This window comes from Legionella sp. PATHC039 (assembly GCF_026191275.1).
Lineage (GTDB): Bacteria > Pseudomonadota > Gammaproteobacteria > Legionellales > Legionellaceae > Legionella > Legionella pneumophila.
Genome location: NZ_JAPHOP010000001.1, coordinates 1,786,509 through 1,901,851 on the forward strand (window position 1 = coordinate 1,786,509; position 115,343 = coordinate 1,901,851).

Genomic DNA, 115,343 nt, shown 5'->3' on the forward strand with positions numbered 1-115,343 from the left:
TTCTCAGAAAATGGGCTCTGAGGCAAGCTTACTTCTCCATTTACCTTAATAGTACTTAAAAATACAAATCGCTTTACTTTGTATTTTGCAGCTTGTTCGGCAAAATTCTTTGTGGCGATGCTGTTTATTTTGCAATACTCTTCCAGAGAGGACGAGGTATCCTCTTTCATAACATGGACTCGCGCAGCCAGATGTATGACAATATCGATTCCATTCAAAGCTTCTGACCAATCCGTTACTTGCTCCAGCTTATCAATTTCAACTTGCTCAACAGACATGTATTGATTTTTTTGCCACACAGCACAACGAACCTCATATCCTGCGGCAATAAGAGCCGGAACCAAGCTACTGCCAATAAAACCTGTTGCGCCTGTCACTAATACTTTTGTCACTATATTACCTATGGCTTTTAAAACCGTTTATGATTGAGTAGTTCTGCAAGATATTGACCGTAACTACTTTTATTAAGCTCTCTAGCCCTGCTCAGTAACTCATCATCACTAATAAACTTCATACGCCACGCGATTTCTTCAGGGCATCCGATCTTCAAACCTTGCCGCTGTTCAATAGTACAGATATAGTTACTTGCTGATAACAGGGTCTCTGGTGTACCCATATCCAGCCAGACAAAACCTCTTCCCAAAATCTGGACATCCAGTTTGTTTTCATATAAATAAAACTGATTGATGTCAGTTATTTCCAGCTCCCCCCTCCCAGAGGGTTTTAAACTCTTGGCAATTTCTATAACCTGATTATCATAAAAATATAATCCGGTTACTGCGTAGTTGGATTTGGGCTGTGCTGGTTTTTCCACTATGGATAGGACTTGTTGTTTTTCATTGAACTCCACTACACCATAGGCCTGTGGTTTATCGACATAATAGGCAAATACTGTTGCACCGTTTAATTTTGATTTTGCATTTTGTAATAATTCAGAAAAACCTCTGCCCTGGTGGATATTATCCCCCAAAACCAAGCAAACAGAATCATTACCAATAAATTTTTCACCTAAAATGAATGCTTCCGCGATTCCCCTTGGTTCATTTTGCACAAGATAGGCAAATGATATGCCCCACTGAGAACCATCACTCAATAAATTTTGATACAGCAGAAGATGCTCTTCCGTTGAAATAATGAGTATTTCCCTGATATTAGCCAACATTAATGTAGAGATGGCATAATAAATCATTGGTTTATCATAAACCGGAATCATATGCTTACTAATGGATTTTGTCAGAGGATACAGTCTTGTACCAAAACCACCTGCCAGGATAATGCCTTTCATTATATCGAGCCTACTCTCTATTTTTCTTCGAACAAATAATAGCCTTAAATATTATCAAGTTTATTGAAGTAATACATTAAAATACGTTGATAATGTCAATAAAATATAAAGCTTAGTTTAACAATTAAACTAATTTATAGCATTGAGCGCTCCTTTATGATTCGCTTGATAATGTGATTTCTCTGTGAGCACTCTTGGCGCTTTCAATACCGGGCTGATCGAATGGGTTAATATTCCATATCACACTTTGCACAAAAATTTTATGTTCATAGAGTGCCACCAGCGCCCCTAATGTATAAGGAGAACAATCTGACAAAATGAGATGATTCATTGGCATATTGCCAGGAATATACCCATAAGGATTTTCAATTGTTTGAATTCCCTCACTTAAAACTTTCATTTTATAATGACACATGGAATTAATCTCATGCTCATCATTAGTTTTCAAAGTAATAAAATCGCCAACACATCGATGCGTACCCTGACATAATAATTGAAAATAGCTATGCTGTGCCTGATTTCCTAATCCACCCCAAACGATAGGTCCAGTGGCGTAATCTACCATTCTTCCATTCACATCAATGGATTTCCCATTACTCTCCATATCCAGCTGTTGCACATAAGGAACAAAGTGCTCCAGTTTTTTTGAATAGGTAAGAATAAGTAAATTATGAATATTCAAAAAATTGTTATTCCATATACCGATTAAAGCCATTAGCACAGGAATATTATTATTAAAATCAGTAAATTGGACATGAATATCAACATCATGGGCACCAGCCAGCAATTCAACAAATTGTTCATAACCAATTGCAATCGCAGTAATTAAATTAACTGCGGAACAAAAAGAAAATCGACCACCAACCCAATCCCAAATCGGTAAAATAGTTTTAATACCCATTTGATAAGCTCTTTCCGGATGTGCGGTTACAGCTATAAAATGTTGATCGATAGAGGCCGTATTCTCATACAATGCAAAAGCTTTTCTGGCATTTAATAGAGTTTCTTTTGTAGTAAATGATTTGGAAGAAACAATAAATAAGGTGGTTTGCGGATTAATTTTTGCAATAACATCGTTAAAACTGGCCGGGTCAACATCTGAGATAAAATGATAATTAAATTCTTTGGAAACAGAATTAGATAAAGCATGGATGCATACACGAGGACCTAAATCTGAGCCACCAATACCTATGTTTACAATATCAGTTATTGGTAAACTTGAATAGCCCAGCCACTTCTTTTCCCTGATCTGATTGGATATAACTTTAATTTTTTCACGAGTATTTATAACTGCGGACATAATATCCAGTCCATCAATCATTATCGATTTATTACCTAAGTCCCTAAGTGCAGTATGTAGTGCAGGCCTGTTTTCGCTGATATTGATTTTTTTACCATTGATTAAGTTATCAATTTTTTCTTGTAATTTGACTTCATTAGCCAAATCGATAAGCAAATCAATGATGGTTCTGTTTACTCTCTGCCTGGAATAGTCGTACTCAATACAATTGATCTGTTTACTGGATTCATAATTGTTGGAATCCGGAACAACGCGTGTTAGAGAATCTGAATTTAGACGCATTCTATCCGCTTCTTTTTGAAGCAAATTCCATGATAATAATTCTGTGTGAGACTTCATGCTATTTCTAATCATCAAAATAAAGTCTATGTTACCTGATTATTTTCAATTTATTAAACATTAATTTCGCGCTCATACCGTGTTAAGTAATACTGAACTGTATTTGATAATTTATGAACAAAATCACCTTGTGGAACCCAACCCAATTCCTTTTGAATTTTGCTATTGTCTATGGCGTATCGTTTGTCATGACCTTTTCTATCTTCAACAAAAGTAATCAATGAATGATATGGTTTTTCCATAGGTTTTAAATCATCCATCATCTGACAAATTATTTTTATCAAACTTAAATTATCCAGTTCGTTATTACCGCCTATATTATAAACTTCCCCTAATACACCTTTTTGAATAATGGTATCAATTGCTTCGCAATGATCCATGACATACAACCAATCGCGAATATTTGATCCGTTGCCATAAACGGTGATGGGCAGCTGATTGACACAAGCGTATACTACTTTAGGAATCAACTTCTCTTTATGTTGATTAGGCCCGTAATTATTCGAACAATTCGAAGTGGTAACAGGTAATCCATAGGTATGATAATAAGCTCTGACTATATGATCAGAACTTGCCTTGGACGCTGAATAAGGGGAATTGGGTTGATATGAATTTTTTTCAGTGAACGCCGGCTCTTCTCTTTCTAATGAACCATACACTTCATCAGTGGATACATGATGAAACCGACACTTTGATTTATCCCATTGCCTTTCATTCAGCCAATAAACCCTTGCTGCCTCTAACAGAGTAAAAGTTCCAATTACATTGGTTTCAAGAAATATTTGCGGATTATCAATGGAGTTATCCACATGGGATTCGGCTGCAAAATGGACAAGCGTATCTATTTCATATTCCCTTAGCAAGGATAAGACCAGACTTTTGTCCAATATGTCTCCTTGTACAAAAAGGTGATTTTTACATTCTGCCATTTCACTCAAATTGGCTTTATTTCCTGCATAGGTTAATTTATCCAAACTGATTATTTTGATCTCCGGGTATTTATCGTTCATAAATTTAACAAAATTACTTCCTATAAAGCCTGCAGCTCCAGTTACCAAAAGGTTGTTCATCTGATTTTTCATAGTGTGATTCTTACTTTTTTGTAAAACGGTCGATAACATCTGGCAAATCATTTTTCCAACTACAGCTTTTTATACCCAATATTGTTTCTATCTTTGTTGTATCGAGTATCGAATTTTTAGGTCTTATTGCCTTTGTAGGATATTCTTCTGACTTAATTGGATTTAAATCGGTTAAAGTCAAGAGAAGCTGTTTCTCTTTTGCCATATTAAGAAATACGTTTGCAAATTCATGCCAATTGGTAACACCCTGCCCTGCATAATGGTAAAGCCCCCAATAGCCAAAGGAAGAATGTCTGATTTTCTGTACTATTTCAAACAGTACTCTTGCTATATCGCGAGCTGAAGTAGGCCTTCCCCATTGATCTGCAACAATATTCAATTCTTTTCTGCTGGAAGCTAAATTTAAAATCGTTTTTACAAAATTTTTCCCTTGTTCACCAAATACCCAGCTAACTCGCAAAATAATATATTTTTTAAGTTGGGATAAAATAGCCTGCTCTCCTTCCCATTTCGTACGCCCATAGGTACTTACTGGATGCGGAATATCGGTTTCATGATAGGCTCTCTCCTTTTCTCCATCAAATACATAATCAGTTGAAAGATGGATCAAGGGGATATTTTTGAAGCTACAATAATTCACCAGGTGAGAGACAAACTCAGCGTTCACAATATGAGCCAAATCAGGTTCATCCTCTGCCTTATCTACAGCCGTATAGGCTGCTGCATTAATGATAAGATCCGGTTTGATTTCCGATAACACATCCTGAACCCGTTCGAGTTTGGAACAATCTAGAATATCTCTGGTACAAGCATATACTTCATGCTCAGAGGAAGAAAATCGCTTGATAATCTCGGTACCAACTTGCCCATTAGCACCTGTAACCAATATTTTCATTTAGGTTTGATATCTCGGTAAAAGTTCAGTATCTATTAAACTTAAAGGCTTGGCTGCAGCGTCTTTTGGAGACAATTGAACCTGCTCTCCTAATGGCCAATCAATTGCTAATTGCGGATCAAGATAATGAATGGAAAACTCACTTTCAGGATGATAATAGTCAGTACATTTATAAGCGAAATCAGCCATAATACTCAAAACATAAAACCCATGGGCAAACCCTTTAGGAATCCAAAATTGCCTTTTGTTTTCTCCAGAAAGAATCACTCCAACCCATTGCCCAAAAGTAGGGGAGCCTAACCTAATATCCACGGCAACATCAAACACTTCACCAGCTAAAACAGACACCAGTTTACCTTGCGTTTGTTGGCTCTGATAATGTAAACCTCTCAAAACACCTTTTTGGGAGCGAGAAAAATTATCCTGGACAAAATGATCTTTGATACCAACTAAATCTTGATATCGTTTAGCTTGAAATGACTCATAAAAATAACCTCGTCCATCTCCATAAACGGATGGTTCAATAATTTTAACCCCAGGTATTTTCGTCTCCATTACATTCATGTAATCACCAAAAAGTAAAAATAAAAAACATTCACACCAAGAGGAGATTGATTTCCTTTAATAAATTTCGTCCTGCATTTCCATCTAATTGCCCCCACTTTTTACTATCCCTCAACTGAGCTTCTTTTATTTGCTGATAGAAACCTGGAACTTTAGCGAGTTTCTCCAAAATGCTTGAAAATTCAGCGCGATCATACACTGTAACTACTCCCTCTAGGTTATTATAATCATCATATTCATATTGATATAGATCATAATTTATAACTGGTATGCCGCAGCTAATAGCCATTCTAATAGTTGCTGAACAAACCGACACATAAATACCACATAAAGGAATTATTTCAGCAATATCACCATAAAATATTTTTACTGGATAATCTTTTATGAATTCTACTGAGGAAAAGCTGATACGCGGATGCAAATTAATAATTATGTTATATTCATTGGCATAAGAAGATAGTTGTTCTAATAAGTATTTTACAATTTCCGTATAATCCATAAATTCAATAACATTTTGCCTGGAATCACATTGATTGGGTGGTAATGCACACAGAATCATGGGTTTAGAAGGGCACATATCAAGAGAATGGTATAAATCTCTTCTATTTGAATCAGCATTTAGTAATTTCCGAAATAATTCATCATTACACAAAGCCCCCGTAGCTTTCAAATATTTTTCTTCCAATCCTGCAGACAGATAATATTCTTTCATTGCATCGCTTTCTAAGGCAAGAAAATCTATCTCCCCACTATTCAACAACCAAGGATTTTTGGGACTAATGCAAAACATTTCATGGAGCAATATCAAATCAACTGGCAAAATCATTGATCTATTCTTGTAGCAATAAACCCAATGTGGAAAAGCAATAGACATCACTTTATTATAAATTTTCGATAAAGCTAGAGATGGTTCGTTGTAAAAAGTTTCTGCCCATTCTTTTGTATTAGCAATAGTAAATGGGACAATAATAGAAGGAATACTACTTTTTTTTCCAATATGAACAATTAACTGGGTAAAATAAAATAAATTATGCTCAGGAAATACTAACAACTTGACTTGATATTGTCCTAAAATTTTATCCATGTATTTACTATAATTATATGCAGCTCGAGAAGTTGGTGGTAAAAAAAAGGGTAACTTATGCCAAGCCATTTTATAACAAAATATTAATAGAGCTGCGAGTTTTTTATTTTTTTTGAAAGTTAAATTATTTTTTTTACTGCCAATAAATTTTCCAGGAAAATAAAATAAATACTTAAAAAAGAAAATAAGTGGCTTCAAGAGATAGCGAATGACTTCTAAAAATTTTAGTAATAATTTAAAAAAAAATCTTAACAGTTTAAGTTTCAAATTAAAACCGGATTGCCTAGAAGCATTTAAATCAAAGTAAGTAATAAAACTAATTCCTTCGGATTGACATTGCTCGATATCTCTTTTGACCCCCTCATACTTTACATAAAAAAATATATAAGGATTATAAGCTCCATTTTGTTTCATCAATCGAGCAACACGTATTATTTCTTTAAAATGAGTTGAAATATGCACAAATAGTAAAGTATTTCTTTGTTGCTCAATTTTATCCATTCGAGATATCGCAACCTAATAAGATTAAAAATAAACAAATCAATGGAGTTTTACATTCACTTATATTCAATATAATTACTCTTAATCTATTACTAATAATTTCTTATCGAGCTCTTCTTCAGAAGTAAGATCTTCCAGGGATTTCTTCAAATCAACATTCCAAACTAAATTTGGTCTTAATAAACTATTGGGCCAGGGCCCTAACCAGTTTCCTCTTACTCCAAACGGCATTTGATCATCTATTATCTTCATAGATAAACAATCTAGACATTTAATTTCTTGGTCAATGGCATCCAAGTCTGTAATGATAATTGATACTAAAAATTGACCTTCATTTAAGAATTCTTTAGGAATAATTAATGTTTCAGTGTAAATCCCCAATTCTCTCCTGCACTCAGGTAAATTTGAGAAATTATCCATTGTTGAAAATAACTTAACTCCCTCCACCGAAGATAAATCCAGTCTCACACAAACTCTAGAACTCTTCTGCTTAACTTCAAATTGAATTTGAACAATAATTTCTTCATTTACAGTAAATTTATCTTGAATATTTCCAGAGTTATTTAAAAGTTTCAAAGAATAAATTTGAATTCTATCTTTTATTTGAGGAGCGTTAATTAAATTATCATTCCAATTTTGCTCTGCACATAAACCTCCTTTTCCTAAAGGAGCTGAATTCAATATTATTGATGATGTCTGCTTAGTCTCATTTTGAGCTGGTGAATTATTATTTTTATCTGAACTTGAATTATCCTCTTTAGTAGTATCGATATCTTTAAGTTCAACAATTCTCCCATGAGATAACTTTATAATTTTTTTACAAATAGACTCTATAGCATTCATATCATGACTTACAAAAATAACTGTCCGTCCATCATTTGCCACTTCCAGCATTTTTTCCTTACATTTTTTCTGAAAATCCTGATCACCTACAGCCAGAACTTCATCAATAAGTAATATCTCAGATTCAAGGAAAGCAGCTACAGAGAACGCAAGTCGCATATACATTCCCGAAGAATAGCGTTTTACTGGAGTCTCTATCTGACTCCCTAATTCTGAAAATTCAACGATATCCTTAAAACGAAGATTAATCTGCTGTCTGGTCATGCCATTAATGGCCGCATTTAAGTAGATGTTTTCACGCCCAGACAACTCTGGATGGAAACCCGTTCCAACTTCAAGCAAGCTGATTAAATGACCTCTGTATCTAAACTCACCATAGGTAGGAGTGGTTATTCTAGATAAAATTTTCAACAAAGTGCTCTTTCCAGATCCATTTTGTCCTATTAAACCTATTCGCTCTCCAGGTGATATTTGGAAATTAATATTCTTTAACGCCCAAAAAAAACCCGGAGGTAATCCTTCAGTTTGCTCATCTGAAACAACCACCTTTGCTGAAGATTTTTGCGTATTCTCATCTTCAACGCTTGCTTTATTATTTTTGCGAGGCAATAGCCTTTTCACTTTTTTGGATATTTGTTCATAGATAGTACCATGCTGTGTAGCACCAGCACCTAACCTATATACCTTACTTAAATTATCTACTCTTAAAATCCAGTTCATAATGCATCTACTAAAGATTGTTCATGTTTTCGAAAAATGTTAAATCCAACTACAAATACTATGATTGCAACTGAAAAGCCAAAAATAAATTGTTCGGGATTTGGCCAATTACCCTTTAAACCATCTCTATACGCACAAATCACCATACTCATCGGATTGAATTCATACCAAAAACGTAACCAAGGAGGAGAAGCAGAGATTGGGTACAAAATTGGATTTGCAAAATAATAAAATTGTAATGCCAGTGGTACAAATAATTTCAAATCACGATATCGAGTACTAAAAGGAGCGAGCATCAACCCTAACCCCATTGCAAACATTGCTTGAATAACAAATAGTAGGGGGAATAGAGCAAATAAATGATAATTAAGTTTATGATAAACTGTGGCACAAATGACAATTAAACCAAACCCGACAAGATAATCTACGCCAGCTGATAAAGTGTAGGTTCCGCCTAATAATAACCTTGGGAAATAAATTTTACAAACTAACCCTGCATTTCCTTCTACCGACCCCATGGTCAAATTTATCATTGCCATGAATGCATACCAAGGAATAATAGCAACCAAATAAAATAAAAGATATGGCAAACCATCTGTGGGAATTTTTATCATAAATCCAAATACAAAGGTAAAAACACCTACAGTAATTAATGGAGATACAACTATCCATCCAAGACCCAAGATAGTTTGAGAATACCTAACCTTAATATCTCTTGCAGTGAAAACCCATAACAGCATCCTGTAATGCCAAAGATCTTTTAAATAAGTTTTCAGAGGCTGGATATCACCAGCCTTTATAACAGTTTCATTTAATATGTTATTTTCATTCATAATAGTTACACAACCTCTGTGACATTTTGCTTAGATTTGAAAATATCAGACAAACAATGAATCACTCTATCGATATCTCTGGAACTCAAATTAGAACCGGAGGGAAGGCAAATGCCATGATCAAACAGATAATCTGAAACACTGAATTGTTCATCATGAGAATAATATTTGGAGCCTGCAAATAATGGTTGTCTGTGCATTGGCTTCCATGTCCGCCTTGCTTCGATATTAAATGGTTTTAATTGCTCAATGACCTCTTCCGGTCTGATCTTGTCTGATGTTGGTCTCATAACCAATGTCGATAACCAATGAGTACTATACCCATGATTTATCTCTGGCATCATCTCAATAAAGGAATAAGATTCCAAGGCTTGCTTATATCGATCAAAAATAGCTCGTCTTGCCTTAACTCGCTTTTCCAATACTTTTAGCTGCCCTCTGCCTATGCCAGCAAGCACATTACTCATCCTGTAATTATACCCAACCACAGTGTGCTCATAATGGGGCACTGGCTCGCGAGCCTGAGTTGATAAAAATCTTGCTCTTTGTATCAGACTCTCGTCGTCTGATACCAACATGCCTCCACCAGATGTAGTAATGATTTTGTTGCCATTAAACGAAAACACACCCAACTTGCCGAAAGTTCCGCTGTATTTGTTACGATAAGTAGCCCCCAAAGATTCTGCCGCATCTTCTATAATTGGCACATTGTATTCATTGCATAATTGGCATAGGGCATCATAATTAGCACTTTGCCCATATAAATTAACAATGATCACGGCTTTTGGCATTTGATTTTTTGCTTTACTTTCCCTTAATGCCCGCTCAAGAGCAACTGGAGACATATTCCAGGTATCCAAATCAGAATCAATAAATACTGGAGTTGCCCCCTGGTACAATATGGGATTCACTGTCGCTACAAAAGTAAAACTGGATGCGAACACAATATCTCCTGGCTTCACATCAAGCAATACGAGTGCCAGATGAATTGCTGCCGTTCCCGAACTTAAAGCCACAGCAGATTTTACATTAATATACTCTGCTACTTCTTTTTCAAAACAATCTACATTAGGGCCTAAAGGAGCTACCCAGTTGGTTGCAAAAGCTTCCTGCACGTATTGCTGTTCATGCTCACCGATATGTGGAGAGGAAAGCAGGATATTGGAAGATAGTTCTCTTCGGTGGATCAAGCGTATGGGACGATTATTCTCATCGATAACCGGAATATGATCTAATTCATATTCCTGCATTAAATGATAAGCATCCTGAATCGTAGCCGAGGCGGGTAAGGCTTTTGATGAATGCTCTGATAATTCCTCTAGAGTAGAATCTAATGTGAATCCTTTTAATAGTAACCTTCGAATGTCACCATCTGTTACCGTCCTTATCAAACTCTCATCACTATCCACGAGAAACAACACACCTTGAGCTGTAGCATCCAGCTTACTCAAAGCAGTTTTCAGGCTTTCTTGTTTATTTATATATAATTCTTTGATAGTAATCATTTTATTCCTTTTAAACTGCAGGCACACCTTTCACAACAGCATTTTCTTTTACATCACTTACAACGACTGAGCCAGCTCCAATTATCGCCCCATCTCCTATAGTAACACCAGGCAAAACAACTGCTCCAGCCCCAACAAGAACTCGTTCGCCAACCTTGACTCGTCCACCTAAGGTGCTGTTGGGTGCAATATGTGAGTAGGCACCAACTATTACTTCATGATCCACAACAGCGCTGTGATTGATGATACATCCCACCCCCACCTCACAATCAGGGCCGAGTATTGCCTGTGCTGCGATAAAGGAGCCTGCACCGAGCTTCGATGATTTCGCAATAATGGCAGCCGGATGAATAATTGTAAACAAGTTTGCATTGGAATTCATCAAATCAATAACATTCTTTCTGGCCTGATTATTTCCAATGCTAACGTGCACATAACCAATATAGTCAGCTAAACTGTCCATAGTTGAATCAACCAATACTCCACACACCTCCTGACCCAGCAAACTCTTATTGCCATCACAAAGTGAAATGTCTAAAGAGTGCTGAGTCAGTGATAAAGCATCAATTACCACCTTACAGTGTCCACCACATCCTATTATTTTCAAGTTAGTATGCATTACATTTATTCAATATTTGTGAATGCAAAGGGATAGTTTTTAACAATTGATAACACCTTTCACTCGCTTTTCCATCCCCGTAACAATTAGAGTATTTTATCTTGGGTTTATTTAGCGCTTCTCTTAGACCGGTCAAAATAGCATCATAAGTAACATCAACATCAATGACATTTTCGCTTCGTTCTCTTAAATTTTGCCTGCTTCCAACATTAACTACGTTCAGGTTAAATGAGGCTGCCTCTATGATGCCACTACTGGAATTTCCAAGCATCACATCAGAATTTGCAAGACAATCAATAAATTCCGGACGATGTAAGTGCTTGATAATTCTAACATCAGGATGATCAATATATTCCTGAATCACTTCTCGAATTAAATGACCACCCGTATCTGAATTCGGCTCAAGGCAAATGATCTGTAAATTTGTGGTGAGTGCTGCCTGAATCACACTTTGAAATTGGATTTTAATCGAGTCAACCTCTTGAACAACCGGGTGATAGATTAATAAACAGATTTTTTTGTCAGGAGAAAACCCATAACGTTGATTAAACACATCACGTGTAGACGTTTTATACTGCATGATTTCATCCAAACCTGGAGCACCAACCTGAAAAATGTTCTCTTCTTTCTCACCCATTCTAATCAACCGCTGTTTGGATGCTTCTGTTGCTACAAAATGATAATGAGATAATTTGGAAATCGCATGCCTTACCATTTCATCAACGGTTCCAGAGCGCTCTCCTCCGTGCAGATGTACAACCGGGATATTTAAATGTATCGCTGCTATGGCCGCAGCAAGCATTTCACCTCGATCTCCCAGCAGTAAAACGACATCAGGAGTTTCACTTTCGAATACCTCGGTGAATCCCAAAAGCTCATGACCGATAGCTTTTGCCATAGAACCATGTTGGGTATCGGCAAGATCAACAGGAATAATGCCGCATATTGAGAACTGATCTGCTTTAATTTCGTTAACTGTATTTCCATACAAAGCATCAAGATGCATACCAGTGACACAAATCGATAAGTCAATGTCTTCTGACTGGTGTAATCTTTTTAGTACTTCTCGCATCAGTCCATAATCGGCACGTGTACCTGTAACATAAATTATTTTTCTGGTCATTACGCTTCAATATGTTCCCATAACAAAGTAGTACCCGCAGACAAATTCATACTTAATCGAGCGCCTACAATATTTGATATTTCAGAGGGCGCTATCCCAGTACCAGGTCTTAGCAAGATCAAATCTTCTTTACTGATTTGCTCACCTTTCACCAAATCACGTCTTAAAGTAATACTTCTTCTAACCAGAGCTCTTATCGGGAGCTCATTATCCGACGGTTTTTTTTCACCACTTCCCAAAACAGTTTCAGCGTCTCTAATGGATTGTACTAAATTCTTCATTTCCTCTGGATTCATAGAAGCCAGATGATCTGGACCAGGAAGAGATTTATCCATTGTAAAGTGCTTTTCGATAACACGCGCCCCCATTCCTACTGCTAATGTTGGCACCAAAATACCTAAAGTATGATCAGAATAACCTACTGGCAATTGAAATTCGTCAGCTAATGTCTGCATGGCTTTCAGATTCACGTCTTGATAAGATGCCGGATAATTAGAAGTGCAATGCAACAAAACCAGATAATCCGATAAAGAGTTTCCATAGTAGGGTTTTACTGTATCTATAGCTACTCTTACTTCTTGTAGATCGCACATCCCTGTTGAAATGATTAAGGGTAACTTCTTACTGGCACAATGTTGTAAATAAGGTAAATTAGTAATTTCGCCAGAAGGGATTTTTAATCGCTTTACCCCTAAAGAAATAAGAAAATCAATGCTTTGTTCATCAAAGCCAGTTGACATAAATTCAATGCCGAGTGAATTGGCTAATTCACTTAGTAAATAATGGTCCTCTTCTGAAAGTTCCAGTGCCTTGAGCATCTCATACTGGGTAGAGGATTCCGGGGTATTATTTTTTTGGTATTCCGCTTTTTCTACTGTTTTATTGACCAAGGTGTCGGCTTTGAAAGTCTGAAATTTTACTGCATCAGCGCCAGACTCTTTGGCTGCGTAAACTAATTCTTTAGCCAGTTGGACATTACCATTATGGTTTACTCCTGCTTCAGCAATTATAAAACAATTCATAATAGTATCTCTTCTTTCAGTTCAATTAATTTTTCTACTAAAGCCCAATCCATTGGAGTATCTATATCTATAGATTCATTTGGATTATCCATAAGCAGAGCCCTTGTTGGATTGCTATAAAATGATTTATTAGACATTAGCTGTTCAGTAGTAGCTATATAAATCGCACCATTTAGTTTATAAATTGGTTCACCTTCTTCAGAAACATCAGAATTTCTAAAAATATTAGGGGAACATAAGTTACCTTGATTATCTACTGTCCTGTACCAAGAAGGTTTAAAGCTCACTTTATTAATAGATACAACGCTATTACCAACATCTCGGTGCATTAAAACAGCCTTTCTAATTGTTTCAGGTTTTCTAAAAGGCGAAGTAGGTTGTAGTAATAGAACACTATCAAAAAACACGTTAATTTTCTTATAATTATTCAACAAATCAATGACGGCGTATACGACATCCGACGAATCATCAGCTAAGGATTGGGGCCTTAGCCATGGTACAGAAGCTCCATACTGAATTGCAATATCGGCTATTTCTCGGCTATCAGTTGAAACAACTATTTGTTCGCAGCAATTCGATTGTAGAGCCACATTAATACTATGAGCGATAAGTGGTTTGCCAGCAAGCAATCTTATATTTTTTCCTGGTAGCCTTTTGGAACCAGCTCTCGCTGGTATTATCGCTAAAACTCTCACTTCTTGCGCCCTAAATTTGTAAAAACCGCTGGATAATTTTTAATCCTACTTCTCCACTTTTTTCTGGATGGAACTGGCACCCATAAATATTGCCATCCTTTATAACGGCACTAATAGCCTGACCATCGTATAAAGTATCTGCCAATCTTGTCTTTGGATTAGTTGGCACAGCCATATAGGAATGCACGAAATACACTGATGAATTGATAGATACATTTTTTAAAATGGTATCAGACCAATCTCCACCATAAGGAGTTCTAACTAATTCATTCCACCCAATATGTGGAATTTTATGTCGTTGTCCATCATCTCCATGTAATGGGATACTTACTACTTCTCCAGTTATTAAATCAAGCCCTTCGTGTTCACCAAACTCCATGCTTTTAGTCAACATCAATTGCATACCAAGGCAAATCCCTAAAAAGGGTTTACCACTACATGCAAATTGTTTAATGGGTTCTACAAAATTTAAATCGGTTAATCCTTTCATACCATCCGCAAATGCCCCCACCCCTGGCAAAACCAGTCGCTCAGCTTTCAGAATTTCTTCCGGAGTACTTACAAAATGAACTGGGGTATCAAAATAATGGAATGATCTCGCTACACTTAATAAATTACCAATACCATAATCTACAATTGAAACTGAACTCATATTGTTCTCACATGAATACCTTTAGCCAATGCATAATTTCGTATCTCTGACAAGCTAAGTCGCTTATAATGCAATACATCAGCCATGGCGACTGCATCAGCGTTAGCACTACAAACAACATCAACTAAGTCGCCCAAACATCCCATTCCACCACTTGCAATTACTGGAATTGAAACTGATTGAGATACTTGTTTCACTAATTCCAGATCAAAGCCTTTACGAGTACCTTCCTGATCAATAGAAGTCAGGAGAATCTCACCTGCTCCAAATTCTTCGCCATTCCTAGCCCAATCAACAACATCCATTCCGGTATGTTCACGTCCATTATCTGTCATGACTTCCCATCGTCCATTTATATCTCGCTTAGCCTCGATTGATAAGACCATACATTGCGAGCCAAATCTTCTGGCGATGTCAGATATGAGAGCAGGATTTTTGGTCGCAGCAGTATTAACGGCCACTTTGTCGGCACCACAACGCAATAATTGTTTTACATCATCGACACTGCGAATACCTCCTCCAACAGTGATAGGTATAAACACGTTTTCAGCGGTATTTTTTACAATTTCTGATAAATTATTACGTCCATACAAGGAAGCAACTGTATCCATGTAGATTAACTCATCAGCGCCTTGCGCATAATATGCCATAGCATATTCATTAGGATTTCCGACAACCCTTAGGCCCTCTAAATGTACACCTTTAATTAGATTAGGACCTTTGATATCAAGTCTTGCAATTAAACGGACATTACCCATTAAACAGTCTCCAGATAATCTCTAGTTTGTTTTTCGTGATTAGTTACTTGATGTCTCAATTTCCATTGTTCGCCTTCTTTTTTCCATAAATGAGGAGATCTGAAGGTATCAGCCAAAGCCATAAAATAGGCTCTGTCCATAATCGGTTGCTCGAACATTTGCGAAGCAATGGGAAATTCTTTGGGATTAATACTTAAGTATTTAAAAATTTCATCGGCAAAACGCTCGGGAAACTCTTGATCAAAACGCTTCACCAGAGCAACACCTTCTTCGCGAGTAATATCCCCCGAACGTATTTCCTGGGAGGCATCGTACGTCGCTCTTCCAATACCGAATTTGGTTAGCGTTGTGTAGTAATGGAAATCATCAATTTTGTCATCAATACTGTTGTATTTACTGTAAGTTCCTGGAGTTCGTTCAGGAGAAGCTTCAAAACCGCCATGTTCCACAGCATAATAATAACAACTTTGTGGATGCCATTTCAGGTAATATCCTAAGTAATGGACCTCTATCTGCTGCTCTTCGATTTGTTGTGGATCAGCAGGTAAATAAGCGTCCAAATCATTATCATTTAAACCAAAATCACTTTTTAACTCTTGTACAGACGTACCGCCTAAAAAGATTTTGCTTTTATCTTCTGCGGTAAAATATTTCCAGTCTCTTTTCGCAGATTCCGTATCACCTATTGGATTACCATATTCCGCTTCATTTTCTCCATAAACAACCAATTTAATTTTATGCAACAAAGCCATTTTAGGAGCATAAGCTTTTTGACCAATCATAAAAGGCTGAAAAGGATGGAATAAATTTTCAACAGCTAATCTAGTTAATAGCCTATGTACTTTTCCGTTAGGAGTAAATAAATAATTATCAAAGCCAGCATGTATCCAGGATTGAAAATTTCTCCACCCCCAAGGCGTATACATATGGGGGGCCCAAGTCACAGTCAAGGGATTCATCCCATATTTGTACTTTAGGATATGAGCTGCATAAAAACTGTCCTTTCCTCCAGAACCAGGAACAACACAATCATAAGAGCCGTCCTTGCTTCTAAACCGATCGCAAAGCTCTCTCAATTGCCTGTCTCGTTCTTCCCAATTAATAGTTGATTTTTTACGTTCAGCAACTCGACAGGCATCACAAATACCGTGTTCATCAAAATTAATAGTATCCTTTTTTGATTCTTTCTTATGTTCATATTCAACAGCGGAATTAGGCCTTTGGTTTGAGATAACGCAGCTTTTGCAAAATTCCACCTTGTTAGGCAACCCATATTTAGCATTAAGCTTCTCTGTAGGAAGCTGGAAATCTGCCATATCTATAGGTTTTGGTGCGTAAATTTTGCTCATATTAATTCCAATTCCAATTTTATTAAAATATCTTATTAAAAACGGCAGTATACAATAAAAATACCAGGTATTAAACAAATCCCACTTTTCATTATATAAATCTTAATAACAACAAAAGATTTCTCAAAATCAACAGTCGCCAATTGCCCCCATTTAAGGATATACTTGATAAATCGTATTAAATAGGAATTTTGCATGTCCTTGAAGGCCATGTATAACCAAATCGCAGAAAATTACGCGACAGCTAATCGTTTTGGTTCAATCAGTGAAAGCCATCACGTTGCCATTGAGCAGATGAGGAAATTTCATTTGGGATTGAAACCCCATTATAAAATCCTTGATCTGGGTGTTGGCAATGGCTCTTTTTTGCAAAAATTGCATCACTTAATGCCAACGGCTGATTTCACAGGCATTGATGTTTCATCAGAAATGTTAAAACGAGCGAGCGAAGCCCTTCCTTTAACAACCATTGAAGGCAGTGCCGCAGAAGCCAACAAGTTTTTGCCCGCACATAGCCAGGATTTGGTTCTGGCTCATTTTATTAATGCTTATATCCCCATTAATGTTCTCTTTGATGAAGCCAAATACTTGACGCGCGCCAACGGTCACTTCTCTTTAATCACAACGACCTATGATTCTTTTCCTGTAGCGCAACAGCAACTGGCTAACTTTATTGCTCAGGATACTATTTTAAGTCGAGTTGTTGGTCACTACTATAAATCCATAGTCAAAAATACTACTGTTGCCGCAAATCTCGACGAACTCTTGCTGGCATTTAAACAGCATCAATTTAATATTTTGGATCACCAACGTATTGAAATACCTATTACCCTTAACAACATTGATGAATTGGCACTGTTTGGAATAGAAGGAACCTGGTTTCTTAACACTCTATCGATACGAATGCTGCCGAAATATTTTTTAATTCAGCGTCTTAAACGGCTTTTCAGTAAGATTTTTACTTTTCCCTACCATGACACTCATATTATTGATGTAGTTCTCGCCAGGAAGTGATAATCTTGAAACGCAGGTTAGAAAAAACGGAATGAGGTGTGAAATTGATTTCTCAAGCGGTTAAAAATTATCTTCCAGAACTAAGTCTTCGTCAAAAACAAACCAATAATATTATTTTTATTACTTTTTGGAGCCAGTTTTCCGTCTATGCCCTGAATACAGTTCTGGTTTTATTTTTAACTCGACCCTTGATTGCTCAGGGATTAGGCTACAGCCAAGCCAAAGCCTACGCTTTCATCGGTGTAACTCAAGCCACAGGCTATCTGATGCCAATTTTAGGCGGGTATATGGCTGATAATATTATTGGTGTCAGACGATCCATTCTTTTGGGTAGCATCATGCTGGCATGTGCTTATTTACTGGTCATGTTAAGTGGTTACACCATCAGTTCTCTTGGGGATCAATTATTTATCATTGCTTTTGCCTTTATTCCTGCAACCAACTCGCTATTAATGGGAACCGCATCCAGTATGGTTTCTCATATTTATTCCGATGATGCCATTAAAGCCAAATCCGCTATGACTTATTATTATATGGCCATTAATGTTGGGGCGCTGCTGGCAACCATGATCGCGCCAGTTCTTCTGGAAAGTCGTTATGGTCCACTTTCAGTACTCACCTTAACCTTTATTGGCAAATCGATTGCTGCCTTGAATTTTGCGAAACGTTACTCCATATATGATAGTGTCATTTGGGGAATGGATAAATCCAAATTTTCTAACCAAGGTCTATTAAGCCTTGTTGCTTATATAGCGGCTATCTATTCTCTTACTTTATATGCTTATACTCATGTTTATATCGCCAGCACACTGATAGGCACAGGATGTGCTATAGGAATTCTCTGGTTTTTAATTAAAACCATTATGCTTAAAGGCGAAACTCGCAGTAAACAAATGATCGCTGTATTACTGATAATAGAAGCCATCGTATTTTTTATCATATACAATCAAATGAACAGTACCTTGGTATTATTTGCAGAAAACAATTCCGATCTAAGTTTTCTTTGGTTTAAAATTTCACCTGCTCAATACCAAATGCTAAATCCTTTGCTCATTTTACTGATTGGAAGTCAACTTCCCCGTTTCTACAGGTTTTTTTCGCGCTTTACGATCCCCTATCAATTTGCCGCAGGCACAATTCTCTCTGGTATCGCCCTGCTGGTTATGGCTTTTGCAGCCCAAAATGCAATCAATGGATTAGTGAATGGCAACTACATTGCTTTGACCTACATTTTAATTTCAATTGCCGAATTATGGGTTAGTGCCATTGGTCTTAGTATGATTGGTCTGTATTGTGATGCACGTGCGATTGCCTTTGCTATGGGCGTATGGTACCTGGCCAGTTCCATGTCCAATGCTATTTCAGGACGAATTGCAGGTTGGGTTGCCATACCAGAGAATATTAATTCTGCTCTTGAAAGTTTACCCTATTATAAAAATTATTATTTGATTATGGGCATGAGTGCTTTGGGTCTTGGTATTCTGATGTATTTTGTAGCTTATTATTTACACAAGATCATGAAACGACGAGGTATTGAGTTAGCATAACGTAACTGAACATTGTAATATTCAAATATGCTTCGAGACGGTGCTTTGCACCTCCTCAGCATGAACGGTTTAATGGTTTAATGGTTTAATGGTTTAATGGTTTAATGGTTTAATGGTTTAATAAAAAATCTAATTTCTTTAATTAATAATAAAATTATTTATAGCCAATTCGAAAAACACAAGCTGTTCACTAACTTCAAACATCAAGCCCTAAATTATCCCGTTTGAACACTCGGTCTGCCCTATAACTTGATCGAACTAATGGGCCTGAAGCCACTTCAAAAAAGCCCTTTTTTAGACCAATTTGCCTTAATTCAGAAAAAGTTTCAGGAGTTACGTAACGTGCTATAGGTAAATGATTTTTAGTTGGTTGCAAATATTGTCCCAAAGTCAAAATATCCACGTGATGAGCTCGGAGGTCATCCATAGTCTGTATAATTTCCTCATTGGTTTCACCCAATCCCAACATCAAACTGGTTTTGGTCAGAACATCCGGTCGATATTTCTTGGCAAAAGCCAGTACATTCAAGGTTTGCTGATAACCCGCTCGATTATCTCTTACCGGATGTGTCAGGCGCTCAACCGTTTCTACATTTTGTGCAAACACATCAACGCCACTATCTAGCAATACAGCAACATCTCTTTCACTTCCTTGAAAATCGGGAGTTAGCGCTTCAACTTTGGTTCGGGGAGATCGTTTTTTGATTGCTCTAATGGTTTTGGCATAATGATTCGCCCCCCCATCAGGTAAATCATCACGGTTAACTGAGGTTAAAACCACATAATCCAGATTCATTAAGGCCACAGTTTCCGCGGTATTCTCAGGTTCTTCTGCATCAAGCCAACCATGCGGATTTCCTGTATCCACAGAACAAAATCGGCAAGCCCGGGTACATACTGCTCCCATTAACATAATAGTTGCAGTTCCATGAGACCAACATTCTGAGATGTTGGGGCATTTCGCTTCTTCACAAACTGTTGCCAAACGATGTTTTTGCACTTGCTCTTTAACTTGGCTATAGGCTGGAGTTGTATGATTGACTATACGGAGCCACTTTGGTTTTGGCAATCGCTCATGATCTTGACCTGATGATTTTATTCCATCTTTAATAGCTGTCACACCCTGAGATGTCTTATATTTTTGTCCACTTTCCACAACGATTGGAATATCGATCAATTTGCCCATGATGCCATCCGAAATACAAAGAGTTATGATGATCCCAAATCATAAAGATAAGATCAAGTTCATTTAAAAATCGTTGTCAGAGGAAAATCATCTGTTACGATGGATTTACTCCGAAAATAGTATAATTAAAAATGGTTGGAAATATATTCCACTATAATATTTCTACCCTGTTCCTTCCAGCATTTTTAGCTTTATACATGGCATCGTCTGCCCGCATAAATAAAGATTCAATATCATCTTCTTTGGTTACCGTAGTTAGCCCAAAAGAAACCGTAACATCGACTTTTTTGTCTCGATAATAAAACAAACAATCTTCAATTAATTTACGTAATTTCTCCAAAATTCCAAAAGCGTCCTTGCTGCTGGTTTGTTCAAAGATAAACACAAATTCCTCACCACCTATTCGAGCGATAAAATCAACCGTCCTGATCGATGATTTAAAAATCATAGCTACTTTTTTAAGAACTTTATCTCCTGCTAGATGACCAAAATTATCATTAATACGTTTAAAATGATCGATATCACAAACAGCAAGAGATAATGGGCTTAAACTTCGTTTCCAGCGCTGGAATGAATCCAGTATGTGCTCATCATAAGATTCCCGATTTGGCAGGCCTGTTAAGCTGTCGTGGTTAATTCTATATTTCTGAAAAGAGAGCAAATTTTTTATTTCTTCCGCATTTTGCTCGGACTCCTGCAACCTTGCTTGTAATTCCAATACTTGCTTTGCATACTCTTTCTCTCGAATTTCTTCATTATGCCGATATTCCTTTAACCGATCGCCAATCATTTTAATATTTTGACTCACTTTTGAGGATAATTCTTCAATCGTTTTAGAAGTATCAAGATGGTTTCTAATTTGATCCAGGTTATCCTGAATTCCGAACTCTAATTGACGACTGTCCTCAAATGCTTTCCTGCGAGTACTCCCTGTTGCTCTTAAGTAAAGTTCGAAATCATTTAACTGATTGGTTAACTGTTGAAGAAAGCCTTTGAAGCGGTTCTGCTCAACATTAAATGCCTCAACGACTAATTCCGTCAAATTGTCAATAATAGTGCTAAGCTCTGCATCAGTGAGCACATGTTCCAAATTCGATTTTATGTTCCCCCTCTTGGAATCCAAGTCCTGAGGGATAGATAAATGGTTAAGTAATTGTTGCAAGCTGTCATTTACTTTTAAACTAATCTCAGATTGAGAATTTTTTTGGGGGCTATCGACTTTTGTAATTTGAGGTAAGTCCTCCAATTCCTTAATCACAGAGGAAATACATTGAGTTAATACTTGATTAAATCGAATCAAAATTGCATGGCTTTCCATCTCGGTATCCAGCATTTTTTGTAATTTTGTAACTGCCCTCTTATCCTGAGATTTATTGGCAATACGACGAATGGACTCCACTCCCTGTTTGATTAATCCATTGACTAAACGAGAGTTTTCCGCTTTCTTCTTTTGCATTTTGGAAAGTATTTCTGCCAAACGTTTCACTTTTTTTTCTATGACAGCAGGTTCAAATTCAGTATCTAAATAATTTCTTAATTGCGAAAGGCGATCATCCAACTCATAATTAATTCCAATGGGATTAATAATCAATTGATTAATTACACTTCTGAGCGTATTAATTTGATTTTGCATCTTGTCACATTTGTGCTCATATATGCTAATTGTGTTAACAATTTTTTTCTTTAATTCTTGATCAATCATTTAAGACTTCCTTTCCTGTTCATTTATTTTGCCTTTTTTTAACTACTTCAAGCAAAATCTTTGCATGAGATCCATCACAAAAAGGAGGACTTTTGGTTTGTTTGCAATTGCAAAAATAAACGTCTTCAGTCAAATCTGCTATAAAAGAGACTGCTTTATCCCCGCAATTCTCTTTATCACAGAAAGGCTGGGCCTTGCTTTTGCCACAACCACACCATATGTAAGTCTTTCCTTCTGCTACCTCCACAGCTATTGGAAATAAATTCTTAAATTCTGAATTATTATCATCCATGATGAGAATTTCTCCATAAGCGCTCAGCTTCAAAGCCTAGCCCATTTTTAATTGTATGCCATAAAATGAAAGATATTCAGAATTTATAATTATTTTATGCCGATAGAACCCTCATGCCATTTTAGAAGCATTAAACCAATTCAGTAATAGGCCAGAGATACCCAATGAGACAATTAAAAATAATGATAAAGCCAAATTAGACAAGGCATAGGGATAAATGATTAATAAGAGTGCGATAGCTAAAATATATAAAAAACCTATAGTAGTTAATTTTGTCTTAAATTTTTTGAAAAAATGAATTTTCATTAAAATCCAATAGAGAAACATCAGGATAATTAAAGGAAAGATATAGATAAGCTGATAAGCAAATTGATATAGCCCCATCTGAACTCCTGATACATTTTGGTTATGTAACCATTGCTCAAACACATAAGACCAATTCATCAAACAGGTTTGTTGAAACATTGGCACTGTAAGAGCCAATAAAAAAGCCAAAACAATAAATAATGGTTGGATAGAATGCTTTTTATAATATTGGCCAGCGAAATAAAAAGCAAAAAGGCCTACCAATGCAGCCGGAATACGGAACCATGAAAGTGACTCAAAAAACAGGGTAGGATAAACCTGTTGAAAATAATGAACACCTGCAACAGTTAAAATAAACACGGAACCGCTAATAAATTGCAGCTTTCGCTTTTCAATCATGAATAAAAGACCTAAAAATGCAGTAATCGTAAATAAAGCACATGGACTGATTGCATCGATTAAGGCTACAACAAAAATAAATGTATTTGTGGAAGGGCTTCCTGTGATATTGGAATCAAACAAACTCGCATTCCCCCATCTGTTTAAAACATTCTCGGTCGCAGGAGTCAATCTTCCATTTTTCACAATTTCTTCTTTACAATATTCTATGCCGTTTAGCAGCTCCTTTCCGGTTGTCTGTGCAGTAGCAAACCCAACCCAACGAGAATTACAAAAAAATATGGATGGAACAGCAAAGTCATATCGATTAAGTTCTGTCAATAAATCGCCAAAACGTTTCAAAGCTTTTTTGTCTTTATCGATAATATAACGCTCAACATGCAGCCAGGGATAATGTTTTTCAATTTCTTTGAAAAATTCATCGGCCTTATGACAATGAAGACAAGTAGATGAAAGATACAATTCAACGTTAATTACAAGCCCTTTACCTTTTTCTTCTGTATACCAGGGAGATGAAGAATTTATCGCCCATAAATTAAAACTGAGCATCAGAAGTAACATTGTCAATCGAATCATTTGCTTCATGGTTTTCATTATATTTCTTTGTAAATGAATACTATAGCACTTAGGATCGATTGTATGAAATAGCCAAAACAAGACTCTCGCGTTTAAAGCAATAAAATGTAAATCTGAAATAAAAGCTTATATTTCAGGAGTGAATATAATTTTCCAAATGCTCAATCACTCGCAATTTATCTTCCAGAACGTGGTACAACAAGTCTCCTATTGACAATATAGCTAATAACTCACCTTCTTCCTGTATTAATACATGTCTTCTTTTCGTTTCAGTTATCACTTGCATGGCTTTCTCTACCGAATCATGTGGACTTAAGATCGTGACGTTGGTATAAACAACATCAGATACTTTTGCAGTTTCCAAGCTTAGATTCTTATGAAAATAACAGCGAAGTATGTCCCTTTCACTCACAATACCAATCAAGTGGGCATCATTGTCGAAAACAACTAATGCACCTATATCTTTTTCAACCATCTGTTTAATACATTCTTTGACACTATCATCAGGATGAATATAAGCGATTTTCCTTGGTGGCACCGGCAGTACGCTATGAATTAAGTGAGCCATTGCACTCTCCCTGATTAATACTAAATTAGCAACTCGCTGTATAAATATAGCACAAAACAAGGAGGGTTAAGCTCATTAATCGAGAGCAAGAAAGATTTTTATAAAAGATTATCGTAGGATTTGTGTATTGAAAACCCCAAGGTCAAGGCAAAAAATGATTTTAACGAAGGAATTTAGATAAGCCAAATGATCGAATTAAAAATATTTTTTAACAAAGAGATGGGGGTTTTTCGTAAGTTCTGTCTGAATTGGTTAGAATAATAAAATGAGATTGTTGGGTTTTCCCCAACAATCTTAATCAATTAATTAATTTACAACACGCCACGAACCGTCAGCTTGACGACAGGCCTTACCATAAATTTGTTGGGTTTTTCCACCAATCATGGCTTTGGTAATGTACTCACGGCAAGGTTGTTGAGCATTATAATAAGTTCTCGTTGGCTGGACAGTATAACGGTATCCAGTATCCGGATTTGACCATGCAACCGCTTTACCTGTTGGAGCTGTTTCGAGGGCCCTTTGCATTTCAAGTCGGTCTACTTTATCCATTGTTTTTCCAATTTGACCACCCAGGTAAGCTCCTAATAATGCTCCTGCTCCTGCAGCTGCAACCTTACCTGAACCACCACCAAACTGGCTACCAAGTAATCCACCTACCACACCACCTGTAATTGTACCTACACCTTCTTTGTTCATTGAGGCACAGCCACCCAGCATGAATGTTAGGGATAATGATGCAACAATTAATTTTTTCATTACAGTTCACCTGTTTAAAGAGTTACAAAATCGGTTGTCATTCTACCACCACGAACAGTTATTATCCATAACTTATTTGTAACGTACTCTCTCCGAAATTTGACATAATAATTCGTATCCTATTGTACCTGCTGATTTGGCAATGCGCTCTACTAAAACATGTGTTCCCCAAAGCTCAACTTCATCGCCGATCTCAACATCAGGGTGCTCTGTCAAATCGATGGTCAGCATATCCATAGAAACTCTGCCAACAATAGACACCTCCCTCCCTCTAACCCAAACCGGTGTTTTCTCGGAAATATGCCGTGGGTACCCATCGCCATAACCTGCTGCAACAACGCCAATTCGCGAAGGTTTATCGCTTTTCCAGGTTCCACCATAGCCTACCTGGGCAAAAGATGGGTTATCATGAATCGCGCTAATGGCTGACATAAAACGCATGACAGGGATTAAACCTAAATCCCTGGCATTTTGATTGGCAAATGGGGAAACACCATACAACATAATCCCAGGCCGCACCACATCAGCCTGGGAATCAGGAAATGAAATAATTGCCGCCGAATTAGCGATACTGCGTTGGAGAAACCCTGGTATGGATATCTCCTGAAACAAAGAGATCTGTTGTTGATTCTCAGGACGATGAGGCTCATCTGCGCAAGCCAAATGAGTCATTAATCCTATATTTTTATCAACCCAGGTACAGGTTTGCAATGCCCCCATCACGTTTTGCAATTCATGGATTTTAAATCCCAGTCTGTGCATTCCTGTGTTTACCTTCACCCATACTTTTATCGGGTAAGGTAACGGAGTCTTGATTAGCCATTCCAACTGCTGTGCGTGATGAAGAACACAGGCGAAATCATTCTCAACGGCTACTGACAATTCATCAGAACTAAAGACGCCCTGAAAGAGAATGCACGGGGTTTCAACACCTAAAGCTCGAATAGCCAGAGCCTCTTCAAGGCATGCTACTCCAAAAGCCTGAATTCGCCCATCAAGTACAGGGGCAACTTCTCTGACTCCACAACCATAAGCATTGGCTTTTACCATAGCGATAACTTTTTTGCCTGGAGCTAAATGCTTGATTTGAGATAAATTATGCAATAAAGCACTGGGCTCTATCACTAAACGTGTAGGTCTTGACACCCTATTCTACCCCTTGATAACCATTAAATGCCAAATCTTCAAATCGTGTGTACTTACCCAAAAAGGCCACCCTGACTTTGCCTATGGGTCCATTTCTTTGCTTGGCAACAATGATTTCCGCAGTTCCTTTATCAGGACTGTCCTCATTATATACTTCATCTCTATAAATAAAACAGATTAAGTCAGCATCCTGCTCAATTGCTCCTGATTCTCGCAAATCTGACATCACTGGGCGCTTATCTGCTCGCTGCTCGAGGCTTCTATTCAGCTGAGATAAAGCAATTACGGGAACCTGTAACTCTTTTGCCAGCGATTTAAGACTCCGAGAAATTTCGGAGATTTCCGCTGTTCTATTGTCTGCATTAAACCCGGGCACTTTCATTAATTGTAAATAATCGACAACGATAAGCCCTAACGAACCATGTTCCTTTGCTAAACGTCTGGCACGGGCCCTCATTTCTCCAGGACTTAAAGCTGGAGTATCATCTATAAACAAAGGAGCTTCAGAAAGCATATGCACTGCGGAGGTCACTCGTGGCCAGTCATTATCATCTAATTTACCAGTACGAATCCGATGCTGATCTATTCGCCCCAAGGAAGACATCATTCTCATTGCCAGGGAATCAGCAGGCATTTCCATAGAGAAAACCAATACTGGTTTACCGGCTTTAATTGCCGCATGCTCTGCCATGTTCATCACCAAAGTTGTTTTTCCCATCGATGGACGGCCGGCGACGATAATCAGGTCCGAAGGTTGTAAACCCGATGTCATTTCATCCAAATCAGATAAGCCTGTAGCCAGGCCTGTAATCGCATCACCATTATGATAGAGGGCATCTATTTTCTCTACTGCCCTTACCAAAATGGATTTAATATTTTCTGGCCCCCCATCACTCGCAGTTTGTTCACCAATAGCAAATACTTTGGTTTCGGCCATATCCAATAGCTCAGGCACTTCTCTTCCAGCAGGATTATAAGCGGAATCAGCAATTTCTGTTGCTACCGCTATCAGTTGCCTCTGGACTGATTTTTCCCGAACAATATCCGCATAAGCGGTCACATTCGCTACACTTGGTGTGTTATTAGCCAACTCAAATAAATAGGCTTCTCCACCAGCATCATCTAACTCGTTGCGTGTTTTTAAAGCATCAAGAAGCGTCACTACATCAAAAGGTTGATCTTTTTTGGCTAAAGCAGAAATGGCTCTAAAAAGAATTCGGTGCTCAGTACGATAAAAATCGGTTTCGCATAATTTATTGCTTACCTTATCCCAGGCTTGATTATCGAGCATCAAACCACCAATGATGGATTGCTCAGCCTCTACAGAATGCGGGGGGCGTTTTAGTGGATCAACCGTTTTTTTAGATATTTGCAAATCAAGCATGGTAATAATATTTTTCGAGAATTTATTTATAGGGAAGACAATCTATTTAAAGACATTCCTAATCTAATTGCAAATGATCATAACACTAAAAATAAAATGCGGGATAGTACCAACTGCTTTCAATGAGAAGAGAAAGCACTATCCCACATTATATATAAAAACATCCTTCAGTACTACTTATCGAATCCAGGTTTGAGTACGTCCCAGAGCAGAAACTCCAAAATACCCTCTGACATACAGTTTATTACCCTGCAGTGTCATCTTAGCCTTATAAATTTTTCCTGTCTTGGGATCGAGGATAGAGCCACCACTCCAGACGCCGTTGCCTTCATCTTTTAATCCCCAAACAAAAGTCAACCCTTGAATTTTTTTGTCCTTGAATGCGCCAGGGCACTTAGAACAAATTCCGGTATCACCTGGTTGTGGATATACCTTCACAATAGTACCACTTAAAGTACCATTTGATACTTTAAGGTTAACTACTGCTCTCTTAGCTCCGGTTTTATCATCAATGGTTGTCCAGGTACCGGCAGGAGACTGTGATGCTGCAAAGGCTAATGGTAAATAACATACAGCAATTACAAAACTACATAACACTTTCCATAATTTCATAAGTAATCTCCGTAATTGAATCAGTATACCTCTTGTATAAATTCTGTACTCTTTTGGAATACAAAGTTCAAGTTATACAAGAGCTTGTAATAAAGCATAAGCCATGATAAGTAACTTTGCTACTGAAATCTTTAAAATAAATATACGGTTGATTATCCGCTCCCTGACGGTCGCGGCTCGGTTTGATGGTTGAGGATTGGTTTGATCCATAATCCGAGCCGCGACCGTCAGGGAGCGGATAATCAACCGTTACTTTTATTCATAAAGGCATAAAAAATTGATTCAAATCTTCTTCACTTAAAACCATTGACCTGGAAGCGTCTGTAGACAAAATCCCTTCCACTAATTGCCTTTTCTTCTCTTGCATACCAAGAATTGCCTCTTCTACAGTACCTGATGTAATCAACTTGTAAACAAAAACAGGGCTTTCCTGGCCTATTCGATGAGTTCTGTCAGTAGCCTGGTCCTCAACAGAAGGATTCCACCAGGGATCATAATGAATCACAGTATCTGCACGAGTCAGATTAAGCCCTGTGCCGCCTGCTTTCAAACTAATTAAAAATATTGGCGTATCACCTTGTTGAAATTGATCGACTAATGCTTGTCTGTTTTGGGTCTGTCCCGTCAATTTCAAATAATCATATTGCCTGGCTATTAATAATTCCTCAATCAGTTTTAGCATCGATGTAAATTGTGAAAATACAAGTACTCGCCTTCCCTCTTCAACCAAGTTATCAAGCAACTCCATCAGTGCATCAAGCTTGCATGAAGTACCGTGGGCAATCTCCGCTTCAGACATAGACAACAATCTTGGATCACAACAAACCTGCCGTAATTTCAACAAGGCATCAAGTAATAATATATGACTTTTCCCCAATCCTTGCCTTGCTATGGCATCTCTCACCTTTTTCTCCATGCTCATGCGGATAGCCTCATAAAGATCCCGTTGAGCACCAACCAACTCTATAGTACGAGTTATTTCAGTTTTGGGCGGGAGTTCATTGGCCACCTGATTTTTGGTTCGGCGCAGTAAGAAAGGTTGTACTCTTTTTGCTAACAAATCCCTTCTTCCCATATCGGCATATTTTTCTATAGGTGTTCTGAACCAAAGCCTGAATTGCTTTGCATCACCCAATAGCCCGGGCATTAGAAAATGAAATAAAGACCAGAGTTCGCCTAAATTATTCTCTAGCGGAGTTCCAGTAAGACATAAACGATGTGAAGCCTTTAATTGTTGAATGATTTGTGTCGTTTTTGTCCGTGCATTCTTAATGAATTGCGCTTCGTCCAAAATGAGATAATAAAAGGGGTAACCAACAAATTTTTCTTTGTCCCTGTGAATTAAGCCGTAGGTAGAAATAATTAAATTATAATCATCAAAATTGTCCTGATGTCTATCACTTCCATGGTAAATCAAGACTCTGATCTCAGGCGTAAATCTCTTGGCTTCGGCAAACCAATTACCAACAAGACTGGTGGGAGCTATGATTAAACTGGCTTTATGTAATCTTGATTGTTCTTTCTCATATTGTAAATGGGCGAGAGTCTGCACTGTTTTGCCAAGTCCCATATCATCCGCTAATACGCCATTAAAACGACTGACCCGCAAAAATTGTAACCAATTTAACCCATAGTGTTGATAATCCCTCAAATGAGCTTGAAGACCAGATGGAACCTTTATTTCTGGCAGATCATTTAATCTGACCAGCTTTCTTAATTCTTCTCTTAGTGATTCAGCACCTTGCCAACGTGATTTGGTTGCAGCAATAGCCAATTCAGCTTCCTGCATTAACACCAGTTGATATTTATTAATCTGTAATTGTTGATTCTGATCAATTTGGCGCAAGCCAAATTGTAATAACAAACGGACCAATGGCTTAATTCGCCCCATAGGCAATTGCAATAAACGACCATCCAACAAGGGGAGTTTAACCAGCAGCTCATCAGGTAAATTATCTAAATCATTCCCTTTGTATCGTTGAATCAAATCTGCAACCAGCGGCACAATACTCACTGGCTTGCCTTCAACCAAAATACCCAATTGATAGGAAAAAAAATCGGTCGTACTTTCCTGAATATCGGAATACCATTCCACTTCATCAGCAGAAACAATCTCTTGATAAAACGGGCTTGCAAATTCTATACGCCATCCATGGTTTTTTAAATAAGGGAACGATTGCTGATAAAGACTTTCCAAGTCTGAAACAATTTGCACATCTTTTAAAATAAAAAAAGAGTGATCGGGTAAATTCCAATGGTATTTTTCCCATTGATGAAATGGCCTCAAATCAATTGAATTTTTCAACTCTTGAATTTTTAAATCTTCAAATTCCTTATCACGTTGGTATTCAACTAATACATCTCCTTTTAAAGACACCACTTTTTCGCACTCTTCCGCAAAAGGAACAAGCAATCCTTCATAATCAAAAAAGATTTTTGCTATATAAAGAGAATTATTTTCCTCTCCGTCATCAATCCACCTCTGTTCTTCCTGTTCGGTAAGCGCATCGAGAATTAACACAGGAATTGGTTTTAATTGTTTCGTTTCCTTTTGATTGAACACATTGGGCATGGGAAATTCAGGGCAATTTTCAGACATTTTTTTAGCCAATAACTCGGCTTGATCAAGAGGAATAGGTGGTGCATCCAACAAATGACGAAGCTGCTTGATGGGATAAGGAGAGTTTAAGTGCCCCATTACCGCATTTTTAATATCAAAATACCAACTCTCATCCAATAATAATGGCTCAATATTCTGATTATCATGCCTTAATTTTAAAATCTGATTGCCATTCCAGGATAAAATCCACTGGCATTCACCAGTTAAAGTTTCTCCCTTTTTTATAGGGCTATCCTCATTTTCAATAAAAAAAGCTCTTCCGGTTGCAATGAGTTTATCAAGAAGCTCTGTATTCCGAATCAAAAGATTATCAAACCAACCGGATACATTACATTTAAATAACAATTGAGCCACAATGTCATTATCATCACCCATAAAATGTTGTTTTTTTGAATTAGCCAGAGTATTAAAGACTATTTTTTTTCCATAACCACCACGTTTTAATAGTTTGGCCAAAGCTAATTTAATGCTTACCTTGTGCTCATAACCCCGAAGCTTTAAATCAATCAAATAAATCAGATGATGTGTCGCCTCCTCCCTTTTTATTTCTGAGGCTTCTTGTGCTCGTAAATTTTTTAACCAAACATCTAATTTTCGATCTAGTTTGTTAGAAGGCAGTGACTGCAGGTTTATTTTTTCTCTGTCTCTTAATGCAAAAAGACAAGCTGCAGCGTGTTTACAATTATATTGATAAGCACATGAACATCGAGAAGGTTTTGCTGGCCATGATTTTAAATCCATATGGACATCATAAATTTGACTTGCACTACCCTTCACTCTCCCTTTCAGCAAGCCGTCACTTAAGCGAATATTCAATACCTGGCCTTTTTGAAAGTACTCTTCACCCCGAAGCAATATTTTAGCTTCAAAAGCCTCTGGCATTTTTGATATTGCTTCGTTTAACATACCTTGGATTTGTCCAGGAAAAATCGTATATTGTAGTCATTTTTTACGCTTTTTGACAATAGAATGGGTTGTTCTATCCGCTCCCTTACGGGTGCGGCTCGATTTTAACCATGATCCTATCTGACTCAGAGTGAGCAATAATCCGAGCCGCAACCATAAGGGAGAGGATAAATGCAAAAATAAAAACTTCTTCAATTAACCTGACTACCATCCTCTTCATCTGTAGCCATATCAATGTCCTCTAAGCTACAATTCCTATATACAAATTAATTGACAGATTTTCATGAATGCACCCTTGACAGTACTGATGGCTCAAATTAATCCAACAGTTGGAGCTATTGACGCGAATACAAATAAAATTCTTGATGTCATCAAAAACCATCAGGCAAACCATGATGTGATTATTTTTCCAGAATTAACTCTATCCGGTTATCCAGCGGAAGATTTACTCTTTCGAAAAGAATATCATGATAAAATCATGCTCAACCTCCAGAATATTCAGGATACTACCAAGGATTGTTATGTCATTGTCGGACATCCAATGATACACATTGGGGATTGCTACAATGGCTTCAGCATCTTTTATGAAGGAGAAAAAATCAGAGCATATCACAAGCAAAAATTGCCAAATTATGGAGTTTTTGATGAAGCAAGATATTTTACTCCTGGTAAAAAAGATCCTTGCGTTTTATCAATTAAAAACCATAAGTTAGGGTTTTGCATATGTGAAGATTTATGGCAAAAAGGTCCTGTAAACGATTTACTTGACAGTGGCATTTCCATTTTAATCAGTTTAAACGCCTCCCCCTTTGACTATCGTAAATACCAGCTGAGAGAAGAGCTTTTAAGATCTTATGCTAAACGGGGGGTGTCCATTATTTATGTCAATCAAATAGGTGGTCAGGACGATTTGCTTTTTGATGGGCAATCTTTAGCCATGGATAATCAAGGTATTATCCGTGCTCTAGCTCCTGCCTTTGAAGAAAGCTTATGTACTGTCAATATAGACGGTAACAAAATAGACGGATCAATCACCCCTTATCTCGACAAAGAAGCACTTATTTATAAGGCACTGGTTTGTGGTACCAGAGATTACGTCAGAAAAAACAATTTCCCCGGCGTACTGCTTGGGCTCTCCGGAGGCATTGATTCTGCCTTAACGTTAGCAATAGCTGTCGATGCGCTTGGAGCAGAGCAAGTCCATGCTGTGTTGATGCCTTCACGATATACCGCGTCAATCAGCAATGAAGATGCACTGGAACAATTAAGCAACCTTAAAGTTGCACATTCCATTATACCAATTGAACCCATGTTTCAATCTATGATTGAATCGCTTCATCCTGTTTTTAAAGACTTGCCACCGGATACCACGGAAGAAAATATTCAGGCAAGAATACGTGGGATGCTGCTCATGGCTTTGTCAAATAAAACAGGGAAAATGGTTCTTACTACTAGTAACAAGAGTGAAACAGCTGTAGGTTATGCCACTTTATATGGCGACATGGCCGGCGGATTTGCCGTATTAAAAGATGTACTGAAAACTCAAGTGTATGAATTAGTGAGGTATAGAAACAAGATTTCATTGGTTATCCCAGAGCGAGTCATTACCAGACCCCCTTCTGCTGAATTAAAACCAAACCAGACAGATCAGGATAGTTTACCCGAATACGGTGAACTGGATACCATTATTATGGCTTACATGGAACAAAATTTAAGTCCCTCTGAAATCATTGCCAAAGGATTTAAACCGCAAGTGGTCAACAAAATCATTCAATTGATTAAACGTAATGAATACAAGAGACGTCAGGCTGCACCAGGAATAAAGATAAGTAATCTGGCCTTTGGTAAAGACTGGAGATATCCTATCACTAATGGTTTTAATCAATGCATTTGAATGCAATAACTGCCTTGAAATAAAATTCAAGGCAGTTATTGCATTTATTCTTTAAATAGATCTTATAGCTGCATTATCATTTGGTTTTGATGGCTGTCCTTCATGATGCTCCATGTTTTTAGCTCTGTTACCAAACAAAGTTGCAATATTCTCATATTTATTTAGATTAATTTTACCAGGTTCTTGTGTAGCAACCTTTTCCTCTTCCCTTTCACTTAACTGATTCTTCAAACATCGTTCAACGTCTCCAAATAAACGCAAATCCAATTTTTTAGCATTTGTCATTTTACTTGTGCTACTGACAGGAGGTATTTTAGATTTTGGTCCGGCAGCCAGACATTCCTGCAATTGAGCTTTAAATTCCTTCATGTCTTCCTTGACATCAATGGACTTGATAGTATTTACATTCAATAAATAAGTCTTAAGTTGAGGAATGTGTTCTTCCTTTAGCGGATGGCCTTGATCATTTAACCACATTTTCATAGATGCATAGGATTCTAATGAAATTTCATGTGCGAAACCTAATGTATTTATCCACCACAACGAATACTCATTAGGTTTACCCCGCAAAACAAAAGTAGCGGAAGTCCCATTTTCCTTTAATATATCATTAGTCAACTCAGCTTGAGTTCTCGGATCTTTCGGATTGATGAGCAGTTGAACTCGTCCTAGAAGCATTTCTCGGGCTTTTACACACTCCTGTTTAAGCTGCTTCAAATGCAAAGCACTTAGATTATCAATATCCTTAACGATATCCTTAATCTTTCCGTCTATTAGAATTTGGATTAACTCTTCCCCGGGTTCCAAAGCATACGCTTTACCTGTTGCATCTACCCAGGAAAGCTTCCAAATACCACTTTCAAAAATTAAGCAAAATTGTATAACGCCCTTATTTTCTTTGGCTGATTTTTTAGCTGCTTCCAGGTCATTGATAATTGAAACATTATCGATAAATTTCTGAGCACTTTGATGTGTCTGCAACAATTCCTGTTTTCGAGCTTCTATTAATTTTTGGGAAGCCAGGTATTGCGACATAAACTCGTCAATTCTTTTATTTATTTTTTGTCTGAGCTTCAAAATAATTGGATGGACTAACTCACTTTCTAATGGTTTATAGCCAGGAACTGACTTGATAAGCTCATCAAATAAATAATAATTAAACGATCCATGTTCCCACTCCCCTTTCCCAACCAATAACTTAAACTCCTGCAAGCGAGTGTAAGCATCAGGGAACGCTTCCATGCCTTTAATTGCCATATCAATTTCTTGTCCGCGTTTTCTGGTAAACTGGTAAAACCAACCTTTAAGCCATGATTCAATGGGCTTATTATATCTTGCCCGGGCAGATTCTAAGACATGAACTAATTGCTTACATCCTTCATCGGATTCATCCGCAATTCGACTTAATAACTTTTCGGCAAATTCGTTTAAATTGTCGATTATATCCAATAATTTTTTTCCATCCTTTGGTGGCATATACGCTCCTTGTTCCTTGTCCAAATTTCATCTTACCTTAATCAGAATTTTATACAAGCAACAAAATCATTGAACTATCTGGAGTTTAAAATTTAAATTGCTCAATAAAGCGCAATAGAAAACTTGCAAATTTAAGACAAACCGCTAACATGAATCAGTTAAAAAATAATAATAATAAAAAGGGATGTCATGAGAATTACATTACTTACAACAGCTATATTAGCTACAGGTGTTGCCTCCGCCGCGGTACCTGTAGACGGGTGGTATGCCAGCGCATTTGGAGGTTACACTTATATTCCCCCCAACATATACAATTTCGCTTATGGGGTATTCCGTGATGAGGTGGGATACAATAACGGCTATAACGCCGGAGGACGAGTAGGCTACCAAAGCAACCCAATCCGCTATGAAGTAGAATACACCTATCTCAGGGGTGAAGCCAGAAAGTTTAATCTTAACTTTATAACACAGCTCGGTGTTACCGGTTTTACCTCCGCCAATACTATCATGACCAATATTTACTATGATTGCCCTGATATGCTACCGGCCATTGCGCCATTTATTGGATTGGGGATTGGTTATGCCTCTCTTAGGACAGAGCTTGACAGCATAGGTCCTTTTAGACCATCTTACTTTACCACCAGCGACAGCGCCTTTGCCTACCAGGGAACTGTGGGAATAACTTATAATTTCTCCGAAAATTATGCGGCAAATTTGGCTTACCGCTATATCGCAACCGATAATTCGAGTAATTTTGGAAAAACCTACCAGGCTCATTTGGCCAGCGTGGGAGCAATCTACCGTTTTGATCAAGGAAATTATAAGTAAGGATACGCAATGAAGAAGTTAATTCAACTCTGGGTATTATCCGGTTTGCTATTAAGCGGTTCAACTTTTGCTTTCAACCAGCCTCAAGGCTTCTACGTTGGGATATTGGGGGAAATAAGTCATGGGCCTTCTGGTGAGGACCTTATATTTACCGAACCCAACCGAACCATTACTGCCAACGTGGAATATAGTCCTGTTTCTGGAGGTGGAGGGGCTGTATTAGGTTATAAAATAAGCCACTATCGCATTGAAGGGGAGGTACTATATAACCGGATTTCAACTGGTCCTTTCACAATAAGTTCCTGTACTTTACAAAGTCCTAATGTCCTAACTCCAACAGGCGTTTGTCCTTCCGCTTTTGAAGTTAATCGACTAGGTTATGATGGCAGTAGTGCCGCTCTCTATGGTTTGCTCAATCTGTATTATGATTTTTTCAGTTCTGTGAATGAAAGTACTTATGTACCTTATATTGGAATAGGCGCGGGACAAGTACGTATTCAAAATAGAAATAATTTCGTAAAAACAACGCCCGTCAATCTGCCGGCTTCAGCTGGATTTAGCACTACCATTGTCTCAGGAGCTGGACAGGGCATTGTAGGCGTAGGGTATCTAATGGATGATTTCGCCTGGCTTGCTATGGACTTCCGCTTTCTCACAACCAGTAGTCTGTCCGACTTTAACAACAGTCGCTATACACTCAGCACATTCAATGTGGGTATCAATTTTACCTTTGACAAGTCAACCTGATGACTTCTTATGGCCTTGGGGTTCCTGCCACAAGGTCACAAATAAAACCATCACCATCGGTCCTAGAAACAGGCCAAGCAAACCCAAAGTTTCTACTCCCCCCAAAATGCCGAACAAAACAGCCAGGAAAGGTAATTGTATCGCTCCACCGATAAGAACTGGCTTTACAAAATGATCAGCAACAAACATAACCAAAGTTCCCCAAACCAGAACAATGATGCCTCCAATCAAACTGCCAACGGAAAGTAAAATCAAAGCGACTATGATAAAAACAATAGGAACAACAAAAGGTATCATAGCTGCCAATGCGGTAATAAACCCAGTCAATGTGGGGGCTGGAAACCCAACCAAGGCATAGCAAACGCCCATTAATATACCTACCCCTATGCCAACAACAATAGTTCCATTCACAGTCCCTCGCAACGCGCTGGGAAGCCTGTCGGAATAACGAAACCATCTGTCACCCAAACAATATTCTCCTATATGCTGAATTTGTAATAGTAATTTATCCCCATCACGATAGAAGAAAAAAAGTGTTAGAAGGGTAAATCCTACTTGAAAACTACGATGAGCCAAATTGACCCCAATCTGCTTGATGTAATAGCTGGTAGGGGTTAACGTTACATGCAAATTAGATAAAAACTCCTTGATGCTTCCCGGCTTACCAATATTCACATCCCAATATTGAATTAAATCATCCCCAACCAATGGAATATTTTTAAAAAACTCAGGAGCAGCTCCACCTTCCTTATTAATATGCTGCAAAAAATTAATAAATAATTGAGACTCCTTGATAAGGATTCCTATAAGCCAACTCAAGGGAATAAGGAAAAGCAAGCCCATCAGTGTTGTAAATAAGAACGCTGATGTGTTGTGTTTGTTACCAAATAATTTACGCCATCTGGTGTATAAGGGATAAGTAGCTATAACAATAATAGCGGCCCATATCATGGAAGGAATGAATTTATGAACAATATAAAGCGAGAAGATAACGATACTGACTGTTAACCCTATGCTAATTAGCTCTTTATGATTTTCATTCATTAAGCAAAGCTCCAAACCAAGATTTGCATAATACACCAGGCAGGTACTGCTGCTAAAACATCGTCCAGCATAATCCCTAACCCACCGTGAACTCTTTGATCGATCATACGTATTGGTTGAGGTTTCCAAATATCAAAAATACGGAACAAAATAAAGCCAATTAACATCCATAATATTCCTTTGGGAGCTAAAAACATAGTTAATAAATAACCAACTACTTCATCGCATACAATTCCTTTGTAATCATGTACACCAAGATCTTCTGTCACTCTGTCACTGACCCAAACTCCCAGCGCAAATCCCAGGGCAGTCCATAATAAATAAATGCTCCAATGAGCATTGATCAATAATAAATAGAGGGGAATAGCAGCTAATGTCCCCCACGTACCTGGAGCAATTGACATCAATCCACTGCCAAAACCAAAAGCGATAAAATAAACGGGATCTTGCCATACTCGATTTGCCAAATTGACTTGGTTCATATTTGCTCCTCAACCTAAATATCGCTATCACATCACTTTAGAATCGAATTTTGTCTTTAATTTTTATTATCATACTATAGAGGCGGGATTTAAAAATGTGAATAGCCTCTGGGTTGCAATTCTTTACTTGGACTATCAGCTGATTGTATTCTTAATCCTGGTTTCTCCTCTATCACACCGATGGGAAAACAGGTCAGATTTTCTTTTTGAAGATCCCGATTAAAAGAATCCAGCTGTTGTATTGAAACTGTAAAACATAACTCGTAATCATCACCTCCTGAAAGAGCCAAGTCAATGGCTTGTTCAGGACAATATTGATTCAATAAAGGATGCCTGGGTATTGCTTCTTCAAACAAGTTGGCCCCAACACCACTTGCGACGCAAATATGATTTAAATCAGCGCCTAACCCATCAGAGATATCAATCGCTGAAGTAGCATATTTTCTAAGTAAATGGCATAAATCCACCCGTGGTTTAGGATGTAATAGTTTATTCATTAATTCTATTTTATCTTTTGCATTCACTTTTTTATACCCATCCAGCAATTTTACAGCCAGCCCCGCAGCCCCCAATTCACCGGAAACCATAATCACGTCACCCGCTTGTGCGCCACAACGTCTGATTGCTTGTCCTTGAGGTGTGAGCCCCATGATGGTCAACGTGATTGATAACGGGCCTTTGGTCGTGTCACCACCGATCAGATCCATATTATATAAGCCAAGAGAGTCTTTTATCCCTCTCGCGAAGGAATCAAGCCAACTCTGATTCAATTCGGGCAAGGTCAATGCAAGAGTCACCCAACATGGCTGTGCGCCCATGGCAGCCATGTCACTAATATTGACCATTAATACCTTGCAGGCAATATCATAGGGATCCCATTGCGGTAGAAAATGAATGCCTGAAACCAAAGTATCTGTGCTGACTAGCAAATGCATTCCATCGGGAATCTGCAAGCAAGCAGCATCATCCCCTATCCCAAAAAGGACATCATTTCTCTTGCATGGGATGGATTTAAAATAATGATCAATCAGGGTAAATTCATTCATTATCAAGACTGACTTCAACAGAGCGAACCTGTTTTGCCAAATTATTCAATACCCCATTAACGTAACGATATCCCTCTTGTGAACCAAATTCTTTAGTCAAGGATACTGATTCATCAAGAATCACCTTATACGGTATCTCAGGGCAATGAAACAATTCAAAAGACCCAATTCTCAATACAGTAAGCTCTATTGGATTCAATGCATTGATTTCTCTGTCTAGATACGGTAGTAAACTTGCCTCCAATGCTTCCACATGAGTTGGAATGCCGTATAACAGGCGGCAGAAATATTCTCCATCTACTTTATCCATATTATTAATTGTTCTGAATTGAGCTTCAATTTCATGAAGATCTGTACCAGACATTAGCCATTGATAAAGGGCTTGCAATGCAAATTTTCGAGCTCGTCTTTTACCACGAATTGATTGTTTTTCCACAATTACCTCATATTATTCTAATAACAACAAGAAAAGTGAGCCCTTCACATTTTTTATCTAAGACTTTTCCTTATCTTCATTTTTCATTTGATCAATTGTTTGTCTAAAATCACTCACATCTTTAAAGCGTTTATACACTGATGCAAAACGCACATAGGCCACATGATCAAGCCTGAATAATTCCTTCATTACCAACTCGCCAACCACCTGGGAATCGATCTCGCGTTCACCTCTTCTTCGAATTTCCTCAGTGATAGAAATAATAGCTTTTTCCAAATCATCAACGCTGACAGGTCTTTTCTCCAAGGCTCTCAACATGCCAGAACGTAAATTATCAATATGAAACGGTTCTCTTCTTCCATCACGTTTTATAATCAATGGCATAATCAATTCAGCGGTTTCAAAAGTAGTAAACCGCTCATGACATTCCAGACATTCACGCCTTCTGCGAACTTGAGCACCATCCGCGACCAGACGTGAATCCACTACCTTTGTTTCTTCCGCATGACAAAATGGACAATACATGATTAGGCATAAACCGGAAATTCACGACAGAGTAGCAGCACCTGGGTTTTCACTCTTGAAATATTAGTTTCATCATGAACATTATCAAGGATATCCGCTACCCAGTTAGATAATAAAGTAATCTCTCTTTCTTTAAAGCCTCTTGTGGTTGCAGCAGGCGTACCCAAACGTAAACCACTCGTTACAAAAGGTGAGCGAGGATCATTGGGAACCGAATTTTTATTGACTGTTATGTTGGCTCTGCCTAAAGCAGCGTCAGCTTCTTTACCTGTAATTCCTTTATTTATCAAATCCACTAGCAAAAGATGGTTATCAGTTCCGCCAGAAACAATATCATAGCCTCTGCTTTGTAACACACTGCACATCGTTTTGGCATTAGCTAAAACCTGTTGCTGATAAGTTTTAAATTCGGGTAACAGAGCTTCTGCAAAAGCAACTGCCTTGGCTGCAATTACATGCATTAAGGGCCCACCTTGCATACCAGGAAATACAGAAGAATTTAATTTTTTCTCAATTTCTTCGTTTTCCTTACAAAGGATTAAACCACCGCGAGGTCCTCTTAAGGTTTTATGAGTTGTCGTCGTCACAACATCCGCATAAGGAACAGGAGAAGGATATAACCCTACAGCTACCAGACCAGCTACATGAGCGATGTCCGCCATTAAATAAGCGCCGACCTTATCGGCAATTTCTCTAAATCGAGCCCAATCCAGGATCCTGGAATAAGCTGAAAAACCGGCAATGATCAATTTTGGTTTGTGTTGAAGCGCAAGTTTCTCCAGAGCATCATAATCAATCAAACCTGTCTTGCTATTAATACCATACTCGATAGAATGGTATAATTTACCTGAAAAATTAACCTTTGACCCATGAGTCAAGTGTCCACCATGAGGCAAAGCCATGCCCATAAAAGTATCGCCTGGGGACAATAATGCCATCATGACTGCTGCGTTTGCTTGTGATCCCGAATGGGGTTGCACATTGACATAATGAGCGCCAAAAAGTAATTTTGCCCTTGAAATGGCTAACTCTTCAGCGACATCAACAAACTCACAACCTCCGTAATAGCGTTTGCCTGGATATCCTTCAGCGTATTTATTCGTCAACACAGAACCCTGAGCCTCCAATACTCTCGGGCTGACATAATTTTCAGATGCTATTAATTCAATGTGTTCTTCTTGGCGTCGTTTTTCATCAGAAATTGCTTTAAAAAGAACATCATCAAAATTTTTTATAGTATAACTTTCGTCAAACATGAATGTTCCTTGGTTGGAAGGCTATATTTACCTTGTTTTTATAATAAGGTCATTACGAACACTCTTTACACCATCTACGCCAGCCGCAATAATCCCGGCTCTTTGTTTTATTTTTTGAGAATCGACAAAACCGCTCAACTGCACTTGATCTTTATATGTTTTTACTTTTACGGCAAATCCCGTAGTCCCCAATTGGTCAACCAAACTGGCTTTCACCTTGGCAGTAGTCGTTGAACTATCAAGATATTCCCCTGTACTTTCCGACAGAGGAGAAGCGGCACACGCAATAATTATCATGGATATGGATCCCACTAATAACATCTTAAGTGAGTCGCGCATAGAGGCTCCTTAAAGATAAAAACGTTATTAGAGTATCATAAAAATTACCCTGATACGAAGAGGATAATAGTACAATTTTAGTTCTTTTAAAAAAAAGTTTGCTGTATTCAGCAAGTTAAATTATTAACTATGGCCATGAATTTTTTTCTGTTCCTCAGGATTGGAAGTATCATGTCCATGTACATTAGAAGAATCAGGATGGCTGTGCATATTACCATTATCATGAGCATGTCCATGCACCTGACCGTTATTTGCATTGTGTCCGTGAACATTTTTCTGAGCTTCAACTCTGGCTTGTGATGGTGGCGGAGTAACTACCGCAGCATGACCTTGAGTTTTCGCATGCTCATAATGAACCTGCCCCCTTGGCGCACTATAGTATCGATTATTACTATGATATCGCTGATTGTAATGACGATGATAATACCCTTGAGGATATGAGGGGGTAACCTCTACGCGAGGAGCAGGCCTCAAATACTCTGGCTGATAAAAGTCTTCTTGGATAACTGTGCAGGAAGAAAGTAAAGGAAACAGTACTACGCAGGGAATGAGGTATTTCATGTACAACTCCTCAAAGGAAAGGAAAGCTCTCTAATCATTGAGAGCTTTCCCGAATTTTCAATGAATTATCTGTTTGATAACTCAGCCTTAGCTTCTTTCAAGTAAGGAACTACACGGATGGTACTGTTCACATTTGTCCAACCGGAATAAATAGTATAGTAAGGTGATGTAATAGTAATGTACATACCACTATGGCAATAGAAATTATAGAATAGGCTTATGTAGTGAGGTGACTCATAGCGATAGATATTAAAATCTATAGTTGTGCCATCATCAAACGTACCGAATACACGAACATCTGTGAAGCTTTGGTTAATGATTTCAATTTGGCAGTAACCAGGATAAGTTACGCTCTTTTGTATTGATTTCTTGTCTGCATTATCAGCCTTGGGATGTAAATGAAGATTTGCAGCAAAAACGTTAGAAAATAAACTGAAACATACAACAAATAACAATGATTTTAACTTCATGAGCTTCCCCTTAGTAAGATGGAAGCTGCATAGTATCAAAGTATTCAATTTAGTCAATAGGATTTTTTTGTACCCATAAAATCAAAGTTCATTACAATTCAATTTCGTTAGAGAAGAAGCAAAACAACTATGAAAATATTAAAAATAACAAGTCCTCTCAAACAATAAGATGATAAAGTAAATGTTTATGTTATATTTGCTAGATTAAATTTTTTTCAAGCATTAACAGGGGAAGATAATGAATAAACGATTGACTATCATGGGAATAATCTTGTTGGTAGTTTTCGGTGGAATCATAGCTTTTAATCTAATTAAGGCTTACATGATTAAACAATTCTTCGCAAGTTATGCGCCTCCTGCTGTTACCGTTTCTTCTGCTGTTGCTCAAGCAGTAGATTGGAAGCCAACCATTGACGCTGTAGGTAATTTCGTTGCAATCAACGGAGTTGATGTGAACTCGGAAGCATCTGGCAATGTAGTTCAAATTCATTTTGAATCAGGGCAATACGTAGAAAAAGATGAGCCATTGATCACCATAGATGACAGCATCGATCAAGCATTGCTCAAATTTAACCAGTCGGAATTAACGCTTAAAGAACTTAGCTATAAACGACAAACTGATCTCTTCAAGCGTGGCGCCACGCCAAGCTCCAGTGTTGATGAAGCCAAAGCTAACTTGCAACAGGCTCAGGCGAAAGTAGAGCAGATTCAAGCACAAATTAAACAAAAACACATAGGAGCCCCTTTTTCCGGCCGCCTTGGCATCCGCCAGGTAAACCTGGGCCAATACGTCACCCCAGGGCAAACCTCCATAGTTTCTTTACAATCACTGGATCCCCTTTACCTGGAATTTTACTTGCCAGAACAATATTACAAAAGAATTCATCTTAACCAACCTGTGACCTTTCGCGTAGAGGAGTTTCCTAATATTCTCTTTGAAGGAGTCATTCATGCAGTAAACTCTAAAGTAGATCTAACTACTCATAATGTTCAGGTACAAGCCCTATTACCGAACTGCCCTGCTGATGCAATTCAGGATCCAACCAAGTCTCCTCTTATCAAAGCACGTAAACAAGTCAGAGGAGATAAACTGATTGTGTCCTGCAGTACAGAATTAAATAAACAAAATAAAATACGAAATTTTGTATTTATCCCAGGCATGTTCGCTTCCATTGAAGTAGATCAACCTGCAGAGCCTAATACTATTATCGTCCCTTCCACAGCAATTTCTTACAGTCTCTATGGAAATGCTGTTTATATCATTGAAAAAAGTAAAGAAGGTAAGAAAAATAAGGATGGTACTGACCAGTTGGTTGTAAACCGTGTATTCGTCACTAACGGGGAGCAACAGGGAAATTACACAGTTATCAAGAAAGGCATTAAAGCAGGTCAATTGGTCGTAAGTACTGGTGACTTGAAATTACAAAATGGTACCCCTGTTGTTATTAACAACAGTGTCAAACTCGATACAGACAGTGATCCCAACCAGCTGGGACATTAGATCGTGTTGGCAACCTGGTATTTAAATCATTTTATAACATTAGCATGCTCTAATAATATGGCTTGTTGTTCTTTACTACCGACTAGGATCATGGTCAGTTTTTTGCAGGATAACTTATGAAATTCACAGATCTATTCATCAAGCGCCCAGTACTCTCCATAGTGGTCAGTATGTTGATTTTTCTATTCGGGATAAACTCCATCTATAAAATGCAAATTCGCCAATACCCTAAAATGGAGAATACAGTCATAACCATAATGACCGGTTATCCTGGCGCTGATGCTGAACTCATAGCCGGATTTATCACTACTCCTCTTGAAAGTGCTGTTGCCAGTGCTGAAGGAATAGATTATATGACTTCATCCAGTCAGCAAGGTCTCAGCACAATTACCTTAAACATCAAGTTGAATTTCGACCCTCAAGTTGCTTTTACTGATGTCATGAGTAAAGTGCAGCAAACGCTCAATCAGTTACCTAAAGAGTCACAACAACCAGTTATATTGAAAAAATCAGACTCATCAACCGCATTGATGTACATTAGCCTGGACAGTAAGGATATGACTCCTCAGCAAATTACTGACTACGCTACCCGAGTCGTTCAACCCCAGTTGCAAACAGTGGATGGAGTAGCCAAGGCTGATATTTTAGGTGGTCAAACTTATTCCATGCGAATATTCATGAATCCAATTAAAATGGCTGCGCTTAACGTTACTCCAGCTGATGTGTCAGCTGTTTTGGCCAGTAACAACTTCCTTACTGCAGCCGGAAGCACTAAAAGTGAATACGTTGCCATCAATGTCACGGCTAAAACCGATTTGAATAATGTTGAGGAATTCGAAAGACTGATCGTAAAAAGCGATAAGGGGTCAATAATCAGGCTCAGGGATATCGCTAAAGTGGAACTGGGTTCACAAAATTATGATAGCTCAGTGACTTTCAATAGCAAAAAGGCCGTCTTTATATCGATCACTCCAACACCAACTGCTAACCCCCTCACAGTAATTAATGATGCTAGAAAACTTTTTCCTTCAATAGTGAGGGAATTCCCGCCATCATTAACTGGCACAATAGTATACGATGCCACAGCATTCATTCGGGCATCTATCCATGAGGTAATGGAAACTATCATTGAAGCCGCAGTCATCGTGATTATCGTTATCTTTTTATTTTTAGGCTCTATTCGTTCAGTTCTTATTCCCGTTGTCACTATTCCGCTGTCATTGGTTGGTGTCTGTACTTTGATGCTCATACTGGGTTACAGCATCAACTTGCTTACCCTTCTTGCCTTTGTATTAGCAATAGGATTGGTAGTGGATGATGCCATTGTAGTGGTAGAAAATGTACATCGCCATTTGGAAGAAGGAAAAACCCCCTTTGAAGCCGCAATTATAGGTGCCAGAGAAATTGCTACCCCGGTTATTGCGATGACAATCACCCTGGCAGCTGTTTATGCACCAATAGGGTTTATGAGTGGACTGACTGGCGCTTTGTTCAAGGAATTTGCTTTTACACTGGCAAGTGCGGTTATTATTTCAGGGGTTATTGCCTTAACGCTGTCCCCCATGATGTGTTCAAAAATTCTATCCGAAGAAGCTGCTAGTGGAAAATTTGCTATTTTTCTGGATGAGTTTTTTAACAAACTGAAACGAGTTTACCAGAATGCACTTCATAGCTTATTGGATACCCGAGAAATGATGTTGCTGTTAGCAGGGGTAGTGATTTTAATGTTGCCCTATTTGTATTCTAACACGGCCGCTGAAACTGCGCCTGATGAAGATCAAGGCTTCTTTTTTGTAATGGCTACTGCTCCACAATATGCAACCTTAGACTACATAGAAGCCTATACAAAGCCGTTTGATGCCATTTATAAAAGTTTTCCTGAAACAGAAAACTATTTTACGGTTAACATGAGCCAACCTATTTCAGGAATGGTATTAAGACCATGGGATCAAAGGAAAAAAAGTCAGTTTGCTCTAAAAGAACCTTTACAAAAAAAATTATCTAAAATTGCAGGACTTAATGCTTTCGCTATTGTCCCCCCTCCCCTGCCAGGCGGCGGCGGTGGTCCTGCCGTACAATTTGTGGTTAAGACAACAAATGATTTCCAGAGCTTAATGGATGTGTCGAATAAGCTAACTGAAAAAGCCAGGAATAGTGGGTTATTCATTTACATAGACAATTCCCTTAAATTTAATCAACCACAAGTGGAGTTTAGCATCAATCGAGCAAAAGCTTCTGAAATGGGCTTGGATATGAGAGCGCTTGGAAGCAGCCTGACAAGTGCTCTATCCGGCAACTACATCAATTACTTCAATCTGGAAGGTCGAAGCTACCAGGTAATCCCACAACTGGCGCGCAAATTCCGTCTTACTATAGAACAATTAGGCCAAATTTATGTTAAAACGCTAAACGGCACTATGGTTCCATTATCCACTGTGATAACCCCAACCGAAAAAACTCAACCTAATGCAGCTACCCATTTCCAACAACTCAATTCTGCAACGATTCAGGCTGTCATGATGCCAGGTAAAACATTAGGCCAAGGTTTGGAATTTTTACAAAAAGCAGCCCAGGAAGTCTTGCCCAAGGGATTTACTTATGATTATGGAGGAGAATCCAGGCAATTTATGCAAGAAGGAAGTGCTCTCATCTTTGCATTCCTTTTTGCTATTGTTGTTATCTTTTTAGTCCTGGCAGCGCAGTATGAGAGTTTTCGCGATCCACTAATCGTTCTCATCAGCGTACCAATGTCCATCTGTGGCGCGCTTATCCCGCTTAACCTTGGAGTAGCGACTATTAATATCTACACTCAAGTGGGTTTGATTACTTTAATTGGACTCATCAGTAAACATGGAATATTGATAGTGGATTTCGCTAATCATTTGCAACGTGAAAAAAATCTTGATAAACGTGCTGCTGTTGAGGAAGCTGCTGGAATTAGATTACGACCCATATTAATGACTACAGCTGCTATGGTGTTTGGAGTAATACCTCTTCTTATTGCCAGCGGTGCTGGAGCAGCAAGTCGATTCGACATAGGACTAGTTATCTCCACAGGTTTATTAATAGGTACCTGTTTCACACTGTTTGTAGTACCTACTTTATACACCTACTTAGCTGAAGATCATCGACATAAGCCAAACGAACCTGCGGAGATCCAGTAATTCGACTTTGGATTTTTTCGTAAGCCTTATTAATCTTTAAATAATTCGTCAAACAGCCTGCATGTTTCGTCTTCTCCGAAGCATGCAGCCGAACTTTGTAGATACCAACGACAAACAACGGTCATTAGAGAATCAGCCATTTAAAACCCAAAAGACTATAATGATTTTTTCCTGAGTTCCTGTTTTTTTAAAATGGCTAAATTCCCATACTCTATGATAAAATTGTGAGTTTTTACCAGTATAGGCTATACGATAATGGACAAAACTTACTCTCCGGAAGCAATAGAAAAACCCCTTTATAAAAAATGGGAAAGTCATCATTACTTTCAACCACGCGGTGAGGGTAAACGATTTTGTATTATGCTGCCGCCTCCTAATGTAACAGGCAGCCTCCATATGGGACATGGTTTTCAACATACCATAATGGATGCATTAACCAGATATCATCGCATGCTTGGTGACAAAACATTATGGCAACCAGGTACCGATCATGCCGGCATCTCAACTCAACTTGTTGTAGAACGTCAACTGGAAGCCCAAGGCGTATCGAGAAAAGATCTCACACGTGAACAATTTCTGGATAAAGTGTGGCAATGGAAAGAAGAGTCCGGTAATACCATCACGCAACAAATGAGGCGTTTAGGCGCTTCCGTAGATTGGAGTCGAGAACGTTTCACCATGGATGAAGGATTGTCCGCTGCTGTACAAAAGGTATTTGTACAGCTCTATGAAGAAGGACTTATTTACCGAGGAACCCGCCTGGTGAATTGGGATCCCAAACTGGGCACTGCTGTTTCAGATCTTGAGGTTCTCTCTGAAGAAGAAGATGGCTTTCTTTGGCACATTCGCTATCCTGTTGTTGATTCCGACGAGTTTCTAATAGTTGCCACTACACGCCCCGAAACCTTACTCGGTGATTGTGCCGTTGCCGTTCACCCCGATGACTCACGTTTCAGGCACCTTATTGGAAAGCAGGTTCATCTGCCTTTATGTGATAGAACAATACCCGTGATTGCGGACGATTACGTTGACAAGGAATTTGGCAGTGGGTGTGTAAAAATTACACCCGCACATGATTTTAACGATCATGAAGTAGGCAAACGTCATCAATTACCACAAATCAATATTTTAACAAAGAAAGGGACTATCAATAAAAACGCTCCCTTAAAATATCAGGGGATGGATAGATTTGTTGCACGAGAGCAAATCATTAAAGATTTGGAAAAGGAAGGCTTGCTGGCGAAAACAGAGCCTCACAAATTAAAAGTGCCTCGAGGTGAAAAATCAAATGTCATCATCGAACCTTTATTAACTGATCAATGGTATGTTAAAACCAAACCATTGGCAGAACCTGCTATCGCTGCTGTAAAGAAAGGAGACATCCGTTTTATTCCCGAGACATGGGATAAAACCTATTTCCAGTGGATGGATAATATTGAGGACTGGTGTATCAGCCGCCAACTATGGTGGGGACATAGAATTCCTGCGTGGTATGATAATCATGGTAATATTTATGTAGGTTATAGTGAAAACGATGTTCGCTTTAAACATAAAATTGATCAATCTACTCCCCTGAAACAAGATGAAGATGTACTGGATACCTGGTTTTCATCAGCTCTCTGGCCCTTTTCAACATTAGGCTGGCCTGAGCGTACTCCCGAATTAGAACAATTTTACCCTACTTCTGTACTGGTAACCGGATTTGATATCATATTTTTCTGGGTTGCCCGTATGATCATGATGGGACTAAAGTTCACTGGGAAAATTCCCTTTAAAGAAATCTTTATAACGGGTTTAATTCGTGACAGTGAAGGGCACAAAATGTCCAAATCCAAAGGAAATGTACTGGATCCATTGGACATTGTAGACGGAATTGATCTGGATTCTTTAATAGCCAAACGAACGTCTAACCTGATGTTAAATTCTGTTCGTGACAGAATCACAAAAGCCACTCGTAAGGAGTTTCCTGAAGGAATCAACGCGTATGGAACAGACGCGCTGCGATTCACTTACTGCTCTCTTGCCTCAACAGGGCGTAATGTTCGTTTTGATTTAGGACGAGTTGAAGGATATAGAAATTTTTGCAATAAACTATGGAACGCAGCTCGTTATGTCTTGTTAAATACAGATGAAGAGCAAATTGATTTTGGGGATGGCGCATTTCAATACAGCCCAGCTGATCAATGGATACTATCCCGGCTACAAAATACCGTAAGTAAGGTACATCACTATTTTGAAACCTATCGGTTTGATCTCCTCGCTAATACGCTATATGAATTTGTCTGGCATGAGTATTGTGATTGGTATTTAGAATTATCCAAGCCCATATTACAGGATGACCAGGCTTTAAGCGCCATGAAAAGAGGCACGCGAAGAACTTTAATTCATGTTCTGGATCAAATATTGAAGCTTCTTCATCCTCTGATGCCATTTATTACAGAAGAGATTTGGCAAAAAACCACAAAATTTACCAGTGAAAATGGGATTAGTATCATGCTGAGCACATATCCCAAAGTCAATGAGGAATTCATAAACCCCGCTATAGAGGAAGAACTGGATTGGTTAAAGTCAGCCATTCAATCACTACGAACCATACGCAGTGAAATGTCTATCTCACCCGCCAAGTTAATACCTTTATGCATACGCAATATTACTCCTGAATTAAAGGAGCGTATCGCAAAATATGAAAAAACTCTCAAGACGCTAGGCAAGATAGACAAAATTAATTATCTTGCTCCTGATGAGAAAGCTCCTGTTTCAGCAACTGCGGTATTGGGTGAAATTGAGTTGTTGATTCCAATGGCAGATTTGATTGATAAGGAGGCAGAGTTATCAAGACTGAATAAAGAGCTTGCCAAATTGAATAAAGACATCGAGCTGGCTCAGGGTAAATTAAATAACCCTAAATTCACTGATAAAGCGCCTGAAGAAATCATTGCTAAAGAAAAAGACAAATTAGCTCAGGCTCAACTGGCTAAAGATAAACTTTTACAACATAAAATCAGGATTGAGTCATTATAACTCAATGATCCTTAGTTAAACCCTCCTTACAGTCATGGCTCAACTTAACTCATTATTCTATACGTGACTGTAAGGAACAAATGGCACAAACCGGATTATTTAAAAGAAAGGATGTCTTCTCGTGGTAACTCAATTGAATACGCTTAAATCCTATATTTTCCCCATCATTTTGCTATTATCTATTTTACTTGGTGGGTTAACAGGATATGTTTTTAATCAAAACGTTGCCTGGTTAAAACCCTTTGGCGATATTTTTCTTAATTTGGTTTTTACTACCATCGTTCCCCTAATTTTTTTCAGTGTATCCTCAGCGATTGCAAGAACTGGTTCTATTGGCAAATTAGGCAAAATATTCTACTCAATGACAGTCATATTCTTATTTACAGGAATAGTTGCTGCAGTTTATGCCCTTTTCGTAGTTTTACTTTTCCCTCCAGCGCAAAACATGCCTATTCTCTTGGAAAGCTCAAAGCAACTCTCTCCGACAAATCTCCCGGATCGCTTGATAGAGATTTTTACTGTACCTGAGTTTTCAAAATTATTCTCACATGAACATATTCTGGCATTAGTCCTTTTTTCAATCCTGGTAGGATTGGCTGTAGCCCATTCCAAAGATAAAGGTACAATTTTTAATTCCTTCTTAAAAGCAGGAGAAGACGTATTCATGTCAGTATTTCGCCTGATTATGTATTATGCTCCTATCGGTTTTTTTGCTTATTTTGCAGTAATAGTAAGCGAAATTGGCCCCCAATTAATGGAAAATTATTTACGCATTGCCATACTCTACTATACCGCTTCAGTGTTCTACTTTTTCTTCGCGTTAACTGCCTATGCTTATTTGGCAGGAAAATCCCAGGGTGTTAGGTTATTCTGGAAAAATATTTTCCTTCCTGCAGCAACTGCCATAGCAACTTGTAGTAGTGCCGCCAGTATTCCTGCCAATTTAATGGCAACCAAATCCATGCGCATCCCTGCTGAAATCTATGAAACATCAATACCCTTAGGCTCCATAATTCATAAAGATGGATCAGTCATGGGTGGTGTTTTTAAAATTGCTTTTTTATTCGGGATCTTTCATTTACCTTTTACCAGCTTGCCCGTTCTTATGATGGCATTGGGGGTTTCTTTGTTGGTAGGAACAGTAATGGGAGCGATTCCTAGTGGTGGGATGTTAGGAGAATTGTTAATTTTGTCAGTTTATGGTTTTCCACCTTCTGTTTTAATTGCAGTTGCTGCCATTAGCATCATCATTGATCCCATAGCGACAATGGTCAACGTAACAAGCAATAGTGTTTGCAGCATGATGATTGCGCGCCTGGTAGAAGGTAAAAATTGGTTTCTCAGATCCTCCGATGAAAATAACCTATAATCTAAGGTAAGTTTGATATAAAAAGCACATATTAAATATTAATTATCCTATATGTTCAATTTAAAATCATTTTTGGAGGGAATAGTAATGAAAAAAATACTGTATGTTATTCCGGGTATTTTATTAATTACGAACTCTTTTGCCCTTGATATAACTGAGAATCTTAACAATTCTAACAAAGATCTGCTCCATTCACCTTTTCCTGTTTACGTTATTGAGGGGTCTGCTGTTGTCAATCATCCTTACCCGGGAGCAAAAAAAGTACTCCTGCCAACCGACAACAGCTATGTAGATTATCCAGGATGCTATATTGCCTGTTATTCGCATAATACAGGTGTCTACGCCATTTCCCCTACAATTTCAGTCATGGGACAAATTCGAGTCAAAGGGCAATATGACGCCCGAATTTGTCAACCTGATGGATATAAAAATCAAGACATCAGTGCTGCTTATCAATTTAAACAGCTTTGTGCTGAAAAGATCCCCGCCTGTCAAAATAACAGTTGCTGGGCCGGCGGTGATACTGGCGGATGGTTTGGAATTCAATAAGCAGACCAATGAATTTCACGGAATAAAATGAGATAGGATACTTGATTTTGGGTAAAAGCCACCCCCTTAAAATTTTTAGCAAGCATCATCACTCTCAACTTCAGCAGAGAGGTAATTCAGCAGTTTGAATAGTGGGGAATAAGGAGACATTTGGTGAATGCCTCATATTAATTAAATTAGTAAGTAACCAGTGAACCAATAACATACTTACACAGGCTATTATAGTTAAAGGGATTGGAGTTGTGATCAACAGAAAAAAACCAATAGGTAAAAAAACGCTATTAAGAATTATTTTATTTAAATCTTTCATACGAGCGTTTGTCATTGCCAATTGTTCATTCTTGATTTGTTCTCGACTAGTATCATTAAGCTTAAGTTGATATATTAATTGCCTATCTTTCTCTATATCAATTAAAACTCGTAAAAGTGAGCTAATAAGAATGATAGAAGATACTACAGGCGAAAGTGGTACTGCCACTGCTGAAAATGAAAATAATACAAAAGCTATCACTACAGATAAGCTTGTGAGCAAGGATCGAAGACCATTTAATTCTTTATTCTGACATTCAATTGCTAAACGAGAGCGCTCCATACCCATAGCTTGATTGTATTTTAAGTCATATTCCTTTTTGTCTTGTTGATAACGAATAATCATCACTAAAATATCGATGAGTTGAGCCAACGTTTCTAATTGCATCCCTTGAAGGCCTGCAGATATTGAGTTTCTATAAGATAACCAAAAAAACTGGGTCAGGTTAACAACGCACCACAAGCTATCATTTAAAAGGCTGTAGTATATATCCCTTCGTATTTTATGATTAGTTTTTTCTTCCGATTCGACTAAAATGAGATGCGCTAATAAACCAACGTTAGCTGAAAATCGAAGCATATACAGAGAAAAACTCATCACACCCAAAGCCGTATCTAAGGGAGCAAGATCTCTTGTGTTTTTTTGTGATTTTGTTAAATACTTCGCTAAACCTTTACCACGATTTAATTGAAGTCTTTTGTCGTTTAAATCAGTCAGTTTGCTATTAAAAAACATTAATGTGGGTTTTATGATCGGTTTTGCTGCGCCTGACTCGTTTTTGCTCATAATATTAGTATCATCAAACAATTATGAATTAATAATAAGCAATAAAATCTGTCAGAAGAGTGACATCAAGATTACAAAATTGTAATCTAATTCATTATGATAATTAGCATTTTTATGCTAAAGTAGAACATAATTTAAACACAATGGCATTATGCGATTATTAATTGTTGAAGACCATAAAAGAACGGCTGATTTTATCTGTAAAGGATTTAATGAATATCAATTTCAGGCAGATGCTGTATACGATGGTGCAGAAGCAATCTATCGAATCTCAGAAATTAACTACGATGCTGTTGTTTTAGACGTTATGTTACCCATAATGGATGGATGGACTGTACTTGAAAAGATTCGTGAACTAAAACCTGATTTACCCATTTTAATGCTCTCTGCCTGCGACGATGTCGATAGTCGTGTGAAAGGCCTTGAAATGGGGGCCTATGATTACCTTGTTAAACCTTTTTCCTTCAATGAGCTCCTTGCCCGAGTAAAATCTTTACTACGAAGAAAACCCAAAGAGAATCCTATCTTATTAAAGATTGATGATTTAACTCTAAACTTACAAAAGCATACAGCAATACGAGGCGACAAAAAGTTGCCTTTAACAGCAAAAGAATTCATGTTATTGACGTTTATGTTGAAGCGAAGTGGTGAAGTACTTTCAAGGACAGTCATTGCTGAACAAGTTTGGGACATTAATTTTGACACGAATACCAATATCATTGATGTAGCGATCAAGCGTTTAAGGGAAAAAGTGGATAATGATCATCCTACCAAATTGATCCATACTGTCAGAGGAGTAGGCTATGTATTGGAGATTCGCTAAGTCCATGTCTATTACTAACCGCTTATTACTGATATTTATTGGTTCAACCGTACTGATATTGTCTATCATCACAGGGTTAATCTATCCTCCAATGAAAGAATTACTCCATCATACTCATTTGAATAATGAGCATTATAATTATTTATTAACGCGGATTTGCATTAAAAATTTTTTTGTTGGACTCTGGTTTTCTACTTTGATAATCATTCTTGCCAGTTATTTGCTCGCAAAAAAAAGCATGAGGCCAATTAAAATATTCACTGAAGAACTTGCATCGATTAATGCTTCATCGCTAGAGAAACGATTACCTTACACAGGGAATCCCAAAGAACTGGAAGAATTAGCTTTGACTTGTAATGATATGCTCTTTAGAATAGAAAGTGCATTTAGCCATATAAAGCAATTTTCAGCCAGTATAGCTCATGAATTACGAAATCCCATTCATTACCTCCGAACTGCTACCGAAATTACCCTAACTAAACCACAAACGATTGAAACCTACCAACATATATTACAAACGCATCTCGAAGAATATCAAAGTTTAACCCAACTTATAGATAATCTGCTCTTTTTAACTCGCTGTGAGCACGGCCAACTTCAACTAAATGTTAGAACATTATCTGCAAACCACTTAATCAGTTCAATTATCGAGTATTATTATTCAATAGCTCAAGAAAAGGGCATAGAAATTCAGATGTTTGGCGAGGCTCAGATTGAAGTAGATGAACATTTATTTAAGCGCGTTATTTCAAATTTAATAGACAACAGTCTGACCTATACCAACAAAGACGGAAGAATACTAATCATCATAGAAAAAAGAACAGACAACAGTATTCAAATCCGTATAAAAGATAATGGAATTGGTATATCAAAAGAACACTTACCTCTTTTATATCACGGATTTTATCGCGTAGATTATAGCACTAACAAAGAAAACGCAGGTCTTGGTTTAGGTTTGGCTATCGCTAAATCAATCATGGAACACCATAAAGGCCAGCTTGCGATAGATAGCAAGATAGGTTTAGGCACCACTGTTATATTAACCCTACCAGGAAAAAGCTTTTTAAAGATTGAATAATGTATGTATTTCATCTATCCGAGACCTTAAGGGAACGGATATACATTGGACTAAGTTATTCTAAGAACATAGACTTTTCCCGCCTCACACATCAGCACCAATCTACAATAAGTAGAATTGTTAGAGTAATTATCAATTAACTCAAATTTTGCTTCTGCAGACACGATGACTTATCCACCACGCTAAAAGCAAAGTAGAAAATACTCCTAAATACACTCCATATTGTTTCCATGATGATCCTACCAGCTGCAAAGCATCAGGGCTATGAAAAATAGAAAACGGTATAGCCAGTAACACATCCATAATCGCTGATCCAGCGACCAGACCACAGGCAATAAGAGTGCCTTTTTGCTTTCTATTGGTAGATTCTTCAGAATTAATTTTCAACTGTCCTAAACGGTTTTGAACAAATAGGGCAATCATTCCTCCAATAAATAAAGGAACTGAAGAGGAAAGAGGTAAATACATGCCAATGGCAATACCTAAAATAGATAAATTAAGAAAGCGTTTGATGTTTAATATGCGATTGAGAAAAATAGCAAATAAAATAATACATGAACCAGCTAACATCATATTCCAGGGCAATGAATTTCTAAATACTGCTTCCGTGATGGCTGCCATTAATGCGGCAGTCGGGGCGGGTAACGATTGTGTTACATCCATTCCAGCATGTGGCATTACTCCTGCTATGCCATAGACATTAAATAAAATCTGCATGACTGGAGGAATAACCAAAGCAGAAATAACAACTCCAAGCAACAACATCACCTCCTGTTTCCATGGAGTAGCCCCAACTAATTGACCTACCTTTAAGTCTTGGGTGTTGTCGTTAGCGATAGCCGCTATGCCTGTGACTACAGCACCTATAATAATAGTAATAGCTTCTGCAGCTTGAATTTGATGTGAAGTTAATGGAAGTGGCAATAGATGATTAATTGCTGAAACCAATAACCATGCGGCAAAAAGCATACCTGAGATAACCACTGAACTCCCAGGACTTGCAGTGACTCCTACCATTCCTGAAAAATAAGCTGTAATCACTGAGAATAAAAAACCGACGACTAAAACATAAATAACACCAATAAATACAATAGTTGGTGAAAAATCATTATCCAGTCCAACCTGCCCTAATGGAAAAATGATTTGAAAGAACAAAAACAGTATTCCTGCCATCAGTCCAATTCCCATCAATATAAATGGCATGGGAATATCTTTTTCAGTGCGAGGATATTGTTCTCTGAACTTGCTCTTGGAAATATAAGTTCTGAATGATGTCTTGACACTTCTGGTGAGTGGTTTCACTAATTTTATAAAAGTCCAAATACCGGCAAACAGCATGGCTCCTATCCCCAAATAGCGCATTTCACTATTCCATAACAAAGTGGCTGCTTGTTCGGCGGGATATTGATTTAAAAAATCAGGATAAAACTGGCCGGCTATTGGCAAAGCAATCAACCATGAAATGACTGCCCCGAGAAAAATGCTTATTGCCATATCGTGACCAACGAGGTAGCCCGCACCTATCATGGTTGCAGAGAAGCCAGCACCCAAACCAAATAGAGAACGTTTTACAACAAACCAATAATTCCAGCTGCTGGCGATTACTTTGAAACCAATTTGCAGTAACTCGAGAAGTCCGCCTACAAGTCCACCGAGAAATATGTCTTTAATACCAACCTTATCTGCGGAAGATTTCAAGACCTCTGCAATCGCTCTTCCTTCAGGAAACTTGAGGGTTTGGTCATTAACAAGAATTCGACGCAAAGGAATAGAAAACAAAACTCCCAGGATTCCTCCACAAACAGCAATAAAAAAATTAGTGACGTAATCAAAGTGGTTCCAAAACCCGATGATAATGAGCGCAGGAATAGTGTAAACGATACCGCCTGCAACAGCCTCACCCGCAGATGCTGCCGTTTGTACGGCATTGTTTTCAAGAATGGTTGAATTTTTAAAGAATCGCAAAATCCCCATGGAAATAATAGCGGCGGGAATTGAAGCGGAGGTTAATATACCGAGTTTAAGAGCCAGATAAGCATTAGACATGGCCAGTAGAACGGTCAAAATTATCGCCAGAATAATCACTCTAAAGGTGAGTTCAGCTACTTTTTTATTCGCTGCAATAAATGGAGTATCAGACATCAATTACCCCACACTGCTTTGGAAATTTCTGGTTTTACCATAGCAGAAATTAGTGATAATGGGATATCCACTGTTTGCTCTCCATAAACATAAGCTGCTACCTGGTATGTATTAAAAACAATAGCAATCCCTTTTTTGGTAAAATGCCAAATACTATAATTTTCCTGTGTCGGTTTCGTTCCTTCTTTAATCCAGTTTTCATCTGAAATCTTCTTGGCAGTGATTTCTTTTTTAGCCAGATCAGCAATTGGCTGCAAATAATCGGAACCTGGAACAAATAAATCAGACAATTGTACAGGCTGATTCTTGATAAAGTTGAGTACCTTTACTGCATTTGAGGGATGAGCAGCTCCTCGATGATATATGGAAATATTAAATCGAACACTTAAGGCATTAGTTGATTGGTAAGGAATAGCATATGTAATATTTAAGCCGGTTTTACCTGGAGCATCTGCAGGAGTATCAGCATCTTCAGATAATTCATTCATAAAACTCTTTTGCTGATTAGCAATAAATTCCTTTACCGCCTGATTTACTCCGTTACTTTGAAATCCCTGAGGGTATTTTATATCCAGCAAATACTCCGCTGTTTCTTTTTTAATAACTTCTGTTGTAATTGCAGAAGCAAGAAATGAATAAAATAATAGCCCAAGCATCAGGCCAATTTTATTGATTAAATTCATTTGTATCGGCATTGTTTATCTCCAATCAAGTAATCCTCTCAGGATACCCATTCACCAGCCACCATCGTTTGATGAGGTAACGGATAAGCGAAATAATAACATAGTGCAGCGCTATCTTTTATAGACCATAAAACCAAATCAGCAATCTTGCCTGCTTCAATACTCCCAATATCCTTTTCCATTCCTAAAGCTCTGGAAGCCTGATACGTTACTGCAGATAAAACTTCAGGTATAGACATAGAGAAAAATTGGCAAGCCATACTCATCATCAATAACAAAGAAGTCGTTGGAGAAGAACCCGGGTTAGAATCCGTGGCAATAGCCATACCAACACCAACCTGACGTAATAAATCAACAGGTGGTTTTTGTTTTTCTTTAAGGAAATAAAAAGCGCCAGGAAGTAGGACGGCAACCGTATTGGCTTTTACCATATTTAACGCGCCGTTTTCATCCAAAAACTCCAGATGATCACAGGATAACGCACCATAACAAGCAGCCAAAGAACTGGCCCCCATATTAGATAATTGTTCAGCATGGCATTTTATTGGTAAATTTAAATCCTTAGCGGCTTGAAAAATTTGCTCAGCCTGCCTTATAGAAAAAGCTATGGATTCACAAAAAACATCCACGGCATCTACCAAATCCATATTTTTAGCTGCAGGCAACATCTCATTACAAAGAAAATCGACATAAGCCTGACTATTTCCTTTAAACTCGGGACCTACAGCATGCGCCCCCAGAAAAGTTGTTTTTACCCTGACTCCAGCCATTCCCCCTAACTGCCTGGCAACCCTGAGCATTTTCAATTCATTTTGCAAATCAAGGCCGTAGCCTGACTTAATTTCAACAGTAGTAACCCCTTCATTTTTTAGCGCAAGAAGTCTTGGCAATGATTGATCAATTAACTCTTCTTCAGAGGCATCTCGTGTCATTTGTACTGTGGATAATATGCCCCCACCTGATTTGGCGATATCAGCGTAACTGACGCCTTGCAATTTTAATCGAAACTCTGCAGCTCTATGGCCTGCATAAACCAGATGAGTATGACAATCAATTAATCCTGGTGTAATTAATTGACCGTGACAATCCTTTCTTGACTTGGCACTTTCCTGAAAATGGGCAGGTAACTGGTCCTCAGAACCACACCACTCTATTCTGCTTTTTCTTATAACAATGGCTTGATTAAAAAGCTGGAACCCTGTGGCATCGATTGTGCTTGCATTGAGCAATAATTCATCACAGGCAAACATTAAAATTCCCAATGAAGTACCTGGTGAGGCGGCTTCAACCAGGCAGAGTGGTGAGTCGTGTCATATATATCCCACTCTTTGGATACATACGTTTCATTATCAATATCTAACAGCAGCCAAATAAAAAATTCTGCTACTGTTTCGGGTGATATCAAACGATTATGATCTTTTAAACGCCTATAAAAATTGACCTGTTCCGGATCAAGATTAATCCCGTTTCGGGCTATCGCTTGCATATGAGTGTCGATAATTCCAGGCATTACGCTGGCAAAGGCCAGTGAATCACATTCAATCTGCCAGCATCGTGTTAACATAGCCAAAGCCGCTTTCGATACACAATAAGCCCCCCATCCTTTGATAGGAAAATAAGCGGCAGCTGAACCTACATTCAATACTCTGCCACCTGACAATTTATCATACAAAAGTTGTGGAAGAAAAAGTGCCGCGTCTATATTGGTGTTTAATGCCTGGTGCCACTCGGCAAAAGAAATATCTTTTAAAAGCAGTGTAGGCTCCAGAGTTCCTGCGTTGTTTATCAAACCATCAATTTGAGTTGTAGCACTTAAACTGGCTTTGATTAACTCTCTGCCTTGAGGAGTAGAGACATCGGCACATAAATAGTGAATGTTTGCAGACAAAGAAGCAGTTTCTTGCAGTAATTTTTCCCTGCGCCCCACTATGAACACCTGTTTATTGCGTTTTGCCAAAGCAAACGCCAAAGCTCTTCCTATGCCGCTACCACCACCAGTAATGAGATACACAATTTCCTCATCAATATAGAAAACAATAGGTGAAATAATACCAGACATTAGACTTCTTGCATAACCTGCACGTTTTATTTTAGAACAAGAAAAAAGCGACTGAACAAGCTAATTTTATTAAAAGTAAATGAAAATCTTGAGTATTTAGCATTTCTCTTCGAAACTAGCTCTATCATTAGAGCTCTTGCATAACCTGTTTCTTTAGTTTTAGGACAAGGCGCAAACGTTTTGAGGAGTGGAGTTTAAATGTAGTAAATGAGCACCCAGAAACGTTTGCAACGCGGCAATAAAACTAAAGAAACAGGTTATGCAAGAGGTCTATTAAAAGGAGAACTTGATGTTTGACGATTTAAGTAACTATCAGCCAGCCAACCCTGCGCTTTGGCAAGGCAGGAAGGACACCGCCAACCAAGAACGTTTTTTTCAAAAAATTACTTTTATTGATAATCAAAATGAATTAATGACTAAAGACAAAAAAACGATATTTCTTGGATTTGCCAGTGATGCCGGAATTAAACGCAATTTAGGCAGAACAGGAGCAAAATTAGGCCCTGATCAAATTAAAACCCAACTTGCCAAATTACCATGTCATAATAATAAACATTATGTTGATCTTGGAAACGTGGTATGTGAAAACGATGAATTGGAATTATCCCAATCTCAATTTGCTCAAATAGTTCATTTTTGCCATGAAAATGGCCATCAGATCTGTGCTTTCGGCGGTGGGCATGAAATAGCCTGGGCGCACTATCAAGGATTGTCCTCACTCTATCCGAAATTAGGGGTTATCAACTTTGATGCTCATTTTGATTTACGCCCTTATAAAAAAGGTGAGTTTGGCAACTCAGGAACTCCTTTCTCTCAAATTGCCACCTATTGCGAAGAAAAAAAAATGCCTTTTCATTATTGTTGTATTGGGGTGCAAAAATTTGGCAATACCCCTTATCTTTTTGAAAAAGCAAAAGAATTAAATGTCAGTTACCTCTCAGCAGAAGACCTTTATGAGCAAAGCCAGGCTTGGCAAATTGCATTTCTTGATGATTTTATCCTTAATCTGGACCATATTTACTTAACGATATGCCTGGATGTTCTCGCCGAATGCTATGCCCCTGGTGTAAGCGCCCCGCAAGCATTAGGTTTGTCTCCCTGGCAAATAATGCCCCTGTTGAAATACCTTATACAAAGTGGCAAAGTAGTAAGTTTAGATATTGCAGAACTTTCGCCGCCACTAGATTCCGAATTAAAAACTGCTAGACTAGCGGCACTTATTATCGCAGAATTGTTAGACACTAATTGAGGAGTATATTTCATGAAGAAAACTGTGCTGTGGGGTGCTTTATTTACTCTAATCACTACTCAAGCGAACTCTGAAGCAACTCAGCAAGCGATATCAACTCAAAATTCGGCTTCCACCGGCACTAATGTAGTTTCTGAGTCAACGAATCAGGTACCTACCACGAATCAAAACACGCAGCAAAATCAGCTGAACCAACCTGTGCAGTCAAATGGACAACAACCAACTCAAAGCATTCAAAACAATCAACAAAATCAACCGAGCCAGACAGGGGAACAACAGTCTAACCAAAACACCCAGAATAATCAGCAGAATCAACCAGCACAGCAACAAACCACAAAACAACCAGCTCAACAACAAGTACCTTCACAACAAACAGCGCCAGTTATAAATTGTGATTACAAGATTTCCGCCGAAACAAAAGCAATAGAGCAATCCCTGGTTTTAACCTGGTCAGAGAAAGCAATAATTCAGTCATTTGATTTTGATCCGGCTACTGTAGATGCCCAATTGCAAAAATTACAAGCCTGCTTTACAGATCAAGGATGGCTAAGCTTTAATTCAGCATTGCAAAAATCAGGTAATCTCGATGCCATTAAATCACAAAAGTTGCATGTTAGCAGCCAAATTGATGGTCAGCCACAAGTGACTGAAGCGATAGAAAACCAATGGAAAATTATCATACCATTACAAGTTGTCTATCAAAATGACAAGGAGAAGGTAACACAATTACTTAATGTCAACGTAACTGTTGGACGAAAAATTACCGGTGATTTAGGCATCAACCAAATGATCGCTGTACCCCGCACAGCAACCAATACCTCACAAACCAATTCACCGTCTAATACAAACCCAGCAGACGCAAATACCTCGACCCCTCAAACACCTGGTGACACAACAAATAATGCTACCCAAACCAATATACAAACACAGACTGGGACACCAACCAACTCACCTCCGAGTGGCTCCACAACAAATACCCAGAATTAAATTCAACAATTAGTGCGGCATTCCATTAAGAATGCTGCCAAAATCACGGAAATATCATGCGATTAATATTTACAGGAGTATTATGCCTGTTGACTCTCAATGCCCAGGCGAATGTGATACAGTATTTTGCAGGAATTAGCTATAATAACCCGGCTGATTTATTCAAAATAAAAAATGGCATCTTGCTTGTTGGAGGAACTGGCTCCTATGCTGATTTACAATTTAAGGGAAGTGTTTTAAATTTTAATACTTTTCAATACGATTCGGGAGTTAATCACTCGCGTACATATATTGTTTGGCCATATGGACGAGTCGCCAAGCGCCTGAATGATAAGACTGTAGTAGCAGTTGATCTTACCCAACCTTTTAATTCCAATCTTAATTGGGGCAACGATGCTTTTACAAGATATGCTGCGACCCAAAATTACTTGACCGATGTGGATCTAAGCCCCAAAATATCCTATGCGATTAGCAAAAAATTACAAATTGGTGGTGGCATAAACTTTAATGTACTACTAAAGAATGAAGTCAATTGGGCTTTTCCTACCGGCCAATCGACTTATGCGAATTTAATTAACCGATCCTCAAGTTTTGGTGTGGGTTATAATTTGGGGATTAATTATGCAGTAAATGATACCAATTTCCTTGGTATCACTTATTATTCAAGAATTCGCCAAAATACTTCCGGAACCAGTTATCTGGGATTAGCTGCCAACCCTGATTACCAATTCGGTTTTTATATGCCAGCAACAACGGTTGCCAGTTATGTCCATATTTTTAATCCCAAATGGCTCATCAACTTACAGGTTTTTCAAAGCGAATGGAACGCCAATCAAAAAGTGAGACTTTATAACACAGCAGCACCACCTCCATTTACTAATTTTATTTTTGATATGCATTTTGATGCCTCTTATGCTTATCTTGCCGCGATACGTAAACAAGTCTCTGATAAATTAGGCATTGCGCTGGCAGGCATGATAGATGATGGTCCTGAAGAAGATGGCCTTAGAACCATCGTTTTCCCTTCTGATACCCAATATTTTCTTGGATTGATTGGTGACTACCGTTTTACTGAACATGCTTCCATGGAACTTATCTTGGGACATGTGTATTCTAATCCCAGCATTCAAAACGTAAACGTTCACGCCCCTTGCAAAGGGGCGTCTAAATTTTTCTGAGTTGCAACCCATTGGTGAAGGGCTTCGATGATAAATGCCAACACATCCTTTTTTTGTTGTATACAAGTAGTAACAACAGAAAAGATACGTTCAATAAAACGACTGCCTCGCTCAGATTGAGTTCCAAAAGTAAGTTTTTTAGAAATAACCAGAGGTCTGAGTTGACGCTCAGCGTGGTTATTTGTTGGAGGAACATTAGGTAGTTCAAAGAAGCTCCATAAGCTAGCAACAGACTCCCAAATATTAGTGCATGTTCTAGCAGTTGCTTTATGCGAACACCGAGCTCCTTCTCGTAAATGACGAAGTAATTTTGCTTTAAAATAACGAAACCTTTTTCTAGGTTTTTTAAACGAGAGCATGTTTGGGTCATACTCTGTTTTCCAGAACTTAAAAAGACGCTCATAAGCTTTAAGAAGCCTTTTTCCTATTTTTCCTGGCACTCCAGGGCGTTCGGATATTTTTTGAAAATCCCTTTTCAAATGAGCCCAACACACTTGACGATTCCTATCCGGCAAAAAATCATAAGCAGAATAACGATCTGTTACATAAATGTGGTTTCGAAAATCACCAATGAGTTCTTTAGCAATTTTCCTTCCTCGAGAACGCTCTAATTTGAAATAAGTCGCTTCCTGTGTGCTCATAATCCATGCCCAACCATTTTGGTAGCATTCTTTATGGCCTGTTTCATCTAAATGAATCACTGTTGCGTTTTGAACTTGGGCTTTAATTTCTTCATGAGCTTGCTCGAGTGATTGACTCACCGTGTGCTCAACATTCGATACACTTCCTAAGCAAATGGGCATTTGATAAACATCAGCAAACCAAGCATGAACCAAACGCTTACTCAGCCGGTATTTACTGGTCAATAAACTCACCATCGCTTGAGCTCTGGGACCAAATCCCTTACGACTCACGCCTTCAGGCAAATTGCCTTGATAGCGGCGTCGGCATGTTCTACAGCATCCAGTTTGAAGCTGGTATTCAATCACTTCATAACGGGGGGTAGGTAGTTCAAAAACTTGATGTCGTTCAAACTGACCTAAAACATCTAACTCTTTACCACAATCACAATGCCTTTGGGGTGGACAAATAATCACTGAATTGACTTTCTCTATAGGTACTAATATGCGTTGATGTCCTTTATGGCCGGGTTGACCCCCTCGGGAACGACCACTCTTGGCTTTACTGTGTTTTTTCTTCTTCAGGTCTCGTGAGGGGGGCAATGAGGAATTCTTTGAATTGGTATTCAACTGCTCTTTAAGACAAGCATTTTCTTCCTTGAGTAACCTGTTTTCTTCTTTTAGCTCAATGAGTATTTTTGCTAAATGGCCTATTGTTTCTAATGCTTCTTCTAGGTTCTTAGGCGTTAAATTGATTTGCGATAAATCAGTCATAAAATCAGTATCTTATCTTTTGACTCTTTATAGCAATTTTTGAGGGTAATAAAAACCCCTTGTCTTAAAAAATATCACTCTTTTATATAGTTACATGACAAGGAGCGTGAACGTTTACTTCAAAACAAAGCCAAGGTAAACAATGTACCCGTTCCCTTTACTACAGGCCGGGTGACAATTAATGCCAATATTTTGGATCTTAAAGTCAAAATCGAGGGGTGATCTTCCAGGTGTAACCACCTGGCACCTCATCCAAGAGTTTTATTTTTGAATAGCCCTCTTTTGTAAACGTTCACGCCCCTTGCAAAGGGGCGTCTAAATTTTTCTGAGTTGCAACCCATTGGTGAAGGGCTTCGATGATAAATGCCAACACATCCTTTTTTTGTTGTATACAAGTAGTAACAACAGAAAAGATACGTTCAATAAAACGACTGCCTCGCTCAGATTGAGTTCCAAAAGTAAGTTTTTTAGAAATAACCAGAGGTCTGAGTTGACGCTCAGCGTGGTTATTTGTTGGAGGAACATTAGGTAGTTCAAAGAAGCTCCATAAGCTAGCAACAGACTCCCAAATATTAGTGCATGTTCTAGCAGTTGCTTTATGCGAACACCGAGCTCCTTCTCGTAAATGACGAAGTAATTTTGCTTTAAAATAACGAAACCTTTTTCTAGGTTTTTTAAACGAGAGCATGTTTGGGTCATACTCTGTTTTCCAGAACTTAAAAAGACGCTCATAAGCTTTAAGAAGCCTTTTTCCTATTTTTCCTGGCACTCCAGGGCGTTCGGATATTTTTTGAAAATCCCTTTTCAAATGAGCCCAACACACTTGACGATTCCTATCCGGCAAAAAATCATAAGCAGAATAACGATCTGTTACATAAATGTGGTTTCGAAAATCACCAATGAGTTCTTTAGCAATTTTCCTTCCTCGAGAACGCTCTAATTTGAAATAAGTCGCTTCCTGTGTGCTCATAATCCATGCCCAACCATTTTGGTAGCATTCTTTATGGCCTGTTTCATCTAAATGAATCACTGTTGCGTTTTGAACTTGGGCTTTAATTTCTTCATGAGCTTGCTCGAGTGATTGACTCACCGTGTGCTCAACATTCGATACACTTCCTAAGCAAATGGGCATTTGATAAACATCAGCAAACCAAGCATGAACCAAACGCTTACTCAGCCGGTATTTACTGGTCAATAAACTCACCATCGCTTGAGCTCTGGGACCAAATCCCTTACGACTCACGCCTTCAGGCAAATTGCCTTGATAGCGGCGTCGGCATGTTCTACAGCATCCAGTTTGAAGCTGGTATTCAATCACTTCATAACGGGGGGTAGGTAGTTCAAAAACTTGATGTCGTTCAAACTGACCTAAAACATCTAACTCTTTACCACAATCACAATGCCTTTGGGGTGGACAAATAATCACTGAATTGACTTTCTCTATAGGTACTAATATGCGTTGATGTCCTTTATGGCCGGGTTGACCCCCTCGGGAACGACCACTCTTGGCTTTACTGTGTTTTTTCTTCTTCAGGTCTCGTGAGGGGGGCAATGAGGAATTCTTTGAATTGGTATTCAACTGCTCTTTAAGACAAGCATTTTCTTCCTTGAGTAACCTGTTTTCTTCTTTTAGCTCAATGAGTATTTTTGCTAAATGGCCTATTGTTTCTAATGCTTCTTCTAGGTTCTTAGGCGTTAAATTGATTTGCGATAAATCAGTCATAAAATCAGTATCTTATCTTTTGACTCTTTATAGCAATTTTTGAGGGTAATAAAAACCCCTTGTCTTAAAAAATATCACTCTTTTATATAGTTACATGACAAGGAGCGTGAACGTTTACCCTCTTTTTAAATAGCCAATAATAAGCCCATGATCCTGCTATCAGCCCAATCACAAAATATACCGGATCGGAATTAAAGGTAGTCAAGGCAGTAATAGATGGGCCTGGGCAGTATCCGGCCACACCCCAACCAATTCCAAAAATGATACTTCCCAAGATTAATTTTTTCTCAATGTTTTTCTTCTCGGGTAAATAAAATTGATTACACAATATTGGTTTATCAAATTTGTTTATCAGTTTGTACCCCAAAAAAGTTACGGTGACAGCAACAGCCATTACAATCAGTAAACTCGGATCCCAAAATCCATTAATATCAAGAAAATTTAATACCTTGTTAGGATTGGTCATATTTGAAATAGTCAACCCAGCTCCAAATAACAAACCACATAGAAATGACATGATGTTATACATTAATATAATCCTCCCACATGTCTTATCAGATACACAGTAATCATTGCAGATAAGATAAAAAGCAGTGTCGCTATAAAGGAGCGCTTGGAAAATCTGGCCAGTCCACATACCCCGTGTCCCGAAGTACAACCATGGCCCATTCGGGTTCCAAAACCGACCAAAAAACCACTAATTAGTAATAGGAAAACTGGATAATGTGTTCTTAAAGGAAATTGGATAACAGGGCTTATGAAATAGATCAATCCTGCAGCTCCCAAACCAAGTAAAAAGGCAATACGCCAGACTGGGAATGGTTTTTCAGGTGGACAGAGTCCGTGTATCATTCCACTGATACCTGCTATACGGCCGTTTAACCATAAAAAAAGGACAGCACTTAAGCCAATCAGTAATCCACCAAAGGCACTTAGATAAGGAGTAAAAGAGGTTATATAATCCATTATTTATATTTCCGTTTCATTTACAATGAATAACACCTGAATTGAGACACTTTAAAAAATTAAAGTGTCTCTCAAATTACATTGATGTTTTAAAACAATAGTCCAAATTTTAATTCACTTTTTCCAATGAGGACATGGTTTTCACCCCGTTTTGATCTGGGTAGGCTAATACAATTACCTTCGTTCCAACTCGCAAGAACTCTTCGTTCAACCATTTGGCAGCACTGGGGAAAACCCTTACACATCCATGACTTGATGGGTGCTCTGGAACTTCATAAGCCGCGTGAATAGTGAACCCCCTGTAAAAATACATGCAATAGGGCATTTTAGCCCCGCCTTTCGTATCGACAGGGTATTCACCCGAACGACAGTCAATACCTCGTTTGTTATAAATCCTGAATGTTCCGGTTATCGTCCTGCAAGATTGATTTGGATTTTCTTCGCAAACATCTATTCCACCAGAACCAGCTCCCGTCATTACACGATGACCTTCTTCATCGTAGGCAGCCCAGGCAGACGCTTTAGGATCAAAAACAAATAATCTTTCGCCCGGTGCTTTAATTTGCATTGGGAAATAATTACGTCCTCTTTTATCCCTTAAATAATGAACGGTCCTATGTACATAACCCGCGTCGTCAGTAATTAATGTTGACTCATCAAACTCAACGCACGAAGTTAATCCAAGGCACATTAAAATAACTGCCCAATAAATTTTTTTCATTTAGATTTTATCTCCACAATAGTAAAACCTGGTGGCCTTAATTAATCGTTTAATTTTCGATACTTAATTCGTGATGGTCTGTTAGCTTCATCACCCAATCGACGCTTTCTATCCGTTTCGTATTCAGTGTAATTACCTTCGAAAAAGGTTATTTGTGAATCTCCTTCAAAAGCCATCAAATGAGTACAAATTCTATCTAAAAACCATCTATCGTGAGAAATCACTATAGCACAACCTGGAAAATTAAGGATGGCCTCTTCCAAAGCTCTTAATGTCTCAACATCCAAATCATTACTGGGTTCATCGAGTAGCAAAACATTCCCGCCACTTTTCAATAATTTTGCCAAATGAACCCGGTTACGCTCCCCGCCAGACAATTGAGAAATTTTCTTTTGCTGATCCGTCCCTTTAAAATTAAAACGCCCAACATAGGCTCGTGAAGGCATTTGGAAATTACCTATCTGCATAATGTCATGGCCATCTGAAATTTCTTGCCACACCGAATTGTTGGGGTTTAGATTGTCCCGCATCTGATCAACATAAGCCAACTTCACTGTTTCTCCAATACGAATGACACCCTTATCTGGTTCTTCCTGCCCAGTTAACATTTTTAAAAAAGTAGACTTACCTGCCCCATTAGGACCAATAATTCCTAAAATACCGCCTTTGGGAAGTTTGAAATCAAAATTGTCTATTAATATCCGGTCACCGTAAGATTTGCATATTTTTTCACCTTCCAGAACCAAATCACCTAACCGCTCACCGGGCGGGATATATATTTCATTGGTTTCATTACGCTTTTGGAATTCTTTAGAATTCATTTCTTCAAAACGGGCCAAGCGGGCTTTATTTTTAGCATGTCGTCCTTTAGGTGAGGTTCTAACCCATTCCAACTCTGCTTTAATAGCACGTTGCAAAGCATCCTCTTGCTTTTTCTCCATACTCAACCGTGCTTCTTTTTGTTCAAGCCAGGAACTGTAATTCCCCTTATACGGGATACCTTCGCCCCGATCCAATTCTAAAATCCACTCCGCCGCATTATCCAGGAAATACCGGTCATGGGTAATTGCAACAACGGTACCAGGAAACTCTTCAAGATAATGTTCTAACCAGGCAACACTCTCTGCATCCAAATGGTTGGTAGGTTCATCAAGAAGCAACATATCAGGACTTGATAGCAACAATCGGCAAAGAGCAACACGTCTGCGTTCACCACCCGACAGTTTTCCTATTATAGCATCCCACTCGGGTAATCTTAATGCATCAGCAGCCACATCGAGCTTTCTCTCAAGATCCCAACCGCCACAAACTTCTATCTCATTTTGCAGCTCACCTTGTTCTATTAACAAGGTATTCATTTCATCATCGCTCATTGGTTCTGCAAAACGCATACTAATCGCATCGAAACGAGACAGTTTCTCTTTAATTTCAGCGACACCTTCCTCAACTACTTCGCGGACAGTTTTATTTAAGTCAAGCTCAGGTTCTTGAGCAAGATATCCAATTTTAATTCCTGGTTGAGGTCTTGCTTCACCTTCATATTGTGTATCAACACCAGCCATAATCCGCAATAGAGTAGATTTTCCAGAGCCATTTAATCCTAATACGCCAATTTTTGCCCCTGGAAAAAAACTTAATGAAATATCCTTTAAAATAAACCTTTGGTTCTCAACAATCTTGCTCACTCTATTCATAGTGAATATATACTGCGCCATAATCGCTCCAACTCTCTATAATCAGCCTTTTATCAAACAATACTACCAGTTCAGTATAACTTTCCCTGACTGGCCCGATGCCATAATTTGAAATGCGTGCTGATATTCATCTACTGGGAAATTATGAGTAATAACGGGAGAAATATTTAAACCGCTCTGTAACATAGCAATCATCTTATACCAGGTTTCAAACATTTCTCGACCATAAATACCCTTAATAACCAATCCTTTAAAGATAACCTGGTTCCAATCTATAGGGGTTTCTTGTGGTGGGATACCCAATAAAGCCACATGACCACCATGATTCATCGCTTTCATCATATCGTTTAATGCCATAGGGTTCCCGGACATTTCCAGACCAACATCAAAACCCTCAAGCATTCCTAACTCATTAGCCACATCACTTAATTTTTGGTATTTGACATTAACCGCTCGGCTGACACCCATTTGCCTGGCCAGTTCCAATCGATGATCGTTAACATCGGTGATAACAACATGCCGCGCGCCAATATGTCTTACGATGGCTGCGGCCATTATTCCTATCGGACCTGCACCAGTAATCAAAACGTCTTCGCCTACTACATCAAATGCCAATGCACAATGAGCAGCATTTCCAAAAGGATCGAGAATAGCCGCTTGCTCTTCTGTAATGTTGTCAGGGAGAGAAATGACATTAGTAGCGGGAAGCGCCAGATACTCAGCAAAGCATCCTGGTCGATTCACCCCCACTCCCAGGGTATTACGACATAAATGACGCTTGCCGGCACGGCAATTTCTGCAAAAACCACAGGTAATATGACCTTCACCAGAAACTCTCTGTCCAACTTTCAAACCTTGGACTTCTTTTCCAACCTCTACTATTTCGCCATAAAATTCATGCCCTACTGTCATAGGTACAGGAATTGTCGCTTGCGCCCATTCATCCCAAGAATAAATATGGATATCTGTACCACAAATTGCAGTCCTTTTAATTTTTATTAAAACATCATTTACTCCGTATTCAGGAACAGGAATATCCTGCATCCAAATTCCAGGCTCTTTTTTTGCTTTAACCAATGATTTCATTGTCATACCTCAAATTAATTAGGTAATACCACCACTTCGCAATTCATCCTAAAAATATCAGGTTGTGAAATGTAGAGTAACTTAGTTTTAGATTACAGAGAATTCCTTACCAACCGTTTCAAACGCCTTCAAAGCTTTATCCAAATGATGCAATTCAAGCCCTGCAGACATTTGGGTACGAATGCGAGCCAAACCTTTGGGTACCACTGGATATGAAAACCCTACAACATAGACACCCAGCTCCAGCAACCGATTAGCGATTCGTCCGGCCAAACTGGCATCTCCTAACATGACAGGAATAATAGGATGTTCACCCGGGATTAACTCAAAACCTAACTGAGTCATTCCTTCACGGAAATAATGACTATTGCGCTTTAGTTTTTCAGCAAGGGAGTTATTTGTGGACAATTTATCGAGCACCACACAAGAAGTATGAGCAATAACGGGCGCCAATGTATTGGAAAACAGATAAGGCCTGGATCGTTGGCGCAACCAATCAATGACAACTTGATTTGACGCAGTATACCCTCCTGATGCGCCCCCTAAAGCTTTACCAAGAGTACCAGTTACGATATCGATTCTATCGCTAACTCCAAAATGCTCTGGTGTTCCCCTACCTGTCTTACCCATGAAACCAACAGCATGAGAATCATCAACCATCACCATGGCGTCATACTTGTCGGCCAGTTCACAAATTGCTGGCAAGTTAGCTAATGTACCGTCCATTGAAAAAACACCATCTGTTGCGATCAAACGAAATCTCGCATTTTTTGCTGCAATTAACTGTTCTTCCAGGGCCTTCATATCATTATTGGCATATCGATAACGTGCGGCCTTACACAGCCTGACTCCATCAATAATACTCGCATGATTGAGGGCATCGCTGATAATGGCATCTTCTTCCGTCAATAATGTCTCAAATAATCCCGTATTGGCATCAAAACAGGAAGAATACAATATAGTATCTTCTTGACTTAAAAAATGGCTAATTTTTTGTTCCAGTTGCTTATGGGGGGTTTGTGTTCCACAAATAAAACGAACAGAAGCCATGCCATATCCGTACTTGGATAACGCAGCCTGTCCCTCCGCCATTAATTCAGGATCATTGGCCAAACCCAAGTAGTTATTTGCACAAAGATTAATAACTTCTCTTTCGTTAACCTTCACATCAGCTTGCTGTTGGCTGGAAATAACTCGCTCTGATTTATACAATCCGTCTGCCTTGAGTGTTTCAAGTTCATTTTGTAAATAATTAATGAATCGCTCAAGCACTATAATCTCCTGTATTTCTGGATAAATTTGTAAATAATACCAAATTTTAAACATTCTCACCATGAGATATTATCAAGAAAATTTCACTTTCAAACATTAATGCTTAGACATAAGCTGAATTCTTGCTAAAATTGCTCCAAAGTTTTAACCTATCCAATGATTATTAAGACGGTAGAGCAAATGAATCACAGTGCACGCATAAATATGATCAAACAACAGTTACGAACTGGTGATGTATTAAACGACTCCATCCTTGACTTATACGATGAGCTCTTAAGACATGAGTTTGTTCCTGAACCTTTTTCTCATTTTGCTTATTCAGACATGCAAATTCCTTTGGCATACGGTCAAAGGATGTTAACTCCATTGGAAGAAGGTACAATTTTACAATCCCTTGATCTTAAAGGTCATGAAACTGTGTTGGAAGTGGGAACAGGAACCGGTTTTATGACTGCATTACTCAGTAAGTTATGTAAAAAAGTTATCAGTATTGACTATTATTCTGAATTTACTGCCAATGCAAAACGTAAACTCGAAGAGCATAATTGTCTTAATGTCGAATTAATTACCGGAGATGCTTGCCGTGGATGGTTGGAAAGTGCGCCATACGATGTTATGGTATTCACTGGTGCCATGGAAAAACTGACAGATACCCATAAACTACAAATTTTACCTGGTGGCAAGTTGTTCGCAATCCTTGGTAAATCCCCTGTAATGCAAGCTTATCTTTTTCAGTTGGATCATAATGGAATCTGGACAGAATCCATGCTTTTTGAAACGGATATACCTCCTCTGGTAGATCAGTTGAAACCGAAAGAATTTGTTTTCTAGGGAAAACTCGAATGAGAAAATCTCTGCTTTGTTGGATTTTAACGTTAGGTGTTTCAACCCATGTGTTTGCAACAGACCTAATGGATATCTATCAACAAGCCTTGGAGAACGATACAATCTTTAAAGAGGCATATGATACCTATATGTCCAGCACTGAAGCCATTCCTCAAGCTCGTGCGGCTCTTTACCCTCAAGTCGGCCTTGGTTCACAAGCTGGCCGCAATTATCAGGATGCTGTTGCCGGAGCGTTCAGTGCCAATCAATACTATGGAAGTTATTTGTGGCAAGTCAATGCTTCTCAAGCGCTGTTCAACTATCAGGCATGGGCCAAAGTAGCCCAGGCCAAAGCGTCTGTTAAAGCGGCACAAGCCAGTTTCAATGATGCAGCACAGAATTTAATTCTAAGAACAGCCAAAGCCTATTTTGATGTCTTGTTTGCTAAAGACACTTTAGACTTTGCCGAAGCAAAAAAACGGGCGAACAAAAGACAATATGATCAAGCAACTCAACGTTTTCAAGTTGGCCTAGATGCCATCACTTCTGTCTATGAAGCAAAAGCAGCGTATGATCAATCTATAGCAACAGTTATCGCTGCCCGCAATAATCAGATTAATCAGAGTGAAAATTTACGAAAACTTACTAATCACGTATACGAAACACTCGCGCCACTCAAAGACAGCAAAATTCCTCTTGTTAAGCCAGAGCCAAATGACGTTAATCAATGGATAGATACCGGACTTAAGCAAAACTATAAATTATATGCTGCAAAATATAATCTTGAGGTGGCAAAAGACAATGTAAAAGCGATCTCTGCGGGCAACTGGCCAGTTTTTTCACTACAGAGCAACGCAAGCCAGGTACATAATAATGCATCCGGCAATACTGTTTTTATTCCGTCAAAACAAACCCAGGCTAATATTGCAATCGCGATGAATTTTCCTGTTTTTCAAGGCGGCTTGGTCCAGGCTCAAACCCGACAAGCTCAATATAGCTTTCAGTCTACGAGTGAAAAACTGGAACAAACGTATCGCGATGTTATTGTAAACAGCCGCATTGCTTTCAATACCATCACTGATGGGATCAGCAAAGTAAAGGCGGACAGACAAACGGTCATCTCCGTGCAAAATTCTTTGCAAAGTACTGAAGCTCAATTTGAAGTTGGTACTCGAACCATGGTAGATGTGGTCAATGCTCAACAAAGATTGTTTGAAGCACAGGAACAATTAGCACGGGATCAATACGATTTGATTAATTCCATACTTACGCTGAAATACCTTGCAGGGACATTAAACGTTAATGATCTCGAACAGATTAACTCATGGTTAGCAACTACACGTGTCAATGGATTTTCACCCGTAGATAACAGAACCTCCAAATAACAAATTTAGGTTTTTTTATGTCTTCCAATCCTTCTTCAGTTGAAAAAAAATTACTCCATTATACAGGTAAAGCCATAGCTGATTTTAATATGATCCAGCGTGGTGACAGAGTCATGGTATGTCTGTCTGGCGGAAAAGATTCATTCACACTATTAACAATTCTTAATCAGCTCAGGATCAAATCAGGAAATAAATTTGAAATTTTTGCGTTTACTCTGGATCAAGCCCAGCCAGGGTGGAATGATGCCTGTTTGCGTCAATGGTTGGCTGAAAAATCCATTCCTCATGAAATACTAACCCGAGACACATACAGTATAGTGAAGGAAAAAATTCCTGAAGGCAAAACCTACTGTTCTTTGTGTTCTCGCTTGAGACGTGGAATCATCTACAGATATGCTGAAGAAAACGGATTTAATAAAATAGCATTAGGTCACCATCGTGATGATCTTATTCGTACATTGATGATGTCAATTCTATATAATGGCGATATACGTTCCATGCCACCCAAATTATTAAGTGATAATAAAAAGCACATAGTCATCCGGCCACTGTGCTATGTACAGGAAAAAGATATTATTACGTTTGCATCAGAACAAGCTTTTCCAATTATCCCATGCAATCTTTGTGGTTCTCAAGAAAATCTAATGCGCAAAAAAGTTGCCTCACTCATTGATCAGCTTGCGATTGAAAACCCCAAAGTCCCCAGTAACATGCTTCATGCGCTGCAAAGTTTGAAGCCAAGTCAATTGATGGATCAAAATTTTTGGAATTTTAAAAATCTGGAAGATGGGCTTGAAACCGCGCAGTCAATCCAATGTGAAGAGGTTTTTAATGCACAGGAATTTGAGCTTGAGGATGAAAAAATTTGACTTATGAAAATTATTATCTAATATTTCTTTTCATTTTTGCAATATAATGAAATAATTGGCACGTAAATAAGCTTATTATTTTGACAAATGGAATTAAATATATAAAAATAGGCTTTCAAGTTATCACATTAACTGTGACTTTGTTTCATTAACCCGATACTGAATTCAAAATAAAGGAACTTTTAGATTATGATTGATAGAAATATAGTTAACCTGCGTCTATTTCGTATCTACTCTAAACGTTATTTAAAATTTGATTTTGTTGCTGCAATTGTCGTTTTCCTCGTGGCGATTCCTTTATGCTTAGGTATTGCCCTGGCTTCTGGCGCACCTCTTTTTTCTGGTATCTTAAGTGGAATCATTGGCGGTATTGTTGTGGGTATATTTAGCGGCTCACAGGTTAGTGTCAGCGGACCTGCTGCGGGTATGGCAGCCGTTGTATTGGCGGCAATCTCTCAACTTGGTGATTTTAATACCTTCTTATTGGCTCTTACGATTGCAGGCCTTTTACAAATGATAATAGGTGCATTAAGAGCAGGATTTGTTGCAGATTATGTTCCTTCCAACGTAGTTCAAGGCTTACTGTGTTCAATCGGGATCTTGCTAATCATTAAGCAATTACCACTTGCATTCACTCTCTCATCAGATTTTGATGAGCTTAAAACACATTTATTGGAAACAACAGAAGGGTTTACAGTAAGCCCTTTGTTAGCCTTGTCGCAGCACATTAATGAAGGCGCACTCATCATTACTACTCTTTCATTGGCTATTTTAATTTATTTTGATATAACCAAAAATAAAATTCTGAAGGAAATCCCAGCCCCTATCCTTGTAGTTCTGGCAGGAATACTGTTAAATGAGCTTTTCATCTGGACAAACTCCAGCCTGGGACAAAACTCGCCTCAACTGGTTAATATCCCAGATACCAATGGTTTTTTCCAATTTTTCAGCCATCTTGAGTACCCTGACTGGTCCGCCTGGACTAATCCTAAAGTCTATCTCTATGCGCTAGTCATATGTATCGTTGCTTCTTTGGAAACATTGCTTAATCTCAAAGCTTCAGAACGATTGGATAAAAAAAGAAGGCACAGCCCAACTAACCAGGAATTAGTTGCTCAAGGCTTGGGTAATATAACATCAGGTTTGGTTGGGGGTATTCCTGTTACATCAGTCATTGTCAGAACATCTATTAATATCCATGCTGGTTCAAAAACCAAATTTTCAGCCGTACTCCATGGTTTTTTCATCTTGTTTGCTGTGATGTTAATACCTGGTGCATTGAATAAAATTCCTTTGTCTTCTCTCGCCGCAATTTTAATTTACACTGGCTATAAACTAAATAAACCAGCCATCTATATCAATATATTTTCACAAGGCAGCGATCGATTCATCCCTTTTATAGTGACCGTGATCAGTATTATTGCCTTCAATCTTCTTGCAGGTATATTAATAGGCCTGGCTATCAGTCTCTTTTATATATTAAAGTCCAATAGCCAAGCTCGTATTGATATCATTAAGGAAATTTATCCAAATGGTTCAACATACCGTTTGATACTTCCCCAACAAATGACTTTTCTTAATAAAGCTGCATTGGTCGCTGAATTGGATACATTGCCCAGACGTTCTCAACTGATTATCGATGCACGTCATTCTCAGTACATTGATAAAGAGATTCTGGACTTATTTAATGAATTGAAAGAAGAGTTGGCAGGCAGTAAACAAATTTCTGTAAATTTCACCGGATTTCAGGAACACTATAAAATTCATAACTACATCGATTTCATTACGGTTACAACCTATGATGTTCAAACCAACCTGACGCCCGCACAAGTATTAAACATACTGCTTGAGGGAAATCAGCGCTTTTTAAGCGATAACAGGATTCATCGATCAAACCAAATCGATATAAAATACACTGCAAAAACACAACATCCAATTGCTGTGGTTTTGGCCTGTATCGATTCAAGAGTTCCTGTAGAAACCATCTTTGATATGAGTTTCGGTGATCTTTTTTGTGTCCGCATAGCAGGCAATGTGATTAATGACGATATTTTGGCCAGCATAGAATACGCCTGTAACGTAGTTGGTGCAAAACTTATCATGGTTCTGGGACACACCCGATGCGGCGCTATTCAATCTGCCTGTGATGGTATTGAAAAGGGTCATATCACCCAATTGCTTTCAAAAATTAAGCCTGCAGTTAACGCAGAAAGAGATACTACAACAGAGCGTAACGGAAAAAATCAAACTTTTGTAAATCATGTCACTGAATTAAATGTTGCGAATACCTTACAGAACATTTATAAAAAAAGTGATATTTTACGGACTATGATAGACAGTAATGAGATAGGGATGGTTGGTGCTATTTATGATGTAAGCAGCGGAAAAGTGAGCTGTAAAACATATACCGAAGAGTTATCCACTTTGGATGGAGACGAAAATAAGCTCCTGGCTCAAAAATTTGAAACCATTCTTTTAGAAGCCAAAGCAAGTTAAACTTTTTTGAAATTGTATAAATACCGGAAAGAAATAAATTTCTCAAGCCAGGCATAAGATTTTCTACACATCATTAAGACTGGCGTATGAAGTTACGCTATATTATTAATGAGAATAAGCTTTTTTTACGAGTTGCAATATGAGAAATAAAATTATCACTGGGAAAAAAATTATTTTTTCACAATCCGTTGCAAAAGACCAAACAAAAAATTTATCAAGCTTTTTATCAGAGCGGTTTTACTCTGTAAATCAAAGCCATAATCATTCCATTATTATCGGTTCCAGTCTTTCTCACCAAGAGAATGATATCGAACACGATACCATACTCGATACATCAGGCGTGTTAGTGACTACTGATACAAATGGCATTGTTAACGGGACAAGAGTCGCAATTACTGACGGTCTGGGTGGTGGAAGTGGCGATGAAGAAGAAGACGATGAGATATACAGAGTATCTCATTCCAGTTGCAAGAATTTTTTGAATTGCGACCAAAATATAGATACGACTCTAAGCTTGATTACCCAACCAAAGGCCTCTGATAAAAAACAAACAGCACAGAAAACATTGCAGCATACAGAAGCATCGATGGCTGCGTTTATTTATCAAAGTCATCCGGGAAAAGGGTACATAGGTGAATTTGCAAATATTGGTGATGGGCTAATTATTATCCTGGATAAATGTTTTAAGATAAAGCATATGGTATCAGCACGCCATATATATCGCGGATTTGGTACCTGGACTCCACCATCCCTACAAGCCCTGGCAACAACTGCAAATAAAGACGCCCTGCTTGTCAGACAAACACTTAAACTTGCAGAAGGAGACATTGTAATATCAATGACTGATGGGGTTTGGGGGGAGCTGAAAACCAGTTTGATTGCTCAAACCAAAGACCGTCGAGATATAGGAGTAGATAAAGAATATTTCAAAACTCTATTTGACGAATTGACAGATGCTCCCTACCCTTCTTCATTTGATATCGCTCGTATCATTACCCATCGCGCCATGTCTCGCAGTTTGGAGCGTAGAAAAACGTTAATAAAATTAATTAATGAAATAGAACAACAACACTTCCATGAAAAATCTGTCAAAACCATTAATGAAGTCCTGGAATATTTTATTAAGACAGACCATGTGGAAACAGCACAGACATTAAAAGCAATTCTCTTTGAAGACGGTTTGAGTGATGGAATAACTTATTTTGAAAATATTGAAATCCCGCTGGAGATGGTAATGCAAGATTTAAAAAGTCGTACCGTCGGGGATTGTTCAACCATCAATGTAACGCGCATTCCCTATCATTTAGATGAGCTTATACGAGGTTTTATCAATTACCCTGAGAAACATCAAATCCTGGCGCCACTATTTAAAGCAAGGATAAAATCTGAGGCTGATTTAGAAGAAGCATTTCATCGCCTGTCACTTGAAACGGTACAATCTGAAATCGAGTGCAAAATTTCTGAAGTTCATTTTGAACAAGCTTTTAAAAAAGAAACCCTTGATAAAACTCAAAGTATCTTAACTCACTATATTCGTATTTCGACTGTTTTAGATAGTAAAAAGAGTTATCAGGAACGATTAAATGATCTGAGTTCCTATTTATCTAAAGAATCTTCTCTGGAAAAAAATGATATTAAATTATTAGTATCTATGTTAGATAGTGAGATAAAACCCAAAACTGGGGTTTTCCAAACATTGTTTGGGGAAAATCAAAATAAATTATACAAGGCATTTCATAAAAAAATTGAGCTGAAATTATTAGATGATGAAATAGATAAGAAAAATGAATTGAAATAGCAGTTCTTACAACCAATGAATAAAAACAGATAAAAATTACCATTTTATTTTCAAAGATGTGCCTACTGCTTCCTGAATAGATTTTTTATCAACTTTTCTCGAAATTTCCTGATTTTTAATTAATAATTTTAGTTCATTATCAAAAAGTTTCTGACTTCTTTTGATTTCTTCTACTCCTTCGCCAGGAAGATTACCAAGTATCTCTGTGAGTTTACTATCGTAGAGTTCCTTTAAAACAGATAAAACGTCATCATGCGCTCTGGCATCGTTTGATTTTCCTTTAAAAAAAGATACTCCTTCTTTCTGAGCATAACCCGTGGGAGTTCTAATCCTATTATTTTTAATTTGGACATACAAATCATTAATTTGTGCCATAGCAATTAGCGGATTTTGATTGAGTTCTTTCTTTAAATCGTTCTTAAATTTAAAAGGACGTTCCAAAATAGAATTGGCATCGGAGTTTTTAAGAAATTTTGACGGGGAAGAGATATTGGTATGAGCGCCTGCCTTCATCAGTTTGACGCATAAGTGAAAATACTGCTTGGATAAAGCGATATCTAATATTGTTTTTCCTTGAGTATCTTTTTTATTTAAATCCACTTCTTCTTTTAAAAGAAAATCACTTAAATTCATAAAGTATAGTTCTTCTTTTTCTTTTGAGGATGGAAACGTATGTATATCATGCAATGCTTGGTGAAAAGGATTTCTTCTTTCAGAGTTTCTTTTATGAAGTAAGGTACCGTTTTTCTTGACAATATCCAATATAATTGGCAAATCATATCTTCTCATGGCACTATGTAAAATATTATTTCCAAGTTTGTCTTCGAAATCGACCCTTGCTCCCTTCTCTAATAAAATTGTTGCCATTTTCAAATCATTAACTACCACGGCATAATAAAGAGGTGGATTTCCATTAGCATTGGGTTGATTAATTAATTTCTTATCTTTCTCAGTTATAATATTCGCTAAAGCTTCCCTGTTTTCAGCCTTCGAATAAAAAACATAATGCAGGACAGTATTCCCGCTGGTATCAGTTAAATGCGTATTAGCTCCCTTTTTCAATAAATAACTGACCAATTTGGGATTACCGGAATTTATAGATAACATTAGCGGTGTTGCTTGATCTTTGGTTAAGGGTATATCAATATCTACCCCGGTACATAAGAACTTTTTAACCAGACTGACACTTCCTAAAGAAATAGCTATCCTCAAGGCTTCTTTATTCAAAAGAATTTTCTCATTTTTAGCAATTATTTTACCTAATGTTTCTTTATCCTTCCGAGCCCATATCGCCTCCAAAAGCTCATCACTGATATCAGCACCGGAATTTAATAGTTCATCGAAAATCTTCAATTTATGATTTTTATAGGCCAAAGTGATTGCGGAAGAACCGCTGTTATCCGGTTCATTGATCTGAATAACCTCTGTGGTTGTCAAGGCTGATAATAACTCGGGAGTTCCATATTCAGCGGCATAATGGAATGCTGTTTTGCCATGATTATCCTTGATGTTTAATACCTTGATGGCATTCTCTTGGCTCAGCACAACTTTTAGTATTTTTCCCATGATTTGCATATTTCCACACTCTGCAGCATGGTGAAGAGCGGTTTTGCCATCATAATCCTGAACAGATAAATCCGCTTTTTTTGCAATAAGTTCATCAATCATTGCTATATTCCCTGATATAACAGCCAAATGAGCAGGAGTTTTACCTACATAAATTGGCGGTGCTCCTTGCTCTGTACGTTGATTAATCTGGGATTCATTGCAATTTGACAATAATAATTTTATCTCGCCGGGATCACTAATATAGATTGCGCCTCTGTGTAATGGATATTGCTCATTTAATGATGATAAACATTTTTGAGTCTTCCGATGCAGTTTTTCCGGGTTTAAATCTAAAAAATCCATATGTTTGATTTTTTCATACGATGGACTATCCAGCATATCCCGAAATTTGGTTTGCTCTTCCAAGCTTGAATGATATCCATATAAAGTAATGGGAGTCTTTTTTTTACTTTGTTCAATAATTTCTACTGTATTAAAAATTGCTTCCTTCACAACAACAACTAATTCCTCAGCGCTATATAAATCAAAGACATTAGGTTCGTAAAACGTCGCTGGAGGTAAACCTTGTTGCATTAAAAGAATATTTAATAAATTATTGACAAAGGTACGGCCATTGGCATCTCGAAAAGGGTGTAATACTTCGTACATTCGAATATGCTTAACGATAATTTTAAGTTTTTCATCAAGCGTTTCGGCGGTTTTTATTTCCTGGTTGTAAGATTGGGTAATTTTTTCCAGGTAAACATCCACATTTTTCATTACTGCAAGATAAAAGTGATTGGTATTACTATGCCCATATTTGCACATATCGAAATAGATTTGCTTGGCAAGATCAGGTATTTGTTCTGGATTCAGATTTTTAAAATAGTTCTTATCAAAGCGTGGGCTAAATGGACCCACTTTGCCTGGGCCAAATTCAGCTTCGCCTTCTGTCAGAAATACCAGGTTCAGGAATTCTTCAATACCTTTAATCGAGGCCCGGGCAGCTGGAATACCAAATGAAACAGGTTCATGTGTTCTGATCTGACCTGGATTTTTTTCCTGTAATTCCTCCACCTTTTTTCCACACTTCTTGTGTATCCTCTTTATTAAATCAACGCTTAATTCAAATTCCTCTCCTGATTTCTCAACTTGTAATGCAATAGAACATAAACTCTCCAGAGCGGCGTTAAGACATCCTGGCTCTCTCGACTCATAGCCTCTCCACCCATTTTCTTTTGACCAGAAGCGTCCATCAACAAATAATCTCCATATTTCTTCGCGTGGATAGGCTTGAAAAAAATATAATCCAGGTAGGTTTGTCATAGTTTTTACCAATTAAAAATACCAAGTTATTAATAATTATAGGACAATGTGGACAAATATAGCCTTTTGAGGCAACAGGAGGGCAGAGAAACTAAGGACCTAAACTAAACATATCGCAAATTGAAGGGTGATAAGTATATAATATCGACCTTGATTATTTATAGAAATCCAGGAATAGACATGCGCGCATCTCAATGGTTTTTGGTCACTCAAAAAGAAACTCCCAACGATGCAGAAATAGCATCCCATCAATTAATGCTAAGATCAGGAATGATTCGTAAGCTTGGCTCAGGACTTTATACCTGGATGCCACTTGGCCTTAGAGTGCTTCGTAAAGTTGAAAATATAGTTCGGGAAGAAATGAACAAAACTCATGCCATGGAACTGCTTATGCCATCAGTACAACCCGCTGAATTATGGCAAGAGACGGGACGTTGGGAAACCTTTGGTGGTCAATTATTAACCATGAAAGACAGTAATCAAAGAGAGTACTGCTTTGGGCCTACCCACGAAGAAGTCATTACCGATATCATGCGTAATGAATTGCAATCGTATAAACAATTGCCAGTCAATTTTTATCAAATACAAACCAAGTTTCGCGATGAAATCAGACCACGGTTTGGGGTAATGCGAGCACGTGAGTTTATTATGAAAGATGCTTACTCCTTCCACCTCAGTCTTGAAAGCCTGCAAGAAACCTATCAGGATATGTATCAAGCCTATTGCAGGATTTTTGATAGAATGGGACTCAAATATCGAGCAGTTGAAGCCGATACAGGAGCCATTGGTGGTTCGGCGTCCCATGAGTTTCAGGTATTGGCTGAATCGGGTGAAGATCTGATTTTTTATAGTGACGCCAGCGACTATGCTGCAAATATTGAACAAGCGACCAGCTTAAGACCACCGAAAGCGAATCAATCATGCAATGAAACAATCACATTGGTCGATACTCCAAATCAAAAAACAATCGATGAAGTAGCCAGCTTCCTTAGTATTGCCAGTAATCAAACCATCAAAACCTTGATTGTCAAAGGCAAGGAACATCCTATGGTGGCTCTGGTCTTAAGAGGAGACGATGAGCTCAATGAAGTCAAAGCAACCAAACATCCCTTAGTTCACTCTCCCCTGTCCTTTATTGATGAAGAACTGATTTTAAAAACGCTAAAAACTCCCTTAGGCTCCATAGGACCAGTCAAATTAAACATTCCTGTCATTGTTGATCATCAAGCGTTGGCCATGCCTTCATTTGTCTGTGGTGCCAATCAGACAGATAAACACTTTATCAATGCGGCATGGGATCGCGATGCAAAATACTATGGTGCCTATGATTTACGCAACGTTAAAGAAGGTGATCCAAGCCCTGATGGAAGAGGAACGCTTCACTGCTGTCGTGGAATAGAGGTAGGACACGTTTTCCAATTGGGTGATAAATACGCCAAAGCCATGAATGCGTCTGTTATCAATGAGCAAGGACAATTACAAACCATGATCATGGGCTGCTATGGATTAGGGATCACTCGTGTAGTCGCTGCCGCGATTGAGCAGCATCATGACGAACATGGAATCATCTGGCCTGAAGCTTTAGCACCTTTCCAAGTCAATATTATTCCTCTTAATGGCGCGAGATCACAAGCCGTTAAAGAACAGGCAGAGTCACTATATCAGCAACTCAAATCTCATGGCATTGATGTATTACTCGATGATCGTAATGAAAGAGCAGGTGTATTATTTGCTGATAATGACTTGATAGGGATTCCTCACCGATTAGTAGTTAGTGAGAGAAATCTGGAGCAAGGCTGTATTGAGTACAAATCCCGAACTTCAAGCGAAACTCAACTGATCAATCTGGATGAGGTGTTTAATTTTATTATTGAGTTAATTAATAAATAAGATTTTCTACTCCTCACTTCCTGCATTATCTGTATTTTAACAATGCGGTTTGGATTAAAAATTAACCTGAACCGCATTAAAGATAAGCCAATAACCCTGGGCTTATGATAAGAATTATATAAGAACCAGTTGATATCCAAGCTTTGTTAAGGCTGAGGAAGCATTTATGCCGCATCGAAGCCTTGTACGTGATTTAATGTTGTGCGTCAAGGCTTCGAGACGATGCTTATGCATCTCCTCAGCCCGAACGATCCGAGGTGGCAACTGATCTTATCTATCATTCAAGCTAAATATTAAAAACCATTTGAGGCGGCATTAAAATATCCGTCTGCAACTCCGCTGCAGGATTGGAAAATTCCTCCTCTTCATCATAAGAAAGTATCCTGTTTTTAGATTCTATCTGAACCTCATTTACTGGGGCTATTGGAGGCGCGGTTTTAAAACGTTTTAGTTTAGCCTCAAAATCATAAAAATCATTGAGGTTATCAAAACGCTTGATAATCACATTGGTTTTCCTTTCTTCTTCAAGAATCTTATCGCTTAAAAATTGAATTTTTTTGTTACCAGAGTCCATCTGTTGTGCCAGATTGCTTTGGATTAAAACCATTTCATTAACCAACACATCATATTTTGTCATTATTTTTTTAGTTAACAACGATTGCAAAATGCTATCTGAGCGTCCTTGTAATTCATTAAATTGATACCTCCAATCATCCTCTGTCTCTTCCTGTCTAAACATGCCAGGAATCAAACCAACAATCCTGCGAGTCACTGTAGAAAACCATGATTGGGACTGTTCTTCATCGACCTTATGCATTTTATTATATAATTCTGTAAGATCAGCTTTTAACTGCTCATCCTTTATCTTATCGATTTGCTCCATGGTCATCGTATTTCTATCCATGCTTTTTAACGTCTTTCTGTCAAGAAAATAATTTTGCATATTTTCAGGAAATTGACTGAGGTTTTCGGGTATTTGGCCATTAATCCACTCCTTTAGTGTTAAAATCTCCTTCGCCTTGCTTCGGCATTGCTCTGGAAATAACTCTACTTCGGGATTGCCCTTGATGCGATCTTTCAAAAAAGGTAAGTGTTTGGCATGGATTCTATTCAGATTCAGCAACTCTAATCTATTTTGCTTTAGAGAAAATTCTAACTGACGGTACGCCTCTTTTAATTCAGTTAACCTGGATTTATATTGCATAAACCCTTCAAATAATGCGGATGTCCCTTCTCCTTCAATAATTAACTCAACATACTCATTAAATCCTGTATATCCTTTTTTTACTTTCACGTTAAAAACAGAATATCCTTCTATTACCTCCAGCTCCTCCTTAATTTTTCGCGCTTTAAAATCAAAATATTTCGATTCATCCATGATATCCTGGTGTTTTTCCTGAAAACTATTCCAAAGAGTACGAATCATCCCTCGTAATTGCACTAGAGGCTCACGCAATAGGGAATATGAAATGGATAATTCATTGATTTTTTTACAAAGAACATAATACATTTCATTCAATGTATAAACCTTGCGACTATCATTTTGCTTTTGCTGAAGTTGCCTTTTAACCTCTTGCCATTCAGAATGAGCACTTAAGATCTGACTGTTATTTTTTTCAAAGTCTTCTAAAACAGAGCTGAATTTCTCCCCCAACAAATAGTATTGAGCTTCTTCTTTGCACTCCTGAATAAAATTAATATCCAGCCCACCCTCATCTCTACCCAGAACAGTTAAACTGTCCATGGTATTTAATGTTTGATTAATCAAATCACGTGTATTTTTATGACCAAATGAAAAAATCCAAACATCCTCCAATTGAGCTTGATGTTTGCATAAGGCTCTATATAATTTTTTGATAGCAACCTGTTTGGATAAAGAATCTCTTGCTTGTTTTACTCCGTTGGCCAAAACCAATATTTCATTTGCCGCTTTTTTTACTGCTGACCGCTCAATCCAATACCAAGGTCCTCTGTTTTCAGGCTTAGCCCAAGCCAATGTCTTGTCAAGATGATGAATGATTTGTGTAGCTGTACTATCCAGATAGGTTTCTTTTAAAATCTTAAGTTCTTTATGTTCTTCAAAACCTGCTTGCTGATACACTCTCAGCATATCACTGATAATTGGTTGCATGCGGAATTTTTCGCTCAATTTCTCTTTGTCTAACCATCTGCTTTCATAATCAATTAATAACAACTCCAAAGCAAGAAAGTTATCCGCATTATGAACTCTCTCTATTAGGCCTTGTTTAACACTGATAGGTAATGAGGAGTTATTGATTGCTTTACTAATATCCCTGGCCCACAATTTCAGTTGGCTGTGCACAAAAGCTAATCGATAGGGCTCTATATCACCATCATGGTAGCTTAACATCGCACCAGTTACTTCTACTGCTGACTCAAGGTGACGATGACTGCGCTTTTTCTTCTGAGTTGCTTCTTTTTTCTTTAAACGAGCTGATAATTTACTCCACTTTATCTGTTCACTTAAATCGACCTCTTCCAAATATTTACAACGCAATGCATTGACTGAGTCACTGGAGAATCTATTTTCTGTTTTTGCTTTCAACTGATCTCGATTTAGGTTCCAAATGCTGGAAACAGATTTTTCATAGGCTTGAATTGCCTTTTCCAATTCTCTGGTTTGTAAGCGCTGAAAAACATCCCTACGGACATAGGGGTTTGGATACATTTTTTTAGGATCAGAATCTTCCAAACACTTTGTCCATTGCTTCTTTAGCGAATCAATCAACTCATTTCTTTGCGCAAATAATTCATTATCCAGCTGTCTCCATTCTGACTTGGGGTAAATTAAATGCAAAAATGCTTGCCATTCTTCCAATTGATTTAATACCGCTTGTTGAATATTAGAAACAGATTGTATGAAATACTGTTTAACTGCTTCTTCTCTTCGTCTTTCAGCCAAACTTTGCGTATTTAATTCTTCCTGCAAATTCTTCCTGGCAGGGAAAACCCGATACCCCGCATCCATATCAAACCGGCTGATTTGCCCAACCACTTCACCAACGGTTTCCTCTATTTCGGTTATCCTGACGACACGCCCCTTCCCTTTATAATAATCATATAGTGAAGAAAAATGAGATAAAGTTCTATCGTCTACATTAGAAAAATCAATATGATTAAGAATAAGGTAGCTTGAGACAGGATAGCCGCATCTATCCATAGACAGTTCCTCATCCTCTATCGCTGCGTGCGAGCGGTAGGAGGTCAAATCAGAAAGTGTTGAGTAATTAATACCCCCAACCCGGTAAGTACCAGACTCAGAATTCACCTCTGCCACAGAGGAAGGTATACCCAAACAGGTAAAGAAATCTCTATCACCCTTCTCAAGATAATCCTGAGCTATTAATCCGTGATTTGCAAAACACACGTCGACGGTACCACCATCAGCAAGCACCCATTGCATGGCAGCAAGAATTGCTGCAGGTGGAGCGCTCAGGTTTTCATTACGACTGACTCCCATTAACACATTTTGTTCTTGATGATGTAAAGACAATAAAAGAGAAATCATTTGTGTAGTATCAAAGAATATGCCGGTACTGCGAAAATACTGCTCTCGCATCACTGCGAGTAACTTCAGTTGAGTTCGCAGTTTATCCTCTTTGCTAATATCGAGTCTTCTCATCTCCATAATTAAAAAATCAGACAAATCCTGCAACTTATTCCTGCCTAATTGCGTTAAATTAGTATACGTTGCACTCGCTATTTTTAGAGGAAAATCCCTGCCTATTGCATTGATAAATACAACTTGTTGAGCCAATTCATATTGCCCTTTACACGATAAACCCGATCCATCAACCAAACTTTCAATCTTGGCAATAACCTCTTGAATTTGACTTGTGTCAAATTGCTCATTAAGAATTTGTTCTCTCGATTTAACAAGAATACCTTCTTGATTCACTTTGGGCGCCCTGGCTCCGACAGGATCTCTATCAAATGAATCAATATATAATTTTAACTCTCTTGAGTATTCACGCAATTTCTCAGAAAAAGCGTCTAATTTGGGATAAGGAGGATAATCAAATAAAGAAGAAATATCTTTTAGTAAAACACTATGGATCTCAAGGCGAGACTGAACATTGAATAATAAATCACCATTTACACTCTCAACATTTCTTCCAAGTATAGTCAGTATTTTTATCCATTGTTCTAAGGTTTTCTCATCCGTTTTTTCAAGCTTATCGATAAGACGGCAATATCTGGTCAATTCTGATTTGTCATACTTCTTACTTGATTTAATGAGTACCGTTAATAAGGAAACCAACTCAGGAAGGTCCGTCGATTTGGAGTAAATAATCTCTGATGTGGATTGAATAAATTGTATGAGCAGTTCATGCTCGACATCCAAGTCAGCCTTTTCCACTGCCTCAATCACAGCATTAAATAAGGATTTTGATTTGTTTTCATCGATTCCCTTCAGAATATTGAACTCGATTAATTCCTTCAAAAGCTTGATCTCTTTGTTAATGAATTCAATTTGTTCATCATTTCTTGTTAAACAACCACCAAATTCCTTTACACTTTTGAAATTTAATTGATTTCGAGTGATTTTCATGCCATGAATTCCCTGAAAAATAGAATGCCCTCATTATATATAAGCTGCATAAAATGTAGCAGATAAATGTAAAAGAAAATTTGAAATATTACTCGATGTCCAATACAGCATTTAACAGCTGCCTGGTATAAGGGTGTTCTGGTTGCCGAAGTACCTTCTCGCACGCTCCATATTCAACAGCCAAGCCGTCTTTCATAACTAATACATCATCAGCGATATAAGAGACGACCCCCATGTTATGGGTTATAAACAAATAGGAAATACCTCTTTGCTGTTGCAATTCCTTTAATAAATTAAGAATTTGTGCTTGAACAGAGACATCAAGAGCACTGGTCGGTTCATCACAGATTAAAATATCGGGTTCTGTCGCCAAAGCTCTCGCAATGCAGATCCGTTGTCTTTGTCCACCGGAAAACTGATGGGGGTATCGATGCAGACTGGTAATTGGTAAGTTCACTTGTTCGATTAGGAGTTTTTGTTGTTTCCTGATGTAAGAAGGCTTCATTCCCTGTGCATGCATCCCTTCTGCGATGATCTCTCCAACTGTCATGCGTGGATTCATAGAAGAAAAAGGATCTTGAAAAATAATCTGTACTTTTTTTCTGTATCTTCTTAAAGCGCTTCCTGTCATAGACAGTACATCACTATCCTTATATCTGATTTTCCCCCCGGCCGCTGGCAATAACCTCAACAGAGCACGGCTTGCAGTTGTTTTCCCACAGCCCGACTCTCCAACCAAAGCTAATGTTTTACCTCTGGAGAGATTGAACGATAAACCATCAACGGCTTTGAAAATGGTTTTCTTACGGCTCAAAAAGCCTTTCTTATGTATAAAATGAACTGATAAATCATCTACAGTGAACACAATCTCTTCTTTTTCAACGGAAGGAACCCAACTTATTTTATTTTTATCCAGTAATGGCAATTCTTTGATATCAGGATACAAATGACATCTCAACATACGCTGCTCAACTTCTTGTAATTGAGGCTCCTCATGGTGACAACGTTCAAAAGCATAAATACAGCGTGTATGGAAACGACACCCTGAAGGCATAGATTCCAAAGAAGGTACCGTGCCTGCAATGATAGACAGTTTTTCATTTCTTTTTGCAAATGAAGGTAGGGATGTCAAAAGTTGCTGGACATAGGGATGCCTCACTTTTGAAAAAAAATCTTTTACTGAAGCCTGTTCCACTACCTGCCCTGCATACATCACACAAATTCTATCAGCCATGGTTTTAGCCACACCCAGATCATGAGTAATTAATAGCAGACTCATCTGATGTTTCTTTTGTATTTTTTTTAGTAAGGACAATATTTGAGCCTGGATAGTCACATCCAAAGCCGTAGTAGGTTCATCAGCAATAAGGATATCTGGCTCGCAAGCCAACGCCATAGCAATAACTACCCTCTGCTTTTGACCACCAGACAATTGATGTGGGTATTGATAAATTCTCATTTGTGGTTGAGGCATTTCTACCTCATTCAATAACAATATTACTCTTTCTTTTATTTGCTCTTTTGTCAAACACCGATGCCTTTTTAAAACCTCAGCTATCTGCTCTCCAATCGTTAATACGGGATTTAAAGCAGTCATCGGCTCTTGAAAAATCATCGCAAGCCTGCGCCCTCTTAACTCCCTCATCATTTTCTCAGGTAAATTTAAGATGTCCTCACCGTGAATATTGATTTGGCTGTCAATCCCATAGACACCAGCTCTGGGCAGTAATCTCATCATAGCCAATGAAGTTAATGATTTACCACATCCTGACTCTCCCAGTAAAACCAAAGTCTCTCCTGGATTTAGACTAAAACTCAATTTATCCAAAGCCAGAACTGTTTTATCAGGGCTTTTAAAAGCAACTGACAATTGATTAATTTTAGCGGTGTTTTGCATGGAATTTGCCACAAATAATGATAACTACACTCTAACAAGAGAGGGGTGACAGTAGCAATAAAAATACCATACCACTCTGAGCAAAAGAATGTTTATGATAGAATAAGCACAATTAATATTTGAGTGAATACCCATGTCAGAAAACTACACTGCGGAAGCGATTGAAGTCTTAAGTGGTCTTGAGCCTGTTCAACGACGTCCCGGTATGTATACCGACACGACACGCCCCAACCATTTGGCTCAGGAAGTGATTGATAATAGCGTCGATGAAGTACTCGCTGGATTTGCCAGCCGTATTATTGTTACTTTACATGAAGATGGTTCTATTGAAGTCGAGGATGATGGCCGAGGTATGCCAGTCGATTTACATCCTCAACTGGGCTTAAGTGGTGTCGAGGTCATTATGACTAGACTTCATGCCGGAGGTAAGTTTTCAGATAAAAATTACAGCTTTTCTGGCGGCTTGCATGGCGTTGGGGTGTCCGTGGTAAATGCCTTGTCTGAACGACTTGACGTCACCATAAAGCGCAATGGGATCATTTATCAAATGACCTTTGCTAATGGCGACAAATTATGTGAATTAAATGAAACCGGGGTTACAAAAAAAAGAGAGACCGGGACTGTTATACGTTTTTGGCCTAATGGCAAATATTTTGACACTACAAAAATTTCTGTAAAACACCTAACTCATGTATTAAGAGCAAAAGCGGTATTGTGTAGTGGCTTGTCCATGACCTTTATCAATAAAATCACTAATGAAGAAATGAACTGGTGTTATGAGCAAGGTTTAACTGATTATTTACGGCAAACCTTGCCCGAAGACTATTTGCCTGAAGAACCTTTTGCCGGAGCATTCAAAAGTGATGAAGCAACCGTTGATTGGGCTTTGGCCTGGTCAGACTCTGCCAATGGCAATTTAAATGAAAGTTATGTGAATTTAATCCCGACAATACAAGGTGGCACGCACGTCAATGGATTGCGTTCGGGATTATTTGAAGCCATGTCTGAATTTTGTGAGCTGAGAAACCTTCTTCCTCGTGGAGTAAAATTGACAGCGGATGATCTATGGGAATCATGCCAGTATGTTTTATCAATCAAAATGAAAGAGCCGCAATTTGCGGGGCAAACCAAAGAGCGCTTGAGTTCACGCCAAACCTCAGGACTAGTCAGTAATGTCATAAAAGACGCTTTTGCAATTTGGTTGAATCAGCATCGCAACCAGGGTGAAGCCATAGCAGCTCTCGCAATAGAACGCGCACAGAAACGGCTAAAGCAAGCCAAACAAGTGGCACGCAAACGTGTTAGCCAAGGGCCTGCTTTACCTGGAAAATTAGCCGACTGCTTGCAAACGGACTTAAGTCAAGCGGAACTATTCCTGGTTGAAGGAGATTCGGCAGGAGGGTCGGCCAAACAAGCCCGCAATAAAGATTATCAAGCCATTTTACCTTTACGTGGAAAAATACTTAATTCATGGGAAGTAGATTCTTCACAAGTTCTGGCATCCCAGGAAATTCATGATATATCTGTTGCTATAGGCGTAGACCCTGGCTCCAGCGATCTCGAGGGTCTTCGCTATGGAAAAATCTGTATTCTCGCTGATGCAGATTCTGATGGAGCTCATATTGCCACACTAATATGTGCTTTGTTTTTAAGACACTTCAAACCTCTGGTTAAAGCAGGCCATGTTTTTGTAGCCATGCCCCCGCTCTATCGAATCGATGCAGGTAAGCTGATTCACTATGCCCTGGATGATGAAGAAAAAAATAGAATCGTTCAACATCTCAGTCAAACCACAAAATCAAAAGTGAATGTACAGCGATTCAAAGGATTAGGTGAAATGAATCCCATTCAGCTTAGAGAAACCACAATGGATCCCAATACAAGGCGTCTGGTACAGCTTACTCTTGATGATGAAGAGCAGACGGAAGCCATTATGGATATGATGCTCAACAAAAAAAGGGCCGCCGACAGAAAACTCTGGCTAGAAACCAAAGGAAACCTTGCTGAAATTTGAGCTAAGGTGCATTAGCAATTGGACACCCCTTTAGCGATAGCCATTATCGGCTACTTTTCTATCTTACCCTTGGTAATATGGATAGTAACCGTACACGGGGTATGCAAATTTTTCTGCTTATAAGCCTATTTATTTGAGTTGTCTTTCCCGCGAAGGCGGGAAGCTAACTAAAAATAAACCCTTGTGCTAGCTATATGGATAGATTCCCGCCTTCGCGGGAAAGACAGAGGACTTAATATTCCTTAATTACATACCCCATGAACAGTTACTATGGATAGCCCGCACCACGATAAAGCAAGGATACAATTGAATTTGATAGATTACCTTTTTACCCTACCATTTCAGCAAGGGGATAATATTAGAATAATCATCTGTCCATAAAAACTGATCATCATCTGCTACAAATTTCCAGTTTGTTCCTTTCATCACTTGAAACGCCAAGGATTGATTTGAGGTCAGCATAGCCCACTCTGAATTAAATTGCCCCAACTTCTTATCTCCCTTATGCGCTAAAAATAAAGTTATCATATTCAAAGCTCGCCCAATTGCATTAATTACCGGGAGCATTTGCAGATGTCTGTTACTTAGATTAACCAAAATAACTCCATCTTCGACAATTTTCTTCTTATATAAGGTGAAAGCTTCAAGTGTCATCAGATGGACAGGAATAGCATCTGAATTAAACGCATCCAAAATTAACAAATCCTGTGAAGCATCTGGCATATTAACCAAGGCCAATCGACCATCCTGTTTAATAATCTCAGCTGAAGGCGAACAGTCTCGTATGTATGTGAATAATTTATTGTTTTTAGCTAAATCAATTACTTGTTGATCAATCTCAATAACCTTTATGGAATCAGTTGCCCGAAATTGGCACAGTAGTGTTCCTGCACCCAACCCCATAATCGTTGCAGAAAGCGGATGAAATTCCTTCTTCAAAATATCAACTATTGGGGCTATGGCCCCATAATAGGAGCTTCTTCCATAACTTGCTTTTTCCCCATTCATTACCTGCATCCCATGGAGGGTTGACTGGCTTATTAATGCATGCACGTCATCCTTTTTGAAGACTTGCTTGACGCCGTAAAAATTTCTTTCCTTGAGTAAAATCTGTTTGTCTTGCAACGGAGGAAAGTAAAGGAAAACAAATAAAATGAGCATGGATAGTACAAGATTGATTTTATTACTATGCCAAATCACAATAATTCCAAGTGCCAAAATAGCAAGGATGTGAAAAGTGGTAGTGCTTTTAAACCAAGGAACGGTAGGAATGAAATAATGAAGCGACAGCAAACCCAAAACAACTAATGGCACCCACCATCCTCGGTTAGTTTTCGGCAGCTGAAGAGCAAATAAACTTAATAAAATGGCTAATGGGTATTCATAAACATAATTAAACCAATTTGGCGCTAAAATTCCATTAAAAATCCCTGCTAAAACTCCTCCGATAGACAAACAAAAATAAAACAAAGTGAGTTTATGTGGCTTGGGTCTTCGCGCAAATAACTGGCCATGACACAGTAAAGCCAAAATAAAAAAACTTAACAGATTAAATAACACCAATTGCCACACTCTGATTTGGCTAACCCCAAAAATGAATCCAAGAATTGTAAAAACCAGGAAAAACAGGCAATTACGAGAAATCCATTTTTGTGAAATAAGGGGGGTCGCTGTGAAGGTAAATACAAATGACAAAAGGTAAAGCGCTAAAGGCAAAACCCAAAATAGAGGAGTTGCGGCAACATCAGTTGTGATATATAAAGTAACTCCCAGCATCAAACTGCAAGGGACAAAACTCAAAAAAATCCAATAGGCTATCTCTCGCCAAGGCAAAAAATCCACCTCTTTTTTTTCAGTTAATATTAAGGGTTGGTATTTTGTAAAAAATAAGACTGTTACCAACAGTAGCAAATAAATAGCAAATCCAAAGTTCCATAAATAAAATTGATGAGTCAAACCAATAAATCGCTCGATAACCCATGGATAAAAAAGCAAGGCACTCAAGCTTCCAAGATTACTGGATATGTACAAATAATAAGGGTCTGAAGCCCCTTTGCTTTTTGTCTGGCTATAGGCAAATTGTAATAAAGGGGCAGAAGCACCAATTACTAACAAAGGCAAACCCAGTTGAATTAACAAATTATGAAGAATCACCCATTCAGGTTGTCCATCCCTAGTTGCAGGATGAAACAGCAATGGAAGTGCTGTAAAACTTAAAACAACCAAAACCATATGGATCAAACGCCAAACAGCAGGTTTCTTAATCTGACTTAAAAGCCATACGTAGCCATATGCAATGAGCAGAATAAATTGAAAAAAAAGCACACAAACAGTCCACACACCTGGTGTCCCTCCATAAATTGGAAGTATTGCTTTTGCAACCATGGGTTGAATACTGAATAAGAGAATGGAACTTATAAAAAGACTGACTGGAAATAAAAATCGAAACACAAAGCAATCCTTAGCCAATGGTGCTGCCAAATGAATTAATCGATCATTTTACGACTACACTCTCGTTCATACAAGGATGAATTATTACTCTGCAAAAAAATTTGTAACCATAATTGATAGGGATGTTTCACAAACACATATTATTTCATATTGACAGATGGAATAATCCATTTATGGTTTTTGAAGCTTTTGTAAACATCCCATTACTTGAAGATAGGCACTGATTCCATATCAACTGATACATAAAATGAATACTTTATTTCTTTTCCTTTGAAGCTGATAACATCCAATGAGCTTTTTCATGAGCCGCAACTCGATCGCTTAGAATAGTCACAGTACCTTCGTCTTCATTTTCCTGGGCAATTTTAATTGCCTGATTCAAATCTTTTACTATCATCATATTATCTTTTGCCAACTCAATGACCATCTCATTAGCACTCAATCCGGAATCACCATCTTTAATCATTTTCAATTGATTGAACTCGATAAAGGTAGCAGGAGCCTTATGTCCCATGATTCGAATTCGCTCTGCAATTTGATCCACTGCTTCCGCCAGTTCTTTATATTGCATCTCAAATAATTCATGCAAACCTTTAAATTGAGGTCCGGTAACATGCCAATGGTAATTTTGTGTTTTCAGGTACAACGCATAAGTATCAGCAAGAGCGACTTCCAGCTTTTTAATTACTTTACTCATTATTCTTTCCTTGTTATTTATTCACGTTATTAAAGATAGTTCAAAACAGTCAAAGAACAAAATAGACATTAATAAAAAACCCGCCTTTACAGCGGGTTTTTTATTGGATAACCGGGAGAAAATTACATCATTCCACCCATGCCACCCATTCCGCCCATGCCGCCCATATCGCCGGCACCAACACCTTCTTCTTTCTTAGGCAGATCAGCAACCATACATTCAGTAGTCAACATCAAACTGGCTACAGAAGCTGCATTTTGCAGAGCCATACGGGTTACTTTGGTTGGATCAAGAATACCCATCTCAACCATATCACCGTATTCGCCAGTTGCAGCGTTGAAACCGTAGTTGTCTTTGTGCTCAGCTACCTTGTTTACTACAACAGAAGCTTCATATCCCGCGTTAGTAACAATCTGACGCATTGGAGATTCAATAGCGCGACGTAAAATATTGATACCCATATTTTGATCGTCATTATCGCCTTTCAATGAATCAAGAGCTTTCTGAGCACGAATCAAGGCAACGCCACCACCGGCAACGATACCTTCTTCTACTGCAGCGCGAGTAGCATGAAGAGCATCTTCAACACGAGCTTTCTTCTCTTTCATTTCAACTTCTGTGGCAGCGCCAACTTTGATAACAGCAACACCACCAGCTAACTTAGCAACGCGCTCTTGTAATTTTTCTCTATCGTAATCAGAAGTGGTTTCTTCCATTTGTGCACGAATTTGAGTAATACGAGCATTAATTTCAGTTGCTTTACCTTCACCATCAATGATAGTGGTGTTTTCTTTGGTAACAACGATTCGCTTAGCACTACCAAGATCTTCCAGATTAGCACCTTCCAGGCTCTTGCCAATTTCTTCAGAAATAACTTGACCCTTAGTCAAAATAGCAATGTCTTGCAGCATCGCTTTGCGACGATCACCAAAACCAGGCGCTTTGACAGCACATACTTTTACAATACCGCGCATGTTGTTAACTACCAGAGTAGCTAAAGCTTCGCCTTCAACATCTTCTGCGATGATCAATAAAGGACGGCCAGATTTTGCAACACCTTCCAATACGGATAACATTTCACGAATACTGGAAACTTTTTTGTCAACCAATAAAATGAATGGATGCTCAAGTTCACAGCTCATGTTCTGCTGGTTGTTGATGAAGTATGGAGAAATGTAACCGCGATCAAATTGCATACCTTCAACAACAGAAAGCTCATTTTCCAATCCATTACCATCTTCAACGGTAATAACACCCTCTTTACCAACTTTTTCCATTGCTTCAGCAATGATAGCACCAATCGCTTCATCCGAATTAGCAGAAATAGTTCCAACTTGAGCGATAGCCTTGCTGTCTTTGCATGGCTTAGACATAGCTTGTAATTTCTTGGTAACTGCTAATACTGCCTTGTCAATACCGCGTTTGAGATCCATTGGGTTCATACCGGCAGCAACTGCTTTGTGACCTTCAACAAGAATAGAACGAGCCAATACTGTTGCAGTAGTAGTGCCATCACCAGCAGTATCAGAAGTTTTAGAGGCCACTTCTTTAACCATTTGAGCGCCCATGTTCATGAAGCGATGCTCAAATTCAATTTCTTTGGCAACAGACACACCGTCTTTGGTTACAGTAGGAGCGCCGTAAGATTTTTCCAATACAACATTACGGCCACGTGGACCCATAGTAACTTGAACTGCATCTGCTAATGCATTAACGCCAGCAAGCATTTGTAGGCGAGCGTCATCACCAAAACGTAATTCTTTAGCCATTATCATTGTCTCCTTTAAACAATTAGATTACTTCTCGATTACACCCATGATGTCGTCTTCGCGCATCACAACTAATTCTTTTCCATCAACTTTAACTTCAGTACCAGAGTACTTGCCAAACAATACCACATCACCTACTTTAACTGCTAAAGCACGAACATCACCATTTTCCAATACTTTGCCAGCGCCGACAGCAATGATCTCACCACGCATAGGTTTCTCGGTAGCACTATCTGGAATAACAATACCACCAGCAGTGGTACGCTCTTCTTCCATACGACGAACAACAACGCGATCGTGTAAAGGACGAATTTTCATACTTTTCTCTCCTGATTAAATTAAACTTTAAATCATTTAAGTATTGCTTTCCTTAGGGCAAACAATACCGATGACAGCGATATGGGGACAAGAAATAAATTTTCAAGGGTAAAATCAAAAAAAATTTTGGATTTGGGATTACAGAGTCTACAATAATGTTTATTAGTAACTGTAAAAGATATCGAATGAAAAAGTGGCTCTTATTTTCCCTATTATTTTTAACTTCCCTTTCTGTTCATTCTGAACCTTTACCAGCTTCTGAAGTATTTAAGGTTAGTGTAAAAAAAATAGATCCCAATACCTTTGCCATACAATGGAATATCTTGCCCAAGTATTTTTTATATAGCGACCGTATTCAATTAAATTCCGATAATGATGACATTGCACAGCTTGGAACTCTTCGCTTCCCCACCCCCTTAACCAAAACGAATAAACAAGGGCGAACCTTTAAAGTTTACCGCAATCAGCTTACCCTTCCAGTGGGGGTCCTGGGCATTACCCCAGGAGAAACAATAGTCAATTTGGGTTTTCAAGGATGTGCTGACGATGGTTTTTGTTATCCCCCCGAAGTAAAACAAATCAAACTGGCAATTGACGATAAACTGGCTCTTTCTCAAGTTGATTTGGAAACATTCCATGCACCTGAAGCAACACCTCTTGAAAAACCGGAGCAAGACATCGCTGATATATTTGCAAATCATAATTGGATAATGATTCTGCTTATATTTTACGGGTTTGGCCTGCTCCTGTCCTTCACGCCTTGCATACTGCCTATGGTTCCTGTTCTTTCAGGTATTATTGTTGGCCATGGGAAAACGGCAACAACGAAAAAAGCGTTTTTCCTGTCATTAAGCTACGTTCTTAGCATGTCTGTCACTTATGCTATTGTGGGTGCTGTCGTTGCCTTGCTTGGAGCCAATTTACAAATCAGTATGCAATCACCTTGGGCTATCAGTCTATTCAGTCTGATATTCGTTTTGCTGGCCTTGTCCATGTTTGGCTTTTATGAATTCAAACTGCCAGACGCATGGCAAAGCAAAATTGTAGGTTCAAGTCGTGAACAACGTGGTGGACACTATCTTGGGGCAGCCATCATGGGATGTTTGTCCACGCTCATTCTGTCGCCATGCGTTACAGCACCATTAATTGGAGTATTAACCTACATTGCACAAACCGGAAGCGTGTTACTCGGTAGTGTCACTCTATTTACATTAAGCCTCGGCATGGGTACTCCACTACTGGTGATAGGAACTTCTGCTGGTAAATGGCTACCAGAAACAGGAAGCTGGATGAATGCTGTTAAAGCTTTCTTTGGCATATTACTTCTTGCTGTTGCCATCTATCTGATGGCACGCATTTTACCATCAGGTCTGGTCATGGGGCTATGGGCTTGTCTCCTGATTTTTTCCGGCATTTACTCAGGTGCCTTAACCAAATCGAGTACAAATCAGGAAAAGCTCTGCCAAGGCATTGGTATCATTTTATTAACCTATGGATTGCTGATTCTCATTGGAGCTAGCATGGGCTCTTCCAACCCTTTGCAGCCTTTAGCCAACTTACAAGCAGCCCCTACCGTAGCCAACGCTTTTGAATCGGCTAAAGCCCAATCTGTTAAAAGTGTTGAACAGGCTATAAAACAAGCGTTTGGAAAACCAGTGATGCTTGATTTTTATGCTGACTGGTGTGCATCATGCAAAGTGATGGAAAACACCACGTTCAAAGATCCTCGTGTACAAAAAGCTTTGAGCCATTTTATCGTTATCAAAGTGGATGTGACTGCCAATAATAAAAATGACAGAGCATTAATGCAGCATTTTCGTGTAGTAGCCCCCCCGACTTTTATCTTTTTTAATGCTGATGGCGTACAACTCAATAATTTGAAAAGAGTTGGTGAATTGAACGCCGATGAATTCATGCAAACAATAAAAAGCATTGATGAGAACTAAAGTAACTACAGACACTTTTGTATGAAATCAGTCGACACTCGAACGATTAAGCAGTATAATTAGCTCATTTTTTTTACAGATAGAAGTTTATGAATCATAAAGTAGGATTTGTAAGTTTAGGATGCCCCAAAGCACTGGTCGATTCAGAGCGAATCATTACTCAGCTTAAAGCACAAGGCTATGAATTGGTTCCCACTTATGAGGATGCTGGAGTCGTCGTGATTAATACGTGCGGATTCATTGACAGCGCTGTCCAGGAATCACTGGATACGATTAAAGAAGCGATGGCTGAAAACGGGCGAGTAATCGTTACAGGTTGTTTAGGAGCCAAAGCGGACGTAATTAAAAATGCCTGTCCTGATGTCCTGCATATCAGTGGTGCTCATGCCTACGAAGAAGTAGTCAATGCGGTACACCAACACTTGCCGCCTCCTGCAGACCCATTTACACAACTGATTCCCCCACAGGGAATAAAACTTACACCTCGGCATTATGCTTATTTAAAAATATCAGAAGGATGCAACCAAAAATGCACTTTTTGCATTATCCCGACGATGAGAGGAAAATTGCAAAGCTATCCAATGGCCCAAATTCTTACTGAAGCTAAAAAATTAAAACAAGCCGGAGTTAAAGAATTGCTGGTTATCTCACAAGATACCAGTGCTTATGGTGTGGATACACGTTATCAGCAGGTCGAATGGCAAGGAAAAACAGTCAATACCCGTTTTTACGATCTATGCGAACAATTAGGTGAATTAGGAATTTGGGTGAGACTGCATTATGTCTATCCCTATCCCCATGTTGATGATATTGTCCCTCTAATGCGCGATGGCCTGATTTTGCCTTACCTCGATATACCATTGCAACATGCCAATTCACGCATATTAAAAGCAATGAAAAGACCCGCCAGCAGTGAAAATACCTTATTGCGGATTGCTTCATGGAGAGAAACTTGCCCTGACATTACGTTACGCTCCACATTCATTGTAGGTTTCCCTGGTGAAACAGAAGAGGAGTTTTCCGAATTACTAGCCTTCCTTAAAGAGGCACAACTAGACAGAGTCGGTTGTTTCAAATACTCCCCTGTTGAGGGAGCCAAAGCAAATGATTTGGATAATCCTGTTTCAGAAGATATTAAAGAAGAGCGTTATCATCGTTTTATGCAAGTACAAGCAGAAATTAGCCGTAATAAACTAAAAAATAAAATTGGCAGTACTCAAACCGTTTTAATTGATGAGATAACCGAAGATCAAATCATAGCTCGCAGTAAAAGCGATGCTCCTGAAATCGATGGTCTTGTTTATTTGCCTAAAATATCCGGGATTACCGTTGGGTCTTTTGCAGAAGCAATGATAACCGACAGTGACGACTATGATTTGTTTGGTGATTTGGAATATTCTATTTAAGTTGATGTCATTGTGTGAACGGTTACTAATAATCTACAGTCAGGTTGCAGTAACTACAACTTCCAAGTTCATATTCGCCTCAAAAGTGTTGGGTTGACCATATCTTTGAAAAACAAGGCGCATAAAACTTCAAATTTCGGATGAAGGAGGAGAAGGAGCCTCATCGTAAAAATCTGCAATCGTTTCTTCTTTTTTATGTTTAAAAAATCCTATTTGGCTTATTCTTACCGCACTATGATTGCTATCGGTTTTTAATTCACTGGTGCTTTCTAACATCTGATACAACCCAACATTTCCGTCTAGCATTAGAGCATGGCAATTACCGAAAAAGTCAGTTTTATCTGAAGAGAGGGACAATTTATTACGCACTATGCTGATAAAAGCGAAATCTTCAGTATATTGGGCCCCATATTTTTTTGATAAATATCCCTCAAATTCCTCTTGCTTTTCTGGAGGGATGTTCATGGATATTAAAAGCTCTTTACTGGTTGTACTGATTTCATTTATATTGACAATGTAATCATCAAACGCCTCTTTTAAAGCCGTTTTTTTGCTTTCACTAATAAATAACTGAAAGTGTTGACGTGCAAAAGTTCTTATCTCCTCCAAAACCATGTCTTCAGTTAAAATAGTAATGAAAGGATGCCCTAAGACCGATTGAAAAAGCCTCCGCTTGACCCCAGAATAACAAGATGGCCTATCCCCTTCCAGGTCATCATACTCTTCGTGTTGGTTTTTTGAATTAATACGCGTTTTATCCCAATTATGTGAACGACCAATGAGTGCTAGTTCTTCTACAAAATGGTCTAATCGGGATTCAATAGTATGCCCGTCAGTGGGCTCTGCCTCTTTATCAGTCGCAGCCAACCACAACATTGCAATAAGGGGTTGATACTCTTCAAAAGTTGACCATTTAGCGGAAGTTAGTTTATCGATATAAATATATTCCGCTTCAGGATGCATCCATGGATTGGGCTTAGCTAAATAACGCCATGCCGTGTGATTCTTATTTTGGAAATAAGACTTTAGGGCTAGCTCGTAATCATTTTTGCTTAGTTTAATTTGTTTAAATTCTTCAAAATCGATAGGCAGGATAATTGTCCTTCCTTCCTCATTAATTATCGATGCAGGATTCGCCATATACCTTTCTTTTAATCGATCACGTAAAGCTTGCATGAGCTTGGCTGTACCTACACTCTCGAGAGTAGGCCGATAGCGCTTGATGGCCTCATTTAGGCGTATTTGTTCTCCTTTTGTCAGCGAAGTCATTGACGATTCACTATCTCTGCTAAGCTGTGCTAAATCTAATTTTCCATTTACTTCATCTCGATAAAAATCGTTTTCTTCGCTCAAGATTCTCACTTCGGGAATATTTAATAAAATTGAAGCAGCATCATGATTCCCTGTTGTCAAAGCAAGCCGTATCAACTCATTTGGCTGGTTGGGAGTAACAGCGGTATGCGCTAAAGCTTTTACCGATGGTATATTCAATAAAAATTTAATCTCGTCATCCAGATTGCGATCATTGCGACGAATCAAATTTCTTACCATATAAAAACAAATTTTGGCCTGTTCTTTATCCTGGATGTCAAATACAGCAGGGGGGGTTAAATTGATTGCCTCGCGATGAAGCACAGCAAGTCGATTTTCAATGAATGGATTAACGCTGCTAGTACCGTGTTCATGCCTATGAGCTTCAGCATAGGCTAAACAGCTGCTGCTATTTGAAAGCAACCAATCACTGACTTCGAAATGTCCATTTTCTAAAGAAGCGCGGTAAGCAAAAAAATTATTGGCTGCTACCATTTTATCAAATAATTGAGGAGCTTTCGATTGCATGTGCTTTAATAGTTCGATATGGCCACTACTTGCTCCCAATCTGAATCCATAATAGTCTTGTGCCTGAATCATTTCGAGAACATAACTGGGAGCCTTTGTTTCCAAGTGTTTAATTACATTGATATGTCCATTGCGTGCTGCGTGTTTATAGGCATAAAAATCATCGGCACGGATCATTTTCAATATCTTACTGGAAGCCCAAGTTTCTAAACATGTTAATACATCCAGGTTGCCGTGCTCAGCTGCCTTTTTGTATGGATAAAATTGATTATCCTTAATCATCTCCAAAATAATGCCATCATTACCATTTTCTTTTGCATACTCATTCAAAAATTTGACATTCCCTAGAATTGCAAATAATGAGAATAGATTATTTTTGCTAAAGCCAAGTATTTTTGCTGATTCAAGGAGTATTGAGAAATTCTCAAGTTGCGTTAACGCAATACCTAACCAGGCTTGCTTTTTTTTCCATTGATCATGGAGCTTGGGGAGATATTTATTTAATAGAAAAATTGCGTCTTTGCTTGTTTTGGCTTTCATAATAGAAAGCACAGACTCATCCAGAACTTCGTAAAACAGTTGATTATCATGCCACATTGAAGCAGGGATCAGTTTTGCTTGTCTATGCTTCATTCGTTCTTCATGTGTTTTGAATCTTGCCATGGCCACTCAAAAAACTTATAAGAAACAGTATAGTACCAGAAAACCCATGAATTGATCAAGTAAAACTCACAATGTCAAGTGGTTATTCATTCCATATTAATATAAACTATAGACTATCTACAATGAATTATGAGGTCCAACCCCATCTGCATGCTAATTTTTATTTCTAAGAATCTTTCCAGTTTAATATTTTTTAAATCATTGTATACAATTTATTGCACTTATAAGGTGTTTTATTATATTGTTCCAAGTACTAGCTGTAAGCTTCGTACTCCTGCATTTATTCGATTGACTTGTCATTGGAGGAATACCATGAGATTTTTTTCTGAGCAAAAAAAAGTACTCGAGAGCTTAGGATTATATTCTGATGAAATTGAGTATATTCTTGAAAAATTAATGAGTAGAAAAGCCTGGATCCTATACGATGCACACGCAGATAACACCATAAAAATTCAAGTTTTTAAATTGGAAAAAGGAAAATATTTTGCTCTTGTAAATTGTGAATCATTGTGCGGTATAAAGGATAAAGCATTATTCATAAAACAAGGTGTCGAGTTTGCGCTTAAACAGAAAAACTTGCCTGTCTCCTTTAATGATATTGCTGTAGGTGGCCTCGTAAGTGATGAAGGGCGACTAGGATTTCTTTCCAAGATAATGGGTCAAATTCCACCACCAGCTCATGAATATGTAACTTTCAAGCTACCGGGGGAAGCTAATGTATCCATAGAAGACCCTCGAACTGGAATTTTTGACACCACTGAAAAATTCCAATCCAGAACTGATGATCAAGTTTGTTGTTTTGCAGCTTCCACGCTGCTTTTTGCGTCCTATACCATGTTGAAGCAAGGTAAGGCACCAAAGAGTACTCCCGAACTTTTTTCTGAAATTTATAGGAACAAGGATCTTAAAGCCATTATTCAACAACTCGAAAATAAAGTTGGACATTCAACTCAAACAAAACAGCAAGTCATTGATTCTTTTATAGTGACTTTATCCAAATTACTTCGAGAAGGGGTAGACAAAACAGAAGAGATGTATCAGGATTTAGTCAAAACCCTATAAATTAAGTGAATTGGTTTTGACTTTATCTGACACAACCTCTGGCAGCTATTATTTATACAGGCTATTCTGTTTATAATTTGTTATGCACTTGAACTTCATGGTTATTTTGCTCCTCAAATTCTGTATGCAAACGAGTTTTATATTTATGAGTTATATCTCTAGTATCGCCTTTTTTACCCACAAGCTCAGGTTGTAAAGGTTCAACTTCAGAAACAGGCTTGTCAACAACAACTAATACAGGATCTTTCTTGAGAGTAACTTCCTGACGCTCTTCCAGTACATGCTCTTCTACAAGTCCCAATACAACATTTTCCCTTCCTTGTACTTCAGCAGATTCCCTGGCAACAATTTTACCAGCATTAATCACAGTACCTTCAGCACGAAGCTCAGTAGAATCATCAAGACCATGTAGTTGTTCTCGTTGCACTTCCATATCATGCTGCACCTCATAGTACTCTGGGGGAGTAAACGTGAGATCAGCTGTCATTGATACTTCATGGCCAATAATTGCAGGTATATTAAAATGCTTATCAAAAAACTCTGTTGGCTTCTCTTCCTCTACGTTGACATGGTTTTCCGTAGTGAAGACACCAAAGAATTTCTTAATGCCATCTATTAATTTTTGAATCGCATTCCATTGTCCATTTAATTCTTTAACCTTAGCTGTATTTTCTACTAGCTTTTGTTTAATATCGGTGCCTTCACTCTCAAGTTGGGCAATTTCTGCTTTGCGTTTTTCCTTAAGCTCTTTTATTTTCTCATCAATCTCTAAAACATCATCATCCATTTCTGTGAGAATATCATGGCTAACTCCAAATAATCTTCGTTTTTGTCCTTCCAGCTCACTGAAATACATCGGACGATCTTTTACCGGTCTGTAATGTGGCAATAACTCTTCAACAAGATGTTTATGACCTGCAAGCCGCTCAGCTGCCATTACCACAAAATTCTCTATTACTTCTGGAGTGGTAGCCACATTTTGATTAATAAATGCTTGCTTGACCGCTTCTCTAATTTCGTCTTTAGAAATAGGATGTGTCTTATAATCCAATAATCTATCTGGAACTTTATAATTGTTTTTAACAAGTTTTGTCTTAGCAAGATTTAGAACTTTTTCATAAAATTCTTTTTGTTCTTCACTTGGGCTTTCAGCAACATCAATGAAGTCTTGAATGATCATATTCTTGATGTCTTCTTGCATAGTGGCAAGATTCTTTTGTTTATTTGGCCCAGCCGTTGTAGAGTAACACAACCTGTTCTTAACTTTATCTACAAGATCTTCAGGATCCAGATTATTTTTCTCTGCAAAGGTCCTGGTGACATTCAAAATCTTATCCAGGAGTTCTGTTCGAGAAAGTTTTGGGATTGCGCTTCTGGCCTTTACAATTTCGCTTTGAACCTGTTCACTACATTCATTGAAAGCCTTATCCCTTTTTTTCTGATCAGAGGTCGTATCATCTATTACAGAACAATAAACATCATAGAAGAGATCTTTAAATGCAGAATTGAATTTTTCACCCCAGATCTCAACATCAGTATTAGGCTTTTCTACCGGAACAAATGTTGTTTTCTTATTTTTCCTCCCTCCTGTTGTCTTTTTTTCCTGAACCATTTTAGTTGCTGGTTCCTGGCTCGCAGCAAATAGTGCCTCCATGGGGACAGTATTGTGATCTTCATAGCTTACAGAATCATGAAATCTTTTTTCTACAATGGCGTAAACTCTATTAATCTGCTCGTCTAATTTTCTGCTTAACTCTTCCTGAGACATTGCTTTGTTCTTGTTTTCTTTAAATAATTTGTTTACACAATGCCCCACACCATCCTCAACCTCTCCAAACCATTGCCCATCGAGTTTGAAACCATATTCTGTTGAACCTTCTAGCTTCGTGCGGGAAAAGGATCGAATATACCATAAGGCTTTATTACCAAAATCGCCATCATAGTAATCTCTTACATCAAATAAAAATCGCATTCCTTCCGGGAAACGCTCAATTAGTTTCTTTGATCCGTCTTTTATCACATCTTCTCTTTGCTTTTCCAATTTTTCAATTTGATCACGATAATATTCGAATCTTTCATGCTTTCTAAGTCGAAGGTCTTGATATTGTTTTTTAAGATCTGTTCCTTTTTTCCTTGCCTCATCAAATTCCTTTTTAATTTGATCATTCACTTCATCAATTTTTGGGCGTTTCTCGACGGAAAAACGTTGATTGAGTTTTGAGGATACAAATACTTCAGCCCGACCCTCCCCTTTTCCTATGGAAATAGTGACACCAGACTCTTTATATTCTTTGCTATTTATATCAATATTTTTCAGTGTTTCTGTTTGCGCAATTTGTATTTGCGTTTTCTTGGAATTTTTTCCAGTAAAACCCCATTTTGGTAAATCAAATATTTTATCCTTGGCGGTAAGATTTTTAGTATCAGAATAATTTATCTCAAGTGAAGGTTTTAATTGTTTTTCAGTTAAAATTCCTTCAAATGATGTTGATAGTTCTTTAACCGTTTCACCAAATACCGGATTTCTGTAAGCGGCGAAATTCAATTTTTTCACCAGAGGATCTTTTAAAGATTCGATTACCGGACCAGCAATAGGTTCAAGCACTTTTAATTTGGAAACCTCTTGAAGTTTGGTGTTTCTGATATCGTATAAGCTCCATCCTTCTTGAGGGGCCGCTTTAAATCGGTTTGCCTCATCTTGGTTAATTAAAATTATTTTTGGATTACCTACTTCCCGAGCTACAAAATATCGAACAGGAGGCAGCGGATCTTCTTTTGTATACTTAGAACTACAACGAATAGGATCGCTATCTGTGAATAAATGCGTCATATGAGGTATTTTATAGGCAAAAGGTAAGTTACTTAGTTCTCTTGGATTTACTAAATACGATATAGAGACCGGTTCGATAGGAACTTCATGTTTGGTCAGCACAGCTTCAACCACAACTTCTTCATTATTCACTTCAGAAAATGAATGGGTTTGAGTTTGACTTTGACTCTGGCTTTGACTTTGTGATTGACTCTGAGACTGATTCTCAGTGACACTCTCCGCTTCAGCCAAAGCATTACCACGTTCGGAAGGAATTATAAATTTAGGACTTAGTTGCGCTTTGCGTCTTTCTATAATTCTATCTTTCATGGAAACATAAGGATCGTCTTCTGGTTTTTCTGGAATCTCTCTGGCCTTTAAATCCAACTCGCTTCTTGCAATATCAACTGCTTCATAAAGCTCACTCATGCGCTCTTTGAACGACTTTTCTAGCTTTTCAATAAAGGCTTCCCTGGTAGTTTCACCATATGTACCACCATATTTGGCCTTTAAATCACCCACACTACCAGAAATGAAGGGGGAAATTTTATTGAGTTTGACAACCATTTTGCCAAACGCTTTGATTTGTTCATCCGATAATTCTGTACCCTTCTCTTTTAGTAACTTGGTTATTTCTCCCTGTTGCTGCAAAATTGCATTTTTTATAACTGAATCTAACTCCATTGTCAGTACAGAAACATTGTTTAGATCATTCTTCAGCTCTTTTTGTCTCAACCAAAATGCAACATCGTTTCCTGTAAGTCCAGATGGCCTATCACTTTTGTTAAGTTTCAGGTCGATAAATATCTGTTCTTTGACGTTATCGGGTATGGCTATGGAGAATGACTGGCCTGATGTTTTATCAACAATTTTCCTCATTCTCATTATAGCTTGCTTGTAGTCATTATTAGTCACTGTAAAGTTCAGGGTTAAATGCGCATGAGCTCCATCCATCTGCTTAATGTCTGCACCGCGGGAGTGACTTTGATCATAATAGGTAAAATAACTGCCGTTTTTATCGGAATCAGCCACCATTTCGGGAGTTAAATCAACTATGGTTTCTTTACCCTCTTTCAGGATAAGAACCTTTTTCATATTGGTTACATCATCATAGAAAATAACCCCTTTGAGACTTTTTAGTGGTTCTTCTTTTGTTTTTAGTTGTTTTGCAATTTCCAAAGCAACCCCACGATTAGAGATCTTGCATAACCCCCCTACATCAATTAAAGTTCTTGACTTGTCTGAAAAGGATTTAGCCAACTCTTTTATCAAAGAGCCGGTGTAATCGCCAGAGCTTGTAAAACTTTCAGTATCAAGTGACGTAGTAGCTTGACAATTTTGTCTTCCCATAATACCTAAGGTCATGTTGCCATCGGCAGCAGGATCAAGCATGTTCTCTTTGAAATGAGAAGATGTATCACCAGCAGTTCCTGAGAATCCAATTACAACATCTTGAGTGGTGCCCATTTCATATCGATTACTATTTGCCTTGCCACTATCAAATTTAATTTGCTCCTGAATAATAGTGCGAGCCAACATCTTCCTGAATGCCCCTCCCTTATCAAGCTCAGAAAAATATTTTTCTCTTTCGGCCTTTCTAAAAATCGGGTCTTCAATTTCTGATAACTCTTTAATTTTATTGAATATTTCTCGGAATTCAGGCTCAATTTGCTGCCCTGTGGAATCAAGGAACGGTTTTTCTCCAATACCGCTTCTGAAAGAATCGATTAAAAACTCTAAATGAGGTACCTCATTTATTTCTGTCCTGGGATCCAAATAATACAAGAAAGTCGTAATGGCGGTGACTTCCGGATTGTCAAATCGTGACCCTCTCGGTTTTGGCGTATTGGCAGCCTGGTAAGGAACCGTAATTAATAATGGTTTTGTAGACTTTGTTTCTTTCCCTGTTCTAAGGGCTTCATAATCATATTGCTTTGACCCATACTGATCATTTTCGAACCAAATTCCAAAGTCTGTTCCTGGTTCTTTTTCAGTAAATACACTCAGCATAATCGGATCGGTAAGCACAGCACGCATTAAATAAACTTGCGTGCTATTTGACTGATTAACACCTTTGGGTTGCTCTTCTTCTAAAGAAGTAACGTACTTAAGAATACTTCCATCGGGATCCGCTATTTTAAATTTCTCAAATAGAATTTCAGCCAATTTAGCCGGTTTTTTATCTTCTGCAGACTTGATAGTCTGAGTTATCACTTCCAGAGGATAGACTTCATCGGGATTAATTGATTCCTTAGTACCCGAGGTGTAATTTACATCTGTAGTTGCACTGTCCTGAGTAGCATCTAACTCATCAAATACTGAAACTGTTACCATAGAACGGATTTCATTTAGTATTGAAATACACTCCATAAGCTCTTTTCTTTGTAAGGATTCCTTGGGATTTAGCTGGTTCAGCATATCCAGGAAAATTTTAGCTTGACATTCCATGGAGTTACGAACGCTAGGTGACTGCACTAAGACTTCTCTATTTTCTCTGATTCTCTCATACATCGCGAGTCGTTTTTTCAGGTCTTCTTTTGCGTTATGGAAAGACTTCAAACGAGGACTATCCAAACCCATCTCAGGTTCAGGATCAGACTCAATTCGATAGCGCTGGAAATCATCTTTTACAGCACGACCCGCCAACAAGTTACTCAACGTCAGCGACATATCGGATGTATTAGTTTCAAGCGCTGACTTTGGTACTATAAAGCGTACCAATTTATTAGTCTCAGTTTTATACAGAGCAACTAACGGTAACAGGGTTGTCTTACCAAATCCCATTCTGGCTTGGGCTGAATCAATTTTGTCTGGATTCAATTCGTCATCAAGTAATAAACCACGGAAAATATTAACCTGGCGGGTATTGCATCGGTGACCAAATTCGGATTCAAACAACAAGAATGCTCTTTGCATTTTTCGTTCTTGTTCCACTGATTCTCTAGTTGCAGTGGTATCTAAAGCAATTTCAGAATCAAGTAAACGATCAAGCGAATAATTTCGCTTTATATGCAGCATTGCTACCGCTTTCGCGTCTTGGCCGCCTTTGAACATTGCCTGAATGTCATTCAAATGATCTAACTCGGTTTTGTAATACAACATCCTGGTCATCGCATTATTTAATGCTATTTCTTTCTTATGCAGATCCGTTTCTTTGGGGAATTTAGAAAGCAACTTCGTAAAATCATTTAAAAGATATGCCGCATTTAGCTCAGCAAACGTAACACGTGGAGAAGTTTCTGCTAAAATCGATTCAATTGTATCCTTAGCATCCAAGTATTCATTATTGCATTTTTCCTGAGCCTCTGTGACTTTTTCAATTAATTCATCTCGGTTTCCTTCTTTTATTGAATAGGTACCACCACTCACAGCCGTCTGATATAAAAATGTCTCCAGTCTATCTGAAATATTGCGTATTTCGCTTTTTGAAAAACCTTTTTCCGCTAAATAACTTGAAATTTTAGGTGCAGAGTAAAATTCACTGGGGTGGCGTGCAAGCTGATATCTGTTCGAATCCTCAGATCCTACAGCACGTATCCAACCATTTTCCTTCATTATCTCGAACAAATCCGAAACATTTTCTCTACTTACGCCTCCAAGTCCCTTATGACCAGGAGTAACACTCATTAATTTTTCAAGAGTTTTTTCATTAAAAATTCCGTAGTTTTCATAATAATAACCGTCTTCTTGAGCTTGGATAGAATCTTTGAATGTACTTAAACCAGTCTTTAAGCGCATTTCAAGATCCAGCTGAGATGAATCAACTAGTTTTTGGGGGTCGGTATACAAATTAAATTGAATCACTGAGCGAGCACCTATTGATTCAATAGGCATAAATGTTGTTTTTGTATTTAGGCTAATTGGTTTAGGAGCACTCTTTTCAATCGCAGTGACAGGAGGGATAAAGAATTTATCCAGTTCCTTATCTTCATCTGAAAATTCAGAGTTTATTGAGCGCCACAATTCAGAGAACTGCTCTGAGGGCAACGTTCCTGATAGTTTTTTAAGCTCTGACACTTCAGCCTTAAATTCAGTTAATAATTGAGCATAGGCTTCTCTATTCCATTTATCTAACTTTCCATGAGCGCAGGCTGTTCGTTCCAATATATGATGCTGTAATTCTGTACCAATCAACATAATAAGAGCAGCTCTGTCTTTCATTGTGATACTTTTATCTTCTTTCTTCTGTTCCAGAGCCTGCTTAATATTCCTTAACTGATCGAGCTCACTAGAATTTAATGGCGATTTGGGAACATTAGCACCCAAAAGCTTGGTTAAAATTGATGTTTTACCTTCTATCGTGCCAATGTGAAGAATGCTTTGAAGATCTTTAGTCGTTAATTCACCGCCTATGTCTTTATAAGTTCGCAGATAATCTACGGTTGCATAAGCGCTGTTAAGCTTTTCTTTAGCCTGTAAATAATCAGTTTTTGCTTTATCATACTGAGATGCAAGCGTATTCTTGTCTTTAGCGCCTTCCATAAATTCTCTGTAGGACTGATTCATTGCCTTTTCTAACTCAACTACCCTTTCTTCTAAAGCTATGATTTGTGGTGTTTTGGTAACGAATACAAAGTATTCTGGAGTAGTGATTTCTCTAATTTTATTTTCACAATCCTTAATTTTTTTAGCTACTTGCTCTCTTGCTTGCTTACTAAGCAAACTGTTTCCTGCGAGCAATTTGATTCTGGATTCCACGCCTTGAATTTGCTTCTCAAGTTTTTCTTTTTCCCGAATACTGTTCGTGTCATTTTTCCCTTCTATTTCTCTCAATTTTTCTTTACATTCTTTAATTTGCTCTTCTAAATACTCTTTACTTTGTTTCCTAATTTCTTCTTTTAGTTCCTTAACCTCATTTTCCTCAGAAACTGATAATTCTTTTGTTGTAAAAGCAGAACCTTCCTTCATAATTGTAAGTTTTTTCCTTGCACCCACCTCAGTCATGAGATTACTGTCTGAAAGGAAATAACTATTTGTATGTTCATCGTACAGTACATATTTCGCTATGGATGGTACGTAAACCGTATTTTTATCAACGCTAATCATTTCCTCTGACGGAAAAACATTTGCGAGTGCGTGAGTAATGGCTTTTTCTTCAGATTTCAATTGAACAGGAACTTGCCTACCAAGGTGATCGACAAAACTCCCATTCCAAACCTCATTTTTATCTTTTGATAATTTTATTACTGGCTTGAAATCAGAAGTAAATCCATGAATCATCCCCGAAGAGTCTGTAAAATAATGCTCTGCCTTCAATCTTCTTTGTAAGGAAATTGGAATCGAGCCCATCTTATCGGGTTGGATGTACTGAAGGATACTAGAATCACCATCCAAAGTATTGAGTTCTCTCTGGATAACAAGACTTCCATCTTTTTGAGGTGTGATAGATGCTTTAATTTTATTACCCGAATCCAATTCATCTTCACCTTCGACATAAATATATCCGCCGTCTTTTGCTTTGAATGGAAGATTCTCTATTCCCAAAACTTGTAAAGCAATATTCGCCTGGATGTGTGTTGGCATAACTCCTAGTTTGTTATTTCCAAGATAGATGGCACCATGCAAAACATCCAAGCTGTATCTATCACCCAATGAGATAAAGCCAGGAAGATCCTTAACAGATTCAGGGACCTCTTTACAATTTATTTTACGGCCGTCAAATTTGCCATCTTTGACGTACTCATCGAACGCTTCTTTAAATTTTTTGGCTCGCCCATTTTCATTTAATGTACTTGAGAACCTGGTTATATTTTCTTGAAGTTGATTTATATTGGTTTGAACCAACCCCATTTCTCGAGTAAATTCAAAATTCTTATGCAAATTGCCAAGAGTGTCCTCCGTAGCCTGGTCATAGGTCAATTGATAAGCAAGGTTTGAACAGATTAATTTTGCATAGAGATCATCTAATTTTTCTTGATCAAGAGGACTAAGTGGTGGAGTTTTCTTTTGGAAATGCTCAATTTTGAGCGCAAGAAGGTTAACATCTCTGGCAAATCCAAATAAGCGATCCGTTGCATCAGGTTCTTTGGGACTTAATGGATTTTTTTTGGTGATTGAATCAATAAAGTCATCTGATGCTTTAGTCGATGGGAAGTCAGCATTAGTAATTGCCTTGTATGCTTCCGGGTCTATATTTGCGCACTTTACCAAAAGCTCATTGATAAACGCTTCATGTGGCACTTTCAGCGCGCAAGGATTATGTTTTTGATCCAACGGAATATTTTGTAGAAAATTTAACAGCTTACCTTTTTCATCTGCTGTAGCGTTTCGGAAAGCATCCAAGAAAGCTCGATCAAAAAATTCACGTCCTTGAGTACTGTTTATTCCATCAATTGACAGTAGAAACACTTTATTTGAGTAATACGCGATGAATTGATGAGCCAGTATGGCGTCGCCATTACGCATGCCCAGTCGATCAGCCAATTTACGTAATGCTGGATCGACAGATTTTTGTTTCCCATAGTCGGTTAAGGCGACTTGTAAGCCTCTTTGCCCTTCATAGATACCCTCTAATCCAATAGGAGATGCTTGAATAGCAAGATCAACTTTTTTTAGCAAACTAATGTCATCCGGTTGGGTACCTATTGGGTCAAGTTCTTTAATTTTGTTGGACATTTCCTCATCACGAGGGGTTATCAGTTTTTCCCATTGTTTGATTGTTGAAAAGAATTTAGGGTTAACTGTCCGATCAACATTGACGTTAATTTGAGACAAGCTCAG

83 protein-coding genes and 1 pseudogene (2 of these 84 cut by a window edge) are annotated in these 115,343 nt (G+C 38.3%); 25 read left to right on the forward strand and 59 right to left on the reverse strand.

Annotated elements, in window-relative coordinates; translation table 11 throughout:
- The 17 genes from OQI99_RS08105 to OQI99_RS08190 all read right to left on the reverse strand — a co-directional run.
- Nucleotides 1-392, reverse strand: partial view of an NAD-dependent epimerase/dehydratase family protein gene (locus tag OQI99_RS08105; RefSeq protein WP_061513616.1) — the 5' end (the start) only. It extends 565 nt beyond the left edge of the window; 392 of the gene's 957 nt are visible here — the first part of the coding sequence; its start codon is at nucleotides 390-392; its stop codon lies beyond the left edge, outside the window.
- 17 nt (nucleotides 393-409) lie between these two features.
- Nucleotides 410-1,285 carry a glucose-1-phosphate thymidylyltransferase RfbA gene (gene rfbA, locus OQI99_RS08110; protein ID WP_061513617.1) on the reverse strand — a complete coding sequence of 292 codons (876 nt, stop codon included), beginning with the start codon at nucleotides 1,283-1,285 and terminating at the stop codon, nucleotides 410-412.
- Nucleotides 1,286-1,439: 154 nt separating this feature from the next.
- Nucleotides 1,440-2,924 (reverse strand): glucose-6-phosphate isomerase, encoded by a 1,485-nt coding sequence (pgi, locus tag OQI99_RS08115; RefSeq protein WP_061513618.1) that lies wholly within the window; start codon nucleotides 2,922-2,924, stop codon nucleotides 1,440-1,442.
- A 53-nt stretch (nucleotides 2,925-2,977) separates the two neighbouring features.
- Nucleotides 2,978-4,057 carry a dTDP-glucose 4,6-dehydratase gene (rfbB, locus tag OQI99_RS08120; RefSeq protein ID WP_061513619.1) on the reverse strand — a complete coding sequence of 360 codons (1,080 nt, stop codon included), beginning with the start codon at nucleotides 4,055-4,057 and terminating at the stop codon, nucleotides 2,978-2,980.
- The gene (rfbD, locus tag OQI99_RS08125) at nucleotides 4,017-4,901 is read right to left on the reverse strand and encodes a dTDP-4-dehydrorhamnose reductase (RefSeq protein WP_061513620.1); all 885 of its coding nucleotides are present in this window, start codon (nucleotides 4,899-4,901) and stop codon (nucleotides 4,017-4,019) included. Before rfbD ends, rfbB begins: the two co-directional genes overlap by 41 nt.
- Entirely contained in the window at nucleotides 4,902-5,465 is a 564-nt protein-coding gene (gene rfbC, locus OQI99_RS08130; RefSeq protein ID WP_061513621.1) for a dTDP-4-dehydrorhamnose 3,5-epimerase, read from the reverse strand.
- A 31-nt stretch (nucleotides 5,466-5,496) separates the two neighbouring features.
- Nucleotides 5,497-7,050 (reverse strand): hypothetical protein, encoded by a 1,554-nt coding sequence (locus tag OQI99_RS08135; RefSeq protein WP_061513622.1) that lies wholly within the window; start codon nucleotides 7,048-7,050, stop codon nucleotides 5,497-5,499.
- An 81-nt stretch (nucleotides 7,051-7,131) separates the two neighbouring features.
- Nucleotides 7,132-8,613 (reverse strand): polysaccharide ABC transporter ATP-binding protein, encoded by a 1,482-nt coding sequence (locus OQI99_RS08140; protein WP_061513623.1) that lies wholly within the window; start codon nucleotides 8,611-8,613, stop codon nucleotides 7,132-7,134.
- Nucleotides 8,610-9,446, reverse strand: a complete 837-nt coding sequence (locus tag OQI99_RS08145; protein ID WP_061513624.1) for an ABC transporter permease — start codon at nucleotides 9,444-9,446, stop codon at nucleotides 8,610-8,612. The genes OQI99_RS08140 and OQI99_RS08145 overlap by 4 nt, the downstream gene beginning before the upstream one ends.
- A 5-nt stretch (nucleotides 9,447-9,451) precedes the next feature.
- The gene (locus OQI99_RS08150) at nucleotides 9,452-10,951 is read right to left on the reverse strand and encodes an aminotransferase class I/II-fold pyridoxal phosphate-dependent enzyme (RefSeq protein ID WP_061513625.1); all 1,500 of its coding nucleotides are present in this window, start codon (nucleotides 10,949-10,951) and stop codon (nucleotides 9,452-9,454) included.
- Between the two features lie 10 nt (nucleotides 10,952-10,961).
- The gene (locus OQI99_RS08160) at nucleotides 10,962-11,570 is read right to left on the reverse strand and encodes an acetyltransferase (protein WP_061513626.1); all 609 of its coding nucleotides are present in this window, start codon (nucleotides 11,568-11,570) and stop codon (nucleotides 10,962-10,964) included.
- A complete protein-coding gene (gene neuC, locus OQI99_RS08165; RefSeq protein WP_061513627.1) occupies nucleotides 11,560-12,693 on the reverse strand; it encodes a UDP-N-acetylglucosamine 2-epimerase in 1,134 nt (377 codons plus the stop codon). Before neuC ends, OQI99_RS08160 begins: the two co-directional genes overlap by 11 nt.
- Complete coding sequence (gene legI / locus OQI99_RS08170; RefSeq protein ID WP_061513628.1) at nucleotides 12,693-13,715, reverse strand: N,N'-diacetyllegionaminate synthase; 1,023 nt, start codon at nucleotides 13,713-13,715, stop codon at nucleotides 12,693-12,695. Before legI ends, neuC begins: the two co-directional genes overlap by 1 nt.
- Entirely contained in the window at nucleotides 13,712-14,410 is a 699-nt protein-coding gene (locus OQI99_RS08175) for a cytidylyltransferase domain-containing protein (RefSeq protein WP_061513629.1), read from the reverse strand. Before OQI99_RS08175 ends, legI begins: the two co-directional genes overlap by 4 nt.
- Nucleotides 14,411-14,420: 10 nt before the next feature.
- The gene (gene hisH, locus OQI99_RS08180; protein WP_061513630.1) at nucleotides 14,421-15,062 is read right to left on the reverse strand and encodes an imidazole glycerol phosphate synthase subunit HisH; all 642 of its coding nucleotides are present in this window, start codon (nucleotides 15,060-15,062) and stop codon (nucleotides 14,421-14,423) included.
- Nucleotides 15,059-15,820, reverse strand: coding sequence for a glycosyl amidation-associated protein WbuZ (wbuZ, locus tag OQI99_RS08185; RefSeq protein ID WP_061513631.1), 762 nt, complete (start codon nucleotides 15,818-15,820; stop codon nucleotides 15,059-15,061). Before wbuZ ends, hisH begins: the two co-directional genes overlap by 4 nt.
- A complete protein-coding gene (locus OQI99_RS08190) occupies nucleotides 15,820-17,169 on the reverse strand; it encodes an N-acetyl sugar amidotransferase (RefSeq protein WP_061513632.1) in 1,350 nt (449 codons plus the stop codon). Before OQI99_RS08190 ends, wbuZ begins: the two co-directional genes overlap by 1 nt.
- A 195-nt stretch (nucleotides 17,170-17,364) precedes the next feature.
- On the opposite strand from OQI99_RS08190, the gene OQI99_RS08195 reads away from it, so the two are divergent.
- Nucleotides 17,365-18,183, forward strand: coding sequence for a class I SAM-dependent methyltransferase (locus tag OQI99_RS08195; protein WP_061513633.1), 819 nt, complete (start codon nucleotides 17,365-17,367; stop codon nucleotides 18,181-18,183).
- Nucleotides 18,184-18,221: 38 nt separating this feature from the next.
- The gene (locus OQI99_RS08200; RefSeq protein ID WP_080447376.1) at nucleotides 18,222-19,730 is read left to right on the forward strand and encodes a peptide MFS transporter; all 1,509 of its coding nucleotides are present in this window, start codon (nucleotides 18,222-18,224) and stop codon (nucleotides 19,728-19,730) included.
- 196 nt (nucleotides 19,731-19,926) lie between these two features.
- Here the strand turns inward: OQI99_RS08200 and lipA are convergent, their stop codons facing one another.
- The 10 genes from lipA to OQI99_RS08250 form a co-directional block, all read right to left on the reverse strand.
- Entirely contained in the window at nucleotides 19,927-20,916 is a 990-nt protein-coding gene (lipA, locus tag OQI99_RS08205; RefSeq protein WP_061513634.1) for a lipoyl synthase, read from the reverse strand.
- A 151-nt stretch (nucleotides 20,917-21,067) separates the two neighbouring features.
- Nucleotides 21,068-22,618, reverse strand: coding sequence for a GGDEF domain-containing protein (locus tag OQI99_RS08210; protein ID WP_265731690.1), 1,551 nt, complete (start codon nucleotides 22,616-22,618; stop codon nucleotides 21,068-21,070).
- Nucleotides 22,619-22,637: 19 nt separating this feature from the next.
- On the reverse strand, nucleotides 22,638-22,910 hold the full coding sequence (locus tag OQI99_RS08215) for a CDGSH iron-sulfur domain-containing protein (protein ID WP_061513636.1): 273 nt from the start codon (nucleotides 22,908-22,910) through the stop codon (nucleotides 22,638-22,640).
- Between the two features lie 111 nt (nucleotides 22,911-23,021).
- On the reverse strand, nucleotides 23,022-24,209 hold the full coding sequence (locus tag OQI99_RS08220; protein WP_061513637.1) for a hypothetical protein: 1,188 nt from the start codon (nucleotides 24,207-24,209) through the stop codon (nucleotides 23,022-23,024).
- Between the two features lie 115 nt (nucleotides 24,210-24,324).
- On the reverse strand, nucleotides 24,325-24,759 hold the full coding sequence (locus OQI99_RS08225) for a CBS domain-containing protein (protein WP_061513638.1): 435 nt from the start codon (nucleotides 24,757-24,759) through the stop codon (nucleotides 24,325-24,327).
- Nucleotides 24,760-25,065: 306 nt separating this feature from the next.
- Entirely contained in the window at nucleotides 25,066-25,515 is a 450-nt protein-coding gene (locus OQI99_RS08230) for an RT0821/Lpp0805 family surface protein (RefSeq protein WP_010946477.1), read from the reverse strand.
- 72 nt (nucleotides 25,516-25,587) lie between these two features.
- A complete protein-coding gene (alr, locus tag OQI99_RS08235; RefSeq protein WP_061513639.1) occupies nucleotides 25,588-26,661 on the reverse strand; it encodes an alanine racemase in 1,074 nt (357 codons plus the stop codon).
- Between the two features lies 1 nt (nucleotide 26,662).
- A complete protein-coding gene (gene dnaB, locus OQI99_RS08240) occupies nucleotides 26,663-28,045 on the reverse strand; it encodes a replicative DNA helicase (protein WP_027228359.1) in 1,383 nt (460 codons plus the stop codon).
- A 177-nt stretch (nucleotides 28,046-28,222) separates the two neighbouring features.
- Nucleotides 28,223-28,657 carry a DUF2147 domain-containing protein gene (locus OQI99_RS08245; protein ID WP_010946474.1) on the reverse strand — a complete coding sequence of 145 codons (435 nt, stop codon included), beginning with the start codon at nucleotides 28,655-28,657 and terminating at the stop codon, nucleotides 28,223-28,225.
- 259 nt (nucleotides 28,658-28,916) lie between these two features.
- Nucleotides 28,917-32,183 carry a DEAD/DEAH box helicase gene (locus OQI99_RS08250; RefSeq protein WP_265731692.1) on the reverse strand — a complete coding sequence of 1,089 codons (3,267 nt, stop codon included), beginning with the start codon at nucleotides 32,181-32,183 and terminating at the stop codon, nucleotides 28,917-28,919.
- A gap of 283 nt (nucleotides 32,184-32,466) precedes the next feature.
- On the opposite strand from OQI99_RS08250, the gene OQI99_RS08255 reads away from it, so the two are divergent.
- On the forward strand, nucleotides 32,467-34,077 hold the full coding sequence (locus OQI99_RS08255; RefSeq protein ID WP_061513641.1) for an NAD+ synthase: 1,611 nt from the start codon (nucleotides 32,467-32,469) through the stop codon (nucleotides 34,075-34,077).
- 51 nt (nucleotides 34,078-34,128) lie between these two features.
- Here the strand turns inward: OQI99_RS08255 and ravH are convergent, their stop codons facing one another.
- A complete protein-coding gene (gene ravH, locus OQI99_RS08260) occupies nucleotides 34,129-35,577 on the reverse strand; it encodes a Dot/Icm T4SS effector RavH (RefSeq protein ID WP_265731693.1) in 1,449 nt (482 codons plus the stop codon).
- A 165-nt stretch (nucleotides 35,578-35,742) separates the two neighbouring features.
- Between ravH and OQI99_RS08265 the strand changes: the two genes are divergently transcribed.
- Nucleotides 35,743-36,381 (forward strand): outer membrane protein, encoded by a 639-nt coding sequence (locus tag OQI99_RS08265; RefSeq protein WP_061513643.1) that lies wholly within the window; start codon nucleotides 35,743-35,745, stop codon nucleotides 36,379-36,381.
- Nucleotides 36,382-36,390: 9 nt separating this feature from the next.
- Nucleotides 36,391-37,128, forward strand: a complete 738-nt coding sequence (locus OQI99_RS08270; protein ID WP_061513644.1) for a hypothetical protein — start codon at nucleotides 36,391-36,393, stop codon at nucleotides 37,126-37,128.
- Here the strand turns inward: OQI99_RS08270 and OQI99_RS08275 are convergent.
- The 9 genes from OQI99_RS08275 to OQI99_RS08315 form a co-directional block, all read right to left on the reverse strand.
- Nucleotides 37,120-38,172, reverse strand: coding sequence for an AI-2E family transporter (locus OQI99_RS08275; RefSeq protein ID WP_014841173.1), 1,053 nt, complete (start codon nucleotides 38,170-38,172; stop codon nucleotides 37,120-37,122). The genes OQI99_RS08270 and OQI99_RS08275 overlap by 9 nt on opposite strands.
- Complete coding sequence (locus tag OQI99_RS08280) at nucleotides 38,172-38,654, reverse strand: phosphatidylglycerophosphatase A (protein ID WP_061513645.1); 483 nt, start codon at nucleotides 38,652-38,654, stop codon at nucleotides 38,172-38,174. The genes OQI99_RS08275 and OQI99_RS08280 overlap by 1 nt, the downstream gene beginning before the upstream one ends.
- Nucleotides 38,655-38,743: 89 nt before the next feature.
- On the reverse strand, nucleotides 38,744-39,700 hold the full coding sequence (gene thiL / locus OQI99_RS08285) for a thiamine-phosphate kinase (protein WP_265731694.1): 957 nt from the start codon (nucleotides 39,698-39,700) through the stop codon (nucleotides 38,744-38,746).
- Nucleotides 39,693-40,136: a transcription antitermination factor NusB gene (gene nusB / locus OQI99_RS08290; protein ID WP_011213300.1), complete on the reverse strand. Its 444-nt coding sequence runs from the start codon at nucleotides 40,134-40,136 to the stop codon at nucleotides 39,693-39,695. The genes thiL and nusB overlap by 8 nt, the downstream gene beginning before the upstream one ends.
- 57 nt (nucleotides 40,137-40,193) lie before the next feature.
- Entirely contained in the window at nucleotides 40,194-40,661 is a 468-nt protein-coding gene (nrdR, locus tag OQI99_RS08295; RefSeq protein WP_010946463.1) for a transcriptional regulator NrdR, read from the reverse strand.
- 2 nt (nucleotides 40,662-40,663) lie between these two features.
- Nucleotides 40,664-41,917, reverse strand: coding sequence for a serine hydroxymethyltransferase (gene glyA / locus OQI99_RS08300; RefSeq protein ID WP_061513647.1), 1,254 nt, complete (start codon nucleotides 41,915-41,917; stop codon nucleotides 40,664-40,666).
- Nucleotides 41,918-41,944: 27 nt separating this feature from the next.
- Nucleotides 41,945-42,256, reverse strand: a complete 312-nt coding sequence (locus OQI99_RS08305; RefSeq protein WP_011214932.1) for a BON domain-containing protein — start codon at nucleotides 42,254-42,256, stop codon at nucleotides 41,945-41,947.
- 123 nt (nucleotides 42,257-42,379) lie between these two features.
- Nucleotides 42,380-42,817 carry a hypothetical protein gene (locus OQI99_RS08310; protein WP_061513648.1) on the reverse strand — a complete coding sequence of 146 codons (438 nt, stop codon included), beginning with the start codon at nucleotides 42,815-42,817 and terminating at the stop codon, nucleotides 42,380-42,382.
- Nucleotides 42,818-42,882: 65 nt separating this feature from the next.
- On the reverse strand, nucleotides 42,883-43,287 hold the full coding sequence (locus OQI99_RS08315; RefSeq protein ID WP_014841166.1) for a hypothetical protein: 405 nt from the start codon (nucleotides 43,285-43,287) through the stop codon (nucleotides 42,883-42,885).
- Between the two features lie 238 nt (nucleotides 43,288-43,525).
- Here OQI99_RS08315 and OQI99_RS08320 point away from each other — a divergent pair, with 238 nt between their 5' ends.
- The 5 genes from OQI99_RS08320 to OQI99_RS08340 all read left to right on the forward strand — a co-directional run bounded on the left by OQI99_RS08320 (nucleotide 43,526) and on the right by OQI99_RS08340 (nucleotide 52,891).
- Nucleotides 43,526-44,788 (forward strand): efflux RND transporter periplasmic adaptor subunit, encoded by a 1,263-nt coding sequence (locus OQI99_RS08320; protein ID WP_265731695.1) that lies wholly within the window; start codon nucleotides 43,526-43,528, stop codon nucleotides 44,786-44,788.
- A 116-nt stretch (nucleotides 44,789-44,904) separates the two neighbouring features.
- Nucleotides 44,905-47,952: an efflux RND transporter permease subunit gene (locus OQI99_RS08325; protein ID WP_061513650.1), complete on the forward strand. Its 3,048-nt coding sequence runs from the start codon at nucleotides 44,905-44,907 to the stop codon at nucleotides 47,950-47,952.
- 255 nt (nucleotides 47,953-48,207) lie between these two features.
- Complete coding sequence (locus tag OQI99_RS08330) at nucleotides 48,208-50,973, forward strand: valine--tRNA ligase (RefSeq protein ID WP_265731696.1); 2,766 nt, start codon at nucleotides 48,208-48,210, stop codon at nucleotides 50,971-50,973.
- Between the two features lie 121 nt (nucleotides 50,974-51,094).
- Nucleotides 51,095-52,342: a dicarboxylate/amino acid:cation symporter gene (locus OQI99_RS08335; RefSeq protein ID WP_061513652.1), complete on the forward strand. Its 1,248-nt coding sequence runs from the start codon at nucleotides 51,095-51,097 to the stop codon at nucleotides 52,340-52,342.
- Between the two features lie 87 nt (nucleotides 52,343-52,429).
- Nucleotides 52,430-52,891, forward strand: coding sequence for a hypothetical protein (locus OQI99_RS08340; protein WP_265731697.1), 462 nt, complete (start codon nucleotides 52,430-52,432; stop codon nucleotides 52,889-52,891).
- A 100-nt stretch (nucleotides 52,892-52,991) separates the two neighbouring features.
- Here OQI99_RS08340 and OQI99_RS08345 read toward each other — a convergent pair whose 3' ends face one another.
- A complete protein-coding gene (locus tag OQI99_RS08345) occupies nucleotides 52,992-54,008 on the reverse strand; it encodes a lpg0716 family Dot/Icm T4SS effector (protein ID WP_265731698.1) in 1,017 nt (338 codons plus the stop codon).
- 130 nt (nucleotides 54,009-54,138) lie between these two features.
- On the opposite strand from OQI99_RS08345, the gene lciR reads away from it, so the two are divergent.
- Nucleotides 54,139-54,810, forward strand: a complete 672-nt coding sequence (gene lciR / locus OQI99_RS08350) for a copper-responsive two-component system response regulator LciR (RefSeq protein WP_061513655.1) — start codon at nucleotides 54,139-54,141, stop codon at nucleotides 54,808-54,810.
- Nucleotides 54,791-55,888, forward strand: a complete 1,098-nt coding sequence (gene lciS / locus OQI99_RS08355; RefSeq protein ID WP_061513656.1) for a copper-responsive two-component system sensor histidine kinase LciS — start codon at nucleotides 54,791-54,793, stop codon at nucleotides 55,886-55,888. The genes lciR and lciS overlap by 20 nt, the downstream gene beginning before the upstream one ends.
- A gap of 141 nt (nucleotides 55,889-56,029) precedes the next feature.
- Here the strand turns inward: lciS and OQI99_RS08360 are convergent, their stop codons facing one another.
- Genes OQI99_RS08360 through OQI99_RS08375 form a run of 4 tightly spaced genes read right to left on the reverse strand, consistent with a single transcriptional unit; the run spans nucleotide 56,030 to nucleotide 60,772 of the window.
- Nucleotides 56,030-58,030 carry an OPT family oligopeptide transporter gene (locus tag OQI99_RS08360; protein ID WP_061513657.1) on the reverse strand — a complete coding sequence of 667 codons (2,001 nt, stop codon included), beginning with the start codon at nucleotides 58,028-58,030 and terminating at the stop codon, nucleotides 56,030-56,032.
- Nucleotides 58,030-58,725, reverse strand: coding sequence for a DUF3298 and DUF4163 domain-containing protein (locus OQI99_RS08365; protein WP_061513658.1), 696 nt, complete (start codon nucleotides 58,723-58,725; stop codon nucleotides 58,030-58,032). Before OQI99_RS08365 ends, OQI99_RS08360 begins: the two co-directional genes overlap by 1 nt.
- A gap of 26 nt (nucleotides 58,726-58,751) precedes the next feature.
- Entirely contained in the window at nucleotides 58,752-59,963 is a 1,212-nt protein-coding gene (gene hutI / locus OQI99_RS08370) for an imidazolonepropionase (RefSeq protein ID WP_061513659.1), read from the reverse strand.
- Entirely contained in the window at nucleotides 59,963-60,772 is an 810-nt protein-coding gene (locus OQI99_RS08375) for an SDR family NAD(P)-dependent oxidoreductase (RefSeq protein ID WP_265731699.1), read from the reverse strand. The genes hutI and OQI99_RS08375 overlap by 1 nt, the downstream gene beginning before the upstream one ends.
- A gap of 289 nt (nucleotides 60,773-61,061) precedes the next feature.
- On the opposite strand from OQI99_RS08375, the gene hutG reads away from it, so the two are divergent.
- The 3 genes from hutG to OQI99_RS08390 are packed head-to-tail and all read left to right on the forward strand — an operon-like array spanning nucleotide 61,062 to nucleotide 64,186.
- Nucleotides 61,062-62,021 carry a formimidoylglutamase gene (gene hutG / locus OQI99_RS08380; RefSeq protein WP_061514746.1) on the forward strand — a complete coding sequence of 320 codons (960 nt, stop codon included), beginning with the start codon at nucleotides 61,062-61,064 and terminating at the stop codon, nucleotides 62,019-62,021.
- Nucleotides 62,022-62,033: 12 nt separating this feature from the next.
- Nucleotides 62,034-63,008: a DotI/IcmL family type IV secretion protein gene (locus OQI99_RS08385; RefSeq protein WP_061514747.1), complete on the forward strand. Its 975-nt coding sequence runs from the start codon at nucleotides 62,034-62,036 to the stop codon at nucleotides 63,006-63,008.
- Between the two features lie 56 nt (nucleotides 63,009-63,064).
- On the forward strand, nucleotides 63,065-64,186 hold the full coding sequence (locus tag OQI99_RS08390; RefSeq protein ID WP_265731700.1) for an OmpP1/FadL family transporter: 1,122 nt from the start codon (nucleotides 63,065-63,067) through the stop codon (nucleotides 64,184-64,186).
- On the opposite strand, the gene tnpC (OQI99_RS08395) is transcribed toward OQI99_RS08390, so the two are convergent.
- The 8 genes from tnpC (OQI99_RS08395) to OQI99_RS08430 all read right to left on the reverse strand — a co-directional run bounded on the left by tnpC (OQI99_RS08395) (nucleotide 64,150) and on the right by OQI99_RS08430 (nucleotide 73,042).
- The gene (tnpC, locus tag OQI99_RS08395) at nucleotides 64,150-65,580 is read right to left on the reverse strand and encodes an IS66 family transposase (RefSeq protein WP_265731112.1); all 1,431 of its coding nucleotides are present in this window, start codon (nucleotides 65,578-65,580) and stop codon (nucleotides 64,150-64,152) included. The two genes, OQI99_RS08390 and tnpC (OQI99_RS08395), sit on opposite strands and share 37 nt — an antisense overlap.
- Before the next feature lie 292 nt (nucleotides 65,581-65,872).
- A complete protein-coding gene (gene tnpC, locus OQI99_RS08400) occupies nucleotides 65,873-67,303 on the reverse strand; it encodes an IS66 family transposase (protein WP_265731112.1) in 1,431 nt (476 codons plus the stop codon).
- An 82-nt stretch (nucleotides 67,304-67,385) separates the two neighbouring features.
- Nucleotides 67,386-67,832, reverse strand: a complete 447-nt coding sequence (locus OQI99_RS08405) for a DUF6691 family protein (protein WP_265731701.1) — start codon at nucleotides 67,830-67,832, stop codon at nucleotides 67,386-67,388.
- Entirely contained in the window at nucleotides 67,832-68,269 is a 438-nt protein-coding gene (locus tag OQI99_RS08410) for a YeeE/YedE family protein (protein ID WP_061513664.1), read from the reverse strand. The genes OQI99_RS08405 and OQI99_RS08410 overlap by 1 nt, the downstream gene beginning before the upstream one ends.
- 109 nt (nucleotides 68,270-68,378) lie before the next feature.
- Nucleotides 68,379-68,990 (reverse strand): L,D-transpeptidase, encoded by a 612-nt coding sequence (locus tag OQI99_RS08415; protein WP_010946441.1) that lies wholly within the window; start codon nucleotides 68,988-68,990, stop codon nucleotides 68,379-68,381.
- Between the two features lie 41 nt (nucleotides 68,991-69,031).
- The gene (gene ettA / locus OQI99_RS08420; RefSeq protein ID WP_061513665.1) at nucleotides 69,032-70,705 is read right to left on the reverse strand and encodes an energy-dependent translational throttle protein EttA; all 1,674 of its coding nucleotides are present in this window, start codon (nucleotides 70,703-70,705) and stop codon (nucleotides 69,032-69,034) included.
- 42 nt (nucleotides 70,706-70,747) lie between these two features.
- Nucleotides 70,748-71,770, reverse strand: coding sequence for an L-threonine 3-dehydrogenase (gene tdh / locus OQI99_RS08425; RefSeq protein ID WP_061513666.1), 1,023 nt, complete (start codon nucleotides 71,768-71,770; stop codon nucleotides 70,748-70,750).
- An 87-nt stretch (nucleotides 71,771-71,857) separates the two neighbouring features.
- Nucleotides 71,858-73,042, reverse strand: coding sequence for a glycine C-acetyltransferase (locus OQI99_RS08430; RefSeq protein WP_061513688.1), 1,185 nt, complete (start codon nucleotides 73,040-73,042; stop codon nucleotides 71,858-71,860).
- Between the two features lie 180 nt (nucleotides 73,043-73,222).
- Between OQI99_RS08430 and OQI99_RS08435 the strand changes: the two genes are divergently transcribed.
- The 5 genes and pseudogenes from OQI99_RS08435 to lem3 all read left to right on the forward strand — a co-directional run bounded on the left by OQI99_RS08435 (nucleotide 73,223) and on the right by lem3 (nucleotide 80,415).
- The gene (locus OQI99_RS08435; RefSeq protein WP_195911919.1) at nucleotides 73,223-73,873 is read left to right on the forward strand and encodes a protein-L-isoaspartate O-methyltransferase family protein; all 651 of its coding nucleotides are present in this window, start codon (nucleotides 73,223-73,225) and stop codon (nucleotides 73,871-73,873) included.
- Between the two features lie 11 nt (nucleotides 73,874-73,884).
- Complete coding sequence (locus tag OQI99_RS08440) at nucleotides 73,885-75,252, forward strand: TolC family outer membrane protein (RefSeq protein ID WP_061513668.1); 1,368 nt, start codon at nucleotides 73,885-73,887, stop codon at nucleotides 75,250-75,252.
- A gap of 17 nt (nucleotides 75,253-75,269) precedes the next feature.
- Complete coding sequence (gene ttcA / locus OQI99_RS08445) at nucleotides 75,270-76,121, forward strand: tRNA 2-thiocytidine(32) synthetase TtcA (protein ID WP_014841152.1); 852 nt, start codon at nucleotides 75,270-75,272, stop codon at nucleotides 76,119-76,121.
- Between the two features lie 189 nt (nucleotides 76,122-76,310).
- Complete coding sequence (locus OQI99_RS08450; protein ID WP_061513669.1) at nucleotides 76,311-78,617, forward strand: bifunctional SulP family inorganic anion transporter/carbonic anhydrase; 2,307 nt, start codon at nucleotides 76,311-76,313, stop codon at nucleotides 78,615-78,617.
- An 86-nt stretch (nucleotides 78,618-78,703) separates the two neighbouring features.
- Nucleotides 78,704-80,415: pseudogene (lem3, locus tag OQI99_RS08455) on the forward strand (T4SS effector phosphocholine hydrolase Lem3).
- A 36-nt stretch (nucleotides 80,416-80,451) separates the two neighbouring features.
- Here the strand turns inward: lem3 and ankX are convergent.
- Nucleotides 80,452-83,301, reverse strand: coding sequence for a Dot/Icm T4SS effector AnkN/AnkX/LegA8 (gene ankX / locus OQI99_RS08460; RefSeq protein ID WP_265731702.1), 2,850 nt, complete (start codon nucleotides 83,299-83,301; stop codon nucleotides 80,452-80,454).
- Nucleotides 83,302-83,469: 168 nt separating this feature from the next.
- On the opposite strand from ankX, the gene OQI99_RS08465 reads away from it, so the two are divergent.
- Nucleotides 83,470-85,179 carry a proline--tRNA ligase gene (locus OQI99_RS08465; protein ID WP_265731703.1) on the forward strand — a complete coding sequence of 570 codons (1,710 nt, stop codon included), beginning with the start codon at nucleotides 83,470-83,472 and terminating at the stop codon, nucleotides 85,177-85,179.
- 286 nt (nucleotides 85,180-85,465) lie between these two features.
- Here OQI99_RS08465 and OQI99_RS08470 read toward each other — a convergent pair whose 3' ends face one another.
- Both OQI99_RS08470 and OQI99_RS08475 read right to left on the reverse strand, forming a co-directional pair.
- Nucleotides 85,466-89,752 carry a hypothetical protein gene (locus OQI99_RS08470; RefSeq protein ID WP_265731704.1) on the reverse strand — a complete coding sequence of 1,429 codons (4,287 nt, stop codon included), beginning with the start codon at nucleotides 89,750-89,752 and terminating at the stop codon, nucleotides 85,466-85,468.
- 88 nt (nucleotides 89,753-89,840) lie between these two features.
- The gene (locus OQI99_RS08475; protein ID WP_265731705.1) at nucleotides 89,841-91,649 is read right to left on the reverse strand and encodes a dipeptide ABC transporter ATP-binding protein; all 1,809 of its coding nucleotides are present in this window, start codon (nucleotides 91,647-91,649) and stop codon (nucleotides 89,841-89,843) included.
- A 133-nt stretch (nucleotides 91,650-91,782) separates the two neighbouring features.
- Between OQI99_RS08475 and parE the strand changes: the two genes are divergently transcribed.
- Nucleotides 91,783-93,663: a DNA topoisomerase IV subunit B gene (parE, locus tag OQI99_RS08480; RefSeq protein ID WP_015444751.1), complete on the forward strand. Its 1,881-nt coding sequence runs from the start codon at nucleotides 91,783-91,785 to the stop codon at nucleotides 93,661-93,663.
- Nucleotides 93,664-93,996: 333 nt separating this feature from the next.
- Here the strand turns inward: parE and OQI99_RS08485 are convergent, their stop codons facing one another.
- The 4 genes from OQI99_RS08485 to groES all read right to left on the reverse strand — a co-directional run bounded on the left by OQI99_RS08485 (nucleotide 93,997) and on the right by groES (nucleotide 98,898).
- On the reverse strand, nucleotides 93,997-96,114 hold the full coding sequence (locus tag OQI99_RS08485; RefSeq protein ID WP_265731706.1) for a fused MFS/spermidine synthase: 2,118 nt from the start codon (nucleotides 96,112-96,114) through the stop codon (nucleotides 93,997-93,999).
- Nucleotides 96,115-96,370: 256 nt separating this feature from the next.
- On the reverse strand, nucleotides 96,371-96,811 hold the full coding sequence (locus OQI99_RS08490; RefSeq protein ID WP_265731707.1) for a Dps family protein: 441 nt from the start codon (nucleotides 96,809-96,811) through the stop codon (nucleotides 96,371-96,373).
- Between the two features lie 122 nt (nucleotides 96,812-96,933).
- The gene (gene groL / locus OQI99_RS08495; protein ID WP_061513677.1) at nucleotides 96,934-98,580 is read right to left on the reverse strand and encodes a chaperonin GroEL; all 1,647 of its coding nucleotides are present in this window, start codon (nucleotides 98,578-98,580) and stop codon (nucleotides 96,934-96,936) included.
- 27 nt (nucleotides 98,581-98,607) lie between these two features.
- A complete protein-coding gene (gene groES, locus OQI99_RS08500) occupies nucleotides 98,608-98,898 on the reverse strand; it encodes a co-chaperone GroES (RefSeq protein ID WP_010946424.1) in 291 nt (96 codons plus the stop codon).
- A 185-nt stretch (nucleotides 98,899-99,083) separates the two neighbouring features.
- Between groES and dsbD the strand changes: the two genes are divergently transcribed.
- Complete coding sequence (gene dsbD / locus OQI99_RS08505; protein ID WP_265731708.1) at nucleotides 99,084-100,844, forward strand: protein-disulfide reductase DsbD; 1,761 nt, start codon at nucleotides 99,084-99,086, stop codon at nucleotides 100,842-100,844.
- A gap of 89 nt (nucleotides 100,845-100,933) precedes the next feature.
- Nucleotides 100,934-102,250 carry a 30S ribosomal protein S12 methylthiotransferase RimO gene (rimO, locus tag OQI99_RS08510; RefSeq protein ID WP_265731709.1) on the forward strand — a complete coding sequence of 439 codons (1,317 nt, stop codon included), beginning with the start codon at nucleotides 100,934-100,936 and terminating at the stop codon, nucleotides 102,248-102,250.
- Nucleotides 102,251-102,379: 129 nt separating this feature from the next.
- Here rimO and OQI99_RS08515 read toward each other — a convergent pair whose 3' ends face one another.
- A complete protein-coding gene (locus OQI99_RS08515) occupies nucleotides 102,380-104,752 on the reverse strand; it encodes a hypothetical protein (protein ID WP_265731710.1) in 2,373 nt (790 codons plus the stop codon).
- Nucleotides 104,753-105,064: 312 nt separating this feature from the next.
- Between OQI99_RS08515 and OQI99_RS08520 the strand changes: the two genes are divergently transcribed.
- Nucleotides 105,065-105,814 carry a hypothetical protein gene (locus OQI99_RS08520; protein ID WP_265731711.1) on the forward strand — a complete coding sequence of 250 codons (750 nt, stop codon included), beginning with the start codon at nucleotides 105,065-105,067 and terminating at the stop codon, nucleotides 105,812-105,814.
- A 70-nt stretch (nucleotides 105,815-105,884) separates the two neighbouring features.
- On the opposite strand, the gene OQI99_RS08525 is transcribed toward OQI99_RS08520, so the two are convergent.
- A protein-coding gene (locus OQI99_RS08525; RefSeq protein ID WP_265731712.1) for a DUF3638 domain-containing protein crosses the window boundary here: on the reverse strand, nucleotides 105,885-115,343 show its 3' portion. The gene runs 4,746 nt beyond the window's last position; 9,459 of the gene's 14,205 nt are visible here — the last part of the coding sequence; the start codon falls outside the window, past its right edge; the stop codon is at nucleotides 105,885-105,887.

Coding starts and splice junctions, on each gene's coding strand:
- OQI99_RS08135 (WP_061513622.1), bottom strand. CDS start 7,050: ATGGATAAAATTGAGCAACAAAGAAATACTTTACTATTTGTGCATATT.
- parE (WP_015444751.1), top strand. CDS start 91,783: ATGTCAGAAAACTACACTGCGGAAGCGATTGAAGTCTTAAGTGGTCTT.
- ttcA (WP_014841152.1), top strand. CDS start 75,270: ATGTCTTCCAATCCTTCTTCAGTTGAAAAAAAATTACTCCATTATACA.
- hutI (WP_061513659.1), bottom strand. CDS start 59,963: ATGTTTGCCTGTGATGAATTATTGCTCAATGCAAGCACAATCGATGCC.
- OQI99_RS08190 (WP_061513632.1), bottom strand. CDS start 17,169: ATGAGCAAAATTTACGCACCAAAACCTATAGATATGGCAGATTTCCAG.
- groL (WP_061513677.1), bottom strand. CDS start 98,580: ATGGCTAAAGAATTACGTTTTGGTGATGACGCTCGCCTACAAATGCTT.
- OQI99_RS08390 (WP_265731700.1), top strand. CDS start 63,065: ATGCGATTAATATTTACAGGAGTATTATGCCTGTTGACTCTCAATGCC.
- OQI99_RS08280 (WP_061513645.1), bottom strand. CDS start 38,654: ATGAACCAAGTCAATTTGGCAAATCGAGTATGGCAAGATCCCGTTTAT.
- OQI99_RS08465 (WP_265731703.1), top strand. CDS start 83,470: ATGCGCGCATCTCAATGGTTTTTGGTCACTCAAAAAGAAACTCCCAAC.
- OQI99_RS08230 (WP_010946477.1), bottom strand. CDS start 25,515: ATGAAAAAATTAATTGTTGCATCATTATCCCTAACATTCATGCTGGGT.
- OQI99_RS08220 (WP_061513637.1), bottom strand. CDS start 24,209: ATGAAAACCATGAAGCAAATGATTCGATTGACAATGTTACTTCTGATG.
- groES (WP_010946424.1), bottom strand. CDS start 98,898: ATGAAAATTCGTCCTTTACACGATCGCGTTGTTGTTCGTCGTATGGAA.
- hisH (WP_061513630.1), bottom strand. CDS start 15,062: ATGAGTTCAGTTTCAATTGTAGATTATGGTATTGGTAATTTATTAAGT.
- OQI99_RS08515 (WP_265731710.1), bottom strand. CDS start 104,752: ATGGCAAGATTCAAAACACATGAAGAACGAATGAAGCATAGACAAGCA.
- OQI99_RS08140 (WP_061513623.1), bottom strand. CDS start 8,613: ATGAACTGGATTTTAAGAGTAGATAATTTAAGTAAGGTATATAGGTTA.
- lciR (WP_061513655.1), top strand. CDS start 54,139: ATGCGATTATTAATTGTTGAAGACCATAAAAGAACGGCTGATTTTATC.
- OQI99_RS08160 (WP_061513626.1), bottom strand. CDS start 11,570: ATGCATACTAACTTGAAAATAATAGGATGTGGTGGACACTGTAAGGTG.
- thiL (WP_265731694.1), bottom strand. CDS start 39,700: ATGAATGAATTTACCCTGATTGATCATTATTTTAAATCCATCCCATGC.
- OQI99_RS08470 (WP_265731704.1), bottom strand. CDS start 89,752: ATGAAAATCACTCGAAATCAATTAAATTTCAAAAGTGTAAAGGAATTT.
- OQI99_RS08320 (WP_265731695.1), top strand. CDS start 43,526: ATGAATAAACGATTGACTATCATGGGAATAATCTTGTTGGTAGTTTTC.
- OQI99_RS08410 (WP_061513664.1), bottom strand. CDS start 68,269: ATGGATTATATAACCTCTTTTACTCCTTATCTAAGTGCCTTTGGTGGA.
- OQI99_RS08315 (WP_014841166.1), bottom strand. CDS start 43,287: ATGAAGTTAAAATCATTGTTATTTGTTGTATGTTTCAGTTTATTTTCT.
- OQI99_RS08245 (WP_010946474.1), bottom strand. CDS start 28,657: ATGAAATTATGGAAAGTGTTATGTAGTTTTGTAATTGCTGTATGTTAT.
- neuC (WP_061513627.1), bottom strand. CDS start 12,693: ATGACCAGAAAAATAATTTATGTTACAGGTACACGTGCCGATTATGGA.
- OQI99_RS08210 (WP_265731690.1), bottom strand. CDS start 22,618: ATGATTGATCAAGAATTAAAGAAAAAAATTGTTAACACAATTAGCATA.
- OQI99_RS08225 (WP_061513638.1), bottom strand. CDS start 24,759: ATGGCTCACTTAATTCATAGCGTACTGCCGGTGCCACCAAGGAAAATC.
- OQI99_RS08340 (WP_265731697.1), top strand. CDS start 52,430: ATGAAAAAAATACTGTATGTTATTCCGGGTATTTTATTAATTACGAAC.
- OQI99_RS08385 (WP_061514747.1), top strand. CDS start 62,034: ATGAAGAAAACTGTGCTGTGGGGTGCTTTATTTACTCTAATCACTACT.
- dsbD (WP_265731708.1), top strand. CDS start 99,084: ATGAAAAAGTGGCTCTTATTTTCCCTATTATTTTTAACTTCCCTTTCT.
- ettA (WP_061513665.1), bottom strand. CDS start 70,705: ATGGCGCAGTATATATTCACTATGAATAGAGTGAGCAAGATTGTTGAG.
- OQI99_RS08310 (WP_061513648.1), bottom strand. CDS start 42,817: ATGAAATACCTCATTCCCTGCGTAGTACTGTTTCCTTTACTTTCTTCC.
- OQI99_RS08375 (WP_265731699.1), bottom strand. CDS start 60,772: ATGTCTGGTATTATTTCACCTATTGTTTTCTATATTGATGAGGAAATT.
- OQI99_RS08415 (WP_010946441.1), bottom strand. CDS start 68,990: ATGAAAAAAATTTATTGGGCAGTTATTTTAATGTGCCTTGGATTAACT.
- nrdR (WP_010946463.1), bottom strand. CDS start 40,661: ATGTATTGTCCATTTTGTCATGCGGAAGAAACAAAGGTAGTGGATTCA.
- OQI99_RS08490 (WP_265731707.1), bottom strand. CDS start 96,811: ATGAGTAAAGTAATTAAAAAGCTGGAAGTCGCTCTTGCTGATACTTAT.
- OQI99_RS08450 (WP_061513669.1), top strand. CDS start 76,311: ATGATTGATAGAAATATAGTTAACCTGCGTCTATTTCGTATCTACTCT.
- OQI99_RS08215 (WP_061513636.1), bottom strand. CDS start 22,910: ATGGATGATAATAATTCAGAATTTAAGAATTTATTTCCAATAGCTGTG.
- wbuZ (WP_061513631.1), bottom strand. CDS start 15,820: ATGGGTAATGTCCGTTTAATTGCAAGACTTGATATCAAAGGTCCTAAT.
- OQI99_RS08145 (WP_061513624.1), bottom strand. CDS start 9,446: ATGAATGAAAATAACATATTAAATGAAACTGTTATAAAGGCTGGTGAT.
- OQI99_RS08435 (WP_195911919.1), top strand. CDS start 73,223: ATGAATCACAGTGCACGCATAAATATGATCAAACAACAGTTACGAACT.
- OQI99_RS08475 (WP_265731705.1), bottom strand. CDS start 91,649: ATGCAAAACACCGCTAAAATTAATCAATTGTCAGTTGCTTTTAAAAGC.
- rimO (WP_265731709.1), top strand. CDS start 100,934: ATGAATCATAAAGTAGGATTTGTAAGTTTAGGATGCCCCAAAGCACTG.
- dnaB (WP_027228359.1), bottom strand. CDS start 28,045: ATGCTTGATTTGCAAATATCTAAAAAAACGGTTGATCCACTAAAACGC.
- OQI99_RS08365 (WP_061513658.1), bottom strand. CDS start 58,725: ATGCCGATACAAATGAATTTAATCAATAAAATTGGCCTGATGCTTGGG.
- lciS (WP_061513656.1), top strand. CDS start 54,791: ATGTATTGGAGATTCGCTAAGTCCATGTCTATTACTAACCGCTTATTA.
- OQI99_RS08440 (WP_061513668.1), top strand. CDS start 73,885: ATGAGAAAATCTCTGCTTTGTTGGATTTTAACGTTAGGTGTTTCAACC.
- pgi (WP_061513618.1), bottom strand. CDS start 2,924: ATGAAGTCTCACACAGAATTATTATCATGGAATTTGCTTCAAAAAGAA.
- lipA (WP_061513634.1), bottom strand. CDS start 20,916: ATGGGCAAATTGATCGATATTCCAATCGTTGTGGAAAGTGGACAAAAA.
- OQI99_RS08255 (WP_061513641.1), top strand. CDS start 32,467: ATGAATGCACCCTTGACAGTACTGATGGCTCAAATTAATCCAACAGTT.
- rfbD (WP_061513620.1), bottom strand. CDS start 4,901: ATGAAAATATTGGTTACAGGTGCTAATGGGCAAGTTGGTACCGAGATT.
- rfbB (WP_061513619.1), bottom strand. CDS start 4,057: ATGATTTGCCAGATGTTATCGACCGTTTTACAAAAAAGTAAGAATCAC.
- OQI99_RS08325 (WP_061513650.1), top strand. CDS start 44,905: ATGAAATTCACAGATCTATTCATCAAGCGCCCAGTACTCTCCATAGTG.
- OQI99_RS08275 (WP_014841173.1), bottom strand. CDS start 38,172: ATGAATGAAAATCATAAAGAGCTAATTAGCATAGGGTTAACAGTCAGT.
- OQI99_RS08195 (WP_061513633.1), top strand. CDS start 17,365: ATGTCCTTGAAGGCCATGTATAACCAAATCGCAGAAAATTACGCGACA.
- glyA (WP_061513647.1), bottom strand. CDS start 41,917: ATGTTTGACGAAAGTTATACTATAAAAAATTTTGATGATGTTCTTTTT.
- rfbC (WP_061513621.1), bottom strand. CDS start 5,465: ATGAATGTAATGGAGACGAAAATACCTGGGGTTAAAATTATTGAACCA.
- OQI99_RS08250 (WP_265731692.1), bottom strand. CDS start 32,183: ATGTTAAACGAAGCAATATCAAAAATGCCAGAGGCTTTTGAAGCTAAA.
- OQI99_RS08520 (WP_265731711.1), top strand. CDS start 105,065: ATGAGATTTTTTTCTGAGCAAAAAAAAGTACTCGAGAGCTTAGGATTA.
- tnpC (WP_265731112.1), bottom strand. CDS start 67,303: ATGACTGATTTATCGCAAATCAATTTAACGCCTAAGAACCTAGAAGAA.
- tnpC (WP_265731112.1), bottom strand. CDS start 65,580: ATGACTGATTTATCGCAAATCAATTTAACGCCTAAGAACCTAGAAGAA.
- rfbA (WP_061513617.1), bottom strand. CDS start 1,285: ATGAAAGGCATTATCCTGGCAGGTGGTTTTGGTACAAGACTGTATCCT.
- OQI99_RS08150 (WP_061513625.1), bottom strand. CDS start 10,951: ATGATTACTATCAAAGAATTATATATAAATAAACAAGAAAGCCTGAAA.
- legI (WP_061513628.1), bottom strand. CDS start 13,715: ATGAATTGTTTTATAATTGCTGAAGCAGGAGTAAACCATAATGGTAAT.
- OQI99_RS08305 (WP_011214932.1), bottom strand. CDS start 42,256: ATGCGCGACTCACTTAAGATGTTATTAGTGGGATCCATATCCATGATA.
- OQI99_RS08330 (WP_265731696.1), top strand. CDS start 48,208: ATGGACAAAACTTACTCTCCGGAAGCAATAGAAAAACCCCTTTATAAA.
- tdh (WP_061513666.1), bottom strand. CDS start 71,770: ATGAAATCATTGGTTAAAGCAAAAAAAGAGCCTGGAATTTGGATGCAG.
- OQI99_RS08265 (WP_061513643.1), top strand. CDS start 35,743: ATGAGAATTACATTACTTACAACAGCTATATTAGCTACAGGTGTTGCC.
- OQI99_RS08360 (WP_061513657.1), bottom strand. CDS start 58,030: ATGTCTGATACTCCATTTATTGCAGCGAATAAAAAAGTAGCTGAACTC.
- OQI99_RS08405 (WP_265731701.1), bottom strand. CDS start 67,832: ATGTATAACATCATGTCATTTCTATGTGGTTTGTTATTTGGAGCTGGG.
- OQI99_RS08270 (WP_061513644.1), top strand. CDS start 36,391: ATGAAGAAGTTAATTCAACTCTGGGTATTATCCGGTTTGCTATTAAGC.
- hutG (WP_061514746.1), top strand. CDS start 61,062: ATGTTTGACGATTTAAGTAACTATCAGCCAGCCAACCCTGCGCTTTGG.